We start from the raw sequence: 91,005 nt of genomic DNA, 5'->3' as shown, positions 1-91,005 counted from the left end.
TGGTGTAAGCACGGCAACGTGTGCAGCTGACGAGTACTAATCGGTCGAGGGCTTATCCTAATCAGCCAACACGGCAAGTGAGATGCTAATGAACGCTAACTCGTTTCGTATCCGGTTATCAAGGCGCAAGCCATATAGAACGGACCTGTAAGCGGCAGAGCAATCTGCCGCTTCTTCGTTGTAGTTGCACACCCGATTTAACGAATTCTTAATCCCCCCTTAAAGAGTTTCTAAGTTATTTGAGTTACAATCAATAAAAGCGAACCTGCGATGCGACGTATCCGTGCAAATAACACGTTTGAAGCTAGCGCATCCACACAACCCAGGCCTCATCCTTGCAACTTCATCTTACGCGCTAAGGACAACGTGATCAGATACATCCGCAAGCGAACCCCTGGACAGCCCCATCTCTTCCGCCGAGGAGATGGGGCTGTTCGTCCTCCGCTGCCAGAAGTTCCAACTCAACTCGGAGGAGTTGGCAGTCCATACTAGTCATACTTACATGGCGAAGGCAGGGGGTTTTGAGATGCGGCGGATTTCGATGGGGCGCAGACCTTTCTTTTTCTTTCTTTTGTTTTCCGTTGTCATGGGGGTTCAGGGCTGTTCCGGCACGCAAGCTTTCCAAGGGGGAGAACGCGGTATTGCGTCCTCCGCCATCCACTTGAATGAGTCGAAGGCATTGCCGGCCACGGCCAAAATCCGGAGACCGAAGTCCCCCATCAGGGGAATTTACGTTTCATCCAGCGCTGTAAGAAGTCCGAAGATGGAGAAACTGATCGAGCTTGTAGATCGTACGGAATTAAACGCGATGGTTATCGACGTCAACGGCGGCATAAATCTGATCGAGCTCCCCCCTTCTTCTCCTCGTCCATCGAATAGTCGGTCCGCAAAGCATTTTCGACAAACGGTCAAGCGCCTCAAGAGCAAAGATATCTATCTTATCGCGCGAATCGTAACCTTCAAGAACCCTTCGCTTGCTCGGGCGATGCCGGCATGGACTCTCAAGAAAAAGGACGGAACCGTCTGGCGCGATCGGGGTGGAGAAGCGTGGATCGATCCTTATCGTCAGGAAGCATGGGGCTACCCTATATCTCTTGCTCAAGAGGCGCTCCGAATCGGGTTTGACGAGGTTCAATTCGACTATGTTCGTTTTCCTGAAAATCGGGACAAGGTAGACAGGGAAGTGAACTTTCATAATCCTAACGGATGGAGCCGCCCTGAAGCGATCGGACGATTCCTTCATAAGGCGGCCGGCAAAGTACACAAATCCGGTGGGATCATCTCGGCCGACGTCTTCGGCTTGATCGGAACCGCTAGAGGGGATATGGGCATCGGGCAGCGTTGGTCGACGATCGCCGCCGAAGTGGACGTCATCTCTCCTATGGTATATCCCTCCCATTACTCCCCCGGCATCTGGGGAATTAACGCTCCCGATCTCATGGCCGGCAGCATCGTCTCCCACGCCATGAAGGATGCCGTTAAGCAGAACAATGAGCTAAGGCGAAACGGACGGCATATCGCGGAAGTGAGGCCGTGGCTTCAGAGCTTCACCGCATCCTGGGTGCATCCGCATCAGACATATGGTTCCGCGCAAATACGGGAGCAAGTGAGGGCGGCATCGAAGGAAGGGGTAAACGGTTATCTGCTGTGGAACGCATCTTGCCGATATCCAAACTAAGGTAGCTAATTTTTCGTAAGTTCGCATGCGGCGCGGATTTTGGCCGGTTCGTTCGTTTGAACGCCCGATGACAAGCTCTGCTTATGCCTTGACAGCCTATAATGCCTCTGCTAAGATTGCCTATAATTAATCGGAGATCAACCGGCTTACTAACCGGATAAGGGAGGAAATTACACGTGTGGCAAAACAAATTCGCCAAGGAAGGCCTGACGTTCGACGACGTACTGCTCGTTCCTAGGAAGTCGACCATTCTGCCTAGGGACGTGAACGTATCGACGACGCTCAGCTCGTCCGTGAAGCTGAACATTCCGTTGATCAGCGCAGGAATGGATACCGTCACGGAGTCGGCTTTGGCGATCGCTATCGCCCGCGAAGGCGGCGTCGGCATCATCCATAAGAATATGTCGGTCGCTCAGCAAGCAGAAGAAGTGGATCGGGTGAAACGTTCGGAAAGCGGGGTTATCACGAACCCGTTCTCACTCACTCCAGACCATCACGTATACGATGCCGAAGAGCTTATGGGCAAGTACCGCATCTCCGGCGTTCCGATCGTCGACGGCGAAGGCAAGCTGGTCGGCATCCTGACGAACCGCGATCTGCGCTTCGTGCACGATTATTCGATCAAGATCAGCAGCGTGATGACCAAGGAAAATCTGGTTACGGCGCCTGTCGGCACGACGCTGCAGGAAGCCGAGGTTATTCTTCAGCAGCACAAGATCGAGAAGCTCCCTCTGGTCGACGAGTCCAACACGCTGAAGGGTCTTATCACCATTAAAGATATCGAGAAAGCCATTCAGTTCCCGAACGCCGCGAAGGATTCGCACGGCCGATTGCTCGTCGGAGCTGCCGTTGGCGTATCCAAAGACACGTTCGAGCGCGTAGAGGCGCTGGTGAATGCGGGCGTCGATCTTATCGTCGTCGACTCCGCGCACGGTCACCATATCAACATCGTCGAGATGGTCGGTCAGATCCGCAAGCAATATCCGGAGCTGACGATCGTGGCCGGCAACGTGGCGACGGGCGAAGCGACCCGCGATCTGATCGAAGCCGGAGCTTCCATCGTCAAGGTCGGCATCGGACCGGGCTCGATCTGTACGACGCGCATTATCGCGGGTATCGGGGTTCCTCAGATCACCGCCATCTACGATTGCGCATCGGTAGCGCGCGAATACAACGTTCCGATCATCGCCGACGGAGGCATCAAGTACTCCGGCGAGATCACCAAGGCTATAGCGGCAGGAGCGAGCGCGGTCATGCTCGGAAGCTTGTTCGCGGGTACGGAAGAGAGCCCTGGCGAATCGGAGATCTATCAAGGCCGCCGTTACAAGTCCTACCGGGGCATGGGATCCATCGGCGCGATGAAGGAAGGCAGCAAGGACCGGTACTTCCAAGAAGACGAATCCAAGCTCGTTCCGGAAGGCATCGAAGGGCGCCTCCCTTACAAGGGACCTATCCGCGACACGATTCATCAGCTGCTCGGCGGACTTCGCTCCGGCATGGGCTACTGCGGAACCGCAACGCTGGAAGAGCTCAAGAACGATACGGAGTTCGTGCGCATTACCGGCGCGGGATTGCGGGAAAGCCATCCGCATGACGTCCAGATTACGAAGGAAGCGCCTAACTACTCCTTGTAAAATACAGTTTCCAATTAATAAAAGGCCGCAGAGGAGAGAAATCTCGTCTGCGGCTTTTTCCTTGGTATGCGGTATGATACAATAACATTCGGAGTTTAATGCCTGTACACGACAAAAAATACCCTGCTGAAAAGGAGAGATACGCGCATTGAATCGCAATCTTACTTCCGTTCTTCGACTGTCTCTTAACCATCAACGATTCGTGGCCATTCCTGTTCTTTTTGTAATGGCCGTTATGATAATATTGTCGGGCGCTGCAAGCGCCGCTGCCGCTGGAACGGCGAATACGGCTTCCTTGGATTTGAACGTTAAATCGGCTATCCTAATGGATTCCGCGACCGGACAAGTCCTCTATGAGAATAATTCCGACGAGGCTCTCCCCCCGGCGAGCATGACCAAGATGATGACGGAATATCTGGTATTCAAAGCTATCCAAGACGGCAAGCTCAGCTGGGACCAGACGATTACGGTGCAAGAGAATGCCTCCCTACAGATCGGCAGCCGGGTTTTCCTTGCCGAAGGAGACAAGCATACGGTTGAAGAACTGTACAAGGCGATGGCCATCGGTTCGGCCAACGACGCTACCGTGCAATTGGCGGAATCCGTAGCGGGCTCCGAAGAAGCCTTCGCTAAGCTGATGAACGATACGGCGGCCGAGCTCGGAATGACGAAGACGCACTTCATCAACTCCACGGGCTTGGATCGCGCCGATATGCCGGAAGCCTATCGTCCGACTTCCATCGAAGGAGAGACGGTCATGTCGGCTCGCGATTCCGCGATACTGGCATATCATATCCTTAAGGATTATCCCGAATTCCTGGAATATTCCAAGATCCAATCCTTTAAGTTCCGCGAGCGCGATAAAGACGAGGTCGTCAACTACAACTGGATGCTGGAATCCAACAAGAACGTAACGAACTTCAAGAAGTTCGCTTACCCCGGCGTAGACGGACTGAAGACGGGCCATACCACGAACGCGGGCAACTGCTTCACCGGAACGGCCCTGCAGAACGGCACGCGCTTGATCGCGGTCGTCATGGGCGTTCCCGGAGGCATGAACGACGGCAAGCGCTTCTTGGAGACGGCCAAGCTGTTCGATTACGGCTTCAACCAATTCGAGAAGAAGACGATCTTGGACGCGAAGGCCTCGGTGCCGGAGCATGAGACGCTCAAGGTCAAAAAAGGCGCTTCGAAGAAGGTAGAAGTCGTGACGGCTACCGACATTACGATCCTGGTTCCGAAGGGCTCCGAAGTGACCCCGACGGTAACCGAAGTGACTCCGGTCTCCGATCCGTTGGTTGCTCCGGTCAAATCGGGAGACAAGGTCGGAACGGTTACTTACACGTATAAGGATCCGGCTACTCAAGATGATAAGACTGTAACGGTCGATCTGGTTGCCGGGGACGACGTGAAGAAGGCCGGATGGTTCAAGCTTCTGCTTCGGGCTATCGGAGATTTCTTCTCCAGCCTGTTCAACGGGATCGTGGATTTGTTCTAAGCGAAGCCTGTTACTGGATAGTTTTGCAACAATAGCGTAACAATCCCGAGCGGATGGGTTGTCTATTGGCGGCCCTTCCTGTAAAATCTATGGATAGTATATTCAGGAGGCGTGAGAAATCATGGAGACAGGTACTTCGAGAGTTAAGCGCGGCATGGCCGAGATGCAAAAGGGCGGCGTCATCATGGACGTCATGAACGCGGAGCAAGCCAAGATCGCGGAAGCGGCGGGCGCTACGGCGGTTATGGCGCTTGAACGCGTTCCTTCCGATATTCGCGCGGCTGGCGGCGTTGCCCGCATGGCCGATCCGACCATCGTCGAAGAAGTCATGAAGGTCGTGTCGATTCCGGTTATGGCCAAGGCTCGCATCGGCCACTACGTGGAAGCGAAAGTATTGGAATCGTTGGGCGTCGACTACATCGACGAGAGCGAAGTTCTGACTCCGGCCGACGATATCTTCCACATCAGCAAGGAAGAGTTCACGGTTCCGTTCGTCTGCGGAGCGAAGGACCTTGGCGAAGCGCTTCGCCGCATTCAAGAAGGCGCCTCGATGCTTCGCACGAAGGGCGAACCGGGAACGGGCAACATCGTCGAAGCCGTTCGTCATATGCGTCTGATCACGGGTCAAATCCGTAAGGTGCAGAACCTGTCCAAGGACGAACTGTATCATGAAGCGAAGACTCTCGGCGTGCCTTACGACCTGCTGCTCGGCGTTCATGAGACGGGCCGCTTGCCGGTCGTCAACTTCGCCGCAGGCGGAGTCGCCACTCCGTCCGACGCCGCGCTGATGATGCACCTGGGCGCCGACGGCGTCTTCGTCGGTTCGGGTATCTTCAAGTCCGACTCCCCGGAGAAGTTCGCTCGCGCTATCGTGGAAGCGACGACTCATTACACCGATTACGAACTCATCGCTCGCGTGTCCAAGAACCTGGGCACCGCGATGAAGGGCATCGAGATCTCCAAGCTCGATCGTTCCGAGCGCATGCAAGACCGCGGCCTGTAAGAGGCGGGGCGGACTACTATCCATTCACAACGGGCGGCTTCGCAACGGCTCCTTACAGCCGATGGGGAGCCGCCCAGATTGGGTTTACCCATTGCAAGGCAGTATTGGCTATGAAGGAAGGGAACTTGGATGAACATCGGAGTATTGGCCCTGCAAGGGGCCGTAGCGGAGCATATCAAAAGCATCGAGCTTGCCGGAGGCAAGGGCGTGGCGGTCAAGACGGTCGAGCAGCTTCAAGAGATCGACGGCCTTATCCTGCCGGGCGGCGAGAGTACGACCATCGGCAAGCTGATGAGAAAATACGGCTTTATCGACGCGATCCGCGAATTCGCCCGGAACGGCAAGCCCGTGTTCGGGACTTGCGCGGGCCTCATCGTTCTGGCGGAGAGGCTGGAGGGCGCGGAAGAGCCTCATCTGCAGTTGATGAACATGACGGTTGCCCGCAATGCGTTCGGCCGTCAGAGAGAGAGCTTCGAGACGGATCTGGACGTCAAGGGCATCGATACTCCTCTTCGGGCGGTGTTCATTCGGGCTCCTCTTATCAAGGAAGTCGGAGACAACGTGGATGTGCTGTCTACTTACAAGGACGAGATCGTGACCGCCAGACAGGGGAACCTGCTTGCTTCCTCTTACCATCCGGAGCTCACGGATGATTATCGTCTGCATGAGTACTTCCTGAACATGGCCAAGGAAGCCTCGGCTAATCGATAATATCGCGGCGGACAGGCCGACCTCAGTACCGATAAATACCCGTACACGGGAAAGGAGTTCAGCACATGTTGGATGTTAGATTGCTGCGGAACGATTTAGGGAAGGTCGAGCAGGCGCTGCGCAACCGCAACGCTTCGCTCGAGCTGATCGAAGAGTTCCCGAAGCTCGACAGCGCTCGCCGGGAGAGGCTGGTCGAGAGCGACACGCTCAAGAATAGACGGAATGTCGTCTCGCAGGAGGTCGCCAAGCTGAAGAAGAGCGGCGGCAACGCGGACGAGCTGATCGCCGAGATGCGCAGCGTGAACGATCGCATCAAGGAATTGGACGAAGAGATTCGCGCGCTCGACGAGAAGCTGGACGCGATTCTTCTCTCGATTCCTAACGTGCCTCACGAGAGCGTGCCGGTCGGCGCTTCCGAGGAAGACAACGTCGAGCTTCGCCGCGTCGGCGAGCGGCCATCGTTCGACTTCGAGCCGAAGGCCCACTTTGACCTAGCGGACGGGCTGGGCATTCTGGACTTCGAGAACGCCGCTAAGGTTACCGGTTCGCGCTTCGTCTTCTACAGAGGGCTGGGAGCCCGTCTGGAGCGTGCCCTAATAAACCTGATGATGGATCTGCACGCCGACAAACACGGCTACGAGGAAGTGCTGCCTCCGTACATCGTCAATCGCGACAGCCTGGTCGGGACGGGCCAGCTTCCGAAGTTCGAGGAGGATCTGTTCAAGATCGAAGGCACGGAATATTTCCTTATTCCTACCGCCGAGGTTCCGGTGACGAACCTGCACCGCGACGATATCCTGAACGCGGATCAGCTTCCGGCGAAGTTCGTGGCGTTCAGCGGCTGCTTCCGTTCGGAAGCCGGAGCGGCGGGCCGAGACACCCGCGGCCTAATCCGCCAGCACCAATTCAATAAGGTGGAGCTCGTGAAGCTGGTAGCCCCCGAGACGTCCTACGACGCGCTGGAGGAGCTCACGGGACACGCAGAGCGTGTCCTGCAGGTACTTGGCCTTCCGTACCGCGTATTGGCGCTCTGCACGGGCGACATGGGCTTCGGTTCGGCCAAGACCTACGACCTTGAGGTTTGGCTGCCAAGCCAGGATACTTATCGCGAGATCTCGTCCTGCACGAACTTCGAGGACTTCCAGGCTCGCCGCGCGGGCATTCGCTTCCGCCGCGAAACGGGGGCGAAGCCGGAGCTCGTTCATACGCTGAACGGATCCGGGCTTGCCGTGGGCCGTACCGTCGCCGCGATCCTGGAGAATTACCAGCAAGCGGACGGAACGGTCGTCATTCCGGAAGCGCTGAGGCCTTACATGGGAGGAATCGACAAGATCGCCCCCAGGGGTTGATCCTAACTTCTTCTCTGTGATATGATTACGGGGCAGATCGGGCGATTCCATCGAATTGCGCCGCTGCCTTTCTTATGGAGAGATACCGAAGCGGTCATAACGGGGCGGTCTTGAAAACCGTTAGGGTGCAAGCCCACGTGGGTTCGAATCCCACTCTCTCCGCCATACGCAAAAAATAAGTCGATTCCCGAGAGGGAATCTTTTTTGCGTATGGCGAGTGGGATTCGAACGGGCCGTTAAGCGAACATGCCCAAAGGCATGTTCGTAGGCCCCGGCGTGATAGTCGCCATGTTGTGGACGTATTACGGCCACGACGCGACGGAGCGAATCCCACTCTCTCCGCCATACGCAAAAAACAAGCCGATTCCCGAGAGGGAATCTTTTTTGCGTATGGCGAGTGGGATGAGAACGGGCCGTTAAGCGAACATGCCCAAAGGCATGTTCGTAGGCCCCGGCGTGATAGTCGCTATGTTGTGGACGTATTACGGCCACGACGCGACGGAGCGAATCCCACTCTCTCCGCCATACGCAAAAAACGAGTCGATTCCCGAGAGGGAGCGACAAAAAGAATCCTACTCTCTCCGCCAGAATACGCCAACAACAACCGATCCGAACGAGGATCGGTTTTTCATTTTCCGCCAAGTCTCGCCTTGAATGAAGAGAGAACGCCCGGGCCAAGCTAACGGAGCGGAGGTGTTAAGCATGTCAAGCAACGACAAACTCGCCGTTCCACAGGCGGATCTTGCGCAAGCGTGGAGAGAGACGCTTTCCGAGCGGCTAAGCAACGGAGATACGGCTAGCGTTCTTGAGGACGAGAAGCATTCGGATACGCTCTTGGTCCACATTCAAACCGCCGGCAGGCAGATGCTTGAATTCGACTTCTCCGTCAAATACGTCGACAGCCGGGAGATCGATATCCAGCTCTCCGACGTGGAGAAGGACGGGCAATCCGTCGACGAGCGAACCGACGTCATGCAGGAGCTGATCGCGGACTATCGTCGCCATTTGCATGAAACCGCACAGGCTTTGCATCATTTTACCCACGCATAAGGGAGGGTGCCGACTCATGGCGAACAAGAACGGCATGCCGGACAAAAACCTAAGCAACGTCGTCGAGGATCTGGCGCGCAATCCCGTCAACAGCCACCAAGCCCAGCAGCAGCAACAGCAGACGAATGACCGCCGCCATCAAGACGCCCTTAATCACGACGAGACGACGGACCTGCATCATTTTAGAACAACTTAATCTGCCGCAGAGGGGTGCGCCATGAAACCGAGAAACTATTCGATAAGCACCGGGGACCCGCAGTCGGAGCACGGACATGACAAGCGCCAAGGCCGGAATCGTCAGCCGAACGAGCCGCTCTCCGGCTCCAAGAAGGTCAAGACTCATAACCACGTAAGCCATAATAATCCCGAGGGCTGAAGCCGAGCCGTATAAGAGCCTTACCGCACCAAACCGTTTCCTGCAGATCCTTATCTGCGGAGACGGTTTTATTGCGTTTGCAAACGTTTTAGGAAGCCATGGAAGGGTTTCTTGCCATATGCAATCGCTTTCATTAGACCGCTAACGAATACACTGTTATAATAGAAAGAAATATCCCTTTTTTAGGAGGTGCCTATGACCAGTCCGCAACCTGTTCAATCCGCCGCCCAAGTCCAAGCCAAGCCGATCCAGCACACTCGGCTATCCGCGCTGGAAATCGTTACCCGAATCGTGCTCATTATGTTCGGAGCCGTCCTCGCAGGCGTCGCTCTGGAGATCTTCCTTATCCCCAACAATATCATTGACGGCGGGATAACCGGCATTTCCATCATGACCGCTCATTTGACTCATTGGCCTCTCGGCGTGTTCCTGTTTCTGTTCAACCTTCCGTTCTTAATCATCGGTTATAAGTCCATCGGCAAAACCTTCGCGTTATCTACGTTATTAGGCGTCATTACTCTATCCGTTACCACCGCTCTTCTTCATCATGTCGAACCGTTCACGGACGAAACCTTGCTCGCGACCGTGTTCGGAGGCATTCTGCTCGGCATCGGAGTCGGAATCGTCATTCGCACCGGAGGCACGACGGACGGCACGGAGACCGTTGCGATCATGGTCAGCAAAAAAACCCCGTTCTCCGTAGGCCAAATGGTCATGTTCATCAACCTGTTCATTCTCGGAAGCGCGGGTCTCGTTTATGGCTGGGATAACGCGATGTTCTCCCTTATCGCTTACTTTATCGCTTTTAAGGTCATGGATCTGACGATCGAAGGCTTCGACGAATCGAAGTCGATCTGGGTCATCAGCGAGCATTACCGCGAGATCGGCGAAGCGATCGTCAGCCGTCTCGGACGCGGCGTCACTTACCTCAACGGGGAAGGCGGCTATTCCGGAGACACGAAGCAGGTCATCTTCACGGTCGTTACCCGTATGGAAGAAGCGAAGCTCAAATCCATCGTCACGGAAATGGACGAGAACGCGTTCCTCGCGGTCGGCAATATCCATGACGTGCGCGGAGGAAGATTCAAGAAGAAGGACATCCATTAACGTTCGGCCTTGTATTTTTCTAGGACGTTTAGCGTATTTTTAGGTAAAAACTCTTCCCCCTTGCAGGGCGTTAAGCTACAATTAACCTGCATTAATTAGATTGAATCACCTTTGATTCGGTTTTAAACACGAGGGGGAGAAATGATTTTGAAGAGAAGGTTTGCGCTAGTCCTGTCTTTGGTATTATCGATTGCATTCGTTTTGTCTGCCTGCAGCAGCGATTCGAAGTCGGCGTCGGAGAAGCTGCTCGACTCCATGGAGAAGTCGGCGGAGATTAAATCATACGGATTAAAGGGAAGCTTGGCCATCCAGGACCTGAATCTTCCGGAGGAAGTCATGCAGGAAGAGGGAGCCGCGGGCGCCCTGGGCCTTCTGCAGAACGCGGAGCTTAGCTGGACGGGCGCGTACCGCGCCGATCCGATGATGGTCGAGCTGAACATGAAGATCAGCATCAGCGGCGATCTGGCGATGTCCTTCCAGATTCCGATCGTCATGACGGAAGAGAAGATGTGGCTCAAGGTTCCGAATATTCCGATGCTCGGCCTTCCGGAAGACATCGTCGACAAGTTCGTCGAATTCGATCTGAAGGAGCTCGCGGAGCAGCAAGGCACGGAAATTCCGTCCACGATGGACGTCGGTCTGCTGACGAAGTTCGCTAACGACCTTTACGCGATCGTCTTTAAGCACATCGACGAGAAGACTTATCTGTCCAGCAAGAGCGTCAAGGATGCGGGAATCCCGTCCGACGCCGGCGTGAAGAGCGTCGTTCAGCTTCACGTGACGCAGGATCAAGTCGAGCCGCTCGTCAACACGATCATCAAGGATATCGCTCCGGAAGTCATCGAGCTGCTGGCCTCTAACGAAGAGTACCGCAACATGCTGCAGCTGGAGACGGGAGATCTGGACGAGGCGAAGAAGTCGCTGGAAGAGACGACGGACGCCGACGTGAAGGACGCGATGACAGAGTTCAACAGCGCGGTCAAGTCGCTGGACGCCGTAGCCAACTTCGGCATCGACGACAAAGGCTACGCCAGCTACACCGATATGGTCGTGAAGGCCGAGATCGAGGATAACGGTCAATCCGGCAGCGGTACGATCAAGGTCGTGTCCCAGATGTCCGACATCAATGCCGACCCGAAGTTCGAATACGGCGAGCCTAAGGCCGAAGATATCGTTCCTATGGAAGACCTTATGGCTATGTTCGGCGGCTACATGGGCGAGGATCTCGGAACCGAGTTCGAGACCGAGTCCGGACTGTAAGATTTATATTGAAAAGCTGAGGAGGCTCTCGCCCGTTCCGCCAAGGAACGGCGGGAGCCTTCGTTGCAATCGCGGAAGAAGATTCCTATAGGAGGGGGAATGGGGCTATGGCAGCAAGGAGGAAAATCGGGATTCCGGCGGCGCGCAGCGGCAAATGGCTCCTCTGGGGAGCGTGCGGGCTGGTTCTCTACTCCGCGCTTCTAATGACGATCCGTTTCGGCATCCTCGGACAAGTATTCACCTTCGCTCTCGCGTTCCGCTTCGTTCTGCTAGGAGGCGCGCTGGCGCTGGTGTCCGCCTTGGCGGGATGGCTCGGAGCAAGGCTTCTGTCGCTTGCATTCGCGGCAGGCGTGCTGGCGGGTTTGCTTGCCATGGTCTTCTACGTCACAAAGGATGCGGACGGGTGGGAGGATCTGGTCAGTCTGCTGACCTTCCTGGAGCTATCGATGGCAGGGTTGGCGCTCGGGATCGTGGCCGAGCTAGTCGCGCTGGCGATCCGCAAGCGGAGAAGATAAGAGGCAAGAGGGCCGGACCGCATGCCGCGGTTCGGCCCTTCGCTATGGCGTCGATTTACCCTTTCACCGACCCGGCGACCATTCCCTTCATGATCTGCTCTTGGAAGATCAAGTAGACGATGATGGTCGGGATGACGGCGATCGCCATGGCGGCGGTCGTCAGGCTGTAGTCGGTGCCGTACCCGTCGGAGAAGATCGACAGGCTGAGCGGCAGCGTCTTCAGCGACTGGTCGTTGATGAACACGAGGGCGAAGGCGAAGTCGTTCCAGAATCTCAGGAAGCCAAGGATGAAGACGGTAGCCATCGCCGGAACGGCAAGCGGCATGATGATGCGGAAGAACGTGCCCCAGTAGCCGTTGCCGTCGATCATGGCCGCTTCCTCGAGATCCTTCGGCACCGAGGTCAGGTAGGCGGCCACGACGAAGATGGCGACGGGCAGCTCGAAAGCCGTGTAAGGCAGAACGAGCGAGGCGTACGTGTCCAGGATGCCGATCTTGTTCATCATGATGAACAAGGGAACGAGCGTGCTGTGGATCGGGATGAGCATGCCGATGACGAACAGCGACATGAGAATCCCCTTGAAGCGAAACTCCAGGCGCGAAAGGATGTAAGCCGTCAGAGTTCCGAGAAACAGCGTCAAGACGATCGAGCTTACGGTGACAATCACGGAGTTGACGAACGCGGTGCCGAGATCGGCGATCTCCCACGCTCGCTTGTAATTGTCGAAATTCCAGGTCGTCGGCAGGGCGAACGGCTTGCCGAAGAACTCCTGGTTGGTCTTGAACGAGCTGATGAACAGCCAAACGAGCGGATACAGCGTCAGCAGCGCGTAAACGAGAAGCAGAACGTTCCCGATCCACGACCACTTCGGCTTGAGGAAGCGGGAGAGAGGGGCGCGGTCCGCATCGAGGGCCAGGCCGCCGTCGGTCGTTATCTTCATGTCGGTCCTCTCTTTCTCGGAGGGGCGGCCCTAGTCGCAGCCGCCGTTCCGTCTTACTTGCGTCGCATGAGCAGCTGGCTGCCGAGCACCAGGATCATGCTGATGACGATAATCAAGGTAGAAACCGCGGAGCCGTAGCCGTAGCGGAAAACTTCGAAGGTATTGTTGTACATATAAGTAGCGAGCAGCTCGGTCGATTGGGCCGGACCGCCTCCCGTCATCACGAAGATGAGGTCGAAGGCCTTGAGGCTGCCCGAGATGCAAAGCACGATCGCCACCTTGATCGTGTCCCAGATCATCGGAATGACGATCAGGTAGAGCCACTTGCCGCCTACGGCCCCGTCGATCTTGGCGGCGTCCTCGATCTCGGACGAGATGTTCTGGATCGCCGAGATAAATAGAATCAGGTAAGGGCCGATATTCGCCCAGATCACCGGGACGCTGACGGAGTACATGTTAATGCCGGGATCGCCCAGCCAGTCCCGAATCCAAGATTCGAGGCCGAACGTATCGAGGATGAAATTCAGAATGCCGATCTGAGGATGGTAGATGTACCCCCAGATCATGCCGATGACGACGCTCGCCACCACCATGGGCATGAACACCGCCGAACGGACGAACCTTTGGAAAAGGGTGCTTTTGCGCAGGATCAGAGAAAGAACGAGCGCGATGGGCAATTGGCCGCCGATGGAAGCGACGACGATGATGAGGTTGTTCTTCAGCGCGCGCCAGAAGATCGGGTCTCGGAGCGCTTCCGCATAGTTGTCGAAGCCGATGAAGGTGGAGGCGCCGATCCCTTTCCAGCTGAAAAATCCGTAATAAGCGGACCAGAAAATCGGGATGAGCACGAACACCGCATAAATGAGCAGGGCGGGCAGAAGCCCGATTATGATGAACGTCCTGAGACGGCCTGAGATCGTCATGGCCGGCCTCCTTTCCGAGCTTGCGCTTAAGGGCGTCTTGATGCGTCGGGAGAGAAGGGGCGCGGATTCGCTCCCCGCATTCCTTCTCTCCCGCTAGTGAGGCTGCCTTATTGGCTGAGAGCCTGCGCTTGCGCGTCTTGAAGCTTCTGGGCGATGTCCTCCGGCTTGCCGCCGAGCAGCAGGTCTTGCAGGCCGTTGTTGATGACGTCGGCTGCGGCAGAGGTCAGGTAAGCGTCGTACACCGGCGTCAGCTTGACGGACTTGAACAGATCGAACGCTTTGTAGAACAGCGGGGTAACGATGGATGCGTCCGGCTCGACGTTGTAGTTGACGACGGAGTTGCTGTTGACGATCGCCTGCATGCCTTCCGGCCCGCTGACCGCATAGATCAGCTCCAGCGCCGCGTCAAGCTTCGCGCCCGTCGCTTCCTTGCTCAGAGCGAGGCCGCCGCCCGCGCCGCCGGAGATCGAGTTCGGGTCGCCTTTGCCGCCGGGAACGGAAGGAAGGACGGTCACTTCGACTTGATCCAGCTGCTCCTGCGTGCCGGTTGCCGCCATGTTCGTCAGAGCCCAGGAGCCGTCGATCATCATGGCTGCCTTGCCTTCGATGAAGTATTGCTCCATCTGCGTGTTGTCCAGGCTGTTCGCGCCCGTCTGGAACGCCTTCGCGTCGGAGAGATCCTTGAAGAGCTGCAGAGCTTGAACGAACTCGGGGTCGGTAAACTTCGCTCCGTCCTGGCTGGACGCCTTAAGGAACCAATCGGTGCCGGTCACGCGATCCGCGAGAGAAGACAGGATGCTCGATTGGGCGAGCCAAGCGGCCTTGTTGCCGAGCGAGATCGGAGTGATTCCGTTGTCGTTGAACGTCTTCACCGCGGCCATCAATTCTTCCCAAGTCGTCGGGACCTTCACCTGATATTTATCGAACAGGGACTTGTTGTAGAAAAACAAAGAGGTTGCCGAGCCGCTCAGAGGAGTCGCGTACACTTGGCCGTCGAAGGACAGGCGGTCGAGCGCTCCCTCCATGAAGTTGTTTTTCCATTCCGGATATTTGTCGAGCAGAGGCGTGATCGGTTGGATCAGGCCGCCGTCGTAGAACTCCTGGATCGAGGTGCCGGATTGCGTGAAGAACACGTCGGGCATCTCGCCCGCGGCCGCTACCGTCTTCAGGCGCTGGCGATAGCCGTCCGGCGGAATGGCTTGCGCGTCCAGCTCGATCTCCGGGTGGGCTTCCTTGAACTTGTCGATCTGAGCCCGGACGGCCTTCGCCCGCAGATCGTCGCCGGAGAAGTTATGCCAGATGGACAGCTTCACCTTCTCGGCGGAAGCGGCGGAGCCGGACGAACCGGAAGGAGCTGCGGTATTGCCGTTAGAGGAATTGTCTCCGCAAGCGGATAACGCGGCCGTCGCGGCCAACGCCATTGCGGTTAAAGCGATCGTTTTTTTTCTCATATCAAGATACCCCTCCTCCATGAATGTATTTTTAGTATAGGGGCCGTTCCCGTGCCGTTGTAGGGGAGGACTTCCGGTTGCATGGTAGGTATTCTTCAGTTTGTGAGCGCTTTAGGGAGAGAAAGTTCGGAAAATGACGATGTAAGAGTTTTCAACGTGTTAAGTAATCTGACATTATTCGATATTCCGAAGGCGTGCGCCCCATCGTCTTCTTGAACTGCTGGCTGAAGTACTTGATGTCCTCGTAGCCAACCTCCCCGGCTACTTCGCTTATCTTCTTCTGGGTGGACAGGAGGATGTTCGCGGCCCGTTCCATTCGTTCCCGCGTGACGAATTCCATGTAGCTCTGTCCAGTCTCCTTCTTGAACACTTCGCTGAAATGGTTGGGGTTGACGTGCACGAACCCGGCCACCTGCTGCAGGGTCAGATGCCGATCGAGATGATGCCGAATATACGCGATCGCCCGATGCACGTAAGAGTAGCGCCCGGCGCCGACGCGGTCGTGGAACTCGCTCAACACGGCGAGCAGCAGCTTGAACAGCTCGTCCTCGAGCCTCACTCCAGGGTGGAAAGAGAACGCGGGCACGCCTCCGCCGGCCGCCTCCGCGGCGTTCTCCCCCGCCCGGTCCAGCCATCGGTGGGCGGCGATCACGACCGATTGCAAGAAGGCCGTCACCGATGCCGGAGTCGCGTCCGGATCGAGAAGCCGTTCCTGCACGAGATCGTTCGTCCACGCGCGCAGCTTGGCCGTATCGCGGTTCATCAGCAGCGCCGACAGCTCGTTCTCTTCCTTGGCGGAGCAGACCGTGCGGCCTCCCCTGCGTGCGCTCATATCTTTGGATTCGAAGAACCCTCCTTCGGAGAAGATCAGGCGGTAGGAGAAAGCCCGATCCGCCTCCTCGTAAGAGCGCCGAAGCTCGGCCAGCGCCGATGCGGGCTCTCCCGCGGCCGCGAAGATCTCGCGCTTGAGCGATTCCTTCATCCGGGAAATCGCCTTGCCGAGGCGGCTCCCTTCGGACCAGCCTTCTCCGGCGCGGAACACGACGACGATGCGGTCTCCCTTGCGGAGCGTCACGCACGGAAGCAGCTCGCGCAGCTGGCTCTCCGCGGCTTCCAGCATCAGCTCGGCGAAGCGATCGTCGCCCCACCTGGAAGCTCCGACGATCATGACGCGCATCGGCAGCAGCACCCCGTCCGGTCCCGTCTTCGCCGCTCCGTTCTCTTCAAGCCAGGCCAGGACCGGATCGAACCCCGGAGCGGGAACGGTCTGGCGCTTGCCTCCCCCGGCGAGCAGCTCTTCGAACCATTGATTGCGCAGCGCGGCGACCTGCACGGCTTCCTGCTTCAGAACCTCCCACTTCGCCAGCAGGTTGCGCTTGGCCTTCATCGCCGCCATGATGATCTCCTCCGGACCGCTCGTCTTGAGCAAATAGTCCGTCACGCCTTCGCGCAGCGCCTGTTGGGCATAACCGAAGTCGTCGTATCCCGTCAGAATGACGATCTCGGTATCCGGCAGCCGCGCTTTGATCTCCTTGGCGAGCTGAATCCCGTCCATTCCCGGCATGCGGATGTCGGTCAGAACGATGTCCGGGCGTTCGTCCGGAATGCGCTCCAGCGCTTCCTCGGCGGACTCCGCGGGCGGCAGCAGAGTCATGCCGAGCTCCTGCCAGTCGATGACGGTGCACAAGCCGGTGCGGATGATCACTTCGTCGTCGATTATCATCACTTTCATGCGCGTTCCTCCAATATCGGGATTTCAAAGGAGATTCGAGTCCGTATGCCCGGTTCGCTGTCGATCGAGAGTCCGGCGGAGCTGCCGTAATGAAGCTGCAGACGCCGATGCACGCTTCGCAGGCCGTAGCCCGAGCGTCCGGACCGCACGGTGTCTTCCGCCGCTTCGTCCGGCGCGTTCAGATGCCTTCGGAGCTTCCGCAGCTTGTTCGCTTCGATGCCCGTGCCCGTATCCTCGACCGCGAAGGCGATATGGTCGCCGCGGAGCTCGCCGTAGACGAACAGGCAGCCTTGGCCCTTAAGCTTCTGAAGGCCGTGCATGATGCTGTTCTCGATGAGCGGCTGCAGCAGCAGCTTGAGCATCGTCTTGTCGTGCAGCTCAGGGTCGATGAAGAAGGCCGAATCGAATTTGTCCGGGAACCGCTTGGACATGATGCGAATGTAGTTCTGGGCGTGGGCCACTTCCTGCTGCACCGCGCACATCTCCTTGCCTTCGTTCAAGCTGAACCGAAGGAAATCGCTAAGGGCGCCGACCATCTCGGCGGTTGGCTTGTCCTTGTTCATTAAGGCGGTCCAGTGGATGGAAGAGAGCGTGTTGTATAGAAAATGGGGATTGATCTGCGCTTGAAGCGCCTGGATGTCGGCTTCTTTTTTCTTCGCCTCGTTCTCTTGAAGCTGCGTCTTCAATCGTTGGATCCGGTCGCTGAGCTTGTTGTAGCTGTGGAGCAGCATGCCGATCTCGTCCGAGGTCTTCACTTCGATTCTCGTAATCGGCTCGTCCGGGTTGAGGTCCTTCAGCTTCTTCGTGATTTTGCTGAGCGGTCGGGTAACCCAGGTGATAAAATACAGCACGAGCGCGCCGGCGAACACCGCGGCGAGGCCGATGGCATAGGCGGTCAGCGTCAGCACGTACTTGTTCTGGGCGGTGTAGATCTGGGTCGGGATGACGCCGACGAGCTTCCAGCCCAAGGTGGGCAGCGTGTAATAGAGGAGCGTGTTGCTCTCCCCGTCCTCCGAGACGGTAGCGACTCCCTCGTTGTCCTTCAGGAAGTCGATATCGGGAAGCGTCTGACCCGTAGAGCCGGTATTGGCGGAGGGAGAGGCGACCGTCCGGCCTTCGTCGTCGACTAGCCAGATATGACCGCTCGCGTTCCAGCCCGCGTCCTGCAGCATTCGCCTCACCTCGGGAATGTCGACGCTGATCGAGAGCTCGCCGATGCGCTTGAACTTGCTTAAGTCCCGGATCGGGCGAACGAGCGAGAATACCTCGGCCACGCCGTCGTCCGTCGTCTGGTTCTCGTAGGGCGGAGTCCACCACTTCTCGTCCATGGAGTGCTCTTCGGCGTAGGATTGCTGCAGGGCGGGCAGCCCGGAGTGCAGCACCGTCGTGTTCGACAGGGCGGGGAAGCCTTTGGCCGAGGTGATCGTGATATTGGAGATGTAAGGTTTGGAAGAAGCCAGGTTCATGAGGAAGGCGACGTTCTGCGAATAGAGGGCGTAGTCCTCGCGGTCGCGATCGAGGTAGGACTGGATGTCCTTCTGGCCGATGATAAAGACCGACATCGTATCCACGTCGCTCATCAGAAAATCGAGCTTCTCGGATACTTGCCGAAGCGTGTTCATGCCGGACTCCTTCTCGATCTTCTCCGTAAGGTTGGAAGCGATCCGGTAAGACACGACGCCGGTGGCCAGAAGCGGCGTGATGACCGCTACCAGGATCAGAAGGGACAGCTTGCTCTTAAGAGATTGCTTAAACCATAGGGTCAATATCCCACGCCTTTCCATGAACTTTCTTGCTGCTTAGAACGGGTTGATCACATGGAAAAACACGTTCGGAGAGGCCATCCGGTAGTAATAGCTGCACCACCCGACGCCTCGATTGTTGAAGCGGTTGGCCGAGCTGTAGACCAGCCGTTCCTGTTCGAGCTCCTCGATCGCTTCAATGCGTCCATCGACGTAATCGAGGATACGCAGGGCTGCCGTATCAAGTCGGCTAAGCACGCCGCCGTAACGGATATCGATCACTTCCCAGCCGAAAGGCTTAAACATTCTAAGCCATTGAGCGCGGTGGGCGGCGCGCAGCTCGCGTACGGCCGACGCGATAGCCGGAAGATCCTCCTCCGCTATCCTCCTCAGTTCCTTGCGGTCTCCTGCGTCGTAGGCGCGCTTCAGCCGAATGCCGATCTCGCTCTTGGTCTTCAGGACGGCGCACAGCTTCTCCGGCACCTCGAAGATATAGTCAAGGTCGGCGTCCGGTCGGCGGGCCTGGCGGATTCGGCTTTCTAGCTTCCCGTAATGCGCCTCGAGGGCCAAGCCTTCGATCTGTTTGTCGAACAAGCCGAGCAGCACGTCCTGGTAGAGCAGGAACTTGGACGGATTGCTCTGCTTGCGGTTGTTCGGCTCGGAGCCGGGCACCTCGTCGAGACCGCTCAGAAGAAGAAAGGCGGAAGCGTCGATGCCCGTGCAGAGCTTCGCCCGCTCGGCGATTCGTTCCCGGGACGGGGCTTCCTCCGAATAGGCATGCTCCGCGTAGAGCTGCAGGCCGAGCAGGGCCGCGAACGGGTTGCCCTCGTTGCCGTCGTCTCCCCACATCGTCGCGTACACCTCGCGAATGCCTTCCTTCTTGCATGCCCGCAGAGCGACGTCGGAGGCATTCAGGGACAAGCCGTAATTCACGCCGAACGTATTGAAGATCCATACCGCGCCTGCGAAGACGAGGTTGCAGCCGAGCGGTCGGTGCTTGGCGATGAGCCGCTCGTAATCCTCGGGCTCCGTATGGACGTAATCCCAATATACCATGCTGACGTCCTTGGGGATGCGGCTGGCCATCTCTTCGGGGATCGTCGTGTCGGCTTCGTAATAGTCGGCCCCGCTGCCCGAAGCCAGCTTCAGGAACATATCGCTCCACATGAGCGGCTCGAGCCCCCGGCGCCGTACGGCGTCCAGCACCGTTCGCAGGTGCTCCGTCATGATCTCGAAGCGGCTCTCGTACCCGTTGCGATCCAAGTACTTGCCGCGGCCGAGCTCCTCCGCCTCATCCATGCCGATGTGGATCCGCCGGCTGCGGAACGGGGCGCTGGCGCTCTCGATCATCCGCTCCACGAGGAGGGCGGTCCGTTCCCCTCCGACGAGAAGCGCTCCCTTCGTGTCCCGGTATGGCAGAGCGGCCTCCCACTTGAGGAATTCCTCCAGGTGGGCGAGCGTCTGGATGCTGGGGAACGCTTCGATGCCGAATTGATCGGCATAATCGTCGATTTCCTTTAGCTCCTCCCGAGAATAACGGCCTCTCATATAGCCGAAGTACGGCTCTCCCTCGATCTCGTAGGTATCCTCCATGTACAGCATGACGGTGTTCATGCCCATGAGGGCAAGCTTGTTCAGCATGCGCTTGAAGCCGTCCACCGTGAACACGGCATTGCGGGACAAGTCGAACATGGGGCCGACCCGGTCGAATTGCTGCGTCTCGCGAAGGTTCCATAAGTCTTCGTCTCCCGCATGTTGCGCAAGGAGTCCCAACCCGCGGTAAAATTGATGCTTGAGCTCGTAGCGGACGTACAGCCCGCCTTCCTCGCGGCCGACCTCCAGCCCGCCCGGCGCTTGTTCGACCCTAACCCGGACAGCCTCCTTCTCCGCCGCGATCTTCCATCCCAGCTCTTGCTCCAGGCAGCGAATGCCCGGCTGCAGCGAGGTTACTTCTCCTTCGAATCTCCATTTCATAGGAATGGGCCCCTTTCGGTCATGGAATTGTCTCTTTCTAACGAATCATGAGTCGTGATGATATCTAACCGTCGCACAATGGTTAAACATTATAATGTTATATTGTATTTTTTGTTTTCTATGCTATCTTAAGAAATAGGCGAAAGCAATACTGCAATTTGCATTTCAGAACAAACGACATAAGCAGGTGATTCGACAAATGAAAGAAAGATTGCTTCTGCGCAACTTTCGGCTCCTAAACCGAAGGCTCGCGGATATCGCGATCGAGGAAGGCCGGATCGCCGAAGTGACGGAAGCGGGGAAGGGGACAGGGACGCGAGTGATCGAAGGCTCGGGCTCCTACGTGTCGAGCGGGTGGATCGATCTGCACGTCCATGCTTTTCCCGAATTCGACCCCTACGGGGACGAGATCGACGAGATCGGCGCGAAGCAGGGAGTGGCAACGATCGTCGATGCCGGAAGCTGCGGCGCGGACCGGATCGGGGAGCTGGCCGAGAATGGCAGGAGGGCCAAGACGAACCTGCTCGCTTTCCTGAACGTTTCCCGTATCGGGCTCAGCCGGATCGACGAGTTGTCGAGGCTGGAGTGGATCGACGGGGAGGCCGCGATTCAGGCCGCGAAACGGTTGCCGGATTTCGTCGTTGGTCTTAAGGCGCGCATCAGCCGGAGCGTCGTCGGAGGGAACGGCGTAGAGCCGCTCCGCATGGCGCGCGCCTTGTCCGAAGCGGCGGATCTGCCCCTTATGGTCCATATCGGCTCCGGCCCGCCAAGCATCGAGGAGATCGTGCCGCTGCTCGTGAAGCGGGACATCATCACCCATTATCTCAATGGCAAAGAGAACAATCTGTTCGACGCCGAAGGCAAGCCTCTTCAAGTGCTGTTGGACGCCATTCGGAGAGGAGTGCGTCTTGACGTGGGGCACGGCACGGCCAGCTTCTCGTTCCGCGCGGCCGAGGCGGCGAAGAGCCACGGCATCGGACTGCATACGATCAGCTCCGATATCTATCGAGGCAACCGGTTGAACGGGCCGGTATACAGCCTTGCCAACGTCATGACGAAATTCCTCTACCTCGGCTATCCGCTGGAAGAAGTGGTCGCGGCGGTTACGTCGAATGCGGCGGACTGGCTGGAGCGGCCGGAGCTCGGCCGGATTCGGGTCGGGGACGTCGCCCATCTGACGCTGTTCTCCGTCCGGAACGAGCCGGTCGTCTTGACCGATTCCGAAGATGAGGTACGCATGGCAAGCGAACGAATCGAACCCAAAGGAGTGGTCGTGAATGGCGAATACGTGGAATGCGAAGATCGGGCTTAAGCGGGTCATAAACGCCAGCGGGAGAATGAGCATCCTGGGGGTGTCGGCCCCGACGGATACCGTCATGGAAGCGATGAAGCGCGGGGGCCAGAGCTATGTCGAGATCTCGGATCTCGTCGACAAGGCCGGGGATTACATCGCGAATATTCTCGGCTCGGAGGCGGCGGTCGTCGTGAATTCCGCTTCGAGCGGCATCGCGCTCTCGGTTGCGGGCCTTGTCACTCAAGGAGATCGGCGTCTGAGCGTTAAGCTGCACCAGGAGCCGATAGCGAAGAACGAGATCGTCATGCTGAAGGGTCACAACGTTCAGTACGGAGCTCCGGTCGAGACGATGGTCTACTTGGGCGGAGGCAAGGTCGTGGAAGTCGGCTACGCCAACGAAGGCAAAGCCGAGCATATCGAGGACGCCGTAGGCGAGCGAACGGCCGCCATCCTGTACGTCAAGTCGCATCACTCGGTGCAGAAGAACATGATCTCCATGGAAGAGACTTGGGAGATCGCGCGCCGCCTGGGCGTGCCGCTTATCGTGGACGCAGCCGCCGAAGAAGACGTCCGCAAGTACGTGAAGTGCTCGGATCTGGCCATCTACAGCGGCTCCAAGGCGATCGAGGGCCCGACGACGGGCATCGTGGCCGGGAAGAGAACCTACGTGGAATGGGTAAAGACGCAGCTGCACGGCATCGGCCGAAGCATGAAGGTCGGCAAGGAATCGACGTTCGGCTTGCTTCAGGCGTTGGACGAATATATGGTAAAGGAAGACACGAGCGAGCGGGAGCGGAAGGCGCTCGAGACGCTGCTGACGCTTGGCGAGCTGGATGGCGTATCGGTGGCGATCGTGCAGGACGAGGCGGGACGCGCCATCTATCGCGCCCGAGTCCGGATCGACGCGGAACGGGTAGGGAAGAACGCCATTCAGTTCGCATCCGAGTTGCAAAACGGCGAGATCGCGATCTATACGCGCGACTACGGCGTTCGCCAGGGCTACTTCGACATCGACCCGCGTCCGCTCCAAGGCGACGACATAAGCATCATCGCATCCCGAATTCGAGAGCTGGCAGGAGGACAATGACATGGCAAGCTTACAGAAGCGTCTCTATAAGAACCGCGCGGCCCTGAACGTACTCGCGGGAAGCATCGCCAACGCGAAGGAAGTGTTCGAAGCGGCGGAAGGCCACGTGCTCGTCGGCGTTCTGTCCAAGGACTACCCGACGGCGGAGGAAGCCGTTCGGGCGATGAAGGAATACGGGGCGGCCATCGACGACGCGGTGTCGATCGGCCTCGGGGCGGGCGACAATCGCCAAGCCGCCGTCGTGGCGGAGATCGCGAAGAGCTACCCGGGCAGCCACATCAACCAGGTTTTCCCCGCGGTGGGCGCGACGCGAGCGAACTTGGGCGGCCAAGAGAGCTGGATCAACAGCCTCGTCTCTCCGTCCGGGCGTCCCGGGTATGTCGCGATCTCGACCGGACCGTTCAGCGCGGCGCTGGACGAACCTGCGATCGTGCCGGTGCGGGCGGCGATCGCCCTCGTTCGCGACATGGGCGGCAACGCTTTGAAGTATTTTCCGATGAATGGCTTAAGCCGGGAAGACGAATACCGCGCCGTGGCCGCGGCGTGCGCCTCCGAAGGCTTCGCGCTGGAGCCGACCGGCGGCATCGACATGGCGAACTTCGAGCCGATCCTGCGCATCGCGCTTGAGGCCGGCGTGCCTCAGGTCATTCCTCACGTGTACTCGTCCATCATCGATAAGGAGACGGGGGCGACGAGGCCGAAGGACGTCCGCGAGCTGCTCGCCATCCTGAAGAAATGGGTCGATCATTATGCCTAAGAGAATCGCCGCGTTCGGAGAAGTCATGATGCGACTTCAGGTGCCCGGCTACGATCTGCTATCGCAGTCAAGCACGCTGCAATACTCGTTCTCCGGCACCGGAGTGAACGTCGTCTCGGCGCTGACGAGATTCGGGCACGCCGGCTATCTCGTCACCACGCTGCCTGCGAACCCGCTCGGCGACGCGGCGGCCGCCCACCTTCGCCGGTTGGGCGTGTCGACGGACTTCGTTCGCCGGGAAGGCCCTTACCTTGGCATGTACTTCCTCGAGAACGGCTTCGGGGCAAGACCGAGCCGCGTCACCTACTCGAACCGGCTGGAGAGCAGCTTCAACGCGGCGCCGGAGGGAGCGTACGATTGGGAAGCGGTCGCGTCGACGGCCGATGCCATGCACTTCTGCGGCATCGCGCTCGCGATGAACGACACGGTCCGCGGTCACATGGCGGCGCTGGCGCGAGCGGTCAAGAAGAAGAGCGGCAAGGTCGTCTTCGACTGCAACTACCGGCCCTCCCTCTGGGGAGAGGGGGGCTACGCGAAGGCCAAGCCCCACTATATCGAGATGCTCGGCCTCGCGGACCTCGTCCTGATGAACGAGAAAGACGCCATTCACATCCTGGGGATGGAGACCGGCCAAACGGAGCGCAAGGACCAGCTGACCGAGCTGATTCCGGCCGTGGCGGAACGGTTCGGCATCTCGGCGATTGCCGGCACTCACCGTTCCGTGAACGGAGACAACACGCATTCGCTCGAAGGCTACTTGTTCAAGGAAGGGTCGTTCGCCTTCTCCCGGAAGCTAACCTTCTCCGTCTATGATAGAATTGGAGCGGGAGACGCCTACGCCAGCGGAATTCTGCACGGGGAGCTGTCCGGCTATGCGCCGGACCGGACCGTAGCCTTCGCCGCGGCGGCCGCGCTGCTGGCGCATACGGTGTCGGGCGACACCCCGATGTCCTCCGAAGCCGACATTCGTCGCGTCATGGAGGAATCGGCAAGCGATATAGAAAGGTAGAGATGGCGACCGTGAATCTGTCCCGCCGCAAGCGGCCCTTATATCTGCAAATCAAAAATATCCTGAAGGACCGGATCCTGCACGGCCAGTATCCGCTCGATACGAATATCCCTTCCGAGCCCAGGTTGGAAGAGGAGTTCGGCGTGAGCAAGATAACGGTCCGCAACGCGATCAAGGAGCTCGTCGCGGAAGGCTATCTGGAGCCGAGCAGCGGCAAGGGGACGAAGGTTGTCCGCAACACCTCGACGGCCAAGCGTTCGACCTGGAAGAGCTTCACGGAGCTGCTCGTGGAGGAAGGTCACCGGATGCAGAAGCGGCTCCTCAGCTCCGAGCTGGCGACCCACGAGCCCGAATCGGCTCCGCATCGGTTGTTCGGAGACGAAGGCCTGCGCGTGGAACGGCTGTACCTGCTGAACGGCGAGCCCTACATCTACTACGTTCATTATTTGCCCTCACACCTGGCGACAGCGGACTTGTCCGCGCTCGGCGATCATTCGCTTTACGGCTTCCTCGAGGAGAACGACATCGAGCTCGCCAACTTTCGCGACGAGTTCGCGGTCGCAACGGCTCCGCCCCGCATCGAGGAGGCTCTGGGCCTGCCCCCCGGCACTCCGCTGCTCCGAAGGCTGCGGTATTCCTACGACGATACGGGAGAAGTGGTCGAATACAGCGAAGGGTTTTATCATACGGCCATGCAGCCTTACGTCGTTCATTTCGGCGTTTAACGAAGGGCGTCCGGAGCTTCCGGGCGTCTTTTTCATTTTTTAACGGAAATGAAAGCCTCTATTTGTGCTCAAAATGGCTTTTTATCATTCTAACGGAACCACGGGCCCTTATTTTGGCCGAGCTCCCCAATTTTGATGGCAATTAGCCTAATTAAAGGCGCTCAGTTCCGTTAGACTGCAGAGACGGGCTTTTGGAACGAAATAAGGGCTCTCATTTCCGTTAAAGCGGGTTCTGGCAACAAAGTTCGGGTGCTGTGAAGAAGAGCTGGAGTAAGGCGCTTTTTTGAACTGTTATAATAATTCCATAAACTTGAAACAACTCCCATTCCATCGCGTTATAATCTATATCGGCGAACGGAGAACGACGGAATGGGGGCACCGAGTTGAGAATCAAAGCCATCTATGGCCTTATTGCGGGAGTTATTCTGATTAGTTGGATAGGAAACTTCTGGTATTATGAGTCCAATAAGCTCCCTAGCCCGGGGTTTTTGCGGCACTATGTCGAGATGATGGCCATTCCCTTTTCCCCGATCGAACTCTTGTACGTAGCGAATAACGACGACGAACGCAAGCCTGTGAACGTTCAGATCGACGAGCTTCCGGAGCTGAGATTCGATCCCTTGCAAGTCCACCAGGAGCTGCGAAGGCAGACGATTTACGTTTTAAGGGGCTACATCCAAGAAGACGCCATGACGGAACGGACCGCGAAGGAGCCGCTTCGTCTTCGCACGGCAACCGTGTATTACAACGACGGCAGCGTAAGAGACGAAGAGATCGGCGAGATCGTCGTTTATCGCGAGGCTTGGCCTCTGGACACGTCCGTCGATTCCCCGATCGCCATGATGTCATCCGGCAACTCGAGCGGCAACGAAGGCTTCTCGACCGTCAAGGCAGAACGGCCGGTACGGCTGGAAGGAGTCGCTTCGGCATTGCTTGATCGGCTAGGGGCTGCCTTTCAATACGAGATCGAGACGGACTCCAGCGGAGCGGAGCTAAGCGAAGGACAGTCGGTTAAGCTGAGTTACCGGTTTCGTTTGAGCCAGGAAGACCGGATGAACGTCTACAGGCTGCTGCTCAAGGAAACATTCGTCGAGCCTAATGGGGAGAAATACGAATACACCGTCTTTGCGAACTATCTGCCTTATCCGTCGGAGTCGGAGATGCGCGCTTATGTCCGCGAAGAGAGGAGAGGCGGCGAATGAAGAGAGCTTTTGCTCAAGTGGCTTGGGGGCTTATCTTTACGCTCGTCAATATTCGCATTAACGGCTTCGATCTTCTGCACGACCTAATCGGGTACGTTCTGATCCTGGCAGGGCTCTCGAAGCTTAGTCGGCATCATAGAGGGTTTAGAATCGCTTTGCCGGTCGCCTGGATTCGGTTCGTATTGACGATTGCTGCGCTCTTTGGAGTGCGATACGAGGTGTCACTGACACGCGGCGAAAGTCCGGACATCGGGACGATTAGCTTAACGGCTTTGGCGATGGTCGTCGAATTGGTGCTCTTCTACGGAATTTGCGATGGCATTCGAGGGATGGCGCTTGAGAAAGGGAAGAAAGCCATTGCATCGAGGGCGGGCAGCTTATGGAGATGGTCGTTTGCGCTGGGCGCGCTCTTGCTGTTCTGCATGCCATTCCAACTCAACTATATACTAGGCGAAATATGGCCTATCCTCATGCTGTTTGCGCTCGGTTTGTTGGTGACTCATCTGCTGCTGATCTTCCTGCTGTTTAGAGCGGGGCGAGTGTTCGGGAATTATGGGGGCGCAGGTTCGGATGGGGAGACGGTAGGTACATGATGGTCCAAATTCAGCCTTCTCCGCTGCATTGCATCCAAAATTACGCAATGGCAACCGTATGTGGCGCAAACGCAACCTCAAGGATATCGTATCGACTCCGATGTTTTTTTATTATTAAGGCATCAGAAAGCAAAGGAGAGCAAGCTCATGTCATTTAGCGAAAAATTGCTGCAGCTGCGTAAAGAAAAGGGTTACTCCCAAGAAGCGTTGGCGGAAAAGCTGAATACGACCAGACAGGCAGTCAGCAAGTGGGAGAACGGACAAGGATTCCCCGAGACCGAGAAGCTGCTTATGATCGGCAATCTATTCGAGGTGTCCATCGATTATTTATTAAAGGAAACCGAGGCGAAGGGCAGCCGCGAAGAGCGCGGGTATTATGTCAGCCAAGAGATGGCGGAGGGATATTTGAGCCATCAGCAAAGGTCGTCCAATCGAATTGCGTCGGGCGTATGCCTGCTAATTCTGGCATGCTTGCCGTATTTAATGTTTCGACAGGAGCCCGCCGTTTATTCCATCCTTATCATTTTGTTGGCGGCGGCCGGCATCGTCGTCCTCGTGTCCGCCATCCTGAAGGACGAGGAACGGTACCATGTGCTGGAGAAAGAAGCTCTTCTGCTGGATCAAGGTTATGTGAAGCAATTGACGGAACGTTTGAATCGATTGAAGGGACGGTACGCAGCCGTGGTCATCGTCGGGGCCGGCATGGTGGCGATAGGCGGAATGGCTTTTTTGCTGGAGAAAAAGGGGATTTCCGAAGGAGCCTTGATCCCTTATTTTCCGGTCTGCGTCGTATTAATCGCCATAGGCGCATATGTAATCCTTAGGGCATCTACGCTATGGTCCTCCTATCATCTGCTGATCGACAATGAGAAGCATATGAATCGAAGGAATGGAGGCTTCTGGAGAAAAGTCAGGAAAAAGCTGATCGATTAGATAGCTTGGCATTTGGCAAAAACAAAAAGAAGCCCTGAAATTCAGGGCTTCTGTCATTATTATGGATGGTCGAGACGACAGGATTTGAACCTGCGACCTCTTGCTCCCGAAGCAAGCGCTCTACCAAGCTGAGCCACGTCTCGATACGTCGCTGTGTTAAGCGAACGTTTAGTAGTATAGCACAGGTTCGCATATAAATAAAGAGCTTTATCTATCCAAAAGCCTATCCAAATTCAACCGTCCTTCTATCCGTTTACCAGTCGTCAAGAACGGCAGGAAGCCCGGCCTCGGGCGGAGGCTCGGGCTCCCGGATTATTGCTGCTCTTCTTGCACGGAAGACGCATTCTGCTCGAATGCTTCCGCCGCTTCTTCAGCGGAGAATTCCGTATCCTCTTCGCCTGGAACGGGCAAGCGGTTAAGCTTCGTCGTTTGAACTTCCGCCTTAGACGGGTTGTTATGCGAGTTGGTCACGGGTACACCTCCTTTGCCTTCCTTAGATTTCCACCGTTAGGCTGAATTATTCTTCGACTTAGGACCCAATTCACCGGTGGAAAATGGAATTCGGTCTCGTCTTCGAGTACACTAAGGGGGAGGAGTGGATGCCAAATGACAAAACGGTTCACGCCTGAGGAAGCGAACGCGCTGCTGCCCGAACTCCGAAGCAATCTGCTTCAGCTGAAAGGCATCATGAGCGAATATGAAGAAAGATATATGGAATTGCAGAAAATGAAAGCTTCGACGGATATGATCTCCACGAGAGGCGGAAGCGGAGGCTCGCGGTTTTTCGAGGAGGAAGGAAGACTGGACTTCATGAGCATGGAGATCGATTTGCTCGTGGAGAACTTCAAGCGCCAAGGCGTTTATCTGAAAATGATCAATCCGGGCTTGATCGACTTTCCCGCTTTATTGGAGGAGAGGGAGGTTCTACTCTGCTGGAAGGAAGGCGAGGAGCGCGTGTCCCACTACCATAGCTGGGAGGACGGCTTCCGCGGCCGCAAGCCATTGCCGGAAGGATAACGTATAACAAGCCCGCGATCCGATTCGCGGGCTTGTTTGTTAGCCGTTATTGGAGCTTCTCCAGCTCTTCCGTCACCTGTTCGATCATCCGTACAAAGTCGAGCAGCTCTTGAGCGCCGAGGGCTTGCTCCGAAGAGTAGGTCGACACATGCTGGGATTGCTGCTTGACCCCGGTCAGCAGCTTGTTGATCTGTTTAAGCTTGTTATCAATGGCCACCGAAGAATCCTTCGATTGGCTCGCCAGCTTTCGCACCTCGTTCGCGACCACCTCGAAGCCTCTGCCTTGCTCCCCGGCTCTTGCCGCCTCGATAGCGGCATTCAGCCCAAGAATATGGGTCTGATCGGCCACGTAACGAATCATGCCGCCCAGCTCTTCGATCGAGGCCACCTCGTTCGCCATGCTCACCATGCCCTCGTGAGCTTGCCGTTGGCTCTCGGCGGTACGGCTGGCGCTGTCGGCTACCTTGCGGCTGTTGTCGGACAGCTGGGCCATCATTGAAGCCAGCTCTTGAATAGCGGCCGCGACCCCCAAATGCATCTCTCTTTGTTTGTCGAGCAACTGCTGGATTTTCCCCTTCTCATCCTTTTCATAGGCTTCAAGGACCAACTGGGAATCGAGATTGAACATCTTGGACAGCGCCTGAACGACGGGTTGCCACTGGTCGGGCAGCACCTCGGACAAGCGGGCGGTCGCCAGATCCAAATACAGCACGTACGTGCCCAGGTACCAGTTGGTGGTCAGCCCGATCCGGGAGTGGATCCTTCCGACGTGAAGACGCTTCCGAATATACTCCTCATCCAGTACCCCATCGGCCATGGACAAGAAGTACCACCTCTGCGTCTCTTTAAGCCTATCGATCGAACTAAACTTCTCAATAATCGACAATAGATCGGGCTGCTTGACTATTTGGTCGTACAGTTGCTCGACCAAATCTTCGACAATAGTGCCGAACTCGGCGGCTTTGCCGGACAGGAGAGCCAAGTCTTTCTCCCCGATGCCAATATACCGAACCTGCCGCTCTCTTTCGTTGCTTAAGTTGATCAATACCTCAGCGCCTTTTTTATAGAAATAGCCTCGTAACGGAAATTGGAAGCGTTATTATTACAATCGGATAAATCTCCCTTTTTGTAAAGAATCTATTTCAAAGATTTGTACAGTTTTTGTTCAGATGAGCTTGATAGAGTACTCTGTGGCGAAATATGCATAAAAATAGAAATTTATATCGATCACGAAGGGAGAATTCTAGAGTTAAGATGAAGAGAAAAAATCGATTCAAATCATCGGTTTCATCGGTGCTGGCGACGGCGCTCGTGATGGGATCGCTGACGGCGGGCATCGGCTCCCAAGCTTCGGCCGCGCCTGTTCAGACGTACACAGGGAACACGTATTTTACCGATACCGACAACTGGGGCGGCGGAGATCCCCAAAGCGCTGCGGACGGGGACGTAGACTTCGGGGGCAGCCGGATCAAGAATGGCGATTCCATTTATCCAATCGAGTTCAAGATTGAGGACGTCGATCAGTTGCCAACGGTCAGCGCTCAATTGCTCGTTCGCGCTTATGATGTCGATGAGTACAAGGACGTAGTCAATTATAAGAGTACGGATAACGGCGAGTGGGACCGGGTGTATATGTCCTCTAACCCGGCTGATATTACGCTGGGAGATCCGTATACGAACTGGCCGACTACCGGCAAATGGACAAGTGCCACCGATAAGTTTAAAAAGGAATTTAAGCAAGAAAACTATATCGGTGCATTATCCGGCCAGAACGAAATTTGGAACACGACCGTCTTCTCCTTATCTCCTTCCGACTTCAACAAGATTGCCAAGGGAAATCTTTACGTCGGAACGTCCATCCATCATTACTACCTAGCTCCGGTATCGACCTTCAACTCGGGTTGGGTAACCGAGATCGACTGGGCGCAGCTCGTCGTGGACGGAGGCGTTCGCGAGAATGGCGAAATCAACGATGCTGGCCTTAAAGTGGAGAATGGCAAAATCACTCTGGATACGACATTCTTGCCTAAGACGAATGGCAATTTTGTCATGGAAGCCAACGTCATCCAGAAGGTAGAGGATCCGAACGGCAACGTTCAGGAGATCAATCTGGATGTCGAAACGAAGAACTTCGCGGGAGCGACTAAGGACAACGAAGAATCATGGGCGCCTGTTCTGAGTAACTCCGCGATTGATCCGAATAAAGAATACATCGTCAACATCATGTTGTTCGATGCTCGAACCGATGGAACGGCGGGTAAGGCAGAACATGTCTTGTCCTTCTCTACCTTCGATATGAAGGCTAAAGATATTGAGAAGAGGGTGCTCAAGGAGACCGAACTCCCGCTGACCCTGAAGGATTTTCAGGCCGGATTCTTCAAGAATAGCGGCGTAAGCGGAGCACAAGACATTCCTAACGGTGATAATCTGCAGGTAGTCACGATTCATTCGCTCCCTGCGGCGGATGATGGTGTGTTAATCTATGACGGTCATACATTGACCACCTCCGATGTAAGCGGAGCGGGCTACGTCATTAAAGCGACTGACCTAGACAAGCTGAGCTACAAGCCTGCTTCGACGATGGGTTACACTGCCGAGTTTCAGTGGAGCGGCTATGGCCAAGGCAAGGCATCCGAACCTGCCAATTTCATACTGAAACTGAACCACGAGCCGACGGTAGAGAACTTTGAGAAAGAAGCATATAAAGGCGATACGGTTACGTTTACCTCCGAGGACTTTAGCGCACATGCATTCCAGGATACGCTAGACGGAGATAACCTGACTAAAATCAAGATTACGGCTCTTCCAGATCCGGACAAGGGCAAGCTGGTACTGGTGAACGGCACTACTCAGACCGCTGTCGCAGAAGAACAAGAGATCTCCGCAGCCGACCTCGGATCGCTACGGTTCGTTCCCGAGCCGGGCGTAAGCGGTGCGGTCGAATTCATGTGGAACGGCTTCGATGGCTACCAGTATGCGGCGGACAGCAAGAAGGTAACGATCGCGATCAATTCCACGCCGGTCGTCGCCGATATTGCTAAGACCGGATTGATGGGAGATATCATCTCCTTCGGCAACGTAGACAGCGATAACTTCACTGCTTCGTATACCGATGAAGATCTCGATCCGCTCCATAGTGTTCAGGTGGAGCTTCCAGCCGACTTTGCTAGCAAAGGCCAATTGTTCTATTACCCTGGCGGATCCGTTACGGAAGCCGTATATGTCATGCCGGGCGTTAAGACCTCCATTCCGGCTGCAGTTCTGAACAGCTTGAAATTCTCGCCGGACGAGGGACTTGCTAACGGATCGACAGTAACCTTCGATTGGTATGGTTTTGACGGCAAGCAATACTCAGATGATCCTGCACAGGTTAAGATCGCCTATAACGGCATTCCGACCGCGGATGCGCTCGTCGTCAATACTCAAGAAGGAACTCCTTCTACGACAATCGTGTTAGCGGGAACCGATGTGGGCGCTAGCGTAAGTGGAGTTGTTTACCAAATCGAATCCGGGCCGCTCAAGGGAACGATCTCGCCGGCCGATCCTACGAACCCGCAGGGAGGCGAATGGATCTACACGCCTAACCCAGGCGCTACGGGAGTGGATAAGTTCACCTATACGGTCACGGACGCCGAAGGGCAGACAAGCGCTCCGGCCGTCGTCACGGTCAACGTGCACAAAGCGTTGGACGGTTGGGTAGGAGACAAGGAACGGGGAGATTCGACGATTCTGCCCGCCGTTCCGGGGCATCCTCTGATCCTGTCGGCAGTATCCTCGCTGATTACCGATCAGGTTACGGCGAACGTGAACGGCGCCTCGGTGGACCTGATTTGGGTGAACCAAGCGACAAGCGCCGAAGACGGATATAAACTCTGGAAGAAGACGAACACCGTGCTGCAGGAAGGGACGAGCCCTGGCGTCTATGACGTTACGTTCACGGCGCGGGATATCAACGGGTCTCCGCTTCCTTCGGAGCCTGCGGATCGCTTGTCCGATAACAGCTTCGAAGTACTGGAACTTGGTTTTACGTTGACGGCGGATCCGGAACAAATCCTGGGAGACGGCAAGTCGACTTCCGAACTGACAGCTGTTCTTAAGGATGCGGGCGGAAACCCGATAGCCAACGTTGAAGTGACCTTCGATGCGCCGACGGGAACCTTCCCGAATGGCAACAAGGTCGTTACGGACGAGAACGGGCTTGCTACCGTTACGTACCAATCTGCCGCCATTACCGGCACGACGCCGCAATCGATTCCGGTAACGGCCACGGTGCTGGATCTGGACAAGGGACTGTCTGCGTCTGCCTCTATTCAAATGACCTTCCTGCCGGCGCAAGTGAAAGGCGTCATTACGGAGGGCGGTACCAACAAGCCCGTTGCGGGAGCAAGCGTGCGGGTAACGCTTGATCTGAACGGGGATAAGGTTATCGAGCCGGGAGTCGACTTCGACGAGACGGTTATCACCGATGCTAACGGAGCATATGCGATTCCGGTACCGAAGGGAAATGCGGTTTACGACCTGACGGTTACGCAAACGGTGAACATAGGCGGCGTGGAGACGCCAGTCTCCTATAGCCAGAAAGCGCCAGTCGGCGAAACGACGGGCAACGGCGATGAAACGTACGTTTCGGAGAAAACCATTTCCGGGCTTGTCGCGTTCAAGCAGCCGAACGGACAACCGGCTCTGCTAAGCTCCGAGCTGCTGAGCAAAACGAACGTTTATCTGAAGGACGTTAACGGAGACTACTTAATGGAGAACGGCTCGCCTAAGGCGTTTGACCTGTCCTCCCAAGGCGTATTCAATGCAAGCGGTTTGGCGGTAGGAGACTACACCCTGGAAGTTCGTTATGAGATCGAGCCAGGCAAGGAAATTACGATCAGCAAGGGTACCGTAAACGTAAAAGAGGACGGCGAGCTGAACATTACGCAGCAGCTGGTCGACCCGTACGGAACGGTAACCGATAAAGTTACGGGAGCCGTCATCGAGGGCGCGAAGGTAACGCTTTATTATGCGGACACCAAATCTCCCGTCGATCTGCCGGAGCTGGTAGGCTTTGCTCCTAACGATAACGCGAGCCCCGATCAGTTGACCGACGCCAACGGCTTCTACGCTTACATGGTTTATCCGGAAACGGACTACTACGTGGTCGTATCCAAGGCTGGGTATTACACTTACACGAGTCCGATTCTTTCGGTCCAATGGGATATCGTTAAGCATGACGTCGAGCTGGAGCCGGTGATTGTTTCCGGCGGTGCCCCGGTGAATCCGGAAGTATCGCTGGCCGTATCCACGGATCAGAATGTCGTTCAAGAAGGCACCCAGTCGACGATTACCGTCGATTACAAGAACATATCGACCGCCATGCTTTACGCGGGAACGATTAAGGTTCAACTGCCAGAAGGAGTCGAAGTTATCGACGCTAACGGAGGCACGGTAACCGGCAACACGATTTCTTGGAACGTGACAAACTTGGCAGGCGGCCAAAGCGGCAGCTACAAGATTAAGGTACAGTGGTCCCAACTGGACGCGGCTGAGAAAGAATTCGGCATCTCCGGCGAATTCGGCGTAAACGGCAGCTCCGCCTCCGGAGCCAAGGCGAATTCGACGGCCAAGATTAAAGTATTCTCCGATCGATTCGGCAACCTGAGCCATCAGCGCTATATCATCGGCATGCCGGACGGCGAATTCAAGCTTGGCAACTCGCTGACCCGTGCCGAGCTGGCGGCGATCGTCGCCAGATTGACGGAGAACGAAACGATCGACTACGCTCTGCCTTTCAGCGATATTCGCAAGGGACACTGGGCAACGAACTATATCCGTATCGCGGTTAAACACGGATACTTCGGAGGTTTCTCCGACGGAACCTTCCGTCCGGACGAAGCGATCACGAGAGGCGAACTGGCGGCGGTCATGGCCCGATTCCTGGATCTGAACCCGGGCAAGCCGGTCTCCAACCACTTCTCGGATACGAAGGGCAACTGGGCGGAGAACGCCATCGAAGCGCTGTACCTGGGCAAGTATTTGACGGGATACACCGACGGAACGTTCCGTCCGAACCAGAAGATCCGCCGGGACGAAGCGGTTACGATGATTAACCGCATGCTGTACCGCGGACCGCTGCAAGGGCTCGAGCCGGTATTCCCGGACGTTCCGACCACCCACTGGGCGTTCGGAGAAGTTCAGGAAGCGACCGTATCGCACGAAGCCGTTCGCAATTCCGACGGAAGCGAAACGTTCGTCAAGCGGATCGAGGATGACGTTCAGTAAGCTGGAGTAAAAAAGAAAAGACGGCCATTCGTCGCATAAGCGGCGGGTGGTCGTCTTTTTGAATTATGTCGATTGGATGAGTTAACGATGCTGAGCGTACTTGTTGGCTTTGCTAAAGCTGCGAATCGTCCGAAGCTCCTCGTCCGTGAGAGCCGGAACCTCGGCGGCTGCGAGGTTCTGCAGCAGCTGCTCGCGCGAGCTGGCGCCCGGAATGACCGCAGCCACCGCCGGATGAGCGAGGGGGTAGCGTAAGGCTAGCCGAGTGAGATTTCTGTCGTCGAAAGTGAGACGCTCAAGCCGCCCGCGCAGAGCTTCTAATTCTGCCAGCTCGTAATCCGTCACGCCTTTGGCCGGCTTCCGGTTCGCGGCGAGCGCGCCGCTTGCCAGCGGGCCTCTGGCGATCACGCTGATTCCCTTCTCCTCCAACAGCGGGAGCACCGCCTCTTCGGCGCGCCGATCCACGATGCTGTATGGATTCATGACGCTGACAATGGAGGAGCGGGACGCGTACTCCCGAATCACGTTCGGACGAATCGAGGAGATCCCGTATTCGCGGATGACGCCTACGCGCTTCAACTGCTCGAACGCTTCGATCGTCTCGTCGATCGGATCGTCGATCGTGCCTCCGTGCAGCTGATAGAGATCTATGTAGTCGGTGCCGAGCCGTTGCAAGCTTTCTTTTACGGCAGATAAGATATACTCCTTGGAAGGGTCCCATACCCAGCCGTCCTGGCCTGGAATGCGGCGGTTGCCTACCTTCGTCGCAAGCACGACATCCCCGCGACGTCCTTTAATCGCCTTACCGACAAGCTCCTCGTTGCGTCCGCCGTCGTACAGATCCGCCGTATCGAGAAGAGTGACGCCGCGCTCCAACGCTTCGTGAATGATCGACGTCGCTTTTGCCTCTTCGGTTCCCAGGGACATACATCCGAGTCCGATCTCGCCGACGAACAGGTCCGACTTGCCCAAGCGGTTTTTCTTCATGACGTGCCTCCTCCTTGTCTTGCTTCATAAAGATGGCTGTCCCCAAAATATATCATGGAGCGTTGCGAAAGCTCAAACGGGAGGCCGCTTTTCCATTTCCGTTTTTTTTGTTATAATAAGACTCGTTGCGCGCCCGTAGCTCAGCAGGATAGAGCGACAGTTTCCTAAACTGCAGGTCGTACGTTCGAATCGTATCGGGCGCGCCAGCTTTCATTATGAATGTTCAAGAATCGCACCCGGTTGCGGTTCTTTTTGTTTTTATGGACCTCCAACCGGAGTTAGTTGTACGTTCGCGGATTATTAGCCGTATGGGTATGAGTACTGACGATATAAGCACCTAATCATATATTGTTGGAGTGACATCGTGCTGAGTCACAATAAAAATATGGTGGTGAATCCTTTGAGCGGAGTCGTTGGGTACGGCGGGATACAAGCTGCTGCATTCGTCCTTGTCTTGTTTATCCTGTTGGTCATCATTCTTCGTGCTGGATCTGGAGTTTATTAAGTAGCCACTACCGGCACGACCAAATTTCTCCTTCTGCCCATCACGAGTAGCCGCCCGTGATGGGCATTTTTTGAGTGGTTAGATAAATGGAAATACATACGTTCGAATCGGGTGAGTCGTCTTCGGTCAAGCGCACGATTTTCCGGTTTCGGCTGCAGAAGGGGATGCCGTGGCCACAGCACTTTTCTTATTGTAGTAAGGCAGCAACGACAGAAGCCCGAGCAGAGCCAAACCGGCCCCGACCCAGAGAGGCGATACGAGCCCGAATCCGTGATCGATGGTCATTCCTCCGATCGTCGAACCGACGACGATTCCGAAATTGACGACCGACACATGGAACGTGCTGACTAGCGCTCCGCTATTGGATACGCGCGAGACTCGCGTAACCATGGCGGGATTCATCGTAACCCCGGACAGACCGATTACGATGACGGCCGCAACGGCCATAACCGGAGATCGTGCTAGCAGACCGAACAGGACCAAAGCCGCGGTCAGCACGATCAGACCCGTCGTCAGAATCGTCATCATATGACGGTCGGCCAATCTGCCGGTAATCGTATTGCCTACGACAGTCGCAACCCCATAGATTCCGAGCAGAAGCGGGACCGTTTGGCTATCAAAGCCCGCGAGGTCCGTTAGAATGGGCGTAAAATAGCTGAAAGCGGCGAAGGTCGCGCCGATGATCAGCATGCTGGTCGCGAAAGCCGCCCACAAATGGCGGCTCCTAAAGGCGGCCAATTCGCTTCGGATCGTGATCGATGCCGATTCTTCTTTGGTCGATTTGGGAATAAGAATCAGCGCCATCAGCCCGGAGACGAGAACAAGGACGTCCACTGCCCAGAAGCTGGAGCGCCATCCCCAATATTGATCGAACAACATGGCAGCCGGCAGGCCGACCGCGGTCGCCACCATCAGCCCGCCTAGAACGATAGATGCGGCGCGACCGCTCCGTTCCGGGCGGACGAGGGTCAACGCAATGGCGATGGCGACGCCGAAGCAAGCCGATGAAGCGATCCCGGTGAGAACCCGCGCCGCCATCATTAGCTCATAATTCGGAGCCAAAGCACCCAGGGTCTGACCGACCAGAAAGATAAAGGAAAGGGCGAGGAAGGCTTTCTTGCGGGGTACCTTCAGCAGTCCGATCGTCAGCAGCGGTCCTCCGATAATCATTCCGGCCGCATAGGAGGAAATCAGGTAGCCGATAGCCGCGATCGATACGCCGAACTCCGCGGACAAGGACGGCATGATGCCGGCCACCATGAATTCCGAGGTCGTCATCGAGAAAATCATCAATCCCAATACATAAATAGCAAGAGGCAAAGTCAGCAACTCCTTTAATCGTTTTATTTTGTAACGTTTAGTACAAAAATAGGGCTGAAAATGCCGCATCCCTAAGTAACCACTCAAAATAGAGATGCAGCAATAAACAACGGTATTTCGATTATTTTCGGCGAACGGCCCTCCGGCTTTAACTATCGCTAGAAGACGGCCGCCAAAACTCCGTCTATGATCCGCCCGGCCAGCGCGCGGTTCATCGTCCCGGGATAAAGTACCCGAAGGCCGTAATAACTGCTAAGGAAGAAGGCGGCGAGCTCTTGCGCATTCCGCTCCGGGGAGATCTCCCCGTTCGACTGTCCCTCTCTCATGGCTTCTTCGATTGCCCGTTCAAGCTGGCTTGCGTGTTGAGTAAAGATCTTTTCCACGGACGGGTCGGATTTGCCTCTCTCCGCGGAAGCATTGATCAGGAGGCATCCTCGGTCCCCTGCAGCGGAATCCTCCCGGATCTCCCATTCGAGCAACGATCTTAGCCGTTCCTTTACCGGCATATCTGCGCGCAGAATATCGATCTGCTCCGACAGACCCAACTGTTGATACCGGATCAAGGCTTGCTCATACAGCTCATGCTTGCTTCCGAACGCGTTGTACAAGCTTCCTCTGCCGAGGCCCGTCTCCTTGCATAAATCGTCCGTCGAGCAGGCTTCGTACCCGCGGGACCAGAATACCTCGACGGCCGCATCGACGACGGCAGTGTCTTTAAAGGCGCGGGGCCTTCCGCTTTTGCTCATCGGTTTGACTTCCTTTCCTTTCCGTTCTTGTTGATACTAAGGATATGAATTTTGTATCGATCTGTCAAATAGTAAATGGCCCACTTTCGAAACGCCGTCTAGAGGCGCTTCAAGAGTGGGCTCGAATAGGGTATGAAGTGCAGCAGCTTATAGACTTTCTCTTCTTAGAGCGATTTAACCGTCGTTCCCGCCATCAAATCCGTCAGGGCATCCTGAATCGTCGACGCCGGAATCGCGAATCCTATGCCTTGCGCTTCCGCGTTCACCGCTGTGTTCACGCCGATGACTTCGCCTTGGGCATTCAGGAGAGGACCGCCGGAGTTGCCGGGGTTGATCGAAGCGTCGGTCTGCAGAAGGTGCTCGTAATTGTGCTCGGTGCCGTCGTCATCCGTGATCGTGATCGGGCGTTCCTTGGCGCTGAGCACGCCGACCGTCATCGTGTGGTCCAGGCCGTACGGGTTGCCGATCGCGATGACCCAATCCCCGATCTTAGCCGCATCGGAGTCTCCGATCGTCAGGGCGGGGAACTTCGTGCCGTCCGGGCTTTCGACCTTAAGCACGGCCAGATCCAGATCCGCGTTCGAGTTCACGACCGTGGCCGTCAGCTGCTCGTCATATCCGGGAACGGTAACCTTAAGCTCCGTCGCGTCGGCGATGACGTGCTCGTTCGTCAAGATATACCCATCCTCGTTAAAAAAGAAGCCGGTTCCCGTGCCCATCAAGACAGGCTCTGCGTTGCTCTGTTCCTGTTGCTGCTGTTGCTGCCGCGGATCCATAAATCCGCCCCGTCCGCCGAAGAGCCAGTTGCCTTGCGAAGCCGTCTCGACTCCGTAGTTCTCGATCTCCACGACCGCCGGGTTGGCTTCGTCGAAGACGGACGAGATCTTCTCGTCGACGTTCAGCGATGCCGTCGTGAAGCCTGCGGAGCTCGAATAGGAACTGCTGCCGGAGGCGGCCGATTCGACCGCGGAGCTGCCTCCGGTGAACAGGTTCATCCGGTCCGACAGGAAGCTCAGTCCTCCGACGACCAGCGCACCGGCCAGGAAGGAAGCGAGGATCGGACGAGCCGAGCCTTTCTTCGAACGGCCTCCTCGGCTGCCGCCGCCATTACCCGAAACGCCAGACGTCCCAGCTGCATTCAACTCTTCCTCGTATGACGACTTCAGGCTTGCCACCTGTCTCGACGAATCGTAACGGTAAACGGTAAGGGTTTCATCGCGGCTATCTATTTCATGCTTGTTGTCCTTATGATCATTCATTCGAATCATCCTCCCTTGCTTGCTGTGACTCCATCATGCACCCCGAACCTAAAGCGGAGCTTAAACGAGTCTAAAAGGTTCCTAAAAGAACAAGAGGGATGGTTAAGAGAGCTTGTTCGCTCGGGTCAAGGGAAAATAAGCCTGAAAATCACTTGATTCCTTACGCGCGGGCCTTCCAATGGAGCGAATAAACCAGAGTCTATCGATCATCCTTTAGGCAGGTTTTTTAGGCAAGGAATTGTCCCCACGGTATAAGTATGATAAAATACCAATTAACCAAACATCCTATGTTTGATAAATTGATGAAACGAGGACTGACATATGCTTCAGAAAACGAATCGGCTGACGCTTGTCGAGCAAGTCGCATTGCAAATGGAGAAACTGATCGAAACCGGCAAATGGGCTGTCGGGATGCGTATTCCGGCCGAACCGGAGCTGATGCTCGAGTTGAATGTTAGCCGCAATACATTGAGGGAAGCCATTCGGGCGTTGATTCACGCGGGACTCTTGAAGACGAAGCAAGGAGACGGAACGTACGTCTGTTCTTCGAGCGCGTTGGGAGTCGTCCTGCAAAAACGCATCATGCGCTCCGATACGCTGCAGACGTTGGAAGTCCGGCATGCGCTAGAACGCGAGGGAGCCCATCTGGCCGCCCGGCGCAGAACGGACGACGAGGCGCGGGAGCTTCTTCTCCAACTGGAACGCTGGGAAGGGGCGGCAGCACGCGGTGACCTGGATGGCGTTGTCACGGAGGATATCCGTCTTCACCAAGGCATCATCGCGGCGTCTCATAATGAAATCTTGATCGAATTATATAACCATATCACGGATGCGTCGCAAGATTTGCTTACAAGCCTGACTCGATATGAAGCCGATGCGAATTTCTTGGAGATTCACCGGCAACTGGTCGAAGCGATTTTCGATCAAGACGCCGATCGTGCCGTGGCGGCGGTTCACCGTTATATTGCGGAATCGAAAGCCGTTCTTGAGGTTAAAGGAGGAGAGCGGCCGTGAGCGTACGAAGCGTTACGAAGTCAACGATGGCGAGAAAATCGTTGTCGTTGGGTTGGCCGGTCATCCTCGGCATCGTCCTGATCGCGCTGACCATGCGGTCCCCGCTAACGTCGGTAGGCCCATTGGTCGGTTCGATTCGCGAATCCATCGGACTGTCAAATGCCGCGGCGGGTCTGCTCACTACGCTGCCGTTGCTTGCTTTCGCGCTGCTCTCGCCGTTCGCGCCCGTTCTGGCACGCCGTTTCGGGGTGGAGAGGACCCTGCTTTATGCGCTGGTTTTGCTCATGGCGGGCATCGCGATCCGTTCGTTGACCGCAACCGCTTCTTTGTTTGCAGGCACGGCTTTGATCGGGTTGGCTATCGCGGCGTGCAACGTGCTCATTCCAAGTCTGGTCAAACGGGATTTTGCTCATCAAGTCGGCCTCATGACCGGCGTCTACTCCGTGTCAATGAATTTATGCGGGGCGATCGCGTCCGGCGTCAGCGTTCCGGTCGCCCGCGACCTCGGTTTCGGCTGGAATGGCGCGCTCGGCATTTGGGGCGTACTCGTTCTGTTGGCCGCGCTGTTCTGGTTGCCTCTAGCCCGGGCGAGTCGGGCGTCTGCCGGGGCAGCGACGAGCGGCGCGTTGAAGCGCAGAAGCCTGTGGCGTTCGCCGCTGGCATGGATGGTTACGATTTTTATGGGGACGCAGTCTCTTTTGTTCTATGTGTTGATCGCTTGGCTGCCTGAAATCATGATCAGCCGGGGGTTGAATGAAGACAGCGGCGGTTGGATGCTATCGCTGTTTCAGATTGCCGCGCTGCCCGTAGCGTTCATCGTGCCGATCGTGGCGGGGCGCATGAAGAACCAACGTTTGCTGGTCATCATCATGACGTTCCTGTTGTTTGTCTCATTGGGAGGTCTTTATTTCGGAGGAAATGCGCTTATTTCGTTGTGGACCGTCTTACTGGGAATTGGAGCGGGATGTGCGTTCAGCTTGGCCATGATCTTTTTAAGCTTGCGAACGAAAGATGCCTTCGATTCCGCTTCTCTGTCCGGCATGTCGCAATCGGTCGGATACTTGCTGGCGGCAACCGGACCGATCTTGTTCGGTTTGCTTCATGACTTTACGGCAAGCTGGAACCTCCCGCTGTTGCTGCTTCTTGTCGTTAGCGTTCTGCTGCTCCTGTCCGGCTTGGGCGCCTCCAGAAATCGCACGGTTTAGAGCACGTGAAAGAAAATACAGACCCAAACGGGTCTGTATAGGAGCGGACGAAGAAAAATATTCTTCGACATCGGATGAAATAGGTTTCGGCGAGAGTGGGCGACTTCGCGCACAACGCAGAGAAGCGGCACAGGGATCTCCCCCAGTGTCGCTTCTCTGCGTAAATACGAGATCTTATTGGAAAAGCTTCCGAAGCTCTTCCGCCGTCACTTCCGCTTGAGGCTTGAACGCTTCGGAGCGGGCGTAACGGGCGAGGCTGGAGAGGAACTGCCGCCCCTCCGGGACCTCCTGCACCTTATCGGCGTCGAGCGCGCAGAGGAGCAGCTTGCCGCTGCCCACGCGGCATTCGAACAGGAAGCCGAGCTTGTGGTTGCGCTCGAAGTTGTCGATCGTCCGGACGATCGGCTTAAGCTCCGCCGGGAGGTCGTCCAGAATAAACGAGCGGGAATTCGAGACGAGCGTCCACCAAGGGTACGTGGAGTGCTCTTCGCTCGGGAAGTCGGCGAGAGCGGGATGCCCGTTCTCGATCAGCAGGCCCATCGTTCCGACCGGGGTCGGCTTACCCATGCTCTCGGAGATCGAGCGGAACATCGGGTAGCACCAGAAGTCGGTAGCGTACGTTCCCTCGATCGAACGCGAAGCGAGCTCCGGCTTCGCCGTCAGCAGGACGTTCTCACCGCGTTCGAGAAGCCGAAGCACGTCGTCCGTCAGTTCCTCCGCCCAGTGAAGACCGTCGCCTGACAGGGATACTGCCTTCTCCTTAGGATAGATCCACAGATCGTACGTTTTGCGAATGTCCGTGTTCGCCAGCTCCAGAGAGAATACGGCCTTCGTCATCGCCTCGACGGAAGGCAGCTCGAAGCTCAAATCGGCGATGTCCACGTAGGCCTCGCCAACCGGCGCCGACGCAGCCGTCTGTCCGCTTGCCAGCACGGCATCCCCGGCGCGGAGCTCCCACCTCAGCTCAAGCGACGGCAACGGCGCTTCGCGGTAATACGCCAGCTCGACATGAGCATCGAAACGCTCGCCAGACTCGTAATTGTACTTGTCGAATCTCGCGAGGAGAACCGCGTCCGAGCAGTACGTTCGCCATTCCTCCGGCGAGACGAGCCCCTTGCTGTCCATGAACGCGTCCAGGATGCCGACCAGGGCGGTGCCCTGCCCGCTGAAGTCCTGCAAGTCGAGAATTTGGAAGCCGGCCAGCTTCCGAGAGCGGAAGGCCGCTTCCAGCTCTTCCTTGTAGCAAGCCACGGCCAGCTGCCCGGAGCTCTCGAAGTACCGTTCGGCAAGCGAGCCCAGCCCCTTGGCTTCGAGCCGTTCCCGGAACGTTTCAAGGTTGCGCGCCTTCAGAGACCCCGTATATTTCTCGATCTCCGCGAACCGAGGGAACGTGGCGTATTGGCCGATCTCGTGCGAGACGACCGGAATTCGCGGAATAAGCTCCTCCTCGGCCGACTCCGCTTCCACTGTTCGGGCCTCGGTGCCGTACTGAATCTGAATGGTGCCGCTCTCGCCGGTCCCGGCCCCGGCGGCATCACTCCCGCCAGCCGAAGAGGGGACCATCTGCTCGTCGTAATCCTTGCTCGTACCCGGCCGATCCAGCTGCACGTGGCCTTGAGGGGCGTCGCACATCGCGTACGACCCGCGGAACAGGCGATCCCGGGAGAAGCGAACGCCGGTGTAGAAGTCCTCTTCCTCCAGAATGACGGGAACGAATTGGAAGTTGTTCGAGCCTTGCGTATACAGGTGCCTGTCGTCGACGGCCTTGTAGGCGCGCAGGATCTCGGAGATCCGGCTTTTGCTGCCCCACAGCTCGTTGCCGAGAGACATCATGACGAAGGAAGGATGATTGCCGAAGGCCTTCATCATGGCGAAGCCTTCCTCGATCAGATAGGCTTGTTCCGCCGCGTTATGATTGTCGTACGTTTCGTCCGTGACGGTTCCCCAGAACGGCAGCTCCGGCTCCATGTAAATCCCGAGAATATCGGCGGCCTCGAAGGCGGCTTCCGGAGGGCAGCACGTATGGAAGCGGTAGTGATTGATTCCGTACGACTTGGAGATGCCGAGAATGCGCAGCCACTCCTCGATGCTAGTCGGAGCGAACCCGGTCAGCGGGAAAATAAGGCCGTCGTGCTTGCCCCGAAGGAAGGTACGGGTCCCGTTGATCGAGAATTTGTCCCCGTCGGCTTTGAACTCCCGCATGCCGACGCTCAACTCATGCGTATCCAGCGCTTCGCCATCCGCGTCCAGCAGCCGAACGGTCAGCTTATACAGGAACGGATTCGCCTCGCTCCATAGCCGGGCATTTTCCCCCAGAACGAACGTCGCCTCAACCTCTTCGCCGCCCAAAGCGTACTCTTGCGCAGCGACCACATGATCGTGACCGTTAAAGCCGGAGGCCGAGATGGCCATCCGATCCGCGCCGTCTCCGACAAGCCGAGCCTTCACCAAGAACGACCGATCCGCTACGTTCGGATATACCTGCACATCCTGCAAATACGACTCCCCGTAGAACTGCAGCTCGATCCGTCCCGTAATCCCGTTCCAGTTCGTTTGGGTATCGGGGGAGGTCAGGTGGCCGCCCTTGGTCGGGTAATCGGTGTTGTCGACACGGATCGTAATCGTATGCCGGCCGGGGGAGAGACCTTCCTTCAGCTCGTAGAGATGAGGCGTGCCGAGGCTGTTCCGGGTTCCCGCCTCTTGACCGTCGATCCATAGGGCGGTGACCCGGGTTCTCTCCAGGAACAGCGCGACGGTCTTGCCGGCCAGCCGCTCGGGAATCTCCACTTCCCTCGAGAACCAAGCCCAGCCCTCGAATTTGTATCCATCCGTTAAGTGGCTGATTTCGACAGCGTCGTTCGGCTCGCCTTTGCGGGCGTGCGACGTCGTTCCGGGCAGCTCCATCGTATCGCCGTATGGCAGCCGCAGCCCGCTTTTTCCCCCGTCCAATTGAAGCTTCCACGTTCCCGCCAAATCTATCTTCGTAAGCACTCGATCGTCCTCCGTTCTCTTTTGCGCCAACCTATGATGTCGAATCGTTGTAGTCGCGGTACTCCTGCGGCGTCGTTCCCGTTACTTTCTTGAAGAGATAAGCGAAGTAGGCCGCGGTCTGGAAGCCGACCTGTTCCGCCACCTCGTAGATCTTGACGTTCGGATCGCGAAGCAGGTCCTTCGCCTTGTTCATCCGCGCCTCCTGAACGAAGTCGGAGATCGTCCGGCCGGTCTCCTTCTTAAATAATACGCTGAGATAGCTCGCGTTCAAGTGAAATTGCTCCGCCAGCTGCTTGACCGTCATGTGGTCCTGCAGATGGTCCCCGATATACTCCGCGATGCGGCGGATGAGATTGTGCTGCAGTCCGGGCTCCTCCCGCCGGTTCGTCCGGCCGAAGCGGGCCATGTATTCCAGTACCGCGTCCCGGATCTCCTCGGTTCCCGTGCAGTCGATCAGCCTTTTCCAGATCAGAATGTTCTCGTCGCCGTCCTCCTGCTTCTCGAGGCCGATCTTGCGCGCCAGCTCGCTGATGAGCCCCATGGCGAAAGCCTGAACGTAAGAATAGGAGACCGGCTTCTGCGTCAGCAGCAGATCGAAGGCGTGGTTGAACCGCACGATCGCTTTCTCGCCTTCGCCTCTCTCCAGCAGGCGGACGATCTCGGGCACGTCTTCTTCTTTCAATCGATATTCCTGATAGTCCTCCGCCTCGACCCGGTCGAAGTAGAGAATCCGGCCTCCGCCGCCCAGACGGGCGTTGGCCATCATGTGCTTGATCTCTTTGTAGAGCAGGGGAATCTCTTCCCAGTCGTAGCATTCGCGGCTCACGCCGATCGTCACGGAAGCGTCGTACTGCTCCCGGATGACTTCCTGCACGAACTGCAGCTGCTTCTCCATTCTCGCCCGGTCGCTAGGCTCCGCATTCAGATGGAGGACCGCCGCCTCGTCCGCTCCCGTCTTGCCGATATACGTTCCTTCCCAGCCGGACAAGCCGATCTTAACGGTCTTCAGAAGGCCGTCGGCCAGCAGGATCCGCCGGCGGGCATCCGGCGCCCCGGCCAGATCGAGCCGGTCGTACCCGATCAGGAACATCCGGATATGCTCAACGCCTAAGGGAAGGTCGAGCAGCCGGCTCCACGACTCCATCAGCGCCCCGTCATGCGCTCGGCCTTCAATCAAATCGTTCACGAACCGATCCTGAACGACGTCCAGGCTGCCGGTTACTTTCTCCTTAAGCAAGGTCGTCTCCCGTTCGATCTGGTCGCGCTTCTCGATCGTCGTTCGGAACGAGGCGAGCTTCTCCTCGATCTCCTCCGTCTTGATCGGCTTGAGCACGTAAGCCTTCGCCCCGAGATGGATCGCCTCCTGGACGAATTCGAACTCGTCGTAGCCGCTGATCATGAGCGTAAGAAGAGATTGCAGGTGGGGAAAATCCGACTTGCACCTCGCCAGCAGCTCGATCCCGGTCATCCCGGGCATGGAGACGTCGGTAATCAGAACGTCGATTTTCTTATCGTCCAGGATGGCGAGCGCGTCGTCGCCGGATTCCGCCGTAAAGGGGACCTCGTAGCCCAGCCGTCTCCAGTCCACGTGCCTAAGAAGTCCTTGGATATGCAGCGGTTCGTCGTCGACGATCAATGCCTGAATCATGTGCCTTCACCTCGTTTGATCTCCGGGCGCTCCTCGCAGACGGGGATGCGGATCGAGACCGCCGTTCCTTCGTCCCGGACGCTGTCGACGGCAAGGCGACCCTCCGGTCCGAAATAAAGCCGCAGCCTCTCGCGAATGTTGTTCATGCCGTAGCCGTTGTTTTTCCCCTCGTAGCTGCCGTTCCGTACTTTGTCGAGCACCTCGGGTTTAATGCCTTTGCCGTTGTCGGACACGCGGAAATGCACCGAATTCTCCTCTCGTCGGACGGAGATTCGAATGAAGGCGTTCGGACGGTTCGTGATGCCGCCGTGCAGATAGCAATTCTCCACGATCGGCTGCAGCAGAAGCTTGATCGTATAGAGCTCCAGCGTCTCCTCCTCGATCTCCCATTCCACGTTCACTCTTCCGGGATAGCGAAGCTGCTGGATCTCCAGATACGCCTTCAGATGCTCGACTTCGTCCTTGATCCGCGTTACGTTGACCCGATTGTTCAAAGCCAGCCTGTAGAACGTCGTCAAAGCGTCGATCGTGCGCAGCTGCATGTCGTCCTGCAGATCCATCGCACGCCAGCGGATCAGGCTGAGGGAATTATAGATAAAGTGCGGGTTGATCTGAGCCTGAAGCGCTTGGAACGATTGCTCCTTCTCCTTGAGATTCGCTTGCGTGTTCTCTTCGACGAGCCGCCCCAGCCGTCCCGACATCGAGTTGAACAGCACCTCCAGCTCGCCGAGCTCGTCGTTGTCCCGGTTCTTGACCGTGACCTCGAACACCCCGTGCGAGATATCGGTCATGCGGTTGCCCAGCTTGCGGATCCGCCACACGACGTTCTTCAGCACGGCCATGATGACGAAGACGGAGATGAAGAGGAAAAAAGCGATGCTGGCGCCGACGGTGTAATAGATGTGCTTGGACTGCTTCTCCATCTGGTCGATATGGACGAGCGCCGCGATCGACCAATTGTCGCTGAGCTTCTGGACGATCAGAACCTTCCCGCCGATCGGGGTGCTCACCTTGTTCTGGTGCTTCCAGTAAGGCTGCAGGGAGGAGCTGGAGAGCCGGTCTCCGATCTCGGACGATTCGGAGGACGCGATGATGCGTTCGTCCTTGTCGACGATGTACATGTCCCCGGCGCCGCTGAACGGATGGTTGAACGGCTCCGCGAACACGTCGTTGTAATCCAGCAGAAGATACACGAGTCCGTAGGAGCGGCCGTAGCCGTCGATGATCTTGCTGGAGACGATCAGCTTCCGCGGGTCGTTCTGCGCGTTGGTCCAGCTCAGGATGTCATGCGAGCCCATCGTCTGCTCGAACCAATCGCTCTCCTTGATCCCGGCCAGCATCCGGTCCTCCGGCTTCCATAGGAGGCCGCCGTCCTGCACCAGATTGCCGTTCGTATGATAAATGCGGAAGTCCTCGATCCCCGGCAAATACTTCGCGGTGAGCAGGAACGAACGATCGACGTAATTGACCGTCTCAAGCTGCTCGACCATGTCCGCGTAATCCCGGGACAGCCGGGAGATGAGCTCCCCGTCGGTCGCGGTTCGCGTCGCCAGAAGATCGTAGCTCTGCTTCCGGAACTCGATGCTCTGGGCGGTCTGGCGAACCGCTTCCTTGATGGTCAGCAGGTAGTTCTCCCGAACGCTGTGGAAGGTCAGAAAGCCCGCGCCCACGGCGAGGAGGACGGTGGGGATGAAGACGATCAGCCCGTAGAACAGCACGATTTTGCCGCGCAGGTGCATGGACCTCGTTCCCCGCAGGATCCATCTCTCCAGCGTTTGTTTGACTTTCACCGCTTCTCCCCCGTCCCGATGTCGCGCGGCCGCCGCAGAACGGCAAAGGGAGCAACCCGAAGGCTGCTCCTGCTCCGCTTAGAATTCCCCGTTGGCCGCCACGTCCGCTTGGTACGTCTCCAGCCATTCTTGCTTCATTTCACTCCAGTGAGCGCGTTTCTCCAGGGCGTCCCGGAACGCCTTCCAGGTCGACTCGAATGCCGCGTCGTCCTTGGCCATCAGGAACTTCGCCCGGAATTCCTTGCGGATGTTCTCGAGCTCCGGAGCGTATTTCTCCCATACGCCGCCTTCCTTCGGAGTGAGCAGGTCGTAGTTGTGGGCCGCTCGCACGCCGCCCATCTGGCCGACCGCCGCCGTGAACTGCTGCGACTTGGCCGCGCCCGCCAGCTCGACCTCGTTGTTCCACCAAGGATACCAGGCGTTGTTGTAGGAAGAGGTCATGTACAGCTCCGGCGTTACCTTGGCCTTCGAGGCTTGGTCGCCCGAATTGCGCAGCTGCTTATAATTATCGTCGATGTAGTTCCACTTTCCAAGCGGCTGATCGACCCAATCCCAATATAGGCCGGCAGGACCTTCGTTGACGACCTGCTGCATCTCCGGCTTCGGCGAGAGCGTGTAGTCGAAGAACTTCAGGATGGCTTCGAGATTCTTCGTGTTCTTGCTGATGTAGACGTCGTAGCCCGGATACGGGTTGACGACTTGGTTCGTGCCGACTTGCTCGACGCCCGGAACCTGCGGGTACGGAATGACGTCGTAGTACCAACCGGTCTCGGTCGGGCCGTCCAGCGTCTCCCAGAGGGAGGCGTCCATGTTGAAGAAGCTGCCGACGTTAAGGGCCACGCGTCCGGACTTGTTCTTCTCCTTGTAGCGCTCCTTCTTGTCGGTCACGACTTCCGGATCGATCAGCTGCTCGCGGTACATTTTGTTCATCCACTGGTAGGCGGCCTTGTACTGCGGATCGTCGAAGGCGAAGACGAACTCGTCTCCCTTCTTCGCGACGCCCGATCCGGAGGTCGAGACGCCGAACGCGGTCAGGATCGCGTTCTCGTCGTTCCAGCCGGCCGTATCGTTCGTGTCCATCAGGAACGACATCGGAAGAAGGGACTTGCCGGAAGCGTCCTTCTGCTCGGCGGCTTTCTTCAGGTAGGTCTCGACGCCTTCGATCGTCTTCAGGTCGTCCTTCGTCATGCCGACCTGCTCCAGCACGTCCGTGCGAACGACCCAGGAGAGGGAGGACCAACCCGGCCACGGATCGTCCGGATTCTGGTCGAACCAGGTCGGAATGGACCAGATATGGCCGTCCTTATCCTTCATGCGCTCGAGGTATTGCTTCGGAATCGCAGCGAGTCCCGGATATTTATCCGGCATGTCGAAGTATTGCTCGAGAGACAGGATTTGATTGGAGCGGTTCATCGCGCTCTTGACCGTGTCGTTGCGGCCGAAAATCGCGGCGTCCTTGAAGCCGCCCGTATTGATCTTCAGGTTCAGGGCCGTCAGGGCATCGCCTTGGGTCGCTTCCAGCTTCACCTCGACGCCGGGCTCGGTCTCCTTCCAGTACTTCTGAACCAGGCTATCGTTATTGATCGTCGCCGTCCAGCCCAGCCATAGATCGAAGGCCAGCGGTCCGGAGGAATTGCCCGACGGCGCGGCTTGAGTGCCGGAAGCCTCGGAACCGGAATTGCTTGCCTCGTTGGAATTGCCCGAACCGGAGCAGCCTGCCGTTACGGCCAGAACGGCTGCCAGCGATAAGGCGGCCCACCCTTTTCTTCTGTTGATGGAGCTCATCGATAACTCCCCTGTCTGTTAGAGATTTTGGTATAGGAACAATTGCGTATACCCCATATGGAGACTTGCAAGTCAGCCTTTCACCGAGCCGATCAGCACGCCCTTCACGAAGTACTTCTGGAGGAAAGGATAGATGCACAGGATCGGAATCGAGCTGACCATGACGACGGCCATCTTGATGGACATCAGCGTGATATTGGCCATCTCGGAGCTTCTCGCCAGCGCTTCCTGGTTCGTGTTCGAACCGAGTACCGCCGATAGATCGCTAGCCGACAGCAGCTGCTGAAGGAACGTCTGAACCGGGATCAAGGACTGATCGGTGACGAAGAAGCTGCCCGCGAACCAGTCGTTCCAGTGGCCGACCGCCGTGAACAAGCCCAGAGCGGCGAGCATCGGCTTCGAGAGCGGGATGACGATCTGCAGCAGGGCGCGGACCGGGCCGGCTCCGTCCAGCTCGGCGGCCTCGATCAGCGCCTCCGGGATGCCTTGAATGAACTTCAGCATGACGAACATGTTCCAAGCCGAGAACAATCCCGGGAAAATGTACACCCAGAACGTATTGAGCAAGCCTAAATCGTTGAGTTGAATGTAGAAGGGGATAAGGCCCCCGTTGAACAGCATCGTGATCAGGATGTAGCCGAGAATCGTTCCCCGCAGCGGAAGCTTCTTGTACGACAGGCCGTACGCCGCCAGCAGGGTGACGAACAGGCCGCCGATCGTTCCGAGAACCGTTCTTCCGATCGTAATGAGATAAGAGTGCCGAATGACCTCGTTGCCGAGCACGATCTCGTAATTGATCGTCGTGAACGAACGCGGCCAGATATAGACTCCGCCCTTGGCCGCATCGGCGCCCTCGTTAAGCGAGATGGCGAGCATGTAGAGGAACGGATAGATGACGCTTAGACACAACAGAGACAGGACGGCGATAACGACGGGGTAGGCGATTTTCTCCATTCGGGTTCTTTTCATACGATCACCATAGTCCTTCGCCGTTCAGCTTGCGGGACAGCTGGTTCGTCGTAAGGACAAGCACCAGGCCGATCACGGAAGAGAGCAGGCCGACGGCGGTCGACATTCCGAAGTAGCCTTGCTGCAGTCCGCTGCGGAGCACGTACGTATCCAGGACGTCCGATACTTGCATGTTGGCCGAGTTCATGAGCGGGTAAATCTGATCCATGCCTACGGTGATCAAGCTCGGAATGCTCAGGATCAGCACGATCGAGATCGTCGGCATGATGCCCGGAAGCGTTATGTGCCGGATCTGCGCGAGCTTCCCGGCTCCTTCGACCTTCGCGGCTTCATAGAGCTGCGGATCGATCGTCGTGATGGCCGCCAGGTACAGAATCGTGTTCCAGCCGGTCTCCTTCCAGAGCCCGCTGCCGACGACGATCGGACGGAACCACTCGGTCGATCCCAGGAAGAAGATCGGTTCCCCGCCCGCCTTGGCGATCAATTGGTTGACCATCCCCCCGTCCAGCGTGAGGAACGATTGAAGCATATAAGCCACGACGATCCAGGAGAAGAAGTGGGGCAGATAGCTGACCGACTGCACGAATCTCTTGAACTTGGAGTGGGCGACTTCGTTAATCAATAGAGCCAGAAGGATAGGCGCCGGAAAACCGAAAATAAATTTTAACACAGAAATGTACAGCGTGTTCTCCACGACCGTCCAGAATTGGGGTTCCCGAAGGAACGAGAAATTGTCGAACCCGACCCACGGGCTGTCCCAGATGGACGTGCCGATCCGGAAGTCGCGGAACGCGACGACGATTCCCGCCATCGGAACGTAGCTGAACAGAAACAACAGAACGACGCCGGGCAGGATCATGAGATACTGCCAACGATGCTTATAGAGCTTTGCGTACATGAGCCATCCTCCTCGTATTCCCATGATAACGGGGATAAGAAAGCGCATCCATGAGACGATGATTGGATTTCTTTCGTTTTGATTTGTTGTTGGGGGGACTTTCTTCTAGAAGGTCGTCCTTGCCAAGTAACTGAATCGTAACGGAACTGAGAGCCGTTACCTCGCCTCATAAACCTGTTTTTGCGATTTAACGGAACAGAGGGCTCTTATTTTTGAAGAAATGACCTAATAAGAGGAACCATGGCTAATATAAGGGCTCCTCATTCCGTTAGAATCGAAAGATGCTTTAATGACTCCGAATAACGTCCGTACGTTCCGTTACGGAAGATAGAGAAAGAACAGTCCTGCAAAAGAACCTTTGCATAAAGGCTACGCCTGTGTTACATATTATTACAGTTGAATCATAGGAAAGAGAGGCTCAAATATTGTGGATGAGATTCGATTAATTATACTAAAGATATTCGGTGCTGCTTTAAACTCTGATGAAATTGATGATGTTTACAATTGGTATCAAGAAAATAAATCAAGGCTTACAAATGCAAATAAGCTACGCGCAGAGTTAGGTCAATTTGTATATTCAAAAAATAAAGGCAAGAAGTTAATGTTCTTTGAAGAGGATACAAGCAATTTAGATTACTTGCTTCTAATACTTGATCAAGGAAAGAAAAAATAATAGGACAAGATAATATGGAATCCATAATTTCGTTGCTTTCATTTCTGCTAGCCATTGGAAGTTTCGTGTACACAACTGTTTTGAATGGTCGCAGTAAAAAGGAGCAAGATATTCTAAGGAGAAAAGCTAATAGATTAGAAGCGGATGCAATGTACGAAAAAGTTAGGAACAAACGAGTCGAGTTTGAAGAAGTTCTAACGGAATTTACTCTTTTGGATAAGAAAATTCAAGAGAATAATGGTGAAGTTGAAGATACGGATCAATCCCAATATACTGGCTTGCTTTTAAAAAGCAAGATTAAGTATTCATTGTTTTATAACGAAATAGAAGCCTTTTGTAATAGACTAGTTGATAAAACAATTGAAAGTGAAGAATATATTAATAACGAAGTTCTACCCTCCCTAAAAAAAGATGCCATGCGTCAAGTAATGTTCTTTGGAACATTAAATGAAAAAGCCAAAATGCTAAGTTTACCCCCGATCCCTAAGCCAGAACCAACAGCCTTTAAAAATTTCAATACGGTAATAAACCAATATTTCGGTGATGACACTCATTGGATAAGTGAGCTTGAAAGAGTAAGGAATGAGAAAAGCTTTGTGTATTAGCTTGGTCAAAATCCAGTATGCGCTTTTCTCCATAATTAAATGTCCCTGAACGATACCGATCGTGGCATGCTGGGGTCCAATGTCGCCGAAGGCGTGATGATATTTGCATTCCATTGAACTTCGGCTGACACGAGTAAGAGCAAAAACGGGTGGAGAATGGTGTTCCACCCGTTTTGAATTTAATAGCCTTCGCACCAGCGATCAGGCGATATCATGCGATTGCCACGCCCCGAAATTCGGGTTATCGTTAGAGGGACGAATGGGAACGAACCGGTGGAGGCGAAGTTTTATCATGTCGGTGAACATACGAGATATAGCCAAAGCCGCCGGGGTATCGGTGTCCACCGTATCCAAGGCGCTTAACGGATATTCTTCGGTCAACGAGGCGACGCGGGCGAAGGTGCTTAGGATCGTCGAGGAGCTGCGGTACGAACCCAACGCGGCGGCGCGGGCTCTTGTCGGACAGCGCTCGATGACGCTGGGCGTCTTCTTGACGACCGGGCTCGCGCATCCGTTCTTCGGGAGCCTGCTCGGCGGGGTCGACCGGGCGTTGCAGGAGAAGGGCTACGATCTGATCTATCTGGCGCAAGCCCAGATCGGCCCTGAATACAGCTTGGTGCGCCACTGCCGGACTCGCAACGTGGAGGGCGTTCTCGTGTTCGGCTTCCAGGAGACGGACCGGAACTTCTCGGAGCTGGTGGAGGCGGATCTTCCCGCGGTGTTCATCGATCTGGACATCAAGGGCAGCCGCATCGGGATGGTTACCTCCGACAACGCGGAAGCGACCCGCGAGGCCGTCGGGCATCTGCATGCCTTGGGCCATCGGCGGATCGCTTACCTTGCGGGCCTTAAAGGCTCCTATGTCGAAAAGCTTCGGAAGCGGGGCTTCCGGCAAGGGCTCGCGGACCATAGTTTGGCCGATCATCCTGACTATGATGTCGGGGACGACTTTACGCAGGCGAGCGGGTACGAAGCGATGAACCGGCTCCTCGCCCTAGAGGAACGGGAACGGCCCACCGCGGTCGTCTGCTGCTCCGACCTCAGCGCTCTCGGGGCGATGGATGCGGCCGCGGAGCGGGGGCTTGCGGTCCCGGACGATATCTCCATCGTCGGCTTCGACGATATCGAAGCCGCCCGGGGAATGCGTCCGGCGCTCACCACCATCCGGCAGGATATGCCGAGGATGGGCTACGAGGCGGTGACGCTGCTCGACCGCCTCATCACCGAAGAGCCGGAGCCCGCGTCCGAGGCGGAGAAGCGAGTCGTCCTTCCGACGGAATGGGTGTCCCGCGATTCCTGCGGGCCGGCTCCGGGCGCGGAATAGCCCGGCCGAAACCGGGCTGTATAGATAACTTATTGTCTTCAGTAACCGAGATGCCCGACAAAAGGGTAACCCCAGCCTAGTTTCCCAGGCTGGGGTATTCATGCTTAATTCTCCTCGCGAAGCGAATCGATCAGGTTCGTCTTGGCAAGGCGGCGCAGCGGCCCTTGCACGGAGAACAAACCGACGACGAAAGCGGCAGCGCAAGCGATAAGCGAACCGTCCCACGGGAACTGGAAGGGCATCCCTTGCAGTTCCGTGAGCTGCAAGTACAGGAAGTAGCAGAAGCCGATTCCTAGAACGAGTCCCCAGAAGGCGCCAAGAAGTCCGAACCAGACTCCCTCTAGCGTCGCCATTCTCTTCAGCTGCCCCATCGTCATTCCGACCGCTTGCAGCAGCCCGAATTCGCGGCGGCGAAGCAGCAGGTTCGTCTGAACCGTGTTGATGATATTCAAGCTTCCGATAAGCCCGATGACGGTAAGGAAGCCGTAAATGAAGATTTGCATCTGCAGGGTGAACTGCCGCTGCTCTTTCTGATCGGCGGCCGTATCGACCAGGTAGGCGCCCGGCGTCGAATCGACCAGCTGCTGCAGCGCTTCGCGAACGGGGCCGTCGTCCGCCCCGTCTTCCATGGCGACGTCGATGCCGTATCGGGCCAAGTCGGCGGGAGAAGCCGCCTTGTCGCTAAGAACCAGATCGTCGTACAGATCGGCCGGGGCCATCACTCGAGCATAGTTATCCGTATAGATCATTCCGAACGGCGACTGCGAGAGGATGCCCCCGATCGTCACTTCGCGGAACAGCGCCTTATCGGCGTCTCCTTCCGAACCGCTTATGCCGGACGACATATCCAGAAGCAGCTTATCCCCGACTTTGTACCTCGTCATGTCCAGAATCGTCTTTTTCCCCGTGTCCGGATCCATAGGCTTGACCGTCTGCACGAGCAGAACCCCGTTCATCGCCTTCAGCTTCTCCGGATCGGCCGTTCCGTCCGTCAGATAAGCCGCCGCCTCTCTCAGGCGGGAATCGTCATACTTCGCCATCTCCATATTCACCAGGCTGTAATCGGTCTCGTCCTTAGTCGACTCCGTATATTGGATCCGCGATATGTTCAAGAATTGCTCGTTGACCAGCTTCCGGGGAACCCAGGCGGTGGTCCCGAAGGTGTTGTACCTTCCATAGACGCCGCGCACGCCCGGCAGGTTCTCGAGCTTGCCGATCTGCTCTTCGGAGAGGAAATCGGCTTTCTCGCCTTCCGTATTCCCTTGGGACGATATCGTCACCGAGAACGCGATCCGTTCTTCGTCGTTAGAGCCCGAGGTAAGCGAGAACATCTCTTGGGTAAAGTAGTGGAACACGATAAACAACGTCACGCTGATAATGACCGAGAAGCTCGTAATGCGGAACTTGCTGCGATTGCGGCGAATGTTCTTGGCGGCCATGTTGCCCCCGACGCCGATCGCTTGAAGCGGGGACGGGATTCGGAAGCGGCGGTACGATTCCCGCACGATGCTTCCCGCGCCTCGCACCGCTTCGACCGGCGAGACGGAGGCGGCTTTGCGCGCGGGGAGCCAAGCGGCCAGATAGACCGAGAGAAGCCCGATGACCACGCTGCCGGCCATGATCCACGTATGCCAATTCAATTCGAATTGCTCCAGCGACAGGATGCGGAATCCGGCCTCGACCATCAGCGTGATGATCAGCCATAGCACGCCCCATCCGCATAACAAGCCGAGCGGAATGCCGATCGCCGCAAGGGTCGTCGCCTCGCGGAACACGAGCCCGCGAATCTGCGACGGAGTAGCACCGAGCGTACGGAGCAGCCCGAATTGACGGATTCTTTCCAGAACGGAGATGTGGAAAATATTATAAATAACGGCGGCCGTCGACAGAACGACAAGGCCGATCAGCGTTCCGAAGATAACGAGCAGGACCTGGTTGAAGTTGTCGTCCGGCGATTCTCCCATATAGGCGAGCACCAGATTGTTCGGGCTGAATTGTTCCCGCGCCAGCTCCCGGAACGAGTCCAGGTTGTCGCTGATATCGACTCCCGGCTTCAAGGTGGCGAATAAATCCAGTTCCCCGGATGACGAACCCACCTCGCCATTCAAAGAAAAGGCGGAGGACTCGAGATTCAGCTGGTTGATCCTCGTGTTGATCAAGAGCCCGGACACGATGTACTCATGAGGCTGGCCGTCCGGCCCGCTCAGCGTCGTCGTCCCTCCAAGCTTCGGTTCCCCCGGCAAGTAAGGAAGAATCCATTCCTCCACGATAATCTCGCCGGACGACTTCGGCCACTGTCCGGAAGCCAGATGCAGAGGCGCCAACTGGAACAAATCCGCGTTGACTTCGTTCAGGGTCAGCTTGATGGAGTCCCGGAGCTCCGTCTCCGTGCTCTCCTTCATAACGCCCGTTCGGTCGACGAGGACATTCTTCGTTATTTCGTTATACAATCCGCTGTCTGCCTTGCTGTAAGCGAAGTGATAGGACCCGCTGTTATAGACCGCTTCCTTCAACAAGTTATCCTTGATGCTCATGCCCATGGTCCCGATTGCGCTGATAAGCGCTACCGAGAGGATGATGCCGATTACCGTCAGAATCGAGCGCTTGCGCTGCTGCTTCAGATAGCGCCCGGCGAGCGCGCCGTATCCCTTCATGCCCGATTCCCCCCGCGAGTGTCGCTGACGAGGCGGCCGTCCTGCATGCGCAGCACGCGGTCCGCTTCGGCGGCGATGTTCATGTCGTGGGAGATGACGATGACGGTCTGGTGGTACTGCCGAACGGCGAGCTTCAGAAGCTCCATGACCTCCCGGCTGTTGGCGCTGTCCAGGTTCCCGGTCGGCTCGTCCGCGAGCACGATCGCCGGGCGATAGGCGAGGGCGCGGCCGATGGCGACGCGCTGCTGTTGTCCGCCGGACAGCTCCGACGGCAGGTGCCTGCGGCGATCGTCCAGGCCGAGCGTGTGGATCAGGTCGCGGATATACTCTTTATCCGGCTGGCGATGATCCAGGAGCAGCGGAAGCTGGATGTTCTCTTCGACGCTGAGGACCGGAATCAGGTTAAACGATTGGAAAATAAACCCGATCTTCCGGCGGCGGAACACGGCGCGTTCCCGTTCCTTCAGCGCGTAGAGGTTCTCTCCGTCGATGTGCACCGTTCCCGAAGTGGGATGATCCAGTCCGCCGAGCATGTGCAGCAGCGTGCTTTTGCCCGAACCGCTGGATCCGACGATCGCGACGAATTCCCCTTGCGCGACGTCGAAGCTGACCTCCCGGAGAGCTTCTACCTTGGTGCTGTCCTTGCCATAGGTCTTGCTCAGTTTATCGACCCCGATGATGCTGTTCATCGTTAATTCATCCTTTCCCGTACAATCTACAGGTCAAGTATAGCGCCCCAACCTTACAAGGGAGGACGCGCCGCCTTACAGATTTGTAAGGGAGGATGCCTGGGGGAGGGTCCGGTGCAAAGGAATCGTCATCGTGAAGGTCGTTCCCTCTTCGGGCCTGCTGGAGGCGGACAGCAGCCCGTCGTGCTTCTCCACGATTGACTTCGCGAGAGGAAGGCCGAGACCGACTCCGCTGCCGGCCGGGGACGATTGGTAGAACTTCTTGAAAATATGCGGAAGATGCTGCTCGTCGATGCCTTCCCCTTGGTCCCTAACCGAGATATGGGCGAACATCGGCGTGCGCTCCGTCCGAACGGTCACCTGTCCACCCTCCGGGCTGTGTTCGATCGCGTTCTTGACGAGATTCGTCAAAGCCTCCGACAGCCATTTAGGGTCGTGCAGAAGAGGAATCTCTTCTTGCGGGGTTTCCACGCGGAGCCGAACCCGGCGCAGCTCGGCTACGCTTCTTAGAGGATCGAGCGCCATCTCGACCGTGTCGGATAGCGGCGCCCGGACCGGAACGATCTCGAGAGCTTCCGCCTCCAGCCGGGCGATCTTAAGCAGCGTCAGGATGAGCCATTCCATCCGTTCCAGTTCGCGGCGGCATGTCTCGAGGAATTCGCGGGCGTCCTCCCGGCTTGTCCGAGGATCCTGAAGAAGCTCCACGTAGATGGCGAGCGACGTGAGCGGGGTTTTGAGCTGATGGGAGATATCCGCCACGGTATCCTTCAGCAGCGTCTTCTCCTTGTGAAGCTGGGAGATCGTCTCCTGGAGCCGGAGCGAGAGCTCCTGAACGGTATGCGAGAGCAGGCCCAGCTCTCCGTCTTCATAGAGGGGCTTGTCCATCGGCGAATTCTGCTTTACGGACTTCTCCAGCGAGACGGCCAGCCGGTGAATATGCCGATAAGGGCTGGCATACACTCGGAAGAGCAGCAAGGACAAGAGGAGAATAAACAGGCCGAGACCTGCGCTAAGCTTAATCCAAAGCTCCGAGCGAAATCGTTCGACAATGGGGAAAATAGAGCTGTCCGCCTTCTCGTCCAACCCGTAGCGGGAGGCGAGCTCCTGCCCGAGCTTGCGGGCTTCCGGGTCTTCCTTCCCATCCTCGACGAATAGGCGGGGAAGCTCGGGGGCCAGCTCGGGATGGGCGGCGGCGAGCGACCCGATCAGCCGCTCGTCGCGGGCGAGCCACTCGCGCTTCAAGCGGTCGCTCTCGTAGCGGCTGTAGAGCCAGGCGAACAGCATCAGGACGACGGCGGCGGCCAGGCAGATCGCGGCAAAGCGGCGAACGCCGGGATTGCGCCAGAGCCGCCCGAAGCTTCGTCTAGTCTCGCTTAACCGTTCCACCTGTAGCCTGCCCCCCGCACCGTTATTATTTTCTGCGGATCGTTCGGCTTATCCTCGATCTTCTCGCGAAGACGCCTTACGTTGACCGCAATGGTGTTGTCGTCCATATAATCGCTGCCCTCCTGCCAGAGCTGCTGCAGGATCTGCTCCTTGGACAAGACGGCGCGAGGATGGTTCATCAGCAGGGAAAGCAGCCGGAATTCGGTCATGCTGAGCGAGATTTCGCGTCCCTGCTTGGTAAGCCGCATCTCTTGCGGATAGAGCGCGAGGTCGCCGGCCTGAACCGCCGCTCCCTCGCTATTCGAGCTTCGGGCCGGGTTGCGATTGTGGCGCCGAAGGACGGCTTGGATCCGGGAGAGGAATTCGCGCAGGCGGAACGGCTTCGTGATATAGTCGTCCCCGCCCAAGTCCAGGCCGCGGACGATGTCGAGCTCGCTGTCGCTGGCCGTCAGGAACACTACGGGGGTGTCGGACCCTCTTCTCAGCTTGCTGCAGAAGTCGAATCCGCTTCCGTCGGGCAATTGCACGTCCAGAACGATGAGGTCGAAGCGGTCGTTCTCCACGGCGGCTTCCGCTTCCGCGATCCGGCGCGCACCTACCACTTCATAGCCTTCCTGCCGCAGCGTAAATTCGATTCCTCGATGCAGCGATTCGTCATCTTCGACAAGCAACAGTCGGGAGGACATGGGCTTACCCCTTTCCTAGCGAAAATAATGTCTATTTTTGATTCCGCGGTCATAGTCCGGCCGAACCAAAAATGTCGGAAAATGAGAGAAATTAAAATGATTGGATCGACATGGTTCTACATTAATGGCTGAAAATATATCATATAATGAGTCTAGTTCACGGATGTTAATCGCTGCGTGACGAATAATCTAATTCGAAAGGAGCGGCCAGAAGCCCTAATGGATAACAGCCTACTCATTCATCGTCTCGAGATGCTGCAGAACCGGCTCTATGATATGGCGAACGACTTGGGAAATCTGACCGACCCGGAGATTGTCGCAGTTAGCGAAGAAGCGGATCGACTGATTGTTCAGCTCCAGAAGAATCGCATGAATTCATGCAGAAGCAGGCAGCCCATCCCCGCAATGGCTTTATTTGCGGACTCGAAGTCGTCGGAAGAAATCGGTCAAGAGCATGGCGCATTGTTCCTGAAGCACTCCTGAGGTCCACTCGGTCACATGGTTAAATCGTTGGTCGCGCAGAAGATCCATCAGCGTGCCGACGCATCCGGCCTTCGGATCGGCGGTTCCGTACACGACCCGTTCCACGCGGGATTGGAGAATGGCGCCCGCGCACATCGGGCAAGGTTCAAGCGTTACATATAAGGTACAGCCCAGAAGTCGCCATGCGTCGAGCGTTTCGCTCGCTTGACGTATGGCGACCATCTCGGCGTGAGCGGTCGGATCATGCGTGGTCTCCCGGACATTGTAGCCGGAGCCGACGATGACCCCATCCCGAACGATTACCGCGCCGATAGGTACCTCCCCGATCTCCTCTGCTAGTTTCGCCTGTTGAATGGCTTCACGCATCCATTTCTCGTCTTCCAGCTGCCGATCCGTCATTCGTTCGATCTCCTCTCGGTTTTACCGCGAACGTGTATTCGTTGTTAACATGGTGTGCACAATTTTGTGGATAACCTCTTTGTTGTCCACACGATTATGCACACCTTGTTGATTTCTGTGGGCAATATGTGCATTCGTTATGGGGTGCACGGCCAGATGTGAGGCACAGCAAGGCATCCCGCCGTTATAGTTATCCACATCCTGCGGTGGATAATGGGGATAGCGATGCGTGAATATGTGCATATCCCCCGAATAGGGCTGTTTAAATTGTATCAGAGAAGGACCGAAGTGCAAGTTATCTACATGCCGGAATAGAATAAGAGAAACAGTTAGGCACAAGAGGAGAGGGAATGGGGGGACCGGTATGTGGTTTGAGGCGGGGATCCGGTATCGGATCGAAGAGGGAGGAGATCCGTCCGGGAAAACTCCGATAGCAGGCCCGGCAAGAGTCGAAGCGGCCGATCTCGAGCATTATGCCGCAAGGCGGCGGCTGCGAATCGGGCAGGACGGAGCGAAGGCATATTTGGCTATCGGCAACGAGTACGGGATCAGGGGAGATATCGCTTTCTGCCAGGCGATTTACGAGACGAGGTGGTTGTCCGCCAATCGAGTGGTTCCTCTCGCGGCCAATCTTCTTCCCGATTTGTGGAGCTTGAAGGGCAGAGACGAGCTGTGGACGGAGAGATTCATCGAGGAGCATATCCGCCTCCTCTATCGTTTCTCGAAGGACTCGGAACTCCCCCTCAGGAAGACGCCCGATGACGAGAACTCTTCCGCAAGAGTTCAAAGGATCGAGGAGCTGGGTTATCGGGGCAAGGTGAGATTCTGGGAGGAGCTGAGCGGCAAGTGGTCTTATTTCGGCGTCCATTACGGACAAGATATCGTTGCGATCTGGAGAAGTCTTGAGATCTGGGCAGGAATACGCAAGGAACGCATGGAACGAGATAAAGAGAAGCCGGCAGACGGGCAGGTCATGCCTAGTCTCGTTCAAGGGTAACGCCCCAAGCTCATAGAAGCCACTTCCCGGAGGCGCGGGGCCTGGGAGCGGCTTCTAGCCATGTCTCGGCGAGCATAGGAATGGTTTTTATGGCGGCTGTCAGGGACGGTGTTTATTTTCGCTCGAGGAATGGTTCTTTGTCGCGGTCTTATCCTTCTCTTCCTTGACTTCCATGTTCAGATCCTCCACAGGAATCGGATCCACGTTGCGTTCGCTCAGGAATTTATCGAAGAGACTCTCCTTCTCCGTCGGATATTGCTCCGGATGATCCCTCTCCGGACGGATTTCGGTTTCTTTCTTATGCGGACGTTCGAATTCGTTCATAAGCTCCAGCTCCTTTGGATCAGTCTTCTACTTTCTTTAAAGGCTCGACAGCCGGCCCTTCGATAACCTCTCCCCGGCAGTCGAACCTGGATCCGTGGCAGGGACAATCCCATGTCCGGTCACCGTCGTTCCATTCCACCTCGCAACCCATATGGGTACAGGTGGCATCGAGCAGATGGAGTTCGCCGTCCGGGCTCTATACGCCCCTACTTTCCTCCCATGGAGCCGTACGAGCGCCCCTTGGTCGGGACCTAGCTCCTCCGGCTTCGTACTCATCCACTCCAGCTTCCCTTTGACGAATTCCTTGGCTACATTCGCATTCTCCTTGATGAAGGTCTTGACGCTCGGGCCGGCTTCGAACCGCGACGGGTCGAATAACTCCGCGTAGGGATTGTCTCTGGCCATGATCAGATCGGTCAACACGAGCGCGGCGACCGTACCGGAAGTCATTCCCCACTTGCGGAAGCCTGTCGCCACATAACTGCGGGGATGCTTGCGGGTGGATCGTCCGATATAAGGCAGCTTATCGAGCGTCTCGAAATCCAATGCGGACCAACGGTACCGCATCTCGGCGGCTCCGAACGATTCTCTCGCGAATCTCTCAAGCGCTTCATAGTGCTCCATCGTCGGAACGCCTTGACCCGTCTTGTGCGATTCTCCTCCGACCAGCAATAGCTCCTCTTCCCGATAATGCACGGCGCGGATGGATCTCGTGGGATTCTCCGCATTGATATACATGCCGCCGGGATAGGGTTTGGGAGACGCGACCGCGATGACATAGGAGCTCTCCGGATGAAGTCTGGCATAATAAAAGCCGCTCTCATAAACGGGAAAGTGAGAGCAGGAGACGACATCCTGACAGATGACCTCGTATCCGTTCGTCGAGATCAGCTTGGAAGGAGTGCCCTCCTCGACCGTCTCGACCGTCGTCTCTTCGTAGACCTGTCCGCCCAAACGGACGAATTCCCGGATCAGATGCGACAAGTACGGGATCGGGTGGAACTGGGCTTGTCCCGTCATCTTGACGGAGGCGATAGCCGGAACCGGCAGGGGAATGGACTCGCTGTAGGAGCCGGGAATTCCCAGCCTTGCATATGCCTTAAACTCGTCCTCCAGCTTAGAAACCTGATTTTGGACATTGGTATAAACTACCGCATCCTCTTCCGAGAAGCCGCAATCGATTTGATGCTCTTCGATGGTTCGCCGGATGAAGCTTAAGCCGTCCATGCTGGCTCGATAGAAGAGCCCGGCTCTCTCTTCGCCGAAATCGCGAATGTATTCGTCATAGATCAAGCCGTGCTGAGCGGTAACCTTGGCCGTGGTATGGCCGGTCGTTCCGTTCATAATCCGGCCCGCCGTTACGAGGGCCACGTTCTTGCCTTCCTTGGCAAGCAGGTAAGCGGTCGTGATCCCGGCGATCCCGGCTCCGATAACCGCCGTGTCGACGGTGACCGTGCCGTCCAGTTTCCGGAAGACGGGCCTCTCGGCGGATGCAAGCCAATAGGATTCGGGGAACGGAGTTCCATTCATTCGAAGACCTCCTCTTATGGAACACAGATTCTGTCTAGCTTATAGAATCCATTAAACATCCTTACACTCTTTGAAAATAAAATGTCCGTGTAGGATGAAGAAGTGAGGTCGAAATGCCGAGTTGAATGACGGGTCATATTCTAAGATTGACGACTAGGGAGCTTTACGATTCGCCAGGATGTCGCAAGCCTCCAAAACCAAACCGACGACTAGAAATACCACGCCTGCCGTCTGGTTATCATTAAGGATAAACAGAAGAGCCAAAATAAACGCGATTAAGCTAAAGATCCTCAGTACCCATTTTAGTTTCATAAGTGCACTCCCTTTACGGCATCGTTTGCAGTCTTGAATATTCCGTCTATATCTGTCTGACGCATTCGCGTATCCATTCGTTTCGTGAAACCGATCGGAGAACTTAACGCAAAAGGGCTGCCGGTCGGCAGCCCTTCTTCTACGCTCGATGTTTAGTTGCTTGTCGTTGTCGACGGAGCGGAATTCGCCTCATCGGAAATCGCGCTAAGCACCGTGTTGGTGGCCGAGCTGTCGGTGTACTTCCGAAGGATCGATACTTCGACTCGGCGGTTCTTCGCGCGGCCGGCTTCGGTGTCGTTCGTGTCGACCGGGCGATATTCGCCGTAGCCGATGAAGCTGAACTTCTTCGGATCGAACGCTTGGTTCTGCAGCAGAACTTCCATGAAGTTAAGCGCCCGCTGAGAGCTGAGCTCCCAGTTGTTGGCGAACTCGCTGGTGCTGATCGGATGATCGTCCGTGTGCCCGGAGACGAGGACTTCATAATCCGGGTACTTCTGCAGCATCAGGCCGATCGCGACGGCAAGCTTCTGCGCGGTAGGCTTCACGTCCGCGCTTCCGGAAGCGAACAGGGCGTTATCGCGAATGGTGATCATGAGCTGGGATTGGTTAAGCTGAGTTTCCAGTTGGGTGACCAGTCCGTTCTTGTCGATGTACTGGTCCAGTTCCTTCTTCAGCTTCTCAAGATCCTCCTGCTCTTGCGCCATCAGCTTCTCCTGCTGAGTGCGGATGCCGATCTCTTCATGCCGCTGCTTCTGGCTTTTGTTCTGCTCGTCTTCGGCTTCGATCAGAGCGCTCTTATCCAGGATGCTGATCCCGGAGGAGAAGGCGTTATCGAATGCCTTGCTCAATTCCTCCAGCTTCGAAATATTCACGGAGCTGGCGGCGTACAAGACGATGAACAAGGCCAGGAGAAGCGTCATTAAGTCCGAATAGGGCAGCAACCAGGATTCGTCCGCGTGCTCTTCATGCTCCTCATGCCGGTTCTTTCTGCTCACGAGCGGATTCCTCCTTCTCGGCCAAGCGCTGGCGCTCCGTCGGAGTCAGGAAGACGGACAGCTTCTGCTGGATCGCCGTCGTGGAGACGCCCGATTGAATGGACAGCAGGCCCTCCACCATCATCAGGCGAAGCTCGACTTCCCGCTTGGACAGACGCTTAAGCTTGTTGGACATAGGGTGCCAGAGGACGTAACCGGTGAAGATACCGAGTACCGTAGCGACGAAGGCGCCCGCGACCGCGTGAGCGAGCTTCTCCATCTCCTCCAGGTTGCCGAGCGCGGCGATCAGGCCGACGACCGCTCCGAGTACGCCCAGCGTAGGAGCGTACATCCCGGCTTGGGAGAAGATCTGGGCTCCGGCCTTGTGCCGGTCTTCCGTCGCGGAGATATCCTCAAGCAGAACGTCTCTTACGAAGTCCTGGTCGTTGCCGTCGATGATCATCCTCATGCCGTTCTTGAGGAACTGGTCCTCGATCTCGTCGACTCGGGCTTCCAGAGCGAGCAAGCCTTCGCGGCGGGTGATCGATGCCCATTCCATGAACATCGTAATGACTTCTTGCTTCGAGATCAGCTTCTGCTCCGAGAAGAGGATCTTGAACAGCTTAGGCACCTTGGCCAGATCGCGGCTCGGGAACGCCATGACGACCGAAGCGGCGGTACCGACCAGAATGATGACGTACGCGGCAGGGTTGGAGATAAGGGACGTGATCGGGGCGCCTTTAAGGATCATCCCTACGATCAGCGAAAACAGTCCCAGTATAAGCCCTATTATTGTTGAGTTCTTCATTCGTACACCCCAGCTTGTCTCGTAATGATATAGCGTGGCTGGTTGGTCTCACGCACCTGACACGTTACTAGTGTTATCGACATGTAGAGGCTAAAGGTTTAGAGAGAACCTCCCAATTTTCATAAAATTGACCCGTCCCCGTCTCGCGAGCGTCCGAGCCTGCGGTCTCTTGAAACCGTTATGGAATCCGAACGTAAAAGGAACAATAGGATGAGAAAGGAGGTTCCGCGCGAATGAATTGTCCCGTGTGCACCGATTCCAGAATGAGAGAGGTCGAGAAGGACGGCGTTCTCATCGACATCTGCCCCAGCTGCAAGGGGGTTTGGCTGGACCGCGGCGAGCTCGACAAGCTGATGAGCGAGGTTCGCGAAGTCCGCGAAGATTATAATCAGTGGTATTACGACGAGAAACCGAAGCCTTATCCGCCTCAATCTCCTTCGTACGACAACCGCGATCGCCGCTACGATTCGCATAACTCGCATGGCGGCTCGTACAACAATCATGGACACCACAAGCACAAGAAGAAAAAGAGCGTCATGGACATGTTCGGCGATTTGTTCGGGGACTGATCCGAGACGCTTGTCGCATACATGGAAGAAGCCGCCCGTCGAGGGGCGGCTTCTTCTACTTAGGCAACGTCATGCAATAGATGGTCACGGTTTTATGCGATGCTTGCCTCTTGTATTTGTCGGTAATGACGAAGCCGGCTCTTTTATAAGTGCGAATCGCCCTTTTGTTCCACGTTTCGACCTCCAGATCGATCTCCGAATTCGGGGATCTTCTCGCGGCTTCCCGGGCGATGGCTTGAGTGAACGCCGTTCCCCAGCCGCGATCGCAGCATTCCGGGCGAAGTCCCAAGCCGATCCGAACGACCCCTACCATGGGGAAAAATTGAGCGTATCCGATCAGCCGACCGTCGGCATCCCGGATCGACGTGTATTGTTTGGCGCGAATTTGCGGATCTCCGAACTCCTTGCCTTGGGCGACCATCTGCTCCCAGGAAGGCCAGCGGTACAAGTCGTAAGGCGGCGGATACCGCCACTCGGCAATCTCCGCTCCATCCTCCTCCGTCATCGCCGTGAAGCGGAATTCCGGGATAGGGGCAGTCATGCTCACAAAGTCTCCTCCTTTTGCCGAACGCAAAGCGCAATTCAATACTACCAAGATAACACAGACGGGCGACGCTGAGTATCTGCCGACTATTGACAGGCGGAAGGGACGCCCTTATATTTGTTGTACATACAAAATAGAAAGAGGTCTTCGATATGAGCCAAGCGGACGATCATTTCCTTCACGAATGCCTGTTCTTCACCGCCAACCGGCTCGGTCGCGCGATCACGAAGCTGGCCGAGGACGCCTTCGCCCCGACGGGTCTGAGCCCGATGTACGGCTACTTGGTCCGGCTTGCGGTCGGCACTCCGGGCATCTCCCAGAAGGAACTGGCGGAGAAGCTGTCCGTCGCCCCGTCCACGCTGACGCGATTCGTAGATAAGCTGGAGACGAAGAAGCTGGTGGAGCGAAAGGTTCAGGGCAAGACGGTGCTGGTTTATCCGACGGCCAAAGGGGAAGGAATGCTGGAGTCGATCAAGCAAGCTTCCCGGGATCTTCACGACCGGTACGACGAGATTCTGGGCAAGGAATTCGCGACGGAGCTATCGAAGCGATTGGTGTCTTCGAGCGAGCAATTGGAGAAGTCTTGACTTTTCCTTTGGTTTGTATTTTGCATGTACAAACAAAATATAAGAGAGTGAGTGAAGCCAAGCCATGAACAGCTTGCCCCAAGCCGGAGCCTCCGCTCCTAAGCAAACCCGATTTCACTATGGCTGGATTGTCGTCGCCGTTACGTTCGTGACGCTGCTCGTCTCGGCGGGCGTTCGTTCCATGCCGAGCATCTTCATGCTGTCGTTCGAGAAGGAATTCGGATGGAGCCGAGGCGGCATCTCGAGCGTCGTGTCGATAGGCATCTTCCTCTACGGATTGGTCGGCCCCTTCTCGGCATCGTTCCTCGAACGGTTCGGCGTGCGGCGAGTGATGCTTTTCTCCATATCGCTCCTGGCCGCGGGGCTCGCCGTCACGTCCCTCATGAACGCGCTCTGGCAGTTCGAGATTCTGTGGGGGCTTGTGACCGGCATCGCGACCGGGTTCATGGCGAACGTGCTCGGCGTCACCGTTTCGAACAAGTGGTTCGCGAAGCGCAGGGGCCTCGTCGTCGGCATTCTGACCGCCAGCGCGGCGACCGGACAGCTGCTGTTCCTGCCGCTGCTCGCGCAGATTACGGTGACTTCCGGCTGGAAATCAGCCGTTTATACGGCCGTCGGCGTGCTCGTCGTCCTGCTGTTCCTCGTCGCCTTGTTCATGAGGAATCACCCGTCCGATGTAGGGGCTGCTCCATACGGGGCGGACGAGATCGTTCAGCCGGTTCCGTTCCGGGGCAACCTGTTCCTCGCGCCTCTGCTTGCTCTCCGCTCGGCGCTTAAGAGCAAATCCTTCTGGCTGCTGGCCGGAACTTTCTTCTTCTGCGGCTATTCGACCAACGGCCTGATCGGCACGCACCTTATACCGGCTTGCGGAGATTTCGGCATCGCCGAGGTGACCGCGGCCGGCCTCCTCGCCCTGATGGGCGTGTTCGATCTGGTCGGAACGACTCTCTCCGGCTGGCTGTCCGACCGCTTCGACAGCCGCAAGCTGCTCATGTGGTACTACGGGCTTCGCGGCTTGTCCCTGCTGTTCTTGCCCTACGCCTTGAATTCGGGACCGATGAACCTGTTTATCTTCAGCGTTTTCTATGGGCTCGACTGGATCGCCACCGTTCCGCCGACCGTGAAGCTGGCTACCCAGGAGTTCGGGAAGGAGCGCTCCGGCATGATCTTCGGCTGGGTCGTCGTCGCCCATCAGCTGGGCGCCTCCACGGCCGCTTACGGCGCGGGCGCGATCCGCGACTGGCTTGGTTCTTACTCGGCCGCCTTCGTGTCCGCGGGCTTCGTCTGCCTGTTCGCGGCCGTCATCTCGACGCGCATCGGCAAGAGGAACGCCGTCTCCGCGCGATAAAGGCATTCAATTGAAGAAGCTTTCCGGCGTCGACTCATGGTATACTCTTCGTAGCGTTTTTTTAGAGAGAGGAAGACGTTATTGGGAATGGATAGAGTTCATTGCCCGGGAGGGAAGGAGTTCTTCAGCTAGATGTCGCGTTTAATATTCTTGGGTTGCATGGCTTACCTTACGGTAGGGCTAGGGCAATTGGTGGTGGGCTCCGTCCTGGAGCCGATGGTACACGCTTACGGCGTTCATTACGGCGATGGCGGCCAGCTCGTCATGAATCAGTTCCTGGGCGGGCTCGCGGGAACGATCGCAGCGCCGTTTCTAATAGGACGGATCGGACGGAAAGGGCTCCTTCTGGCGGCTTTTCTCGGGATGGCGGTTATGGAATTCCTATATATGGCTCAGCCCGCGTGGGGAATCATGCTCGGCATCGCGCCGCTGACGGGCTTCTGCTTCGGCATCATCGAATCCTTGATCGGCTCCATCATTATCGCCTCGACCGGAGATCGGGCGAACGTCGCGATGAGCCGGCTGGAGACGTTCTTCGGGGCCGGAGCCTTGATCATCCCGTTCGCGGGCGCGGCTCTTATCGAGATAGGGCAATGGAAGCTCGCGTTCGGCATCGTCGGAGCGCTGGCGGCGGTTACCTTCGTCTTATGGGTCGTCCTGTGGCCTACGAAATTGCTGGGCGCAAGAGGGGAAGCGGTCCACCAAGCGGAAGCGGCAACCCGCGCGGAAGGGAAATCCTTGCGACTGGGCAGGCGCTACGGCATTCTGCTGGGCATCTGCGCGCTGTTCTTCGTGATCTATGTCGGCATGGAGATGAGCTACGTTCACTACCTGCCGTCCATGCTCGTTCAAGAGAACGGCTTGTCGGACGCGGCGGCGGCGACGTCGATCAGCGTCTTCTGGGCGGCCATGACGCTCGGGCGTCTCGTCTCCGGGCACATCGCCGACCGCATCAGCGGGGGCATGTATTTGTTCTGGGGCACCGCGATCGGAGCGTTATGCTTCCTGCTGATGGCCCTGACTGGAGGGACTACGGAGATGTTTATCTTCTCCTTCATCGCCGGGTTTGCTTTCTCGGGGTTGTTCGCCATCGCGCTTGTCTTTACGAACCGGTCCGTTCCGGGAGCGACGGAGCGAATCACGAGCCTGCTGATCGCATACGGCTTGCTCGGCGGAGCCATTATGCCGAAGTTGATCGGCTGGTCCCTGGACCATTACGCGGTGTCGGTGGCTCGATGGATATTCTTCGCGATCGCGGCGGCCATGATCGTCGTGGTCCTTGCGGCTATCGCCTTGTCCGGCAGAAAGAGTCGCGCGAAATCGCCTGCGCATTCCGCAATATAAAGAGAGGATGGATCACTAATGAAACATGTCGTATCTAGAAAATGGCTGCTCGCCCGCCTTTACGAATCCGATCTGGTCATCGTGGACTGCCGCTTCGTGATGGGGCAACCGGACGCGGGGCGCGCGGCTTATGAGGAGTCCCATATTCCGGGGGCTGTTTATTTGGATCTGGAGCGCGACTTGTCCGCTCCCGTCGAAGAGGACGGGCAAGGCGGCCGCCACCCGCTGCCGGATGCCGCCGAGCTCGCCGGTCGCCTGAGCCGCGTCGGCATCGGCAACGATTCCCGCGTCGTCGCTTATGACGACCAAGGCGGAGCGATGGCTTCCCGCCTGTGGTGGCTGCTTCGCTACCTCGGGCACGAGAACGTCTTCGTCCTGGACGAAGGCTTCAGTGCCTGGAAGAAGGGCGGCTATCCGGTGAACGCCGACCAGAAGGTACTCATTCCGTCGACGTTCCTTGCGACCGTGCAGCATAGCATGCTGGTCGAGATGGAAGAAGTGCAGGAGTCGCTCGGCGGCGAGGAGCGCGTGCTCGTCGACTCCCGCGAAGCTCCGCGCTATCGCGGCGAGGTCGAGCCTCTCGACAAGAAGGCCGGCCACATCCCGGGCGCTCGCAACAAGTTCTGGAAGGGCGTTCTTCAGGAGGACGGAAGCTTTAAGTCGCCGGAGGCGCTCGCGGAGCACTTCGCCGACCTTCCTCGCGATAAGGAGCTTGTTGTCTATTGCGGTTCCGGCGTCACGGCGACGCCGAATGTGCTTGCTCTTAGCGAAGCGGGCTTCGAGAAGGTGAAGCTGTACGCGGGGAGCTGGAGCGATTGGATTAGTTATGCTGCCAACCCCATTGCTACCAGGGACGAGTAAGGATCGAGCGAATCATAGCAGTATCGATACAGCAAAACAAGCCGCCATGTAGCCCGAGGGTCATGGCGGCTTATTATGTATGCCCGGAGTCAACAAGGAGTCAACGCCTAGGAGATGAAAATACTTACAGCGCGGGGCGAACCGAGCGCACGCTCCCATCACCGATATACGATTGCATGTAGCCCAAGGTGCCCATGTAGAAAGACCAAGGGCCGAGAAACCCCACCGCCAATACGGTGAAGCTTTCCCGGCCCGATGTACGAGTCAACAACTTATTGAAGCAGGTGAGTCATTCAACACAAAACTTGTAACTTAAAAAGGGGTTATTTCTTTTGATACTTTTGCTGATTTGCTGAAGTTTTCGTTAGACTCCATACAGATTCAAGCTCCATTCCTTCATAAGCAATTTACTGCTTGTTGCTTGAAGTAGCGCCCACATGTGCAGAATTTGTTCGGATAGCGGACGCAGAATCCTCTGGCGAAATTCCATTGCAAGCGAGGTTGAGCAACCGGCTGCTTTTTACAGCACTGTTTTGCAAGGGCTTGCCATCCACGGCTTATTCGTATACACTTCAGAAGGTTTTTGTTATGATGATAAAAGATGAGTTTGGTTTACAGACTATTATCGTGTAAACTAGCGGCTTTTATCTTAAAGTGCGGAGTGAACATCATGGCCAAGGGTAAGAAAATAACCATGCAGGAGATCGCGGATATCGTCGGCGTATCCAAATATGCCGTATCCAAAGCGTTGTCAGGCAAACCGGGAATTAGCGCGGCTACGAGGGAGAAAATATTCGAAGCCGCCTCGCAGCTCGGTTACCTGGACCAGAAGCTCATCAAGAGATCCGCCAACAATCAAGGCCAGGCCGATGATGACGAGAAATTGATCGGCATTCTTTTCCCCAACATACGCAGTCAGAATAGAGAATCCAGTTATTGGGGCAGGGTTCTGGAAGGAGTGTTCAGGGGGTTAGAGTCAAGCGGCATCGGCTCTGTTCTCATTACGGACGATTCGCCTCGCAATTTCCATAAGATCATGCGTCCCGAGGCGCTGCTCGGAATAATAGGATTAGGGTTAATCGAGACCTCCATGCTTGTCGAATTACGCAATGTGGGCATTCCCTTCGTACTGGTCGATCACGAGGACGAGCTGGTTAGCTCCGACAGCGTCTTCATGAATAATTACGATATCCTGCGTAAACTGGTTAAATATTTGGTCGGCAAGGGTCATACCGACATTCAGTTCGTAGGAGACTGGCGGTTCGCGAGAAGCTTTGCGGATCGCTGGAACGGCTTCAAATCCGTAATGGCTGAAAGCGGCATTCCGCACACTCCGAACGAGTCTCTGCTTCGTATTAAGCCTACGAACGATAAAGAGAATCTCGATCTCATCGCGTCTACCCTTGCGGAATTGCAAAACAGCTCTCTTCCTACTGCTTTGGTGTGCGCCAACGACAAGATCGCTTCGCATTTATTACGTGCCATGCAACCATTGGGCATTCGCGTCCCGGAAGATACGTGCATGACCGGATTCGATAACGAGGCGGATTTTATGCAGGAGTTCCCGGAGCTAAGCACGGTCAACGCGGAATCCGAGGCGCTGGGGATCAAGGGAGTCGAGCTTCTGTTCTGGCGTCTCGCCAATCTTCAAATGCCTCATGAGAAGCTATTGTTGCAAGGCGATCTCATCATTAAGGGCAGCATCGCTCCTCCTCGGACAGCCGTCGAAGGGCAACGGAATTAAATCCGCCTTCGGGCGAATGGACTCGCCAATAACCTCTGATTTCGCAGCCCATGCGAGTCGGAGGTTATTTTTGTTATGGGTATTATTGTTCTTGTAAACATAAATGTAATTTGTAAACATAATAATTGCACAAATCTAGTTGACAAAACTAGACTCGATCAACTAGTATGTTCCTAAGGAAACCAATGAAAGCGCTTCACCAATTGAATTTCATAGAAATGAGGGAATGCCGTGTTTGGTAGAAAAAGCGGATCCGGCAAAAGGTTTCAGCATAATACGGCTGGCTATCTGTTTATTTCCCCGTGGCTGATAGGGTTTCTGCTTCTGACTCTATGGCCGATATTGCAATCGCTTTATTTATCATTTACCGAGTATTCTCTGCTTGACTCCCCGGTCTGGGTTGGTACGGATAATTATTCGACTATTACGACGTCCGACAGGCTGTTCGTGAAATCGCTCGTCGTTACGTTTACGTTCGTGCTATTCGCGGTTCCGATCAAGCTGCTGTTCTCCTTATTGGTTGCGATGCTGCTCAACAAGAACGTCAAAGGCATGAGCATCTACCGAACGCTCATTTATTTCCCTTCTTTAATCGGGGGCAGCATCGCGGTCGCGGCTTTGTGGCGCAACATGTTCGGCCTCGAAGGCTACATCAATCATATTCTGAGCTGGTTCGGCATTCAGGGAATCGGCTGGATCGCCAACCCGGACACGGCGCTCGGCACTCTGATTCTGCTCAATGCTTGGCAGTTCGGCTCCACGATGGTTATCTTCCTGGCCGGCTTGAAGCAGATTCCCAAGGATCTATATGAATCCGCATCCGTAGACGGCGCCGGCGCGTTCCGCAAATTTTACAACATTACGCTTCCGATGCTCTCGCCCGTCATGTTCTTTAATCTGGTGCTCGGCATCATTAATGCCTTCCAGATGTTCACCTCGGCATTCGTCATCACGAGCGGAGGTCCGGCTAACTCGACTTATATGTACGTCCTGTTCCTCTACGAGAAAGCGTTCCGGCAATATCAGATGGGTTACGCGTCGGCGCTGGCGTGGATCCTCCTCCTTATTATCGGAGTATTCACGCTAATTAACTTCACCGTGTCCAAGTACTGGGTCCATTACGAGGCGGAAGGGGGCAAATCCCGATAATGACGGAAAAACAAAGCTCTTGGAAAAACCATCTCCTGCTGATTCCGTTCTCGCTCCTTATGATTTACCCGGTTATCTGGTGGATCGGCGCCTCCCTCAAGAGCCAAACGGAGCTGTCTCTTCCTACTCTGTGGCCCGATAAGTTTATGTGGGAAAATTATACGAACGGCTGGACGTACTCTTCCCAATATACGTTCGCGAAGTTCTTCGGCAATACGCTCGTCATGGAGTTCTGGAACGTGCTCGGCGGCGTGCTGACGGCGGCGCTCGTCGGTTACGGGTTCGGCCGCCTCAACTTCAGGTTCCGCAACTTCTGGTTCTCCGTGCTGCTGATGACGCTCATGCTGCCGTCGCAGGTTACCATCGTGCCTCAGTACATCCTGTATACCAAACTGGGTCTGACCGATAGCTATATTCCGCTTATCTTGCCGCACTTTTTCGGCGGGGGCGCGTTCTTCATCTTCCTTGTCGTGCAATTTATTCGCGGTATACCGCGAGAGCTGGACGAAGCGGCCCAGATTGACGGCGCATCGGTATACGGCATCTTCTTCCGAATAATCGGTCCGTTAATCAAGCCGGCCTTGTACACGGTAGGCATCTTCACCTTCCTATGGAGCTGGGACGACTTCTTCGCTCAACTGCTCTACTTGAGCTCCGTCGAGAAGTTTACGGTAGGTTTGGGGCTGAGGATGTTCATCGATCAGTTCGAAGTGCAATGGGGACAATTGCTGGCCATGTCGCTGCTATCCGTCGTTCCTTCGGCCGTCATCTTCTTCCTGGCCCAGAAGCACTTCGTGGAAGGCATCGCGACAACCGGTATTAAGGGCTAAGCCCACCCATGCTCACCTAACCAGCGGCTTCATCATTTTCATCATATAAAAGGGAGTGTTCATATGAAGAAGAGCAGTCCATTGCTCAAAACGTTGGCGGTCGGTGCCCTGGCCTCCGTCGTCGTCTTGTCCGGCTGCGGCTCCAATAAGGAAAACGCGGGAAGCAATGCCAGCAACGGCGGGAGCGGATCCGCGGATAAAGCGGTCAATCTGAAGATCATGTGGTGGGGGTCCGACGTGCGTCACGAAGCGACCCAGAAGGCGCTTGGGTTGTACACGGCCGCTAATCCGAAGGTGACCTTCACTCCCGAATACACCAATTGGGACGGATACTGGCAGAAGCTGCCGACGCTCGCCGCATCGAAGACGCTTCCCGACATCATGCAGATGGACGCAGCCTATATTCAAGGTTACGTGAAGCGCGGCCTGTTAGCGGATCTGTCCGATATTGACTTGTCCGGCATCGTTGACGAGCAGGTTATCGAAAATATCAAGATCGACGGCAAAGTATACGGCATACCGCTCAGCTACAACGGGCAAGGCATGGTGTACGACAAGGTTGCGCTCGAAGAAGCCGGAATCACGCTCCCGACCAACAACTGGACCTGGGAGGACTTCTTCGCCTACGCGGAGGAAGCCCGCGCGAAGCTTCCCAAGGACAAATATCCGATCGATGACCTCAGAAACATATGGGAGTGGTATCAATTCTACCAAACGTCCAAAGGCTTGGGCCCGATCTTCAAGGACGGCACGACGTTTAACCTGGACAAGGACACCTGGTTCGAATTCAACGAGAAATACGCCGAATTCCAGAAGGCGGGCATCGTGCCGCCGGCGGATCTTCAGCTCAGCTCCAAGGAGAACGATCCCCAGACGGATACGTTTGGCACCGGTCGCGTTATGCTCAGAGGCGCGTCCGTAGGATCCGCAACGGCTATCGAAGCCTTGCTTCCCGGCGGTCGCATTGCCGTTAACAGCTACCCAATCGGCGAAGCCGGCGGCGGATGGGCGCAATCGACGATTTTCTTCTCGGTTAGCGAAGGATCGTCCAATAAGGCTCAAGCGAAGGAATTCATTAAGTGGTTCATCTCGAACGAGGAGGCGGGCAAGACGCTCGGCACCGTGCGCGGCATCCCGATTAATAACGACATCCTGCAGTCGATCGAAGGCTCCCTGACGGCAGGCGAGCAGCTTGGCATCGATCTGCTGAACGCGGCCAAACCCAAGGCGTTGCCGTTCTATCCTGCTCCTGCGGGCGCGGAGGATTTCGTGTCCACGTATAAATCCGAGATGGAATCGGTCATGTTCGGCCAAAACTCGCTGGAAAAAGTATATGAGACGCTTGTCGAAAAGGGTAAAGCGGCGGAAGCCAAGCTGAAATAAAGTAGACAGGAAACCATTGACAGACAAACATTTGGTCCGACGAAGCTCCGCGCACGGTTGCCGGAGCTTCGTCGGACCAAAAATTTATCAACTACCATGGGGGACCTTATGGAACTATCGGGCGAATGGAGATTGCAGCATTACGAGGTCGGACAGGTTCCACCGCTTCAGCTCGCGGATCCCGGTCTGGACGACCGCTTCTGGATGACGGCCGCCGTGCCGGGAGACGTTCATTCCGCGCTGATCGAGAGGAAGCTGATCGAGCATCCTTATTACGGACATAACGACATCAAGTGCAGATGGATCGAACAGAAGGAATGGTGGTATCGGACCAAGTTCCAGCTGGACGAAGCGCCAAGCCGGGCGGAACGGCTGGAACTTGCGTTCGAAGGACTGGATACGTTCGCCACCATTTATGTGAACGGCCTGGAGATCGGACGAACGGCCAACATGCACCGCCGTTATGTTTACGATGTGACGGGCATCGTGAATCGCGGTCGCAATACGGTGGCGGTCAAGTTCGATCCCTTGTTCCTGCACAATCGGGACAAGGCCCAGATGCAATGGTCTTCTTATACGAAGGAACGCCCTTGGATTCGCAAGGCGGCCATGAATTTCGGATGGGACTGGGGCCCCCGCATGGTAACGACGGGCATCTGGGGCAAGGTTTATCTAAAGCGCAGCAAGCGGGCTCGCTTGGATAGCGTATATGCGCGCACGGATACGGCCGACAAGGATAGGGCAACCGTGCGGGCTTCCATCGAGGCCAAATGCTTCGATCGAAGCGCCGAATTGACTTATCGCGCCTGTCTGATCGACGCGCTTGGCAAAACGGCAGCGGAAGCGGCCGGCAAGCTGGAGCGCTCGTGCGCGGAATTAAGTTTGACGATTGACTGTCCGGAGCTCTGGTGGACCCATGATCTAGGACGGCCTTACATGTACGAGCTTGAAGTCGTTCTGTACGCGGGCGGACAAGAAACGGACCGCTACCGCAAGCCATTCGGCATTCGTACGATCGAGCTGCTGCTGGAGGATGAACAGGGCCGGAATGCCTTTGCTTTCTTATTGAACGGCGTCCGATTGTTCGCCAAAGGCTCCAACTGGATTCCGGTGGATAACCTCATCGGCTCGGCGCCCGACAAGCGTTATACGGATCTGATCGAACTGGCCGTCGAATCGAATATGAATATGCTGCGCATCTGGGCCGGAGGCATTTACGAGAAGGATATCTTCTATGATGAATGCGACCGGTTGGGCGTCCTTGTTTGGCAGGACTTTGCCTTCGCTAACGCCCTCTTCCCTGATTACAATGCAGACTTCATGGACAATGTGAGGCAGGAAGCGATTTGCAACGTTAAGCGATTGCGCAATCACGCGTCGCTTGCCCTGTGGTGCGGGAACAACGAAATCGATTGGCTGTACGATATGAAGTCTTCGGACGGCGATATCACCTGTCCGTTCTACGGCGAATCCATCTACCATGCTTTATTGCCTGAGGTCCTGGAGCAATACGACGATTCCCGCCCTTACTGGCCGTCTTCTCCGTATGGCGGCAACGACGCCAACGATCCGGAGGTAGGCGACCGGCACAACTGGCAAGTCTGGCATGGGTCGGTCTATCCGCGCCGATTCGGCGAACCGACGAAGCTTGATTACAGCATCGAAGGCGTCACCTTCAAAAATTACAAAAAGGATTTTACGCTGTTCAGCAGCGAATTCGGCATGCACGCCTCGGCCAATCGCCATACGCTGGAGAAATACGTCCCGGACGAGGAGTTCTATTGGGGAAGCGTCGAGATGGCGTACCGGAACAAGGATACGAATCATCAGAAAGGCATTCTGCTAATGGAGGGATATACCGGAATCCCTTCCGACATCGAGGAATATATGAGATTCTCGATGCTGACGCAGGCGGAAGGGCTCAAGTACGGCATCGAGCACTATCGCCGCAACAAGGCCAGAACAAGCGGATCTCTCATCTGGCAGCATGGCGACAGCTGGCCGGGCACGAGCTGGTCGTTGATCGATTACGAGCTGCTGCCGAAGGCTTCTTACTATTATGCTCGTAAATTTTATCAGCCGTTGCACCTCACGCTGGACCACGAGCCCGGCGAGCCGCTTAAGCTGTGGGTCGTTAATGACCGACTGCAAGCCTACTCGGGCAAGGTGATGCTACAGGTGTACGACTTGGAAGGCAGGCTTGCCAAGACGTTGGAGACGGCTGCCGAAGTCGGCGCCAATACGGCCGCGAAGCTGGGGGAATGGGAGGAGCCTGACATTCTCGGTGGGCTTGCCCCGGATCGAGCGTTGGTTAGGCTGTCGGCGCCGGGATGGGATTGCGAGGACAACTTTTATTACTTGCGGGATCCAAAGGAGCTCGATTTGCCGCAAGCCCAGCTGACGGCGAGCGTGGACGCGGAACGGGGAGTCGTGACGGTTCAGGCGGCAGGCGCTGTCGCCAGGCTGGTGACCATAGACATCCCGCAGGGCAACGTTCGGATGAGCGACAATTTCTTCGAGCTGCTGCCGGGAGAGTCGAAGACGATCAAGCTAAGGCAAGCGGACGGCCAGCCGATGCTGCTGGACCGAATTCGTATTAGCGCGCTGAACGCTGTCTCGACAACGCCGTTGAAGGGGTAGCGCAGGGATAAGCGTCGCTCAGCCTGTCGCTATCAACCGCAAACACATCGCTAAGCGGCCTAAAGGCTTGGCGTGTGTTTGCTTTGCTATTTAGTTCGCTTCGGCGCTGGTAGTCCGTGCGTTCGGACGGAATGTTCCGTCCGGGTATCCCTTGGCAATACCAGCATTCGTCGCCAGCTCGATCGCTTTGCTCGACCAGGCGCCAAAGGAGCCGGAATTGGAGTAGGGGCTCGGCTTCGAATCGGCCTTTAGCCCAAATGTTGGCTATTATGGAGGCGTCATCTGGGCAAAGTTCAACTCGAGCGCAAAACAAAACTTATCCCGTCAATAAATCGTAATATTTGAATACATCGCCATAGGGGCTTGTGCCCTGGGCGATGTATTTTTTGCTCGATCTAAGATGATTGAAGCTTTCGCCAAGCTGGCAATAAAACGGCAATATTTTCCCGTTATAATGAAGGAATACGATTGCATTGCAGACTGGAAGCGAGGAGCTCTATTTTGCCCAAAAAGCTGCTAATTATAGAAGATGACGATGCCATTCGAGACATACTGACCTATGCGCTCAGAGGCGAGGGCTATTCCGTGTTCAGCGCAGGCACAGGCAAAGGCGGCCTCCGTTTGCTGGAGCAGGCAGAGCCGGATTTGCTGCTTCTGGACGCCATGCTGCCGGATGCCGACGGCTTCGATATTTGCAAAGAAGTGTCTACGAAGTACTCAGTCCCGATTCTAATGCTTACTGCGCGCACCGACACGCTAGATAAAATCGTGGGGCTCGAGCTTGGCGCCGACGATTACATGACTAAGCCGTTCGAGCTGCGGGAAGTGGCCGCACGAATAAAGGCGCTGCTGAGGCGAAAGGAAAAAGCGGATAATCGTTTGGCGAATCGGCGAGTCGAGCTGGCTCCAGGCCTTGAGCTGGACAAGCACGGCTATGCGGTTTATAGGCACGGACAAGAGATCAAGCTAAAACCTAAGGAATTCGAGCTGCTGCTCCTGTTTCACGAATATCCCGGGCGCGTATTCTCAAGGGAAGAAATCGTGGATCATGTGTGGGAGATGGATTATGAGGGCGACATAAGGACGGTTGACGTTCACGTGCAGCGAATCCGCAAAAAGCTGGATATGGCTTTGATCGATACGGTGTTTGGCGTCGGTTACCGATTGGGAGCTCGGGGAGCGGTATGAAAAGAAGAATCCTGCCGATCCACTGGAGGTTTACGATTGGCTTCATCGTTATTTTCTCGATATCAACCGGCTGTCTCTATATGTATATCTCCCACGTATTGAAAGAGCAGACGAATGCGACGATTCGGGGAGATATGAGGAAGCTTCAGTCGTTTGCGTATGATCATATCCAGCAGGATGCGCTTGTCCGCCAAGGAAGCAGGGAGAACGAGCAAGAGCGGATATCGCGGCTGCTTTACGGCATCAGCCGAAGCACGGGCCATCCTGCGGCTTATTATGATAAAGATGGCAGATTCGCGGGAGAGACTCGCTTTACCAAAGGCGGAAGCGTCATTCTCGATCCATTGCAGTCCGCTAGCGGCAATTTCTCGCTGGAAGCCGATATAGCGTTGAGCGCGCAAAATAAATCAGTCGTAACAAGGGTGCAAGACGGCGACGAATATCTCATTATGCTCACGATTCCTTTCTATTCCGGCGAGCGCTATGAAGGTTCCTTCCGTCTCACCAGCGATTATTCAAGCCGTTACATGCATAACCGAGCGATCCTCAAAAGCTTGGCCGGATTCGCGGCGTTTCTGTTTGTTATCGTTACTGTGTTTACTTATATATTGTCGAGAAGGATGACTCGACCCCTGATTGCGCTGTCGCATGCGATGCGAGGACTGGGGGAGGGCAACCAAGAGAACGCGGCGCTGCCCGCAAACCGAAGCGATGAAGCAGGTCTGTTGGCGGCCAGTTTTAAACAGATGAAGCGGCAAATCGAGGAGCAAATGGAGCATCTTGAAGCCGAACGAAATCGGGTTGTCGCGCTTGAACAGAGCAAGAGGCGATTTTATCAGCATATAACCCATGAGCTGAAAACGCCGCTTACTTCCATTTCCGGCTATGCGCAAATTATCGGTAAGCCGAACTTCGACGATCCCGATTTTCTCGAGCGCGCAGCCGTCAAAATTAAAACGGAAAGCGACCGACTGCACAGCATGGTTGCCCAAGTGCTTGAACTCGCCCGCAGGGAAGACGAGGGACAGCGGCAGGCGCCAAACGTACCGGTTAACTTGCATGAGCAACTGCAGGCTTGCTGCGAAGATCTGGAAATGAAGGCCGCCCGTTACAAAATGCTGCTGCAATGCGATTCGCAGCATCTTACGGTCCGCGGACAAAGCGAGGAGCTGCGGAAGGTATGGGTGAATTTGCTGGATAATGCGATCAAATATGGCACCGCAGGGACGGACATTCAGATTAAGGCGTTCCGGTCCGCAGAGGTTGCCGTAGTTCAAGTAGCGAATGAGCGGGATACAGATAAGGATGCGGACGAGCTGTTGGTTTTCGAGCCTTTTTACCGGGCTCATGGAACGGATCGGAGCGATACAGGCAGCATTGGACTGGGTTTAGCGATTTGCCGGGCCATCGTGGAAAGCCACGGGGGAACGATCGTATATCGCCAGGAGGGCGGGCATGTAATCGTTCAAGCCGAGCTGCCGCTGTGGACATAAGTTGGCAACAAGCGAGGCGAATTTGCACATAACCTTCCCTTATAGTGATCGTAAGAAACGATCGAAAGGGTGTAGCCAAGAATGAAATTAGAATCTTTGAAAAACAGTTGGTTTGTTGGACTGATCGCAGGTATGGTTGTGATAGGAGGCTGCTCGATAGTCGAAGCAGGGTCTCCCCAAACCGCGTCCTATGTGCTGAGCGAGGATGTAAGGACGGAGCTCGGCAAGATGGAAGCTCCGTTACTGGACGGGAAGCTGCTGCCAATCGACGAAGAGCTGAGTTATGAGGATATTTTATCCATCCAGAATGGACGCATGCTATACAACGGGAACGAAGGCTTCTATTCCGCAGGCCTGGAGGACGACGAGGATCGAAAGCCGGTGAAATTACTGGAGGAGCCCGTCAACGATGTAGCGCTGAACGGCAAGAAGGCTTTATACGACTCCGGAACTTCCGCTTACATCTTGAATATCGCAACCGGCGATAGCACGGAAATATTGGATAAAAGCCGCGAGCCGTATAAAACGCTCCTGAGCAAGGATCAGATGATGCTCAACCGGTTTGCAGATGCGGAAGGAAGGTATGCCGCTTTTTCAACCGAGGTCGGCGTGCTTTACATTGTAGATTCCGTAGAGGCCAATGTGTACGAGATCCGGCTTGAGGAGGTTTTGGATGCACAATCTTACAGCTACGAACATGAGCTTCAAGTCGCGGACGGCGCGCTGTATATGAAGATTGGGGTTGGAAGCGGAGCGCAGTCAAGCTTGTATAAAATCGAGCTGGAGAGTCTGCGGTCTGAAAAGATAATAGCAGAAGAGGAGTATTCTATCTGGAGCTTTCATACGCTTTCGAACGGCAGCGTTTTGTTTGACGGGCAACACAAGAACGAGGATGGCGTCTATATCTATGATCCGGCAACAGACAAATTTACGACGTTATTAAGCAAACCGGATGCCGACCGAGGCCGTTACACGTACGCATTCAGTCTATCTCCCGATGAGAATCGAATCTTGATCCATGATGTTGTCGATAAGGATGAAATATCGTCGGCCGAGCTTAAGGACGGCCAATTGCTGAACAAAATAACGGTGATGAAGGGGTACCCGCTGCCCGCCGTCATATGGCTTCTGGCCTGTTGGGATCCGAATGAATCGTCTTTCTATGTGAAGCTGGCCTATGAGGGCGAAGCCTCGGGCAAAATCGGATCGATTGTGAAATTTAAATCTATTTTGTAAGCGGGGGTCCATTCTTTAACTTTCGTTGAGCGGGCTTATCGCTAACTTTTTCTCTTCATAAAACACCGCCATGCAGCCTTATGTACGCTCTGGCGGTGTATTTTTTATACCCCTTTGTTAGCGATGTTTGCATTAATATTCTCTAAAAAGAATATACCTTTACATGTATATACCATTCATGGTATATTCCAATCATGAAATCAACATTATATGCTCTCGCCGAGCCAAATCGATTCGAAATCGTTGAGCTTTTGCGCAAAGGCCCCCTTACCGTGGGGGAGATTACCGATCGGCTTGGACTTATTCAACCGAAAGTTTCCAAGCATCTTCGTATCCTGAATGATACCGGACTTGTTGAGGCGCGAGTGAAGGGGAATCGGAGAGTCTACAAGCTGCGCCCCGATCCATTCAGGGAACTGGAAAGTTGGATAGAGTCCTATCGCCTCATCATTGACGAGAGTTTCGATCGTATGAACGATTACTTGCAGGAACTTAAAGAAGAGGAGAATAGACGTGACAAGATCTGAAATTATTGCCGAACCTCAGAAACAAGAGATCATCGTAACACGCGTCTTCGATGCACCGCGTGAGCTCGTATTCAGGATGTACTCCGATTCTAAAGCCATACCCAAATGGTGGGGACCGAAGTACCTTACAACTGTCGTGGAGAAGATGGAGGTTAGAAAAGGAGGTATCTGGCGATTTATTCAACGCGATGCCGATGGCAATGTTCATGCTTTTAATGGCGTCTATCACGATTGCGTTCCTCCTGAGAAGCTTGTCAGGACCTATGAATACGAAGGGAATCCAGGCAAGGTGATGCTTGAAACAGTAACGCTTGAAGCGCTGCAGGAAGGACGCACGAAGCTGACTGCCCACACGGTCTTTCAGACGATGGAGGCCCGCAATTGGATGCTTCGGAACGGAGCGGAAAAAGGAGCGAGCGAGGGCATGGATCGTTTTGCCGAGCTTCTGGCGACTTTAAGATGAAAGGAAATAAAATGAAATGAAAATTCCCATGCAAAAAATCACACCGCATTTGGTGTTCGATCATCAGGCGGAGGAAGCAGTAAATGCATACGTCTCGATTTTTAAAAATTCCAAGATTAGTAACATCACTCGTTATGCAGATGGGCAAGGGGGATCTGCGGGCACCGTAAGAACAATACGTTTTCAACTGGACGGACAGGAACTTATTGCGGTAAACGGAGGACCTTCTTTTACATTCGGCGACGGTATATCGCTTTACGTAAGCTGCGATACGCAAGAAGAAATCGATCATTACTGGGAAAAGCTCTCCGAAGGCGGAGTTAAAGAAGTGTGCGGCTGGCTTAGGGACAAATACGGCGTGTATTGGCAAATCGCCCCGACTATCGCGTGGGAGATGGTTAATGACCCCGATCCCGACAAAGCCCAAAGGGTTGCGGATGCCATTGATCGTATGACGAAGATTGACATCGAAACATTAATTCAGGCTTACCATGGAGCGCAATAGAAGGAGGACTTATATGATCGGAACAACGGTATTAACGATGCATATGTCACTGGATAGTGTTGTCACCGATGAAGATCAATGGATGAAACTTAGCGATGAAATTCTGGAGGAGTATGTCGACTATTACAACAGGATAGATCGGATCGTCGTCGGGGGAAATACCTATGCGCAGTTGGCAGAGTACTGGCAAAGTGCCGAGCAATCCTCCGGGTCCGATCTCGAGCGCTCGATCGCAAAGAAAATAAACGACATTCCGAAAACCGTGATCTCCCGTTCGCTCAAAGATCTTGTGTGGAGGAATTCAGAGCAAATCCTGATCAAAGATAACGAATCTTTCGTACAGGAAATGCTAGCACTGAAGAAAACGGCAGGAATGATCTCCGTCGAGAGCGGATTGAAAACCTGGCAGCTCTTTATCGAGCATGAGCTTTTCGACGACCTTTGGGTGTTCGTTCATCCTGCAATCGCTTCTAGAGGCGAAAGACTATTCGAGTCTTCCGATAAACAGCACGACTTGCAATTAATAAACAGTAAAACCTATAGCAATGGCGTGCTCGGTTTGTACTATAAGAAAAAAGTAATCTGAAGTGGAAATGAAGCTGCGCCGCATCAATATTCAGACAGCCTGAACACCGGCCTCAAAATCTTGCGAAGCCAATAAGCGACTACCGTAGCCGGGCTCCATGTGCCGCGCGTCTTCTGCATGTATTGATCGCTGATGATATAAGTCCGAGTGGAAGCAGGACTCTTCAGCCCGAGCTTCTCCCACTCCGCCGGATCGTTCGAGCCTCCGAGCCTTGCGAGCATATCCGCCGACTCTTGATTTATTCGATCCGGAATTTGCTCGTATGCTTGCATGATTTGCTCATGAAATTCAGCGATCGGATTGCGGCTGGTAATGCCCTCCAAGTGGATGCCTTCGCGAATGTAAGAGACGTATGCCAGATGGTCGGCCCAGCACTTGTCGATATAAAAAAGCCGTACCCGCTGCTCCGATGGGCTCATCGGCTTCTCGCCCGTCAAAATTCGGAGCCGCTCCTCGTATAGAAGACGTCTCTGGTCCTCCACCATATCCGAATAATGGTTCAGTTCCCGGCGGATATGGAAGTTCTGCCCCATAATAACGCGCTGAATATGCGCGATATTGCTCCGGAGCGCCGACTCTTCGAGAGCCTCATCCAGCCTAAGATCGCGATACCTGGGCGGAATCGCTTTATCGATGCCGAACTGAAGGATCAGCTCGTCCTCCAAGCTTACGAAGAATACGGAAGCTCCCGGGTCGCCTTGGCGGCCGGAACGCCCGCGCAGTTGGTCGTCGATCCGCACGCTCTCGTTCACATGCGTACCGATCACGTACAACCCGCCCAGCTTGGCGACAACCTCTGCCTGTGAGGGGTCGCCGCCGCCGAGCCGAATGTCGACGCCGCGTCCCGCCATATTCGTCGATACCGTCACGGCGCCGATTTCTCCCGCTCTGGCGATGATCTCGGCTTCTTGCGCATCGTTTCTCGCATTCAGAACCTGGCAAGGCACGTCGGCAGCCGCCAGCGCCTCCGCCAGCCTGTCGGACTCCCCGACGCTTGACGTACCGATGAGAATCGGACGTCCCGTCGCATGAACGGACGAGATTTCTTGTACAAGAGCCTTGAGTTTAGCCTCTTTATGGGTATAAATCCGGTGCGGATGGTCGATCCGTAGGTTTGGCCGGTTCGGAGGAATTTGCACGACCTGAAGCCCATAAATTTCTTCGAATTCTATTGCGGAAGCTTGCGCGGTAGCCGTCATCCCGCAAATCTTCGGATATAGGCTGAGGAAGTGTTGCAGGGTGATCGTCCCGAGAATTTGCCCGCCGGCCAAGGGCTGCAGCCCTTCCTTGGCCGCAAGCGCGGCTTGCAGCCCGTCCGGCAAATGCCTGTTCTCCGCCACGCGGCCGGTATATTCGTCGATCAGCTCGATCCTTCCATCCCGGACAATGTAATCGACATCTCTTCTCAATAGTGCTTCCGCATGCAGCGCGCAATTTAGCGACGATAACAACTGGCTATTATGGCTTTCGTACAAGTTGCCGCATCCCAGCAGCGACTCCGCCTTCGCAGCGCCCGCTTCGTTCAAATAAACGTTCCGTTCGAACTCGTCGAATACATAATGCTTCCCTTGCTCGAGCTGACTAGCCACTTCCGCGAAACGAACGCCGTCGTTGCCGGAAGAGTCCGGCTCGCCGGCGATGACTAACGGCACCCGCGCTTCGTCGAGAAGCAGGGAATCCGCCTCGTCGACGATGACGTAATGGAAAGGACGATGCACGGTATCGGCTGGATTTAGCGCGATCGCGTCGCGCAAATAATCGAATCCCGCCTCTTTGGCCGTAACATAGGTGATATCCGCGGCGTATGCTTCCCGTTTCTCGGACAAGCTCATGCCCGCTTGAACCGAGTTTACCGTCAATCCGAGGAAACGATAGATCGGGCCCATCCATTCCGCATCCCGATTGGCCAAATAATCGTTAAATGTCAGCACATGAACGCCTTCGCCGGTTAGCGCGTTTAGGTAAGCAGGCATAACGGCGGAGAGCGTTTTGCCTTCGCCGGTATGCTGCTCGATCAGAAATCCCTCGTGCAGAGCGATGGCAGCCATGATCTGGACATCGTATGGCTGTAATCCGAGCGTTCTCTTCGCTGCCTCGCAGGCTAGCGCATAGGCATCAATAAGCAGCTCGTCCAAAGGCGTCCCCGATTGGGCTTCCTTCTTCAACCGGAGAGATTCCGCTTGCAACCGCTTGTCGTCCAATGCCTCCCAATTCCGTTTGCGGATGAGCTCCGCTTTGTCCCGATAGCCTTTCAGCTTATGCCGGGTGTCGCGGTCTTCGAATTTTTGCATCCACTTGACGGCTGCATTCATCGGAATTCGACCTCTCCTTCAAATTACATGATTAGAAGCCATACCCATACCAAGAGCAGAATAGGAACTCCCACGATCGCTGCGATCGCTAGCCGGCCCATCGGTTTGGCCATATTGACGGTCCAGCCCATGCCGTAAGGTTTAGGAACGAAGATCGCCGGATCATCAGGATTGCAATAGGTTATCCCCGATATTTTCCAATATCGATTGTCCTGCGAAGGGATATCTCGTTGCTGATCCAGTCCCCTCGCCCTCAGATAAACGACCATGCCCAGCAGCAGCAGATAGGCCGTAAGCAGGAGCGCGAGCGTTAAATGGATCCACAAGTCCAACTGGAAGGAATAAATCCTGCCCGCTTGGAAGAGCCCCAAGAATACGGTCACAACCAGCGAAATCCCCCATATCGCGAAAGAGTTGATTCGCTTGTACCGAATTTGCTTTTGCAGCGAGCCTTCCGGGTCTTTCGGATCCAGAGACGTTCTTGTTCTGCCGATGACGAGGTTCAGAAGCATAAAAATTCCGGTTCCGATAAGCTGTCCAAAGTTCTCATAGAAGACGGAACCGATGGACTTGGTGGAATACCAGCGATACCAGTCCGGTATTCTGTCCGCGTTCCATTGGATGGCAAATTGAACCGGGATATCGTTCCACTTCACCATGGCGATGATGATGCAAACCGCGATGACGGCCAAGTGAGCACCGAACCATGGCAAGCCGAGCACGGGGGAACGATGCCGTCTGTTCGAGATGCTGGCTGCCCTTCTGTTCTCGACGGGGACTTGCCATCCGCGGGTTGCCTTCAACCGCAGCGCCGATTGTCTGCAGATCGCGATCGCAAGGCCGGAGAGCGGAAATTGAGCGAGAAGGGCGGCCAAAAGGTAGACTAAGGCGTGCGCAGCGTCCAGGTACCGAATCCATGCGAAGCAAGCGGCGGCCACAATCAGCACGAATATCCCCATCAGAATCGTATATTGCACGCGTATTCGACGAACGGCTGGATCCTGCGTATCGGCAGCCGGAATCGGCACTCCAAACAAGAGGGCTCGGGGACCGAAGAAATTCTGTACACCGATCAACAGGGCTTGAAGAAAATATAGGCTCGCGACTGCTATGACAGTTCCATTCATCATCATTGCCCGTCCCCTCCGCGCTTCATAATGGTGTCCCCATACAGTTTTCTGCATTGGGTCACGAAAGCTTCTTCCGTCATTCCGCGCACGGCCGCTTCCGCCGCGAGCGAACGAAGCTGCCGGACCAGCTTGGCCTCGAATTCCGCCGTCACGCCCGGCATCGCGTCCGGCTGGACGACAACGCCCTTCTTCCGGTGCACTTGCAGAAAACCATCCTGCTTCAGCAAGGTATACGACTTATTGACGGTATGGAGATTAATGCCTAGATTCTCCGCTAGATTCCTGACGGATGGAAGCGGATCGCCCGGCTTCAACGCGCCCGAAGCGATCCCTTCGATCAGCTGGTTCATTAATTGCTCGTATAGCGGAGTCTCTGATTGCAGATCCAGCTCGATGAACATGAAATGTCTCTCCTTTTGGCACAGAACAGCGACGCTATCTGTTATATATATTATATAACAGATATACAAAAGGTAGCAATATCCATTTGCGGCAAGGGATGTTGCGCATCGTAAGGGATAAGAAGAAAGCTGGAGTGCCATGGTGTAATTACCTATTTATGCTATTATAGGTGGTGGAAAAGCGATCATCGATAAGGATAAAGGAGTGTCGTACGGATGAAAGTGCAGTTAGAGGGGATTACGATCATGTCGAATGATGTATCCCGGTTGGCTAAGTTCTATCGAGAAGTAATTGGATTTCCTATCGTTGTCGAAGAAAGCCATTATGCCGAATTCGAGAATAACGGCGTTCGCTTCGCGATTTGTTCCAAGGCTTTAATGGCCGATAATACGAACGGGCATCATTCCTTTATTGAAGAACGCAAGGGTCAAGCCTTTGAATTGAATTTTCAGTGCGAGTCGCCGGAAATCGTTCGCGATACGTATAATGACTTCGTTTCAAAGGGAGCTACGCCGATAACGGAGCCGAGATCCATGGACTGGGGCCACACGACGGGGTTCTTCGCAGATCCTGACGGCAACATTCATTCGATCTTTGCGGTCAATCCGATTGCGACGGTAGATGAGTAAATTTTTTAGTATTCGAAATTTAATACAGAGCACGGCGAAAGGGATGCCGTCGCTCTGTATTTTTTTCTTATAAGCTAACATAACCCTGAAGCGCAACAGATCATCTCGTTTATAAATCCGTGTCTTTTTTATAGAACATGCAGTAAACCGGTAAATCGTTGAATTTCGTCTCTCTGCTCAAGGCAAACCCAAACCTTCGATAGATCTTGATATTTTCTTCATTTTCCGTATCCAACGCGATTCCCAATGAGTACCGATCCGCACTTACTGTAGTCAACAGATGGTTCAGCAGGGCCTTGCCGACGCCCTTTCCCTGACTCTCCGGTTCTACTCCAATCATAATAAGGTAATGATGCATCCGTGGAGGTACGGCAGACTTTGTGACTCGCATATAGCCGTTAAGAAGACGCAGCGTTTGCCAGGACAACCGAAACATCAAGGGAAGCACCCTCCCGATCAGCAACAATCCTCCTCTTATACTCCGAAGCATATCTGCTCGCGGCTTTTCTACGACATATGCGCCGAGAAGAATCTCATTCTCAAAAAAGCCTAGCGCTTCTTCATGAAGTAAAAAGCTTTTATCAAACATAAAGGATACGAATGCCGTCACCTTTCTGCTTGCCTTAAGGTCATGCTCGGAATCGCCGAACAAATGCAGAAACAAGGGGTCCCGGGAAAACGCTCTGCTCATCAGGGATACGAACGGGGCTTTATCCGACTTAGACAGCTTAGATATTCGGAGCGAAGTAT

Annotated in this window: 79 protein-coding genes, 3 tRNA genes and 2 pseudogenes; 50 read left to right on the top strand and 34 right to left on the bottom strand. The window is 55.8% G+C overall.

Annotated features, from left to right (window positions below):
* The first annotated feature begins 424 nt into the window (after positions 1-424).
* The 13 genes from H7B67_RS04050 (at position 425) to H7B67_RS03990 (ending at position 12,181) form a co-directional block, all read left to right on the top strand.
* A complete protein-coding gene (locus tag H7B67_RS04050) occupies positions 425-1,678 on the top strand; it encodes a putative glycoside hydrolase (RefSeq protein ID WP_343069196.1) in 1,254 nt (417 codons plus the stop codon).
* A gap of 176 nt (positions 1,679-1,854) precedes the next feature.
* Complete coding sequence (guaB, locus tag H7B67_RS04045) at positions 1,855-3,312, top strand: IMP dehydrogenase (RefSeq protein WP_185118503.1); 1,458 nt, start codon at positions 1,855-1,857, stop codon at positions 3,310-3,312.
* Positions 3,313-3,460: 148 nt separating this feature from the next.
* Entirely contained in the window at positions 3,461-4,810 is a 1,350-nt protein-coding gene (locus H7B67_RS04040) for a D-alanyl-D-alanine carboxypeptidase family protein (protein ID WP_245363683.1), read from the top strand.
* Positions 4,811-4,928: 118 nt separating this feature from the next.
* Positions 4,929-5,813: a pyridoxal 5'-phosphate synthase lyase subunit PdxS gene (gene pdxS / locus H7B67_RS04035; RefSeq protein ID WP_209649197.1), complete on the top strand. Its 885-nt coding sequence runs from the start codon at positions 4,929-4,931 to the stop codon at positions 5,811-5,813.
* A gap of 129 nt (positions 5,814-5,942) precedes the next feature.
* Positions 5,943-6,524: a pyridoxal 5'-phosphate synthase glutaminase subunit PdxT gene (gene pdxT, locus H7B67_RS04030; RefSeq protein WP_185118501.1), complete on the top strand. Its 582-nt coding sequence runs from the start codon at positions 5,943-5,945 to the stop codon at positions 6,522-6,524.
* Between the two features lie 65 nt (positions 6,525-6,589).
* Positions 6,590-7,873, top strand: coding sequence for a serine--tRNA ligase (serS, locus tag H7B67_RS04025; protein WP_185118500.1), 1,284 nt, complete (start codon positions 6,590-6,592; stop codon positions 7,871-7,873).
* A gap of 76 nt (positions 7,874-7,949) precedes the next feature.
* Positions 7,950-8,038, top strand: a tRNA-Ser gene (locus H7B67_RS04020).
* A gap of 537 nt (positions 8,039-8,575) precedes the next feature.
* A complete protein-coding gene (locus H7B67_RS04015) occupies positions 8,576-8,923 on the top strand; it encodes a hypothetical protein (protein WP_185118499.1) in 348 nt (115 codons plus the stop codon).
* A 16-nt stretch (positions 8,924-8,939) separates the two neighbouring features.
* Complete coding sequence (locus H7B67_RS04010) at positions 8,940-9,119, top strand: hypothetical protein (RefSeq protein ID WP_185118498.1); 180 nt, start codon at positions 8,940-8,942, stop codon at positions 9,117-9,119.
* Positions 9,120-9,140: 21 nt separating this feature from the next.
* Positions 9,141-9,299: a small acid-soluble spore protein P gene (locus tag H7B67_RS04005; RefSeq protein ID WP_185118497.1), complete on the top strand. Its 159-nt coding sequence runs from the start codon at positions 9,141-9,143 to the stop codon at positions 9,297-9,299.
* Positions 9,300-9,494: 195 nt separating this feature from the next.
* A complete protein-coding gene (locus tag H7B67_RS04000; protein WP_185118496.1) occupies positions 9,495-10,406 on the top strand; it encodes a YitT family protein in 912 nt (303 codons plus the stop codon).
* Positions 10,407-10,553: 147 nt separating this feature from the next.
* On the top strand, positions 10,554-11,666 hold the full coding sequence (locus H7B67_RS03995) for a hypothetical protein (RefSeq protein ID WP_185118495.1): 1,113 nt from the start codon (positions 10,554-10,556) through the stop codon (positions 11,664-11,666).
* Positions 11,667-11,773: 107 nt separating this feature from the next.
* Positions 11,774-12,181, top strand: coding sequence for a hypothetical protein (locus H7B67_RS03990; RefSeq protein ID WP_185118494.1), 408 nt, complete (start codon positions 11,774-11,776; stop codon positions 12,179-12,181).
* Between the two features lie 55 nt (positions 12,182-12,236).
* Here H7B67_RS03990 and H7B67_RS03985 read toward each other — a convergent pair whose 3' ends face one another.
* The 6 genes from H7B67_RS03985 to H7B67_RS03960 form a co-directional block, all read right to left on the bottom strand.
* Positions 12,237-13,121 (bottom strand): carbohydrate ABC transporter permease, encoded by an 885-nt coding sequence (locus tag H7B67_RS03985; protein ID WP_185118493.1) that lies wholly within the window; start codon positions 13,119-13,121, stop codon positions 12,237-12,239.
* Positions 13,122-13,174: 53 nt separating this feature from the next.
* Positions 13,175-14,044, bottom strand: coding sequence for a carbohydrate ABC transporter permease (locus H7B67_RS03980; protein ID WP_185118492.1), 870 nt, complete (start codon positions 14,042-14,044; stop codon positions 13,175-13,177).
* Between the two features lie 107 nt (positions 14,045-14,151).
* The gene (locus tag H7B67_RS03975) at positions 14,152-15,495 is read right to left on the bottom strand and encodes an extracellular solute-binding protein (protein ID WP_185118491.1); all 1,344 of its coding nucleotides are present in this window, start codon (positions 15,493-15,495) and stop codon (positions 14,152-14,154) included.
* 151 nt (positions 15,496-15,646) lie between these two features.
* Positions 15,647-17,227, bottom strand: a complete 1,581-nt coding sequence (locus H7B67_RS03970) for a response regulator (RefSeq protein WP_185118490.1) — start codon at positions 17,225-17,227, stop codon at positions 15,647-15,649.
* Positions 17,224-18,993: a cache domain-containing sensor histidine kinase gene (locus H7B67_RS03965; protein ID WP_185118489.1), complete on the bottom strand. Its 1,770-nt coding sequence runs from the start codon at positions 18,991-18,993 to the stop codon at positions 17,224-17,226. The genes H7B67_RS03970 and H7B67_RS03965 overlap by 4 nt, the downstream gene beginning before the upstream one ends.
* A 33-nt stretch (positions 18,994-19,026) precedes the next feature.
* On the bottom strand, positions 19,027-20,943 hold the full coding sequence (locus H7B67_RS03960) for a beta-N-acetylhexosaminidase (protein ID WP_185118488.1): 1,917 nt from the start codon (positions 20,941-20,943) through the stop codon (positions 19,027-19,029).
* A 199-nt stretch (positions 20,944-21,142) separates the two neighbouring features.
* Between H7B67_RS03960 and H7B67_RS03955 the strand changes: the two genes are divergently transcribed.
* From H7B67_RS03955 to H7B67_RS03920, 8 genes are all read left to right on the top strand, one after another.
* A complete protein-coding gene (locus H7B67_RS03955; protein WP_185118487.1) occupies positions 21,143-22,255 on the top strand; it encodes an amidohydrolase/deacetylase family metallohydrolase in 1,113 nt (370 codons plus the stop codon).
* On the top strand, positions 22,221-23,324 hold the full coding sequence (locus H7B67_RS03950; protein WP_185118486.1) for a DgaE family pyridoxal phosphate-dependent ammonia lyase: 1,104 nt from the start codon (positions 22,221-22,223) through the stop codon (positions 23,322-23,324). The genes H7B67_RS03955 and H7B67_RS03950 overlap by 35 nt, the downstream gene beginning before the upstream one ends.
* Before the next feature lies 1 nt (position 23,325).
* Complete coding sequence (dagF, locus tag H7B67_RS03945) at positions 23,326-24,081, top strand: 2-dehydro-3-deoxy-phosphogluconate aldolase (RefSeq protein WP_185118485.1); 756 nt, start codon at positions 23,326-23,328, stop codon at positions 24,079-24,081.
* On the top strand, positions 24,074-25,090 hold the full coding sequence (locus tag H7B67_RS03940; RefSeq protein ID WP_185118484.1) for a sugar kinase: 1,017 nt from the start codon (positions 24,074-24,076) through the stop codon (positions 25,088-25,090). Before dagF ends, H7B67_RS03940 begins: the two co-directional genes overlap by 8 nt.
* Before the next feature lie 2 nt (positions 25,091-25,092).
* Positions 25,093-25,815 carry a GntR family transcriptional regulator gene (locus tag H7B67_RS03935; protein WP_185118483.1) on the top strand — a complete coding sequence of 241 codons (723 nt, stop codon included), beginning with the start codon at positions 25,093-25,095 and terminating at the stop codon, positions 25,813-25,815.
* 383 nt (positions 25,816-26,198) lie between these two features.
* Entirely contained in the window at positions 26,199-27,017 is an 819-nt protein-coding gene (locus H7B67_RS03930; RefSeq protein ID WP_185118482.1) for a hypothetical protein, read from the top strand.
* The gene (locus tag H7B67_RS03925; RefSeq protein ID WP_185118481.1) at positions 27,014-27,610 is read left to right on the top strand and encodes a hypothetical protein; all 597 of its coding nucleotides are present in this window, start codon (positions 27,014-27,016) and stop codon (positions 27,608-27,610) included. The genes H7B67_RS03930 and H7B67_RS03925 overlap by 4 nt, the downstream gene beginning before the upstream one ends.
* 147 nt (positions 27,611-27,757) lie before the next feature.
* A complete protein-coding gene (locus H7B67_RS03920) occupies positions 27,758-28,543 on the top strand; it encodes a helix-turn-helix domain-containing protein (RefSeq protein ID WP_185118480.1) in 786 nt (261 codons plus the stop codon).
* Between the two features lie 66 nt (positions 28,544-28,609).
* Here H7B67_RS03920 and H7B67_RS03915 read toward each other — a convergent pair.
* Both H7B67_RS03915 and H7B67_RS03910 read right to left on the bottom strand, forming a co-directional pair.
* Positions 28,610-28,686, bottom strand: a tRNA-Pro gene (locus H7B67_RS03915).
* Positions 28,687-28,855: 169 nt separating this feature from the next.
* Positions 28,856-29,014 (bottom strand): hypothetical protein, encoded by a 159-nt coding sequence (locus H7B67_RS03910; protein ID WP_185118479.1) that lies wholly within the window; start codon positions 29,012-29,014, stop codon positions 28,856-28,858.
* A gap of 135 nt (positions 29,015-29,149) precedes the next feature.
* Here H7B67_RS03910 and H7B67_RS03905 point away from each other — a divergent pair, with 135 nt between their 5' ends.
* Positions 29,150-29,560, top strand: coding sequence for a DUF2203 domain-containing protein (locus H7B67_RS03905; RefSeq protein WP_185118478.1), 411 nt, complete (start codon positions 29,150-29,152; stop codon positions 29,558-29,560).
* A 46-nt stretch (positions 29,561-29,606) separates the two neighbouring features.
* On the opposite strand, the gene H7B67_RS03900 is transcribed toward H7B67_RS03905, so the two are convergent.
* Positions 29,607-30,605, bottom strand: a complete 999-nt coding sequence (locus H7B67_RS03900) for a globin-coupled sensor protein (RefSeq protein WP_185118477.1) — start codon at positions 30,603-30,605, stop codon at positions 29,607-29,609.
* A 209-nt stretch (positions 30,606-30,814) separates the two neighbouring features.
* Here H7B67_RS03900 and H7B67_RS03895 point away from each other — a divergent pair, with 209 nt between their 5' ends.
* Positions 30,815-35,827 (top strand): S-layer homology domain-containing protein, encoded by a 5,013-nt coding sequence (locus H7B67_RS03895; RefSeq protein WP_185118476.1) that lies wholly within the window; start codon positions 30,815-30,817, stop codon positions 35,825-35,827.
* 81 nt (positions 35,828-35,908) lie between these two features.
* On the opposite strand, the gene H7B67_RS03890 is transcribed toward H7B67_RS03895, so the two are convergent.
* Entirely contained in the window at positions 35,909-36,811 is a 903-nt protein-coding gene (locus H7B67_RS03890; protein ID WP_185118475.1) for an aldo/keto reductase, read from the bottom strand.
* 129 nt (positions 36,812-36,940) lie between these two features.
* Here H7B67_RS03890 and H7B67_RS03885 point away from each other — a divergent pair.
* Positions 36,941-37,017: transfer RNA gene (locus tag H7B67_RS03885), tRNA-Arg, on the top strand.
* Between the two features lie 179 nt (positions 37,018-37,196).
* A complete protein-coding gene (locus H7B67_RS30745; protein ID WP_425353903.1) occupies positions 37,197-37,316 on the top strand; it encodes a sporulation protein YjcZ in 120 nt (39 codons plus the stop codon).
* Between the two features lie 126 nt (positions 37,317-37,442).
* Here H7B67_RS30745 and H7B67_RS03880 read toward each other — a convergent pair whose 3' ends face one another.
* The 3 genes from H7B67_RS03880 to H7B67_RS03870 all read right to left on the bottom strand — a co-directional run bounded on the left by H7B67_RS03880 (position 37,443) and on the right by H7B67_RS03870 (position 40,641).
* Positions 37,443-38,636 carry an MFS transporter gene (locus tag H7B67_RS03880; protein WP_185118474.1) on the bottom strand — a complete coding sequence of 398 codons (1,194 nt, stop codon included), beginning with the start codon at positions 38,634-38,636 and terminating at the stop codon, positions 37,443-37,445.
* Positions 38,637-38,794: 158 nt separating this feature from the next.
* Positions 38,795-39,382 (bottom strand): TetR/AcrR family transcriptional regulator, encoded by a 588-nt coding sequence (locus H7B67_RS03875; protein WP_185118473.1) that lies wholly within the window; start codon positions 39,380-39,382, stop codon positions 38,795-38,797.
* Positions 39,383-39,546: 164 nt separating this feature from the next.
* Positions 39,547-40,641, bottom strand: coding sequence for a S1C family serine protease (locus tag H7B67_RS03870; RefSeq protein WP_245363685.1), 1,095 nt, complete (start codon positions 40,639-40,641; stop codon positions 39,547-39,549).
* A 321-nt stretch (positions 40,642-40,962) separates the two neighbouring features.
* Between H7B67_RS03870 and H7B67_RS03865 the strand changes: the two genes are divergently transcribed.
* Complete coding sequence (locus H7B67_RS03865) at positions 40,963-41,655, top strand: FadR/GntR family transcriptional regulator (RefSeq protein WP_185118471.1); 693 nt, start codon at positions 40,963-40,965, stop codon at positions 41,653-41,655.
* Positions 41,652-42,860, top strand: a complete 1,209-nt coding sequence (locus H7B67_RS03860; RefSeq protein WP_185118470.1) for a CynX/NimT family MFS transporter — start codon at positions 41,652-41,654, stop codon at positions 42,858-42,860. Before H7B67_RS03865 ends, H7B67_RS03860 begins: the two co-directional genes overlap by 4 nt.
* Positions 42,861-43,034: 174 nt before the next feature.
* Here the strand turns inward: H7B67_RS03860 and H7B67_RS03855 are convergent, their stop codons facing one another.
* The 6 genes from H7B67_RS03855 to H7B67_RS03830 form a co-directional block, all read right to left on the bottom strand.
* Positions 43,035-45,851 (bottom strand): glycoside hydrolase family 2 TIM barrel-domain containing protein, encoded by a 2,817-nt coding sequence (locus H7B67_RS03855; RefSeq protein WP_342592528.1) that lies wholly within the window; start codon positions 45,849-45,851, stop codon positions 43,035-43,037.
* Positions 45,852-45,882: 31 nt separating this feature from the next.
* Positions 45,883-47,499 carry a response regulator gene (locus H7B67_RS03850; RefSeq protein WP_245363687.1) on the bottom strand — a complete coding sequence of 539 codons (1,617 nt, stop codon included), beginning with the start codon at positions 47,497-47,499 and terminating at the stop codon, positions 45,883-45,885.
* A complete protein-coding gene (locus H7B67_RS03845; RefSeq protein ID WP_342592529.1) occupies positions 47,496-49,289 on the bottom strand; it encodes a cache domain-containing sensor histidine kinase in 1,794 nt (597 codons plus the stop codon). The genes H7B67_RS03850 and H7B67_RS03845 overlap by 4 nt, the downstream gene beginning before the upstream one ends.
* Positions 49,290-49,367: 78 nt before the next feature.
* On the bottom strand, positions 49,368-51,074 hold the full coding sequence (locus H7B67_RS03840) for a type 2 periplasmic-binding domain-containing protein (RefSeq protein ID WP_185118469.1): 1,707 nt from the start codon (positions 51,072-51,074) through the stop codon (positions 49,368-49,370).
* A gap of 72 nt (positions 51,075-51,146) precedes the next feature.
* Positions 51,147-52,043 (bottom strand): carbohydrate ABC transporter permease, encoded by an 897-nt coding sequence (locus H7B67_RS03835; protein WP_185118468.1) that lies wholly within the window; start codon positions 52,041-52,043, stop codon positions 51,147-51,149.
* Positions 52,044-52,047: 4 nt separating this feature from the next.
* On the bottom strand, positions 52,048-52,941 hold the full coding sequence (locus tag H7B67_RS03830; protein WP_185118467.1) for an ABC transporter permease: 894 nt from the start codon (positions 52,939-52,941) through the stop codon (positions 52,048-52,050).
* Between the two features lie 427 nt (positions 52,942-53,368).
* Between H7B67_RS03830 and H7B67_RS03825 the strand changes: the two genes are divergently transcribed.
* The 3 genes from H7B67_RS03825 to H7B67_RS03815 all read left to right on the top strand — a co-directional run bounded on the left by H7B67_RS03825 (position 53,369) and on the right by H7B67_RS03815 (position 55,543).
* Positions 53,369-53,614: a hypothetical protein gene (locus H7B67_RS03825; protein ID WP_185118466.1), complete on the top strand. Its 246-nt coding sequence runs from the start codon at positions 53,369-53,371 to the stop codon at positions 53,612-53,614.
* 65 nt (positions 53,615-53,679) lie between these two features.
* Positions 53,680-54,219, top strand: a complete 540-nt coding sequence (locus tag H7B67_RS03820; protein WP_185118465.1) for a hypothetical protein — start codon at positions 53,680-53,682, stop codon at positions 54,217-54,219.
* 292 nt (positions 54,220-54,511) lie between these two features.
* Entirely contained in the window at positions 54,512-55,543 is a 1,032-nt protein-coding gene (locus H7B67_RS03815) for a LacI family DNA-binding transcriptional regulator (RefSeq protein ID WP_185118464.1), read from the top strand.
* Between the two features lie 104 nt (positions 55,544-55,647).
* Here H7B67_RS03815 and H7B67_RS03810 read toward each other — a convergent pair whose 3' ends face one another.
* From H7B67_RS03810 to H7B67_RS03795, 4 genes are all read right to left on the bottom strand, one after another.
* Entirely contained in the window at positions 55,648-58,197 is a 2,550-nt protein-coding gene (locus H7B67_RS03810; protein WP_185118463.1) for an ABC transporter permease, read from the bottom strand.
* Positions 58,194-58,886 (bottom strand): ABC transporter ATP-binding protein, encoded by a 693-nt coding sequence (locus H7B67_RS03805; RefSeq protein WP_185118462.1) that lies wholly within the window; start codon positions 58,884-58,886, stop codon positions 58,194-58,196. Before H7B67_RS03805 ends, H7B67_RS03810 begins: the two co-directional genes overlap by 4 nt.
* Before the next feature lie 75 nt (positions 58,887-58,961).
* Complete coding sequence (locus H7B67_RS31235) at positions 58,962-60,272, bottom strand: ATP-binding protein (protein WP_185118461.1); 1,311 nt, start codon at positions 60,270-60,272, stop codon at positions 58,962-58,964.
* Positions 60,260-60,958, bottom strand: a complete 699-nt coding sequence (locus H7B67_RS03795; RefSeq protein WP_185118460.1) for a response regulator transcription factor — start codon at positions 60,956-60,958, stop codon at positions 60,260-60,262. The genes H7B67_RS31235 and H7B67_RS03795 overlap by 13 nt, the downstream gene beginning before the upstream one ends.
* Positions 60,959-61,177: 219 nt before the next feature.
* On the opposite strand from H7B67_RS03795, the gene H7B67_RS03790 reads away from it, so the two are divergent.
* Positions 61,178-61,441, top strand: a complete 264-nt coding sequence (locus H7B67_RS03790) for an aspartyl-phosphate phosphatase Spo0E family protein (protein WP_185118459.1) — start codon at positions 61,178-61,180, stop codon at positions 61,439-61,441.
* On the opposite strand, the gene tadA is transcribed toward H7B67_RS03790, so the two are convergent.
* Entirely contained in the window at positions 61,370-61,840 is a 471-nt protein-coding gene (tadA, locus tag H7B67_RS03785; protein ID WP_185118458.1) for a tRNA adenosine(34) deaminase TadA, read from the bottom strand. The genes H7B67_RS03790 and tadA overlap by 72 nt on opposite strands.
* A gap of 364 nt (positions 61,841-62,204) precedes the next feature.
* Here tadA and H7B67_RS03780 point away from each other — a divergent pair, with 364 nt between their 5' ends.
* On the top strand, positions 62,205-62,837 hold the full coding sequence (locus tag H7B67_RS03780; RefSeq protein WP_185118457.1) for a glucosaminidase domain-containing protein: 633 nt from the start codon (positions 62,205-62,207) through the stop codon (positions 62,835-62,837).
* A 99-nt stretch (positions 62,838-62,936) separates the two neighbouring features.
* Here the strand turns inward: H7B67_RS03780 and H7B67_RS03775 are convergent, their stop codons facing one another.
* From H7B67_RS03775 to motA, 4 genes and pseudogenes are all read right to left on the bottom strand, one after another.
* Positions 62,937-63,161, bottom strand: coding sequence for a hypothetical protein (locus H7B67_RS03775; RefSeq protein ID WP_185118456.1), 225 nt, complete (start codon positions 63,159-63,161; stop codon positions 62,937-62,939).
* Positions 63,162-63,180: 19 nt separating this feature from the next.
* Positions 63,181-64,691, bottom strand: a pseudogene (locus tag H7B67_RS03770) (FAD-dependent oxidoreductase).
* A 464-nt stretch (positions 64,692-65,155) separates the two neighbouring features.
* Complete coding sequence (locus H7B67_RS03765; protein ID WP_185118455.1) at positions 65,156-65,998, bottom strand: flagellar motor protein MotB; 843 nt, start codon at positions 65,996-65,998, stop codon at positions 65,156-65,158.
* Positions 65,976-66,785: a flagellar motor stator protein MotA gene (gene motA, locus H7B67_RS03760; protein ID WP_185118454.1), complete on the bottom strand. Its 810-nt coding sequence runs from the start codon at positions 66,783-66,785 to the stop codon at positions 65,976-65,978. The genes H7B67_RS03765 and motA overlap by 23 nt, the downstream gene beginning before the upstream one ends.
* Positions 66,786-67,018: 233 nt before the next feature.
* Between motA and H7B67_RS03755 the strand changes: the two genes are divergently transcribed.
* Positions 67,019-67,354, top strand: coding sequence for a TFIIB-type zinc ribbon-containing protein (locus tag H7B67_RS03755; protein WP_185118453.1), 336 nt, complete (start codon positions 67,019-67,021; stop codon positions 67,352-67,354).
* A 55-nt stretch (positions 67,355-67,409) separates the two neighbouring features.
* Here the strand turns inward: H7B67_RS03755 and H7B67_RS03750 are convergent, their stop codons facing one another.
* On the bottom strand, positions 67,410-67,895 hold the full coding sequence (locus H7B67_RS03750) for a GNAT family N-acetyltransferase (protein ID WP_185118527.1): 486 nt from the start codon (positions 67,893-67,895) through the stop codon (positions 67,410-67,412).
* Between the two features lie 155 nt (positions 67,896-68,050).
* Between H7B67_RS03750 and H7B67_RS03745 the strand changes: the two genes are divergently transcribed.
* From H7B67_RS03745 to H7B67_RS03705, 9 genes are all read left to right on the top strand, one after another.
* Positions 68,051-68,485 carry a MarR family winged helix-turn-helix transcriptional regulator gene (locus tag H7B67_RS03745; RefSeq protein WP_185118452.1) on the top strand — a complete coding sequence of 145 codons (435 nt, stop codon included), beginning with the start codon at positions 68,051-68,053 and terminating at the stop codon, positions 68,483-68,485.
* Between the two features lie 64 nt (positions 68,486-68,549).
* The gene (locus H7B67_RS03740; RefSeq protein ID WP_185118451.1) at positions 68,550-69,833 is read left to right on the top strand and encodes an MFS transporter; all 1,284 of its coding nucleotides are present in this window, start codon (positions 68,550-68,552) and stop codon (positions 69,831-69,833) included.
* Positions 69,834-69,965: 132 nt separating this feature from the next.
* A complete protein-coding gene (locus H7B67_RS03735; protein ID WP_185118450.1) occupies positions 69,966-71,177 on the top strand; it encodes an MFS transporter in 1,212 nt (403 codons plus the stop codon).
* 18 nt (positions 71,178-71,195) lie between these two features.
* On the top strand, positions 71,196-72,038 hold the full coding sequence (locus H7B67_RS03730; protein ID WP_185118449.1) for a sulfurtransferase: 843 nt from the start codon (positions 71,196-71,198) through the stop codon (positions 72,036-72,038).
* Positions 72,039-72,708: 670 nt separating this feature from the next.
* Complete coding sequence (locus tag H7B67_RS03725; RefSeq protein WP_185118448.1) at positions 72,709-73,782, top strand: substrate-binding domain-containing protein; 1,074 nt, start codon at positions 72,709-72,711, stop codon at positions 73,780-73,782.
* 231 nt (positions 73,783-74,013) lie between these two features.
* Positions 74,014-74,931: an ABC transporter permease subunit gene (locus tag H7B67_RS03720; RefSeq protein WP_185118447.1), complete on the top strand. Its 918-nt coding sequence runs from the start codon at positions 74,014-74,016 to the stop codon at positions 74,929-74,931.
* Positions 74,931-75,761 carry a carbohydrate ABC transporter permease gene (locus H7B67_RS03715; RefSeq protein ID WP_185118446.1) on the top strand — a complete coding sequence of 277 codons (831 nt, stop codon included), beginning with the start codon at positions 74,931-74,933 and terminating at the stop codon, positions 75,759-75,761. The genes H7B67_RS03720 and H7B67_RS03715 overlap by 1 nt, the downstream gene beginning before the upstream one ends.
* Positions 75,762-75,824: 63 nt before the next feature.
* Complete coding sequence (locus H7B67_RS03710) at positions 75,825-77,144, top strand: ABC transporter substrate-binding protein (protein WP_185118445.1); 1,320 nt, start codon at positions 75,825-75,827, stop codon at positions 77,142-77,144.
* A 108-nt stretch (positions 77,145-77,252) separates the two neighbouring features.
* A complete protein-coding gene (locus H7B67_RS03705; protein WP_185118444.1) occupies positions 77,253-79,784 on the top strand; it encodes a beta-mannosidase in 2,532 nt (843 codons plus the stop codon).
* A gap of 90 nt (positions 79,785-79,874) precedes the next feature.
* On the opposite strand, the pseudogene H7B67_RS31415 reads toward H7B67_RS03705, so the two are convergent.
* A pseudogene (locus tag H7B67_RS31415) lies at positions 79,875-79,976 on the bottom strand (S-layer homology domain-containing protein); the annotation flags it as partial.
* 309 nt (positions 79,977-80,285) lie between these two features.
* Between H7B67_RS31415 and H7B67_RS03695 the strand changes: the two are divergent.
* The 7 genes from H7B67_RS03695 to H7B67_RS03665 all read left to right on the top strand — a co-directional run bounded on the left by H7B67_RS03695 (position 80,286) and on the right by H7B67_RS03665 (position 85,782).
* Positions 80,286-80,972: a response regulator transcription factor gene (locus tag H7B67_RS03695; RefSeq protein ID WP_185118443.1), complete on the top strand. Its 687-nt coding sequence runs from the start codon at positions 80,286-80,288 to the stop codon at positions 80,970-80,972.
* Positions 80,973-81,106: 134 nt separating this feature from the next.
* On the top strand, positions 81,107-82,465 hold the full coding sequence (locus tag H7B67_RS03690; protein ID WP_185118442.1) for a sensor histidine kinase: 1,359 nt from the start codon (positions 81,107-81,109) through the stop codon (positions 82,463-82,465).
* Between the two features lie 81 nt (positions 82,466-82,546).
* A complete protein-coding gene (locus H7B67_RS03685) occupies positions 82,547-83,701 on the top strand; it encodes a hypothetical protein (RefSeq protein WP_185118441.1) in 1,155 nt (384 codons plus the stop codon).
* A gap of 194 nt (positions 83,702-83,895) precedes the next feature.
* Positions 83,896-84,228: an ArsR/SmtB family transcription factor gene (locus H7B67_RS03680; protein ID WP_185118440.1), complete on the top strand. Its 333-nt coding sequence runs from the start codon at positions 83,896-83,898 to the stop codon at positions 84,226-84,228.
* Positions 84,215-84,691, top strand: a complete 477-nt coding sequence (locus tag H7B67_RS03675; RefSeq protein WP_185118439.1) for an SRPBCC domain-containing protein — start codon at positions 84,215-84,217, stop codon at positions 84,689-84,691. Before H7B67_RS03680 ends, H7B67_RS03675 begins: the two co-directional genes overlap by 14 nt.
* Before the next feature lie 16 nt (positions 84,692-84,707).
* Positions 84,708-85,196: a VOC family protein gene (locus H7B67_RS03670; protein ID WP_209649194.1), complete on the top strand. Its 489-nt coding sequence runs from the start codon at positions 84,708-84,710 to the stop codon at positions 85,194-85,196.
* Positions 85,197-85,209: 13 nt separating this feature from the next.
* A complete protein-coding gene (locus tag H7B67_RS03665; RefSeq protein ID WP_185118438.1) occupies positions 85,210-85,782 on the top strand; it encodes a dihydrofolate reductase family protein in 573 nt (190 codons plus the stop codon).
* Between the two features lie 23 nt (positions 85,783-85,805).
* On the opposite strand, the gene H7B67_RS03660 is transcribed toward H7B67_RS03665, so the two are convergent.
* From H7B67_RS03660 to H7B67_RS03650, 3 genes are read right to left on the bottom strand one after another with little or no spacing between them, the layout of a single operon-like run.
* Complete coding sequence (locus H7B67_RS03660) at positions 85,806-88,094, bottom strand: preprotein translocase subunit SecA (RefSeq protein WP_185118437.1); 2,289 nt, start codon at positions 88,092-88,094, stop codon at positions 85,806-85,808.
* A 23-nt stretch (positions 88,095-88,117) separates the two neighbouring features.
* A complete protein-coding gene (locus H7B67_RS03655) occupies positions 88,118-89,227 on the bottom strand; it encodes a DUF5808 domain-containing protein (RefSeq protein WP_185118436.1) in 1,110 nt (369 codons plus the stop codon).
* On the bottom strand, positions 89,224-89,625 hold the full coding sequence (locus H7B67_RS03650) for a GntR family transcriptional regulator (RefSeq protein WP_185118435.1): 402 nt from the start codon (positions 89,623-89,625) through the stop codon (positions 89,224-89,226). The genes H7B67_RS03655 and H7B67_RS03650 overlap by 4 nt, the downstream gene beginning before the upstream one ends.
* A 216-nt stretch (positions 89,626-89,841) precedes the next feature.
* Here H7B67_RS03650 and H7B67_RS03645 point away from each other — a divergent pair, with 216 nt between their 5' ends.
* Positions 89,842-90,255, top strand: coding sequence for a VOC family protein (locus H7B67_RS03645; RefSeq protein ID WP_185118434.1), 414 nt, complete (start codon positions 89,842-89,844; stop codon positions 90,253-90,255).
* A gap of 109 nt (positions 90,256-90,364) precedes the next feature.
* Here the strand turns inward: H7B67_RS03645 and H7B67_RS31230 are convergent, their stop codons facing one another.
* Positions 90,365-90,865, bottom strand: coding sequence for a GNAT family N-acetyltransferase (locus tag H7B67_RS31230; protein WP_342592530.1), 501 nt, complete (start codon positions 90,863-90,865; stop codon positions 90,365-90,367).
* Positions 90,866-91,005: the final 140 nt, after the last annotated feature.

The organism is Cohnella thailandensis (genome assembly GCF_014212135.1).
Lineage (GTDB): Bacteria > Bacillota > Bacilli > Paenibacillales > Paenibacillaceae > Cohnella > Cohnella thailandensis.
Note: the sequence above shows the minus strand (reverse complement) of the source record. Positions and strands in the feature narration are given on the sequence as shown.

Excerpts from the sequence above, each read along its gene's own strand:
- H7B67_RS04050 (WP_343069196.1), top strand. The coding sequence starts at position 425 with ATGGGGCTGTTCGTCCTCCGCTGCCAGAAGTTCCAACTCAACTCGGAG.
- pdxT (WP_185118501.1), top strand. The coding sequence starts at position 5,943 with ATGAACATCGGAGTATTGGCCCTGCAAGGGGCCGTAGCGGAGCATATC.
- serS (WP_185118500.1), top strand. The coding sequence starts at position 6,590 with ATGTTGGATGTTAGATTGCTGCGGAACGATTTAGGGAAGGTCGAGCAG.
- H7B67_RS04015 (WP_185118499.1), top strand. The coding sequence starts at position 8,576 with ATGTCAAGCAACGACAAACTCGCCGTTCCACAGGCGGATCTTGCGCAA.
- H7B67_RS04010 (WP_185118498.1), top strand. The coding sequence starts at position 8,940 with ATGGCGAACAAGAACGGCATGCCGGACAAAAACCTAAGCAACGTCGTC.
- H7B67_RS04005 (WP_185118497.1), top strand. The coding sequence starts at position 9,141 with ATGAAACCGAGAAACTATTCGATAAGCACCGGGGACCCGCAGTCGGAG.
- H7B67_RS04000 (WP_185118496.1), top strand. The coding sequence starts at position 9,495 with ATGACCAGTCCGCAACCTGTTCAATCCGCCGCCCAAGTCCAAGCCAAG.
- H7B67_RS03990 (WP_185118494.1), top strand. The coding sequence starts at position 11,774 with ATGGCAGCAAGGAGGAAAATCGGGATTCCGGCGGCGCGCAGCGGCAAA.
- H7B67_RS03985 (WP_185118493.1), bottom strand. The coding sequence starts at position 13,121 with ATGAAGATAACGACCGACGGCGGCCTGGCCCTCGATGCGGACCGCGCC.
- H7B67_RS03980 (WP_185118492.1), bottom strand. The coding sequence starts at position 14,044 with ATGACGATCTCAGGCCGTCTCAGGACGTTCATCATAATCGGGCTTCTG.
- H7B67_RS03975 (WP_185118491.1), bottom strand. The coding sequence starts at position 15,495 with ATGAGAAAAAAAACGATCGCTTTAACCGCAATGGCGTTGGCCGCGACG.
- H7B67_RS03970 (WP_185118490.1), bottom strand. The coding sequence starts at position 17,227 with ATGAAAGTGATGATAATCGACGACGAAGTGATCATCCGCACCGGCTTG.
- H7B67_RS03960 (WP_185118488.1), bottom strand. The coding sequence starts at position 20,943 with ATGAAATGGAGATTCGAAGGAGAAGTAACCTCGCTGCAGCCGGGCATT.
- H7B67_RS03955 (WP_185118487.1), top strand. The coding sequence starts at position 21,143 with ATGAAAGAAAGATTGCTTCTGCGCAACTTTCGGCTCCTAAACCGAAGG.
- H7B67_RS03950 (WP_185118486.1), top strand. The coding sequence starts at position 22,221 with ATGGCGAATACGTGGAATGCGAAGATCGGGCTTAAGCGGGTCATAAAC.
- dagF (WP_185118485.1), top strand. The coding sequence starts at position 23,326 with ATGGCAAGCTTACAGAAGCGTCTCTATAAGAACCGCGCGGCCCTGAAC.
- H7B67_RS03940 (WP_185118484.1), top strand. The coding sequence starts at position 24,074 with ATGCCTAAGAGAATCGCCGCGTTCGGAGAAGTCATGATGCGACTTCAG.
- H7B67_RS03935 (WP_185118483.1), top strand. The coding sequence starts at position 25,093 with ATGGCGACCGTGAATCTGTCCCGCCGCAAGCGGCCCTTATATCTGCAA.
- H7B67_RS03925 (WP_185118481.1), top strand. The coding sequence starts at position 27,014 with ATGAAGAGAGCTTTTGCTCAAGTGGCTTGGGGGCTTATCTTTACGCTC.
- H7B67_RS03920 (WP_185118480.1), top strand. The coding sequence starts at position 27,758 with ATGTCATTTAGCGAAAAATTGCTGCAGCTGCGTAAAGAAAAGGGTTAC.
- H7B67_RS03905 (WP_185118478.1), top strand. The coding sequence starts at position 29,150 with ATGACAAAACGGTTCACGCCTGAGGAAGCGAACGCGCTGCTGCCCGAA.
- H7B67_RS03895 (WP_185118476.1), top strand. The coding sequence starts at position 30,815 with ATGAAGAGAAAAAATCGATTCAAATCATCGGTTTCATCGGTGCTGGCG.
- H7B67_RS03890 (WP_185118475.1), bottom strand. The coding sequence starts at position 36,811 with ATGAAGAAAAACCGCTTGGGCAAGTCGGACCTGTTCGTCGGCGAGATC.
- H7B67_RS30745 (WP_425353903.1), top strand. The coding sequence starts at position 37,197 with ATGGTGGTGAATCCTTTGAGCGGAGTCGTTGGGTACGGCGGGATACAA.
- H7B67_RS03875 (WP_185118473.1), bottom strand. The coding sequence starts at position 39,382 with ATGAGCAAAAGCGGAAGGCCCCGCGCCTTTAAAGACACTGCCGTCGTC.
- H7B67_RS03870 (WP_245363685.1), bottom strand. The coding sequence starts at position 40,641 with ATGAATGATCATAAGGACAACAAGCATGAAATAGATAGCCGCGATGAA.
- H7B67_RS03865 (WP_185118471.1), top strand. The coding sequence starts at position 40,963 with ATGCTTCAGAAAACGAATCGGCTGACGCTTGTCGAGCAAGTCGCATTG.
- H7B67_RS03850 (WP_245363687.1), bottom strand. The coding sequence starts at position 47,499 with ATGATTCAGGCATTGATCGTCGACGACGAACCGCTGCATATCCAAGGA.
- H7B67_RS03840 (WP_185118469.1), bottom strand. The coding sequence starts at position 51,074 with ATGAGCTCCATCAACAGAAGAAAAGGGTGGGCCGCCTTATCGCTGGCA.
- H7B67_RS03835 (WP_185118468.1), bottom strand. The coding sequence starts at position 52,043 with ATGAAAAGAACCCGAATGGAGAAAATCGCCTACCCCGTCGTTATCGCC.
- H7B67_RS03830 (WP_185118467.1), bottom strand. The coding sequence starts at position 52,941 with ATGTACGCAAAGCTCTATAAGCATCGTTGGCAGTATCTCATGATCCTG.
- H7B67_RS03815 (WP_185118464.1), top strand. The coding sequence starts at position 54,512 with ATGTCGGTGAACATACGAGATATAGCCAAAGCCGCCGGGGTATCGGTG.
- H7B67_RS03810 (WP_185118463.1), bottom strand. The coding sequence starts at position 58,197 with ATGAAGGGATACGGCGCGCTCGCCGGGCGCTATCTGAAGCAGCAGCGC.
- H7B67_RS03805 (WP_185118462.1), bottom strand. The coding sequence starts at position 58,886 with ATGAACAGCATCATCGGGGTCGATAAACTGAGCAAGACCTATGGCAAG.
- H7B67_RS03795 (WP_185118460.1), bottom strand. The coding sequence starts at position 60,958 with ATGTCCTCCCGACTGTTGCTTGTCGAAGATGACGAATCGCTGCATCGA.
- H7B67_RS03790 (WP_185118459.1), top strand. The coding sequence starts at position 61,178 with ATGGATAACAGCCTACTCATTCATCGTCTCGAGATGCTGCAGAACCGG.
- tadA (WP_185118458.1), bottom strand. The coding sequence starts at position 61,840 with ATGACGGATCGGCAGCTGGAAGACGAGAAATGGATGCGTGAAGCCATT.
- H7B67_RS03780 (WP_185118457.1), top strand. The coding sequence starts at position 62,205 with ATGTGGTTTGAGGCGGGGATCCGGTATCGGATCGAAGAGGGAGGAGAT.
- H7B67_RS03775 (WP_185118456.1), bottom strand. The coding sequence starts at position 63,161 with ATGAACGAATTCGAACGTCCGCATAAGAAAGAAACCGAAATCCGTCCG.
- motA (WP_185118454.1), bottom strand. The coding sequence starts at position 66,785 with ATGAAGAACTCAACAATAATAGGGCTTATACTGGGACTGTTTTCGCTG.
- H7B67_RS03755 (WP_185118453.1), top strand. The coding sequence starts at position 67,019 with ATGAATTGTCCCGTGTGCACCGATTCCAGAATGAGAGAGGTCGAGAAG.
- H7B67_RS03750 (WP_185118527.1), bottom strand. The coding sequence starts at position 67,895 with ATGACTGCCCCTATCCCGGAATTCCGCTTCACGGCGATGACGGAGGAG.
- H7B67_RS03745 (WP_185118452.1), top strand. The coding sequence starts at position 68,051 with ATGAGCCAAGCGGACGATCATTTCCTTCACGAATGCCTGTTCTTCACC.
- H7B67_RS03740 (WP_185118451.1), top strand. The coding sequence starts at position 68,550 with ATGAACAGCTTGCCCCAAGCCGGAGCCTCCGCTCCTAAGCAAACCCGA.
- H7B67_RS03735 (WP_185118450.1), top strand. The coding sequence starts at position 69,966 with ATGTCGCGTTTAATATTCTTGGGTTGCATGGCTTACCTTACGGTAGGG.
- H7B67_RS03730 (WP_185118449.1), top strand. The coding sequence starts at position 71,196 with ATGAAACATGTCGTATCTAGAAAATGGCTGCTCGCCCGCCTTTACGAA.
- H7B67_RS03725 (WP_185118448.1), top strand. The coding sequence starts at position 72,709 with ATGGCCAAGGGTAAGAAAATAACCATGCAGGAGATCGCGGATATCGTC.
- H7B67_RS03715 (WP_185118446.1), top strand. The coding sequence starts at position 74,931 with ATGACGGAAAAACAAAGCTCTTGGAAAAACCATCTCCTGCTGATTCCG.
- H7B67_RS03710 (WP_185118445.1), top strand. The coding sequence starts at position 75,825 with ATGAAGAAGAGCAGTCCATTGCTCAAAACGTTGGCGGTCGGTGCCCTG.
- H7B67_RS03705 (WP_185118444.1), top strand. The coding sequence starts at position 77,253 with ATGGAACTATCGGGCGAATGGAGATTGCAGCATTACGAGGTCGGACAG.
- H7B67_RS03690 (WP_185118442.1), top strand. The coding sequence starts at position 81,107 with ATGAGGAAGCTTCAGTCGTTTGCGTATGATCATATCCAGCAGGATGCG.
- H7B67_RS03685 (WP_185118441.1), top strand. The coding sequence starts at position 82,547 with ATGAAATTAGAATCTTTGAAAAACAGTTGGTTTGTTGGACTGATCGCA.
- H7B67_RS03680 (WP_185118440.1), top strand. The coding sequence starts at position 83,896 with ATGAAATCAACATTATATGCTCTCGCCGAGCCAAATCGATTCGAAATC.
- H7B67_RS03670 (WP_209649194.1), top strand. The coding sequence starts at position 84,708 with ATGAAAATTCCCATGCAAAAAATCACACCGCATTTGGTGTTCGATCAT.
- H7B67_RS03665 (WP_185118438.1), top strand. The coding sequence starts at position 85,210 with ATGATCGGAACAACGGTATTAACGATGCATATGTCACTGGATAGTGTT.
- H7B67_RS03660 (WP_185118437.1), bottom strand. The coding sequence starts at position 88,094 with ATGAATGCAGCCGTCAAGTGGATGCAAAAATTCGAAGACCGCGACACC.
- H7B67_RS03655 (WP_185118436.1), bottom strand. The coding sequence starts at position 89,227 with ATGATGATGAATGGAACTGTCATAGCAGTCGCGAGCCTATATTTTCTT.
- H7B67_RS03650 (WP_185118435.1), bottom strand. The coding sequence starts at position 89,625 with ATGTTCATCGAGCTGGATCTGCAATCAGAGACTCCGCTATACGAGCAA.
- H7B67_RS03645 (WP_185118434.1), top strand. The coding sequence starts at position 89,842 with ATGAAAGTGCAGTTAGAGGGGATTACGATCATGTCGAATGATGTATCC.